Here is a 107,174-nt window from a genome sequence, read left to right as displayed (position 1 = left end):
CCCCGTCGCGCCCGGCGTGGTCTACGGCACCTACCGCTACCGGGTGACGCAGGGGCAGACGTCGCGCGGCGTGTCGGAGCGGGTGATGGCGCGGCAGCCGGACGGGAGCTGGAAGGTGGCGGTGAGCACCGCGTTCGGCTCGCCCGGCGACCGGCCGGTGCCGGCGTTCGCGCTGACGCACGCCACGGTGGTCGACGGCACGGGCGCGCCGCCGAAACGGGATGCGACGGTGGTGATGCGCGGGGGGACGATCGAGTGCGTGGGCCAGTGCGCGGTCGCGCCCGACGTGGAGGTGATCGACGCGCGCGGGAAGTGGATCATCCCCGGGCTGGTCGACGCGCACGTGCACTACTCGCAGACCGGGTGGGCCGACGGGCGGCCGGACTCGCGCGACGTGCGGGCGCGCTTCCCGTACGACAGCATCGTCTCCGTCCTCGAGCAGCACCCGGAGCGCTTCTTCCGCAGCTACCTCTGCGCCGGGGTGACGGCCACCTTCGACGTGGGCGGCTACCCGTGGACGTGGCCGCTGCGGGCGCGCGCCGAGGCCAGCAACGCCGCGCCGCACGTGGCCGCCGCCGGGCCGCTCCTCTCCACCCTCGACCACTGGGTGAACGTGCCCGCCGCGCGCCAGTTCGTGTTCATGGGGAGCGACTCGGCCACGCTGGCGGGCGCGCGGATGATGGTCCACAACGGCAGCGACGCGATCAAGGTCTGGTACCTGGCCGGTCCGCCGTCTCCCGACACCACGCAGTTCAAGGCGCGGCTGCGCATCGCCGCGGCCGAGGCGCGGCGCGCGGGGATCCCGCTGATCGTGCACGCGACGGATCTCTGGCAGGCGAAGGACGCGCTCCGCGCCGGCGCGAAACTGCTCGTGCACTCGGTGGACGACGCGCCGGTGGACGACGAGTTCATCGCGCTGGCCAGGCAGGCGGGGGCGACGTACACGCCGACGCTGACGGTGACGGAAGGGTACGTGATGCTGTACGGGCGGCACTTCGACGCCACCGGCGTGCCGATGGAGTGCGTCGACCCCGACACGCGTTACAAGGCGGCGCTCACCGACTCGCTCCCCGGCGCGCTGCCGGAGGCGCGGATGGCGGCGGTCCGCCAGCGCATCGCCGCGAACCGCCAGGTGATGAACGCCAACCTGCGCCGCGTGCGCGACGCCGGCATCCCCATCGCCATGGGCACGGACGCGGGGAACCCGCTGACGCTGCACGGCGCCTCGGTGTTCCACGAGATGGAGGCGATGGCCGAGGCGGGGATGACGCCGATGGAGGTGCTGGTGGCCTCGACGCGCAACGCCGCGCGCGCGATGCGGCGGACGGACATCGGCACGCTGGAGCCCGGCAAGCTCGCAGACCTCGTCGTGCTCGACGCGGACCCGCTCGCCTCCGTCGCCAACCTCCGCCGCGTGCGCCTGGTCGCCCGCGGCGGCGAGGTCTGGACGCGCGAGGAGCTGGAGTACCCGCACTAACCGGCGCGTGTCTCCGCGCGAGAAGCGGGGCGCGCCGATCGCCGGCGCGCCCCGCTTCTGTTGCCCATCCCGAGAATCAGGTCCAGAGGCGCACGACACCGTAGCTGTCGAACAACTCCTCGTTCGACACGAGCACCAGGTTCTCCGCCTGCGCTTGGGCAATGAGCATGCGGTCGAACGGGTCCTTGTGCGGACCGGCAAGCAGTCCCGCACGCTGACCATGCTCGATGGTCACTGGAAGCGGTTCGAACCGTTGCGACCGCAGCTGGCCTGCAAAATCGTGAGCCAGACGCGTTGCGGTGGGCAGCTTGCCGAGTCGGAACTTGGTGGCGACTTCCCAAGCCGAAGCTGCGCTGACGAACACCTCGTTTGTCGCATCAAGGATCACGTCCCGGGCGCGTTGCGGGAGACGCTCGTCGTCGGAGAGCCACCACAATAGCGTGTGGGTATCGAGGAGCATCCGCACGCTACTGCTCCCAGGCTTCCAGTTCATCCTGAGGCAAGGGCTCGAAGAACTCGTCCGGTACGACGAGCTCGCCCTTGAGGGTGCCTGGCTTCCGCTGTGGCTCGGCCCGGTTCACCGGAATCAACCTCACCACCGGCTCGCTGCCGCGCGCGATCACGATCTCCTCGCCTGCGCAGGCCTGCTCGATGAGCTTGGAGAGATTCGTCTTGGCGGCGTGGATGGTGACGATCATCTTGTGCAATCTCCCGTTGAGTTAGCTAACCAATCTAGCTAATCCTGATCTGCTGCGGAAGCGTCGTCGCCGTGGTTGATCATCCTGTCCTCGATCTCACCTTCACTCGTCGCGGAAGCTGAGCCGACACTCGCCAGCACCTCCCCACGCTGGGGCGGCGATTTCCCCACATTGGCAACCGAAGAGAGGATTAGAATACGCCGCTGGCCCAGCTTGTATCAGGTTGCGTAGCAGTCACTTGTCAGATTATCCCGTTCGCGCGCGGACCGAAGGGGTTTGACGGGGCGATGAGCGGGGCGTAGGTTGGCCCCCGCTCAACCAAGCAGAGTGCTCGTTCCGTATCGGCGCGCCGCGGCCATCCCCCGCTCGAGGGCGGGGATGCCACCCGGACCTCGGTCACCCAGCGCCGATCCGTCATGGACCCCAAAGCACACAGCGCCTTGATCCAGCAACGCGGAAACGCACTGCGCGCGCTCGCCTGCGCCGGACTGCTGATGCTGCCGGCCGCGCTGAGCGCGCAGGAAATCGTCCGCCCGGCCCCGGCGCCGGCCCCCGTGGTCGCGATCGCGCGGCGCACGCCCCCTCGCGCGGTCGCCCGCCGCGACTCGGTGGTGCAGCTGGCGCGGCAGCAGCTCGGGCGCCGCTACATCTTCGGCGGCACCACGCCCAGCGGCTTCGACTGCAGCGGCTTCCTGAAGTACCTGATGCGGGCGATGGGCTACGAGCTCCCCCGCACGGCCGCGCAGCAGGCGCAGGCCGGCCGCGAGGTGCCGCGCGACCCGTCGCAGCTGCGCCCGGGCGACATCCTGACCTTCGGGCGCGGCGGCCGCGTCACGCACGTGGGGATGTACATCGGCAACGGCCGCTTCATCCACGCCAGCAGCGGGAGCGGCCGCATCGTGGAGGCCAACCTGGACCGCCCCGCGTCGCACCTGGTGCGCGCCTGGTACGGCGTCCGCCGCCTCCTCACCGACGACGACAGCGCCACGGCGGTGGCCGCGCGCACGGACACGACGGCGCGCGGCAGCCACTGATTCGCATCGCCACACGAGAGAAGGGCCCGCGCCTCGATGCAGTCGCGGGCCTTCTTCGTTTCCCCAAGTCATCCCAACAGCATTGAATCACACGGAGGGAACGGAGGAAACGGAGGAACTCAGGTCAGTCCTCCGTTCCCTCCGTTTCCTCCGTGTGATTCATTTCATTCGTGATTCGATGCACAGTCGTTCGTCCTCGCGCGACGCAACTAGCGCTGGCGCCGCCGCGGGCCGGTCGCGGACGGCGCGCCTTCGGCGGGGAGGGTGCCGGCGCGCGCCATCAGCCCGTCCGGCGTGACGCGCGCGACGGTGGCGGGGAAGTCCTGCAGCCCCAGCGCGTCGACCAGCTGCGCCGCCGTACCCGCCGCGTCGGGGGCGACGAGGCCCGGCGGCGTCTGCCGCGTCGACCGTAGCTCGGCGTACGACACGCCGCCCGCCGGCTGCAGGTCCGCGCAGGCGATGCCGCCGCGGTTCATCGGGTCCGACAGGGTGAAGGGCCCGTACGTCAGCAGGTTCCCCAGCGAGTAGAAGATCAGCCCGCCGCGGTACCACTCGGCCGCGCGCATCACGTGCGGGCCGTGGCCGAACACCACGCTGGCGCCCGCGTCGATGGCCGCGTGCGCGAACGCGACGGAGTTGCCGCGGTCCTCGCCCAGGAAGATCTCCGTGGCGTTGTACACGTGCTGCGCGCCCCGCCCCTCCGCGCCGATGTGCACGCTCACGACGACGTAGGGATACCGCGCCGCCGCCCGGGCGACGTGCCGCCGCACCGCGGCGAGATTGCGCGGGTCCGGCCCCGTCCACGGGCTGAAGCCGAGGAACGCGACGGTGTCGCCGTTCGCGGCCTCGACCACCGCGGCCAGCGTGTCCGCGCCGGTGACGGAGCCGCCCGCGTCGCGCAGGTGCCGCATGGTCGCGTACCACCCCGCGTCGCCGGCGTCGCGCGCGTGGTTGTTGGCCACGTTGCCGACGAACGGCGCGGCGCCCGCCACGCGCCGCAGCGCGCCCGCCGCGGCCACGGGCGAGCGGAAGGCGAAGCAGGTGTTGGAGTTGGGCGCGCACTTCCGCCGTCCGGGCGCGCCTTCGCCGATGGCGCTCTCCACGTTCAGCATCACCACGTCGGCGTCCTGCAGCAGCGGCCGCAGCGGCGCCAGCAGCGAGTCGGCGCTGGGGAACGCGGCCACGCGCCGCCCCAGTCGCGCCGACGCGGTAAAGACCCAGGTGGTGTCTAGGTTCGTCCCCAGCGTCACGTCGCCGCCGGCGCAGACGCGCGGGCCGCGGGCCGTCGTATCCGCCGCGACGCGCTCCGGGCGCGGCTGCCGGCGCGCGCCTTCGCGGCGCACGGAATCGCGCCGGCGCATCCCGTCGCGCGGGCGAGCGCGCCCGCTGTCGCGTGCGCCGGAAGGGGCGGTGCTGCGGCGCATGATGATCGTGTCGCCGCCCACGAGCATCGTGTCGGCGCGCGCGGTGTCGGCGGCGGGGCGCGGGATGGTGTCCTGCGCGCGCGCCGGCGCCGCGAGGGCCGCGAGCGCCGCGGCCAGGAGAAGGTGGGTCGTCTTCACGGGTGCGAGCGGGTGGGTGCGTCGGGACGACGGGATCGCCGTCTCAAGATAACATCGCGGGCGCGGGAGGAGGGATCATTTCGTAGCTTTGCATCACCGAAGTCGATGCCGGATCATGCGTTGGCGAAGAAAAGGGTTCACATGCGGCCCGAAACACGCTAAACTGATGCACTGCAATCGATTTTCATCTCCCTCCCGTCCCCCGAATCCGCATGGCTTCCCATTCTCCCCTGCGCGCCGCCGACCTGCACGAGCAGGTGATGCACGAGTGCGCCGTGATGGCGCGTTTCGCGCTGGCCTCTGGGATGAAGGTCTCTCCCTCGCTGCTGGGCGAGATGGAGCGGATCCGCCAGGTCGCCTCGCCCGGCCCGGCCGAGATGGCCGCGCTTGCGCGCGTCCACTCGCAGCTGGTGGTGCTCGTGGCCCCCGCCACCCCTCGCGCGCTGCTCGCGCTGGGCGACGAAGGCCACGACCTGAAGCGGCTCGCCTGGCTCGGCCACGCGGGCGTGGTGCGGCGGATGATGCTGGTGGCGGCCATCTCGGTGCTGCTCTTCCTGGCGGTGAACGTCTCCGACGTGGTCAACGACGGCACGGCCGACCTCCTGAAGGCGACGGGGCCGACCGCGATCGCGCTGGAGGTGTGGTTCGTCTCCGCCGCGGCCATGGGCGCCTCGTTCGCCATGCTCATGCAGGTGAGCGACTACATCGTCAAGCGCACATACGATCCCAAGCACGAGCCGGGATACTGGATCCGCTTCCTGCTGGGGATCATGGCGGGGCTCATCCTGGCCGTGCTGGTGCCGGTTCCGAAAGACAGCGCGATCGCGGCGCTGGGCAAGCCGACGCTGGCCCTGTTGGGGGGCTTCTCGGCCTCGGCGGTCTACCGCATCCTGATCAAGCTGGTGGAGACGGTGGAAGCGCTGTTCCGTCCCAGCCCGAGGGACGAGATCGCGCAGCGCGAGCGGGCGGCGCAGGTCCGCGCCAACGAGGAGAGCAACCAGGGGAAGGTCACGCTGGCCGGGCGCCTGGTGCGGCTGCAGCAGCAGATCTCCTCCGGCGCGGCCGCGGGCGACATCACCGGCGAGCTGCAGAAGATCCTGAACACGCTGGTCCCCGAGACCGGCGCCGCCGAGGCGGACGCGGCACCCGCGGGCACCGTGGCCGTGGGCAACCTCCCCATCGTCGGCGCGAAGGACGCAGCGGGCGCCGGCACCGCATCACCGACGGCATCTTCGGGAGATGGGGATGCGGATGTGGAAGGCGAGCCCGTCGCGGCCGCGGCGGGCTCCACTTCGGGATATGGCGACTCGCCGTCCCCGGAATCCACCGACCCGCCCGCCGCCGGCTGAACGCCGATCGGCAGCGAACAACGAAGGCGCGGAGATGCGATCGCCATCTCCGCGCCTGGTCGTTTCCGCGTCTCCGCGCCTCCGCGTGAGATTCCACCAAAGCAGCGGCGCCGCCCCGGGTTTGGAGCGGCGCCGTCGTCGTCATCACCCGCGAAGCCCGTCAGCGCGAGGACAGGCCGGTGCCGGCGTAGCGGTCGAAGCCGACGCCGAGGACGCGGCGCGAGTAGCCGTTCTCGGGGTTGCGGCCGCGGGCCAGGTCGCGGTCGACCGCGCCGTCGCCGCGGTTGTAGGCCAGGAGCGCCAGTTGCAGGTCGCCGCCGTATTTGTCGATCAGGCGGTGGAGATAGCGGAAGCCGACGCGCAGGTTGGTGCGGGGCTCCAGGATGCCCTCGCGGGTGAGGCTGCGGTCGAACCAGCGCGCGGTGCCGGGCATCAGCTGGGTGAGGCCCAGCGCGCCGACGGGGCTGCGCGCGCGCGGGTTGAACATGCTTTCCACGCGCACCAGCCGGAACGCCAGGTCGGGGTCGATCCCCTCCTCGCGCGCGGCGTCGTGGATCTCGCGGGCCAGGTCGCCGGAGATGCGGTAGCGCAGCGCGAAGGCGAAGGGGCCGCCGTTCAGCTCGCGGAAGCGGCGCGCCTCGTCGCGCAGCCACGTCCAGAACTCGCGCGAGAAGCCGCCCTCGGGCTTGCGCAACTGTCGCGCGCTGTCGGCGCGGACGCCGGCCAGCCGCGGCCCGCGCGGGCCCTGCTGCGAGCCCGCGGGCGCCACGGAGCCGGCGCAGAGCGCCAGGCACAGCGCCGCCCCCACGGGCCGGCGCAGCCCGCCGAAGCGCGGGCGAACGATCACGTTCGTCGTGCTCAAGCGTGATTCCTCCTCGATTCTGTGGGCCAACGGTGCGCCATTCTGGCACGCGTCCGCCGCCGCGTCAACCCTCGGCCACCGCTCGACACCAGGCGTTCGCTCGCGTCGAGCCGTATCCACCCGCTCTGGACGGTAAGAAAGATCAGGAAATAGGCGGGTGATGGGGTGATTGTGAGATGGAGATGAGGATCGGGATGGGAATTGGGATGAGGATCGGGAAGGGCGGGTATCGAACGGGCGCGTAAACGCGCGGCTGGAACATTGGGAAGCCTGCTGCGCAGGCTGCGGACGCCGCATCCGTGCGCACCATCGACATCCGCGAGCCGAAGCCTCAGCACTCACCACTCAGCACTCACGCACTTTCGCACTTTCGCACTTTCGCACTCAGACGCGTTTCTTCCACCGCCTCGGCTCCAGCTTCGGCGGCCGCGCGCCGTGGCGCCGGGCGCCGATGACGGGGACGTACTCGAGCTCCTCGCCGGACTCGGCGGCGCGCAGCATCAGGCCGCCGCGGCTCATGTCGCCGCGCCCCACGAAGTCCACGGGAAAGACCAGGCGCTCGCCGTAGATCCCGGACAGCACGTCGACGTACTTCCCCGACGCGATGCTGCCGAGCAGCACCATCAGGGCGTCGCCGGCGTGCTCGGCCAGCGCGCGGGCGTGCGTCTCGAGCGTGTCGCGATATCGGCGGTCGTGCAGCTCGATCGCGCCGCCCGCGAACTCGCGCAGGATCTCGATCCCGATCGGCGCGTCCGGCGGCACCAGCCCGCGCGTGGGGGTGATCACCAGCGCGCCGGGCAGCCCCGGCGGCGGAGCGGAAAAACGCCGCACGTAGGCCATCTTTCCCCTGAAGTAGAGGCCGCTGAGGAACGAGAACACCTCGCCCAGCTCGGCCCCCTCGGGCGTGCGCAGCTGCTTCGCCAGCGGGAACGACGCCGCGTCGCGCATCACCAGCTGGCCACGCTTGCCGCCCGCGAACGCCGGGGAGAGAAGGAAGATGCGCGGAGTAGACATGACCGGAGCGCACGGCAAGAGGCGCGCCGGAAGTCTTGGCGCAATCCGTCGGGCCGGGTAGATTCAGACACAGACGTTCCTCGCGGCCGCCCGTCAGGGGCGGCCCGGCCGTCCTCCGCACCGCCTTGCAGGACCCCTCCGATGTCCGAAGCACGCACCACCGCCCTCACCCTGACCGCGGCCGTGGCCGCCGTCGGGATCATCGCGCGCTCCATGGGCGGCGGCGCGGCCGCCGTCGAGCGCGCCGGCAGCGTCTCCGCCCCCGCGGCGCAGGAGGCGAAGAAGGCCGAGTCGACGCTGGCGCCGCCCGGGCGCTACGAGCACATGGGGATGAAGCTGCTGGCCGCCAGCCTGGGCGAGCCCGCGGACGACCCGTACCTCGTGAACCAGCCGGCCGACTCGCTGGCGGTGATGGTGGCCACCATCCCCGACCCCGTGGACTCGCACGAGGACTGGGCGTACGACGCCATGCTCGAGTCGCTGCGGCGCGCCCACGAGCAGTCGAACTACGTGGTCGACCGGATGTGGCTCCCCTGGGTGGTGCGCGCCGACTCGGTCGTCGCCGACAGCGCCCGCAGCCGCGTGCGCGAGGCGTATCCCGGGGTGATCCTCTTCCGCTCCACCGAGGCCGAGATCACCCCCGCCGCGCCGCGCTACCGCCTCCTCTACCTGGTCGGCGAGGTGCCCACCGCGGGCGTGCACCCGCGGGCGCTGGCGCGCGCGCTGGCGGAGCGCGACCTGCTGCTGGGCCGCTACGCGGGCGACCCGGCGCGGCTCGGCTCCGGGGCCGGCAAGGCCAAGCCGGCCGCCGACACGCTGCACCTGGTGGGCCCCACCTTCACCGGCTCGTCCGCCGGCTTGGCCGCGCTGCTGCAGCGCTGGCAGGGCGGCGACTCCACCCGCATCGCCAGCGTCGTCACCGGGTCGGCCACGGGGTCGGTGAACCGGGAGATCTTCTCGAAGGGGAAGGGGTTCGACTTCGCGGCCACGGTCAACTCCGACGAGGAACTGCGCCGCGCGCTCCTCCGCGACGTGCTCCCCGGCCTGGGGCTGCAGCGCGAGGAGCTGGCGATCCTGGTGGAGGGCTCCACCGCCTACGGGCGCATCTGGGATCCCGGCTCGCCCGTGGAGGCCAAGCCCCGCGCCGGGCCCGATCGCCCCGAGCCGCCCGACACGGCGCTCCGCGCGGGGACGATCCAGCCGCAGGCGCACGAGACCGATTCGGCCGCCGAGCGCGGGCCGGCGGTGCAGGCCACCGACGAGCACGCGATCAAGCAGGCCGGCGGCAGCAAGCCCGAGGAGACCAAGGCGCTGCGGCTGTCGTTCCCCATGAACATCGGCACGCTGCGCGACGACTACGCCGACCGGCTGCGCCTGGCCCGCCAGCCGCAGAACGAGGGGGCGGGCACGGGGCTCTCGCTCTCGCTGACCGACGGCGCGCGGCCGATGGAGACGCCGCCCGTGGCCTCGCGCCTGACCGCGGCCGCGGTGGACCTGGTGCTCGACCAGATCGCCCACACGCTGCGCAGCCACAACATCCGCGCGGTGGCCATCGCCGCGTCGGACGTGCGCGACCGGCTGTTCCTCGCCTCGGAGCTGCGCAACCGCCTGCGCGACGTGTACTTCGTGGCGCTGGAGAACAACGCGCTCTACCTGACCCCCGAGTACAACCGCGACCTGCGCGGGATGGTGGTGCTCTCCAGCTATCCCCTCGTCCCCGAGACGCAGCTGTGGAGCGGCGGCCGCGAGGTGGTCCCCTTCTCCAGCGACTACGCGCAGGGCGTGTACAACGCCGCGCTGATGCACTTGGGATCGCGCGGGCTGCTGGACTACGCGTATCCCGACGGCAGCCGCGGCGCGCACCACCCGCCGGTGTGGATCGGGATGGTGGGAAGCCCGGGGCTGATGCCGCTGCGGCTGGACCCGGTGGGAAGCGGCTACGCCTCGCCGTCGGACACGACCGCGGCGCCGTACGCCGCGCCCGACCCGCGCATCGACTTCATGACCGGCGTGCTGCTGATCGCCATCCTGGTGGCCGCCGCCTGGTTCCTCTACTCCACCCTGGGCTCCGCGCTCGGGCTGCGCGCCGACGCGTACGGCGACCGGCGGCTGTTCGCGGGGCTGCGTCGCTCGCTGCGGTGGACCAGGGGGCTGGCGGACGCGGGGCGGCGCGGGCGGCTGACGGAGGACCAGCTCACCCGTCTCCGCGCCGTCAGCTGCATCCCGCGCGCGGCGCACGACTCCACACTGACGCCGGAGCAGTGCGACGCGCTGCGCGCGCTGGCCCGCGGCGGGCACCCGTCGCCCGTCACCCCCGCGCAAGCAACGGCGCTGGCCGAGGTCGAGGGGCCTGGGACCCGGTACCGCCAAGGGCTGCTGCTGTCGCGGCGCGCAGAGTGGGGCGGGCTGCGCCTGCAGGAGGCGCTGTACCGGATGGTCTTCGGCGTGGCCGTGTTCGGGGGACTGTTCCCCGGCACGCTGGTGGCCGCCTCGGCGCTCCTGCAGGTGGTGAACTCGGCCGCCCGTGAGGAGACGCGCCTGCTGGTGAGCCCCCACGCGGCGCTGGCCGTGGCCGCCGCGGGGATGCTGCTGCTGGCCGGGTGCGCCGTCGCCGGGGCGCTGCAGGTGCGCCCGCGCGGCGGAGACGGGCGGCGCGCGCTGCGCCCCGCGCGGCGCCACGTCTGGGCGGGGATCGGCTGGCTCTGCGCCGCGGGGATCGCGCTGGTCGCGGCGGGCTACTTCCTGGCGCCCGCGGCGGGACGCATCGCGGCGCTGGCGGTGGCGCTGTGCGCGGCCGCGGGTACCGTGCTCGGCGCCGGCGTGGTCGCGGCCGCCACCTCGCTGGTGCGCTGGATCGCCCAGTACCACCGCGCGATGGAGACGTGCGGGGAGGAGCGCCACAAGCGGCTGGACCTGTGGCGGCTGAACGTGGCCGCCCGCTACGCGGTGCTGGTGAGCACCGCCGGCTACCTGGGGCTGACCCTCTGGTACGCGTGGGAGGTGGCCGCCGTGGCCGTCGCCGAAGACCCGGTCCCCTTTGCCCTGCTCTTCCACCGCGGCTGGCGGCTGGACGGGGGGATGTCGCCCATCCTGCCGCTGCTGCTGTCCGCGGCCGCGTTCGCGGCCTGGTCGCGCTGGCACCTGCGCCGCGTGCGCGCGCAGCGGCACGTGACCTCGTTCGAGGCCGCCTGCCTGGAGCTCGACGCCACGCACGACCCCGCGAAGAACGATCGCGACGCCGCCGACGGCCCCGCCGAATGGTCGACCGCGCTCCCGCGGCGCGCGGTGGAGGGCGTGCGGCAGGTGCGCGACCGCCTGTCGCGGCTGGTCCCCGACGGAGGCGCGGCCGTGCTGGCGCTGGGGCTGGGGCTGGCCTCGCTCTGCGTGGTCCTCAGCCGCTACCGCGCGGTGGAACACTTGGCGGGCTTCGGGGCGTCGTTCGACGCGCTCTACCGCTTCGGTCTGATCGCGATGGTGGCCACCACCGCGTGGGCCGTCTACCGGCTGCTGGCGGTCTGGTCGGGCCTGCGCCGCACCCTCCACGCGATGTCGGGAACGCCGCTGATCACCGCCTTCGAGCGGCTCCCGCGACGGGTCGCGCGGCTGACGCGGCTTGCCTTCCTGGGCGTCCCCCGCTCCTCCGTGGTGGCCCCCGTGGCGGCGACGCAGTGGCGGCACCTGAAGGCGCTCTCCGAGGCGCTGGTGAACCGCAACGCGGTGCGGGTCATGAAGGTGGTGGGCGCCGCCCCCGTCCCCGCCGGGGTGGCGGGCGAGGCGGCCTCTCCCCAGCCGTCGGGCGAGGCGGAGCCGGTGCCGGCAGGCGCGTCGCGCATCCACGGCGCGCTGATCACCCTCCCCATGCCGTCCCCCGCCGCCGTGGCCGAGCAGGACCTGCGCGACGGCGTGCTGGCCTACGCCGGGCTGGCGCAGCCGGCGGCGGGATTGGGACGGTGGGGGCAGGAGGAGGCGGTGGGCGGCAACTTCGTGCAGCTGGCGGCCGTGCTGCAGGCGTACTGGGACCGCGAGCCGGCACCGGCCGAGGTGGAGAGCGTGAAGAAGCAGATGGAGAAGGCGGAGCTCGGCGAGGGCCCCAGCACCAGCGGCCGCATCCGCCGCACCGCGGGCGACGAGCTGGCGCTGTGGGTGCGTGCGGCCGAGGAGTTCGCCGCCGTGCAGGTGGTGGACTACCTCGAGTCGGTGATCAACCAGATGCGCGTGCTGGCGCTCTTCATCTTCGCCTCGCTGATCCTGGTGACGCTGCACGCGGGCGCGTATCCGTACGAGCCGCAGAGCCTGATGAAGCTGATCCTCTTCGCCCTGCTGGCGGTGACCGTGGGCGCGCTGGTGAAGGTGATGGTGGAGATGAACCGCGACGACGTGCTGAGCCGCATCGCCCATACCGAACCGGGGAAGATCACCTGGGACCTGCACTTCGTGATGAACTTGGTGGTCTTCGGCCTGGTCCCCCTCATCTCCCTGATCGGCAGCGAGTTCCCCGCCGTGCGCGAGTTCCTGCTCTCGTGGGTCTACCCCGTGACGCGCCTGGCCGGCGGCGGGGGATAAAAGGCTTTCACACGGCCACGGAGACACAGAGGATAACGGAGAGGCACGGAGAACTCAGCGCGGTTCTCCGTGCCTCTCCTTTTTACGAAATCCGGTATTCGGTTGATGCCCCTGCGCGGATCCCACGCTGACGTCATCCTGAGGCTGAGGCCGGCCAGACCGTAATCAGCGTCTGTACAAGAACCTGCAGGCCGAAGGATCTATAACCGCGTCAGCACGCGATTCGACCGGACGCACCAATACTTCATCCGAGTTCGGATTAACTCTGTGTCTTCGGTGTGAAAATCGATTTGGGGGCGGGGCGATACCGAACGCGCCCATCCGTCGGCAAAAAACGCGGTGCTGCGGCGATCGTGCCTCACTTCGCGCCGCAGTTGTGCCCCGCGTGCCGCATCACGGAAGCCGCCGTGCTCTCCATCCTCTTTGTCCTGCAACGACTTGCGGAAAGGTTGAAACCTGGGCCGTGCGCGGTCCGTTCCCTGCCTGCCGGCCGGCATCTCCCGCAACGGGGAGAACGGCCGGGTCCGGATGAGATCCGCCGGTGCGCGCGCGCCGTAATCGAGACGGCCGCGCGCCGGCAAGACGAACGCTTCGCGGGGGACGATGCCCCCGCTGTCACGACAGGAGATTCGACGAGATGAGCACGTGGACGAAGGTGCGGGCCGCCGGCATCACGGCGGCCGCGGTGGTGGTGGCGGCGGCGTGCGGCCGCGCCGAGGCGACGCCGCAGGGCAACGCGGCCGCCAAGCCGCGCGTGGTGACCGTGGTGGCGCGCGACTTCGCGTTCCAGGCGCCCGACCAGGTGCCCGCCGGGCTGGTGACCTTCCGCCTGGAGAACCGCGGCCAGAACCTGCACCACATGCAGATCCTGAAGCTGGACGAGGGGAAGACGCTCGACGACCTGCTGGCCGCCATGCGCAACCCCGGTCCGCTGCCGGCGTGGGCGCACGAGGCGGGCGGCCCCAACGCCCCCGATCCGGGGAAGGACGCCAACGCCACGATGCTGCTGCAGCCGGGCACCTACGCGCTCCTCTGCTTCGTCGACATCCCCGACCACGTGCCGCACGTGATGAAGGGGATGGTGAAGCTCCTGCGCGTGACCCCCGCCGTGGCCCCCGCGGCGATGACCGCGCCCACGGGCGACGTGACGATGACGCTGAACGACTACACCTTCACGCTCTCGCAGCCGATCACCGCGGGCGCGCACACCATCCGCGTGCAGAACGGCGCCGAGCAGTCGCACGAGGTGGAGCTGATCAAGCTGGCGCCGGGGAAGACGGTGGACGACCTGATGGCGTGGATGCAGAACATGCAGGGGCCACCCCCGGCCAGCGCCATCGGCGGCATCGCGGGGATGCGGCACGGCGACGTGCAGTCGTTCAGCCACGACTTCACGCCGGGCGACTACGTGCTGATCTGCTTCGTCCCCGACGCACGCGACGGCAAGCCGCACTTCATGCACGGCATGGTGCAGAAGTTCACCGTCTCCTGATCGCCTTCACGCGAGAAGAAACACGACGCCCCGGCGGAAGCATCCGCCGGGGCGTCGGCTTTGTTATGCCTCACGCGGAGACGCGGAGTCGCGGAGAACTCATCTCGACCCGAGCTTTCGTCTCGAATCGCCAAGATCCTTTATCTCTCACAGAGGGCACAGAGGACACGGAGGAAAACGACCACCTCCTCTGTGCCCTCCGTGCCCTCTGTGAGAGACCTTCTGTTTTTCTCCGCGGCTCCGCGGCTCCGCGTGAGAAAATCACCAGTCGTGCTCGTCGCCGTCGCCGATGGGGGAGCCGGGGGGCGGGGCGAGGGGCTGGCGGCGCTCGCGCGTCTCCCACGGGCGGTCGAGGAAGCGGGCGATGTCGTCGGCCAGCAGCAGCTCGTGCGCGCGCTGCGGGGTGTCGGCGGAGAAGTTTCGCGCGCGGAAGGAGTCGCGCAGGCCGCGCAGCCGCTGCGCCGCCTCGGCGCGCACCTGCGGCATGGGCGCGTCCGCCGCCAGGTCCATCAGCCGCTCCACGAACGAGCGCTGGACGGCGCGCGCCAGCTCGCGGCGGTACGCGTCCTCGCCCGCGTCGGCGAACGCCGCGGCGGCCGCGCGGTCCAGCACCTCGCGCAGCCCGGGGAGCGACGGGTCGAGCGCGTGCTGCTCCACCAGCCGCGCCGCGCGCTGCGGGTCCAGCAGCAGCCCGAACGTCATGTCCGCCGCCGACGCCGCCGGCGACACCGCGTCGAACACCAGCCCGGTGTAGCGCGGGAAGAGCTCGCGGTGGCTCTCGAAGGTGAACGGCCGCGGCGGCAGCCGGTCGAGCACCGGCTTCGGCAGCGCCAGCTCCGCCGGCGCGACCGTGGCCAGCACGGCGGCCAGCGCGCGCCGCTGGTCGGCCGCGGGGACGGCGTGCGGCGGGTCCTGCCCATCGCCGCGCAGGTTGTAGGCGTACCACTGCCCGCCGATCATCTTGGTGGCCGCCTCGGCCTGGTAGCGGTGGTGGAGGTAGAGCGGCACCAGCACCTCCTCCATCGTGGCCAGCGGCATCCCCGCGCGGATCGACCGCTCGCCGAACCGCGCCAGCGCCGCGCGCCGCACCCCCATCACTCGCGCCAACTCGGTGGCCGCATCCACCCCGTTATCCCACAGGTGCGTCTGCGGGTGCGCGCTCCCCGTGGGCCGCGCGTCCTGGTCGGTCAGGAACAGCAGCCCCCGCCCGCGCGCCTCGGTGACGATGCGGTCCAGCGCCGCCGCCTCGTTCGTCCCCGGCGCGAAGTCCGCGTATCCCCAGGTGATCGCCACCTTGTCCCACGCGCCGATCCCCTCCGGATAGGCGTCGGACAGGTCGATGCGCCCGTCCGCCGTAAGCCGCGCCAGCGGATGGGGATAGTCCATCACCGACACGCGTCCTTCCGTGCTGGCGATGTAGTTGTGCGCCAGCCCCAGCGTGTGCCCCACCTCGTGCGCCGCCAGCTGGCGGATGCGCGCCAGCACCATCCGCTGCAGCTCCGCGGGGTTCTCGTCTCCGTTGATGTAGGGCGAGAGGAGGCCCTCGGCGATCAGCCAGTCCTGGCGGTCGCGCAGCGAGCCGAGCGACACGTGGCCCTTGATGATCTCGCCCGTGCGCGGATCGACCACGCTGGCGCCGTAGCTCCATCCCCGCGTGGCGCGGTGCACCCACTGGATGGTGTTGTAGCGCACGTCCATCGGGTCCGCGCCCTCGGGCACGATCTCCACCCGGAAGGCGTTGCGGTACCCCGCCGCCTCGAATGCCTGGTTCCACCAGCGCGCGCCCTCCAGCAGCGCCGTGCGGATCGGCTCCGGCGCGCCGCGGTCCACGTAGTACACGATCGGCTGCACCGGCTCGCTCACCGCCGCATTGGGGTCGCGCTTGCGGAGGCGGTGGCGGGAGATGAAGCGCTGCTCCAGCGGCGTCCCCATCGGCGCCGAGTAGTCGGCGTACTGGATGCCGAAGTACCCCGCGCGCGGGTCGCTCCGCCGGGGGACGTAGCCCTCCTCGGGCAGCTGCACGAACGAGTGGCGCTCGCGCACGGTGATGGCCTCGGGGGTGGGCGTCACGTCGCGCACCCACGGCCCGGGGTTGTCGCCGGTGAAGGTGAGCGTGACCTCGATCTCGCTGTTGCGCGGAAACGCTTTCAGATTCGGGAGATAGAAGGCGCTGCGGGTCGCGTCGAGCTTGTAGTCTCCCTGCCGCGCGCGCCTGAGCGTGGCGACCACGCCGTGCGCGTCGCGCAGCGCGAACTCCGTCGCGTCGACGAGCACGCGGCCGTCCGTCTCCGCGCCGACGGTGAAGCCCCAGAGCACGGACTGCGCGAACGAGTCCTCCACGTCGCGGCGCTCGTCGGCGTTGGTGGACGAGGCGCGGAAGTTCTGGTTGGGCTGCACCATCAGCACGCGCGGCCCGCTGCGCTCGAAGCGCACGATGCGCGTGTCGCCGAGCTGGCCGCGGTCCAGCCCCACGTCGTTGCTCCCCATCCCCGCGGGGAGCGACACCTGGTAGATCATCTCCGCGCCCGTGCGTGGGATCTCCATCCACAGCTTCCCGGCGCTCGCGTCCCAGTACAGCGGCAGGAACCCGTCCTTCTTCTCCATCCCCCGCGTCTTCTCGGCGATGGAGGGCACCGGCTGCTGCGCGCGCGCCGCCACCGGCGCGGCCATCAGCACCGCGCCGCAGAGGGCAAGTGCGATACGATTCATCGAAACGATGGGGATCGGGGAGGATCGGGAAGCAGACGCCAGGTTGCGGACGCGTTACAGCCTAGCAGCGCGCGGGGATGATGGCAAACAGGTGGGGATCGGGGTCACGGGCCGTCGCTCGACACCGTTCCGGTGTCATCCTGAGGGCGCGGGCACCGAAGCAGCGTTTCACACGATCTCCCGCGCGCCCGAAGGATCTGGCATGGCCGGCTGGATATCCGCTCCAAAGCGCCGGCATCTCCGCGGGGGCGAGCAGATCCTTCGGTCGGCGCCCAATGCCGGTGCGGACGAGGGTTCGGCGCGGCGCCTCTCTCAGGATGACATTTGGCGAGTGTATGTCCTTCTGATCTCCGATGGGAGTAGCCTATCAACGAATCCAGATCCCATTTCGTCCCGTCGCCGTAGGACATCTGTTTCCCACCGTTGCTTTCGGCGCAAAGCGTACGTATCGTGCGTACCGCGGCGCATCCGCGGCGCCGCAGGGCACCCCCGCCATCCACAGGAACATCCATGATGAGACCGGTTCCGGCGCTCGCGCTGGCGGCGCTCCTCCCCGCCGCGCTCGCGGCCCAGTCGCCGCAGATCAGCTACACGGAGGAAACGCTTCCCAACGGCCTGAAGGTCATCTACCACGTGGACCACTCCGCGCCGGTGGCGGCGGTGGACCTCTGGTACAACGTGGGGTCGAAGAACGAGGCGCCGGGCCGCACCGGCTTCGCGCACCTGTTCGAGCACATGATGTTCAAGGGCTCGCGCAACGTGCCCGACGGCCAGCACTTCGCGCTGCTCGAGGGCGCGGGCGCGCGGGCCGGCAACGACATCAACGGCACCACCAACTGGGACCGCACCAACTACTTCGAGCAGCTCCCGTCGAACCAGCTGGAGCTGGCCCTCTGGCTCGAAGCCGACCGGATGGGGACGCTGGCCGAGGTGCTGACCCCCGAGAAGCTCGACAACCAGCGCGACGTGGTGAAGAACGAGCGCCGGCAGAGCTACGACAACCAGCCGTACGGCACCTGGCTGGAGAAGATGCTGGGCTACGTCTATCCCGAGGCCCACCCGTACCACCACTCGGTGATCGGGAGCATGGAGGACCTTTCGGCCGCCTCGCCCGACGACGTGCGCTCCTTCTTCCGCACCTATTACGCGCCCAACAACGCCGTGCTGGTGGTGGCCGGCGACATCGACGTGAACCAGGCCAAGGCGCTGGTCCGCAAGCACTTCGGCGACATCCCGCGGCAGGCGCCGCCGCCGGCGCTGCGCGAGACGCGGCTGCCGCCGGTGATCGGCCGCGAGCAGCGCGAGGTGGTCCAGGACGCCAACGCGCCGGTGCCCGCCGTGTTCGTGGGCTACCGCGTCCCCTCGCAGCGCGACCCCAGGGCCGAGGCGGTGGAGGTGCTGGGCTCGATGCTGTCGGGGCGCTCGTCGACGCTGTACGAGTCGCTGGTGCGGCGCCAGGGCGTGGCCACCGGCGTGGGTACCTTCAACACCGGCCTGCTGGAGGGCGCCGACATGCTGATCGTGCGCGCCACCGGCAAGCCCGGCGCCAGCGCCGACAGCCTCGAGGCCGCCGTCCTGCGCGAGGTGGGGAACGTAATGGCGGGGCTCACCCAGGAGAGCCTGGACCGCGCCAAGGCGCAGCTGCGCTTCGCGTTCATCAACGGGCTGCAGACCACCGGCGGCTTCGGCGGCCGCGCCGACCTGCTGGCCGAGGGGTGGACCTACTTCCGCGACCCCAACTACGTGAACACGCGCGTGGCCGCCATCGACCGCGTGACGCTGGCCGACGTGCAGGCGCTGGCGCGCGAGCGGATGGTGCAGAGCAACCGCGTGATCCTGGTGTACGTGCCCAACCGCGCCCCGGCGGGCGCCCAACCCCGCACCCCCGGCGACCGATGAACCGCCTCCAGACCTTCTCGCTCGCGGCGGCCCTCCTCGCCGCCGCGCCGGCCGCGGCGCAGCACGGCACCACCCCGCCGCCGCCGGGACCGCTGCGCCCCTTCCAGGTGCCCGCGCCGCAGGAACTCACCCTTCCCAACGGGCTGCGCGTGGTGGTGGTGCGCCAGGCCGCGCTCCCCATCGTCAACGGCCGCATCATCGTCAAGTCCGGCGCCCTGTACGAGCCGGCCGACAAGAACGGCCTGGCCCAGCTCACCGCCTCGCTGCTGCGCGAGGGCGCGCAGGGGATCACCGCCAGCGAGATCGCCGCGCGGATGGAGCGCCTCGGCGCGCAGTTCCAGACCGGCGCGGGATACGCCAGCGCCTTCGCCAACGTGACGGCGCTCAAGCCGGTGTTCGCCGAGGCGCTGGCTCTGGCGGCGCGCACGGTCACCTCGCCCACCTTCCCGGAGAGCGAGTTCACCCGCGTGCGCACGCAGTCCATCGCCAATTACGCGCAGTTGCAGTCCACGGTCGAGGGGCTGAGCTACGAGGCGTTCACGCGCGCGCTCTACCAGCCGCAGGCGCCCTACTCGCGCCTCCCCGGCGGCACGCGCACCACGCTGGAGCGCATCACCCTGCAGGACGTACAGGACTGGCACCGCCGCATGTACTCGCCGTCGAACGCCCTCCTCCTGCTGGTGGGCGACCTGACGATGGACGAGGCGCGGCAGATGGCCACGCAGGCGCTGGGCGCGTGGAGCGGCCCGGCGGTTTCGCTTCCCGCCATCGCCAACCCCGCGCAGGCGGTGACGGGCACGCGGGTGATCCTGCTGGACCGCCCGGGCTCGGTGCAGTCGGGCGTGTACGTGGGGCAGACCGCCATCGGCTACGGCGACCCGGCGTACTTCGCCTTCACCGGGCTGTCGCAGGTGCTGGGCGGCGGCTTCAAGGCGCGGGCGAACATGAACCTGCGCGAGCGGCACGCGTGGACGTACGGCTCGTTCAGCAGCTTCAGCCCGCTGCAGGGCACCGGCACCTTCAACGTCAACGCGTCGGTGCGCACCAACGCCACCGACAGCGCCGTGGCCGAGCTGGTGAGGGAGTACCGCCGCATCGCCGCCGAGCCGGTGCCGGCCGACGAGCTGTCGTCGTCGCTGGCCAACGTGGTGGGCTCGTTCCCCAACTCCATCCAGACGGTGCAGGGGCTGTCGCAGCGCTTCGAGACGGCGCTGCTGTACGGGCTGCCGCTGAACTTCTGGAGCAGCTACCGCGAGCGGCTGGCGGCGGTCACCCCGGCGGACGTTTCGCGCGTCGGGCAGGGGACGCTGACGCCGAACGCCATCACCGTGGTCGTGGCGGGCGACCTGTCCAAGGTCGAGGCGCCCATCCGCGCGCTCAACCTGGGCACCGTCGAGGTGTGGGACGCGAACGGCAACAAGGTGCGCTGACCGCACCCCATCTCGGTTGACCGCACGCGGCGCGGGGGAGCATCTTCCCCCGCGCCGTTTGTTCTGGGGGATGAACCGATGGACCGCTGCGTGAGTCGGCGGAGCTCGATGCGCGCCGCCGGCCGCGCGCCCTCTCCCTGGCGCTTCGCGCCTGTCCCTCCCCCAAAACCGACTGGGGGAGGGACGGGAGCTCGCTTCGCTCGCGGCCACTCAGTGCGCAGCGATGCCACCTCCTCCGACCCTTATCCCCATACCCGAAGATCCATCTCGCCCGATGAAGCGCTCGTCCATCGCCCGCCGTCCGCACGCCTCCTCCCGATCGCCATCTCCACCACGTTGCTCGCGCTGCCGATGGGGACGGCACGGGGGAACATGGCCGCGCCGCCGGAGCCGCGGACGGTGAAGCACGGGTCGCAGCTGGGCGAGCCGGCCGGCGGGCTGCGCGACGTGTTCATCGAGCGCGAGACGCTGCACATCGACGTGCGCCCGCTCGCCAGGGGAAAGCCGGCGACGATCGAGGCCGTGTACCTCGTGCGCAACGACGGCCCCGCGCGCACGCTCGACCTCCTCTTCGTCGCGAACGGGCTCGCGGCCGGCACGTCGGCGGTGGCGGTGGACGGGAAATCCGTCCCATCGCAGCCCGGCGCCGCGGGGCCGCTCCCCGCGAGCTGGCAGCCGCCGGCCAGCACGCCCGACCCGGCGAGCGACTCCGCGGCCACGCTCCCGTACGAGCCGCGGAGCCGGGGCGCGCTGGCATTCCGCGTCACCCTCCCCGCGGGGCGACACGAGATCCGCGTCCGCTACCCGGCGGAGGCGAGCGCATATTCCCGGAACGACCTGACGCCGATCTGGCAGCTGGGCTACGTGCTGGCGCCCGCGCGCGACTGGGCGGGCTTCGGCACGCTCGACGTGCGCGTCGACTACCCGCGCGGCTGGACGGCGAAGAGCAGCCTGCCGCTCCGCCGCGACGACGGCGCGCTCACCGGCACCTTCCGCGGCGTCCCGGCGGACGCGCTCGCGCTGGCGGTGCAGAAGCCGGAGCCGGCGACGGGGTTCTGGTACGGGGTCTGGATGGCGCTCGTCCTGGCGGCGCTGGGGATCTGCGCGTGGGCGTCGTGGCGGCTGGGCCAGGCGCTGGGGCGGCGGGGGAAGAGCAGCGCGTGGGCGCTTCCCGCCACACTGGGGATGGTGCTGCTATGGACGATCGCCGCGTGCATCTCCTACTTCGGCGTCCCGGCGGTCGTGGAGTGGCGCGCGGGACCGCTCCCCGGCGAGTACGCGCTCCGCGCGATGCGGTACGGCTCCTGGTTCTTCCTGGCGCTGTTGATCCCCCTGATGCTCCTCCTCGGCATCGTCATCCTCCAGCTCGCCGCCTTCTTCGGCCGGCGCCGTACGTTCGTCCCGCCAAACGGCTCCTGATCCCCAGAAACCGGGGAGATCCTCGTCACCAAGAGAACCGACACCACCACCCGTCGCGCCCGCGGTCACGGACACGGCGATGATGGCGCCGCCCCGCCGCCCGCCGCCATGCCGATGGATTCCACCGGCGGGATGACCGACAGCACGGGCACCGGGGGCAACCCGCAGGACACGCTGATCAAGGTCGACAGCATGAAGAAGGCGCCCTGATCGACACGCAGCCGGCGGGAACGACGAAGGGGAGGCCCGCGCGGCCTCCCCTTCGTCGTCGTGGTTGGGCGATCCGCTCAGGGGCGCGCCCGGTCCTGCGCGGCGCGCTCGCGCTCCTGCCGCGCCCGCACGCGCTCCTGCTCCGTGCGCGTCCGTTCCTGGCGCGAGCGCAGGCGGTCCTGCTCGGTCCGCACGCGCCAGGTGCGCACCTCGGCGGGGTCCCAGCGCACGGACAGCTGCCGCCGCGCGCCGTCGCGGACCACCGACAGCCGCACCTCCTGCCCGCGGCCCGCGCGCGCGAACGCCTCGCGCAGGTCGCCCACCTCCGCCACCCGGCGGCCGTTCGCCTCGACCACCACGTCGCCCGCCTGCAGCCCGCCGCGCGCGGCCGGCGTCTGCGGACCGACCTGGAGCACCAGCAGCCCTTCGCTCGTGCGGAAGTAGCGGGCCAGCCCCGGGTTCATCTCCGCGAACTCGGCGCCGGCGATGGAGCGCGGGCCGAACTCGAACATGTAGGGGAGCATCCCGAAGTCGCCCTGCAGCTGCTCCCACTGCCGGCCGAGATCGCGGCTGACGCGGGGCCACGCGCGCACCACGCTGTCGCGCCACATCCGCATCACCGTGTCCATGCGGATCACGATGCTGTCGCCGTGGCGGCGGCCGATGTGCACGCGCAGCGAGTCCATCCGCGACAGCAGCGAGTCCATGTGGTCGGCCAGCGTGTCCATGTGGATGACGATGCGCTCGTCGCCCGGCGGCATCACGATCACCCCGCCGGGGAACTCGCCGCCGCCGGGGCCGCCGTACACCACGCGGCTGGGGCGCTGCGCGGCCACCAGCATGCGCTCCTCCTCGCGGCCCGAGCGGCGCACGCGCAGGCGCACGGTGTCGCCGCGGTCCAGGTGCTCGCGCAGGTCCTCCACCGCGTCCTCCGTCGCGGCGCGGCCGTTCAGCCGCACCACCACGTCGCCGGCGCGGATCCCGGCACGATCGGCGGGCGAGCCGGCGATCACCCGCTCCACCCGCGCCACCTGCGCGTCGTCGTCGTCGTGCGAGAACACGATCCCCATGTAGCCGGTGCCGCGGTCCTGCGCGCGGGCGGCGGCGGGAAGGATCACGGCCAGCGCAGCCGCCGCCAGCCAGGTACGAATCTTCACGTGTGCAGCTCCTGTGTGTATGCGGGTCAGAACCAGTCCTTGTCGGCCGCCGCCAGGTCGCGCCGCAGCGCCTCGCGCTCGCGCAGGGCGGCCATGTGGTAGCCGTTGATCACCGGGTCGCCGGGCGCGCGCTCCAGCGCCGCCCCCGTGGTGGCGATCATCCGCTCGAGCGCCGCCATCCGCGTTCCCGGGTCGGCGCCCGACGACGGGTCGGCGATGGCGGCGTAGCGCTGCAGCGCGGCCACCCACGCCTCCTCCGCCTCCTCCAGCTCCGCGCGGGCGCGCCGCACCGCGGGATCGGCCGGGCGTCTGACCGCCGGCGCGCCGCCGGTGGACGACGCCATCCGCGCGCCGTTGGGCGACGGGTCGACGGGCTCCACCACCAGCGGCCCGTCCACGCCGTTCGCGACGGGGACCGCGGAGACGGCGGGGGGACGCGCCACCATCGGCGGCCCCAGCGCCGGCTCGTTCGACGCCACGCGCGGCCCGGCGCCGGACGCGCGCAGCATCATCCCGATCGCCCCGCCGGCCACGAAGATGGCCACCGCCGCCGCGGCACGGAGGAACGACGTCCGCCGCCAGAGCGGGATCCGCGCGACGGCGATGCGCGGGACGTCGACGATCAGCCCCTCGGCGCGAAGCGCGGCCTCCAGCGCGGGCCACGCCCCGGCAGGCGCCTCGGGGTCTTCGAGCGCGCCGAGCGCCGCCGTCTGCGCGCGCATCTCGCCCAGCTCGCGCCGGCAGACCAGGCAGCTGGAGAGGTGCGCCGCCTCGTCGGCCAGCGGCGCCTCGTCCACCAGCCGGGCCAGCGCTTCCAGGGTCAGGTGTTGCATGCTTCCGCCTCCTCCATCCGTGCGGGCGCCGGGCTCAGCATCGCGCGCATCTTCGCCCGCGCCTTGAACAGCTGGCTCTTGCAGGTGCCGGGGTTGATCCCCAGCATCTCGCCGATCTCCTCGTGGGTGTAGCCTTCCACGTCGTGCAGCACCAGCACGCGGCGCATCCCCTCGGGAAGGCGTTCCATCGCCCGCTCCAGCTTCATGCGCAGGAGCGGATCGCCGGCGGCGCCGCGCGTGGCGAACGAGTCGTCGATGGCCGTCTCGCGCCCCGCCTTGCGCTCGCGGCCGCGGCGGCCGTGCAGCGCGCTGTTCACCGCCACCCGGTGCAGCCAGGTGGAGAACTGGCTGTCGCCGCGGAAGCCGGGGAGCGCGCGGATCACGCGCACCCACGCCTCCTGCGCCCAGTCCTCGGCCAGGGCGTCGTCGCCGGCCAGGCGCCGCACCACGGCGTACACGCGGCGCGCGTGTCGCTGGTACAGTGTCCGGATGGCGCCGCCGTCCCCCTGGCTGGCGAGTTGAACGAGCTCGTTGTCCTCCATGCGGCTCCGCGCGCGGTGTCCGGAGAGATGGATGCCGTGCGGTCGTAGAGGGTTGCCTCGGAAGGGAGTACGGAAGTCCTAAGTCCTAAAGTCCTAAGTCCTAACTGCTGAGTGCTGAGTGCTGAGAGGATGACGCTCGGCCGATCATCCCTCCCGCACAGTCCGCGAAGGCGGACTTCTTGAAGTTCCAGCGGCGGGTTTCAACCCGCCGGAGATTGCGGACGATGGCCAACAATGGCGGACGATCGCGGACAATGGCGAACCGCAGACGGCTGACGGGGGATGGCGGACCGGCCCGAAATTCCATCAGCCGCGCCGACGTCTCACCCGCCGGCTCACGATCCATGAAGTCGAGGGAGATGAATATAACATCGCGGAAGCGTCTTCTCCGCATCTCCCAACGTTTTGCGTGGTTCGGTGGTATAACTCGCAGCGACGCCGCGCACGGGGACGATTCCCCCGCCGCGCGGATTGAGGTCGAGACTGGATATCCCGAGCAGTGATATGAAGATCCACCCGCTTCTGCCTGCCGTCCTTGCGCTGCTGCTGGCGATCTCGCCCGTGGCGGCGCAAACGGGCGGCGCGGCGCAGCTGCAGCCCGGCGCGGAGCTGCTGGAGGAGCACGAGCAGCGCCCGCTCGAGACGCTGATGGAGGTGCGCCGCGAGCTGAACCTGACCGACGCGCAGATGGCCCGGCTGCAGCAGATCGCCGTGCGGCTGAACGAGACCAACCGCCCGCTGCGCGAGGAGCTGTTCCGCCAGTGGCAGGCGTACCGCGAGGAGCGCCGCGCCGAGCTGCTGCGCATGACGCCCGAGCAGCGGCAGGCCGAGCTGGCCCGCATCCGCGCGCAGGGCCGCCCGCCGGTGCCGCCCGAGTTGCGGCCGCTGGTGCAGCGCATCCGTGGCAACATCGCCGGCGCCATGCGCGAGGCGGGGACGGTGCTCACGCCGCAGCAGAAGGCGCGCGCCCGCGAGCTGGTCCGCGCCCGCGGCGGGCGCATGGGTCCGGGGCGCCCGGGGCGGGGCGCGCCGGGACGGCCCGGGATGGGGCGGCGCGGCAGGGTGCGCGCGGGACGGCCGTGAGCGCTGCCGGCGCGCCCCTGCGCGTGGAGCCCCCGCTCCGCGCCGTCCCCGCCACGCCCGACGACGAGCCGGCGCTGGTGGAGCGCGTCCGCGCCGGCGACGCGGCCGCGTTCGAGACGCTGGTCACCCGGTACATGCGCCGCGCCTTCGCGGTGGCGTACCGGGTGATGGGGCAAAAGGAGGACGCCGAGGACCTGGTGCAGGAGGCGTTCATGGCCGTCCTGCAGCGGATCGGGACGTTCGAGGCCGGGCGGCCGTTCGCGCCCTGGTTCTTCCGCATCCTCGTGAACCGCGGGCTGAACGCCCGCAAGGCGCGCTCGCTGCGCAGCGTGGACCAGATCCCCGATGCCACCCCCGCGCACGGGCCCACGCCCGAGCGCGAGGCCGAGCGCGGCGAACTGCGCGACCGGCTGCGGTCGGCGATGGGGGCGCTTCCCGAGCGCCAGCGGATCATCGTAGAATTGTTCGAGCTGGAGGGCTTCGGCGGGCCCGAGATCGCGGAGATCCTGGAGATCAGCGACGGGACCGTCCGGTGGCACCTGCACGAGGCGCGCAAGACGCTGAAGAAGGCGCTGGCGCCGTACGAAAGGAGTGCATAATGGAAAACTTCGATCGCGATCCCGGGCTGGCCGGCGCCCTGCGCGGCGCGTACGGCGAGGTGCCCGAGGTGGACTTCGACCGCCTGCGCGGCGCGGTGATGGCGCAGGCCGAGCTTCCGCTCGCCCGCCTGCGCCACGAGCGGCGCCGCACGCTCGGCGGACGCTTCCGCGCGCTGGCGCCGCTGGCCGCCGCCGCGGGGATCGCCGGCGCCGCGCTGGCGCTGACCGTCGGCTCCGGCCCCACGCACCCGCGCGAGGTCTCGGCCGCCGACCGCCAGCAGGTGGAGCAGATCCTGGACGAGTCCGTCCCCGACCTGGGCGAGCTCGTCTCCGGCCAGTCCGGCGGCGAGGAGATGCTGAACGCGGCGATCGGCTCGTAACCCGGATCGCCGGACGACAGACAAGCCCCCACGGATCCGATGCGGATCCGCGGGGGCTTTCGCGTGACAGGTGTCTTTCATATCGCGGCGGGGTTTCGACGGGCGGGTAAACCCGCGGCTGGAACATTGGGAAGCCTGCTGCGCAGGCTGTGCTCCGCTCAGCCCGGCCCAAGGACGCAGTTGAAGCCTCGCGCAGGCGGCGCCGAACCGGGCGCGGATTGCGTGCCTCGGGGTGTCGCTTTCCAGCAGCGCAACGTCGTGCACGTGCCACCAGCCACGCCGGCCGCCGGCGACCCGATCCGCGAGCGGAACACCGGCGTCTCGTCGCGCAGCCTCGCGCAGGCGGGGTGCGGATTGGCCTTGAACGCGGGACTGGCCAGGTCGAGTCGGAGCGGAATCGTAATCGGGAGCATCGTCCTGCGCTGGAGATGGCCACGGGCCGCCGTACGATCCGCGTCGCGGAAGGGGTTGCGCCGCTCACCTCCATCTGCGGAGCACCATTGCCCTACCCACCGGGGGCACTCCCTTTGCGTTGTCCTTCGGCCCCCCAAACGCCCCCGATGGAGCGGAGAGGGTAAGAAGCTGCGTCCCGGCGTCACCGGCGAGGAGGAGCGATGGCTCAACGCACCCACGCGCGGACCCATGGTGCCGAGCGCGGACTCAATCGTTTCGAGGGGTTCAGCGACGCGGTTTTCGCAATCGCGCTGACCCTGTTGATCGTCGAGACCAAGGTCCCCGGATCTCCCGACGGCCCGCACGGCTACAGCGATCTGGCGAGGGCCATGGCCGAGCAGTGGCGCGAACATCTCGCGTTGGTAGTCTGCTATGTCGTGATCGGCGCCTACTGGCTGCAGCACCATTATTCGGGCCGCATCTACGCCAAGAGCGATCACTGGTTCAGCGCGATCAACCTCCTGTTCCTGCTGGCCATCGTCGTCATCCCCTATCCCGTCCGCGTCTGGTGCTTCCACCTCGGCACGCGCTTCGAGCCCGTCGCGTCGGTGACCCTGGTTGCCGGCCTCGCCCTGACCGCCTGCACCTGGATGGGCAAGTGGTTCTACGGGATGGCGGGCCGCCGGGTGATGGACGAACGGCTCGCACCCGATTTCCTCCAGCAGATGACGCGCCGCTACGGCATTGCGACGCTGATCCAGATCGCCGCAGTTCCGGTCGCGGTCGCGGCGCCGCGCGTCGGAGTGGCCATCGCGCTACTGTGCGTCGCCTTCTTCCTGCTGCCGCAGCCCAAGCCGCGCTACAAGCCCGGAGAGGAGCCGAGCGAGGAGGAGAAATCGAAAGAGTAGCGGTTGCGCCAGGTTGATCCAGAAGCAGTAGCCGAAGACGAGGAGAAACCCGGACAAGCGCGCAGCACTGATCGGCGTTCCTGAACCGCTTCGCCATCGGGGCGGTGACTGGTATGGCAGTGGGAGCGCTGCAGGTGAGCAACGCCCCGCCGTGGCTGCCCGGGCTGGCGATCGGCGTCCTGATCGGCGCCGCGGACGCGGTGATCACCTCTGCGAGGCTTTCCAATGTTCCAGCCGCGGCTTCAGCCATCCGTCCCCTCGCGGACCTGCTGCCCGATGCGGATCTTGTTGCACATCAAGCGGGTAGACGGCACGTGCAACGGCGGAGGGCCGCCGGGGCGGCGGATCGATCACCGATCCGCATCACCATGGATGGGAGCAGACGCAGGATGAGGAAGACGACGTTCGCACTGGCCGCGCTGGCGGCCTTCGCCGCGGCGCCGACGCTGCACGCGCAGTCGGGGTTCGCGCTGAAAGGGCACTACGTGTTCAACGAGACCAACGTGCGCGACAGCCAGGACTCCGGCTTCAGCGACGTTCCGTCGCCCGACGGGTTCAGCATCGGCGCGGAATACGTGCTGCCCATCGGCATCGGCGTGGGCCTCAGCGCCTACACCGAGGGAAAGGCCACCGACGTGAACACCGAGACCACCAGCTTCTCGGTGCTGGCCGAGGCCAACTACTTCGCGAAGATCCCCGTCCTCCCCATCCGCCCCTATGCGGGCGTGCACGCGGGGATCGGCCGCTACACCATCGAGGATGTCACCTCCGGCGAGGCGTCGCCGAAGGTCGAGGACAGCCGCACCCAGCTCGGCTTCCAGCTGGGGCTGCGCATGCAGCTCACCAAGCTGATCGGCGTCGACGGCCAGTACCGGCACGTGAGCGACTCGGCGTCGAAGAGCCAGAGCCCGGACCTGGAGCGCAACCAGTTCATGCTCGGCGTGACGCTGTTCTGATCGCGGACCCCACCGCATCTCCACGAGCCCGCCTCCGCCCCGCGCGGAGGCGGGCTCGCGCGTTCGCGTGACTCGCGCTAGACTGGCGTGGATTCGTGGTTCGAGTCCCACCCTCGACACCCAACTCCGTTGCACATTCGAAATCTTGCCGTCGCCGCCGCGCTCGCGGCCGCCGCGCCGTTGCGCGCGCAGACCGATACCACCACCACGCCGATCCAGGACAACAGCTTCCTCGTGGAGGAGGCGTACAACCAGGAGCGCGGCGTGGTGCAGCACATCAGCAACTTCGTGCGCGACCGCGGCGGCGACTGGTCGTACACGCTCACCCAGGAGTGGCCGCTCTGGGGTCAGGCGCACCAGCTCAGCTACACCCTCCCCCTCGCGCACGCCGCGGGCGAGACGGGGATCGGCGACATCTTCGTCAACTACCGCTACCAGCTGGTGGGGGATGGAGATGCGGCGCTCGCCGTCTCGCCGCGCCTGAGCGTGATCCTCCCCACGGGCGACGAGGAGCGGGGATTCGGCAGCGGCGGCGTGGGCTTCCAGGGCGCGGTGCCGGTGAGCGTGGTGCTGGTGAAGGATCGTCTCGTCGCGCACTCCAACGCGGGCGTCACGTGGACGCCGAAGGCGAGGGACACGATCGGCAACGAGGCGGCGACGACCTCCGTCTACCTCGCGCAGAGCGCCGTGTGGCTGGTGCGGCCGATGTTCAACCTCTTCGTCGAGGGCGTCTGGTCGCGCGACCAGTCCGTCGTCGGACCGGACGCGACGGAATCGGGGAACAGCGCCACCATCTCGCCCGGCGTGCGGTTCGGGTGGAACCTGCCGGGCGGGCTGCAGATCGTCCCCGGCGTGGCCGTCCCCTTCGGCGTGGGCCCCAGCCGCGGCGAGCGCGCGATCTTCCTCTATCTCAGCCTCGAGCACCCGTTCGCGCGCACCGGCCGATAGCCTCGGAAGGATGCAGAACGCCCCCGCGCCGATCGAGGCGCGGGGGCGTTCCGCATGCTGTCGTGCAGCCGCAAGTATGGATCCTTCGGTCGCTTAGGCTCCCTCAGGATGACGTCCTTGTGGTGATACTCCTCTGACGGCCGACCTCGCGAAGACGCTGAATCGAAGTCCGCGAAGGCGGACTGCGTGTGGTTGTAGCCGCGAGTTCACTCGCATCGTCCCATCCCCTGCATCGCCCGACAACGCTAAGGGTTCGGGTACGGCGGGGGGACGATCATCCCGGCGCGGTTCACGGGCGGGCGGATCTTCACGTCCTTCTCGTCTTCCACCACCTCGCGCTGCGTCCAGCGAAAGTAGACGGCGGTGATGGCGATCCACAGCACCAGTCCCCCCGGCACCCACATGATCACCCCGCCCAGCCGCTGGTCGTCGAGCGGGTTGATGCCGAAGATGCGCGGCGCCTGCACGTACCACTGGTAGAGCGGCGTGCCCGAGAAGGTGATCAGCGCCGCCGAGATCATCATCGGGATGCCGACCAGGAAGAGGTAGACCATCTGCAGCGGCGGCGCGATCCGCGGCAGCTCCGGCAGCGGGCTCATCACCGGCCACCACATGATCACCCCCGTCACCATGATCATCAGGTGCATGGTGATGTGGACGGCGTGGTGCCGCATCATCAGGTCGTACGGCCCGGGAAAGTGCCAAGCCAGGAAGATCACGTTGTTCAGCGAGAACGCGATCAGCGGCAGCGTGAGCGCGCGGGCCACGGCGAGCACCGGGCGGGGCTTCAGCGCGGGCCGCAGCAGCCAGTCGGGGATCCCGGCCAGCAGGAACGGCGGCATCAGCAGGATCAGCACCAGGTGCTGCACCATGTGCGCGCTGAACAGGTAGTAGTCGGAGATCTCGTGCAGCGGCCCCTGCAGCGACAGCAGCATCGCCGCCAGGGCGAACGAGAAGCTGGCCACCTGCCGCGGCGTGGCCGGCTTCGACCCCGGGAAGCGATGGCGCAGCGGGCCGATGCAGAGGAAGTAGAGGGCGGCGAAGAGGAGCCACCCCACCATGAAGCTCGGGTACAGCTTCCACACCCGCCAGTCGAACGACTGCGCGTGCAGCAGGGCCAGGGTGGATACCGCGTTCATCGACTGCATGCTCCTCGAAGGTCCCTCGAAACTCGTCCCGGCAGATACGGGAGAAGGGACAGCCCGCCATCACCCCGGCAGGCTGTCCCCCGTCCCCTGTACCCTCTCCCCCGCCGTCAGTGCGCCGCCGGGGCGCCCACCGGGGTCTGGGTGGCGGCCGCGTCCATCTGCGGGCGCAGCTCCATCTCGCCGTGGAGCTGCGTGGCCTCGCCGTGCACCACGTGGAAGAGCAGGATCATCCCGCCGATGACCAGGCAGCCCAGCACCGCGGGGAACACGAAGATCCCGGTGAAGAGCTTGTTGTCGAACTTCAGGTGCATGTAGTACGCGACCACGCTGAAGAACTTGGCCGCGCTCAGCACCAGGATGATGGCCGCCGCCGCGCCGCCCGAGTACCACCCCTTGGTCTCGCCGATGTAGCCCACGATCTCCAGCGCGGTGAACACCAGGAGGATGACCCCGATCACCCCGTAGAAGCGCCACCCGGGGTGCGCGTGCTGGTCGTGCACGATCTCGCGCGTTTCGCTCGTCATCACGCCCGCCTAACGGATGAGGTAGACCAGGGGGAAGATCACGATCCAGATCACGTCCACGAAGTGCCAGTACAGGCCCGCGATCTCCACGTTCAGCGTGCGCTCGGGGCCGATGCGGCCGCGCAGCGCCATCACCCCCAGCGTAATCAGGTAGATGATCCCCACCGTCACGTGCGCGCCGTGGAAGCCGGTCAGCACGTAGAAGGTACTGCCGAAGAGGTTGCTCCTCAGCGTCAGCCCCTCGTGGTAGAAGTGGGTGAACTCGAACACCTGGCACCCCAGGAAGATCGAGCCGCCCAGCGCCGTCATGAACAGCCAGAAGGCGTCCCACGGCTTGTTGCCGCGCTGCACGTTCCACAGCGCGAACACCATGGCCACCGAGCTCATCAGCAGGATGAAGGTGCTGAACGAGGTCAGGGGGATGTTCAGGATGCCGTGGAAGGCCTTCCCGTTGATCACCACGTCGTGCGGATAGGGCGGGTTGATGCTGCGCCCCTTGTACGCCATGTAGGTGGCGATCAGCGAGCCGAACAGCAGGCACTCGGAGCCGATGAAGGTCCAGAACGCCATCTTGCGGCTGTCCAGCCCGGTGCTGGTGTCGATGTGCGCCGGGCTGGCCGCGTGCGCGCTCATCGCGTGCGAAGAATCCATGACCGCAGAGGGTACAGGGTACAGGTTCCAGGGGACAGCGAGCCGGAGCGGGGCGGGGACGCCGTTTCGTGCCGTCCCCTGTTCCCTGTTCCCTGTCCCCTATCCGTTCAGTGCCCCGGCTCGAACGCCCAGGCGTAGATCGACACCACCGTGGTCGCGATGCCGGCAAACATCAGGTACCAGGCGTTGTGCCAGGCCGACGTCGCGGGCACCTGCCGGAAGATCAGGCCGATGAAGATGGCGCTGATCCCCGCCGCCAGCACGATGGGCCAGAACGACGGCGGCGGCAGGTGAATGCCCAGGTCGTGCGCGCTCATCTTGTTCTCGTCGTGCACGTCGCGCACCGCCGCCACCTGCGTGCCGGCGATGGTCACCTGCTCCGTCTCCTCCTCCACGCGCCCGTGCGGGATCCCCGCCTCCTTGGTGGGGTCGTCCTCCCACAGCGGCATGCGGCTGTGCACCACCGGGATCTCGCGGAAGTTGTAGGCCGGCGGCGGGCTGGGGATGCTCCACTCCAGCGTGGCCGCGCCCCACGGGTTCGGCCCCGCGATGCGCCCGCGCTTCCAGGCGGTGAACAGGTTGATGGCGAAGACCAGGGTCCCCAGCGCGATGATGAACGCGCCCACCGTCTCCGCCTGGTTGTAGGCGGTGAAGCCCTGCTCCGGCCCGTAGGTCCAGGTGCGGCGCGGCATCCCGAACATCCCCACGAAGTGCATGGGGAAGAAGGTCAGGTTCATCCCCACGAAGGTCGACCAGAAGTGGAACTGCCCCAGCTTCTCGTCCAGCAGCCGCCCGAAGACCTTGGGATACCAGTAGTACAGCGCCGCCCACAGCCCCAGCACCGTGCCCCCGAAGAACACGTAGTGTATGTGGGCCACGATGAAGTAGGTGTCGCTCTGCTGCAGGTCGCTGGGCGCGGAGGCGTGCATCACCCCGCTGATCCCGCCGATGGTGAACATGGCGATGAACGCCACGGCGAAGAGCATCGCGGTGGTGAAGCGGATGCTGCCGCCGTACAGCGTGCCCAGCCAGTTGAAGATCTTGATCCCCGTGGGGATGGCGATGAGCATGGTCGACAGCGAGAAGAAGCTGTCGGCGATGGGCCCCATCCCCGTGGCGAACATGTGGTGGCTCCACACGCCCCACCCCAGCCAGCCGATCAGCACGCCGCTGAACACCATCACGTTGTAGCCGAACAGCGGCTTGCGGCTGAAGGTGGGGAGCACCTCGGAGATCATCCCCATGATGGGGATGATGAGGATGTACACCTCGGGGTGGCCGAACATCCAGAACAGGTGCTGCCAGAGGAGCGGGTCGGCCCCGGCGCTCACCGTGTTGTAGAAGTTGGTGCCGAACAGCCGGTCGAACATCAGCTCGGTCACGGCGATGGTGAACACCGCCATGGCCGTCACGATCAGCACCGAGGTGATCAGCGTCATCCAGGTGAAGATCGGCATGCGCATCAGCCGCATCCCCGGCGCGCGCAGGTTGATGATGGTGATGATGAAGTTCAAGCTGGCGATGATCGACGACAGGCCGAGCACCTGCAGCCCCAGGACGTAGAAGTCCATGTGCATGCCCGGCGAGTACGGCAGCGTGGTGATGGGCGCGTACGCGAACCACCCCGAGTCGGGCGCGGCCTTCAGGACCCAGCCGAAGTTCAGGAAGAGCGAGCCGAACAGGAACAGCCAGTACGAGAGCGCGTTCAGCCGCGGGAAGGCCACGTCGCGCGCGCCGATCTGCAGCGGCACGATGAAGTTGAAGAACGCCGCCGTCAGCGGCATCAGCGCGCCGAAGATCATGGTCAGCGCGTGCATCGTGAACAGCGAGTTGTAGGTCTCGGCCGTCACGAAGTGGTTGTTGGGCACGAAGAGCTGCACGCGGATCATCAGCGCCTCGACGCCCGCCACCAGGAACCAGAGGAACGCGGTGACCCCGTACAGGATCCCGATCCGCTTGTGGTCCACGGTCGTGATCCAGCTCCAGAGCCCCGTGGGCTCGTAGTGGGCCACGGCCGGGGCGTGGGGTGCGGCAACCGTTGCTGTCGAAGCCATTCCTGCTCCATCGGTTCGGGCGCGCCGCTCGGGGCCTGGGCGCGCCGGATCGGGTCGTGCGCGCGGCGGGCTCGCTCCCCCGCCGCGCGTCCTGCGTGCTGTCCCGCGCCTACTGCAGCGACTGCAGGTAGGCGGAGATGTAGGTGATCTGCTGGTCCGTCAGGTTCAGGTTGGGCATCTTGGAGCCCGGCTTCACCGCGGGCGGGTCGGCCAGCCAGCGCCGCAGGTTCTCGGCGTCGTTCTCCACGATCCCCCCGGCCAGCGTGCGGCGGCGCCCGAAGTGGGTCAGCGCCGGCCCCACGTGCGCGTTCATGGCCGTGCCCTCGATGTAGTGGCACCCGGCGCAGGCGCCGGTGGTCACCAGCTGCTTGCCCAGCTGCACCGCCGAGTCGCTGGCCACCGGCTCCACCGCCGGGCGCGCCTCGTTGGCCAGCCACTGCTCGTAGCCGTTGCCGCTGTGGGCCACCATCCGCATGCGCATCAGCGAGTGGCTGGAGCCGCAGAACTCGGCGCACTGCCCGAAGTACACGCCGGCTTCCTCGGGCTTGAACACCAGGTGGTTGATGCGGTTGGGGATCAGGTCGCGCTTGCCCCCCATCTGCGGCACCCAGAACGAGTGCAGCACGTTGTCGCTCTTCAGCACCAGGTGCACCGTGCGGTCCACGGGAACGTGGATCTCGTTGGCGGTGACCACGGTGTCGCCGTTGGGCTGCGGATAGCGGAACTCCCACCACCACTGCTTGCCGATCACCTCGATGGTGACGGTATTCGGGGGCAGCGTGGAGGGGTCGGGCTGCGTTTCGAAGATGGCCTTCACGGTGGGGATGGCGATCACGGCCAGGATGATGGCCGGGATCAGCGTCCACGCCACCTCGAGGCGCGTGTTGCCGTGGATCTGCCTGGGCTCGGGCGCGCCGGGCTGGTAGCGGAACTTCCACAGGAAGTACACCAGCACCGCCAGCACCGCGATGCCCACGGCCACGCCCAGGTACAGCGACAGCATGAACAGCCTGTCGGTGATGCGGGCGTACTCGGTGGTGGGGTGGAAGACCGTCTGCGGATACTTGCGGACGTGGTCCTCGCCGCACCCGGCCAGCAGCAGCGGGACGGCGGCCATGCTGGCGCCGCGCGCCAGGCGCGCGAGGGCGGCGGCGGCGTCCCGGGGCGGTCCGGCGAGGGTCGCTCGTGACTTCATCGGCGGTGATCGTTTTCGGCGTTCGTCTGCGGCGCACGCGTCCGGCCCGCCCCCACGCCGGGTCCGGAAAACGGATGGCGGCGCGGGACGGGTCGTCGGAAGCCGGGCATTCTACCATTCCCGCCACCGGCACGCCAGACCTGCACGCGCGGGGACGCAAGCGCAGGGCCGCATCTGCTACAGGCGCCGCGTGCGCGCGGGAATGTACGCGGGGCGGCGTCCCACCGTCTGTGGGGAACGTCCGTACGGTGGTGTGGGGGGATGCCTGACGGGAAGTGCTGAGTGTGCCTGAGTGCTGAGTTGTTGGCGAATCGGTGGTCGGGTCGTCCGAGCATCCCACTCTCGTCACTGGCCACTTCGTCTGGCTATCTCTTTCGGCCTTTAAATTGCGTCATGTGTTTCCCCCGGATCGTCATCCGGTGCCGGTCGCGGTGCGCACCGGTGCCCTCACTGTGATCGGGATGATGCCCGTGAAACGCTCCGGTTATTTTACGTCCTGTTTGTGCCTTAACACGCCTGAACAGACCAGGACGTGTTGCTCTCCGACGGGCATTACTTTGGCCATGTGAAAACAGGGGCCGCGCCTCGCAGAGGGCGCGGCCGTTCGCGTCGGTCTCGCGAGGGCGCGACGACCGGCATCCATCCCCGCGCCCCGGAGGGCCCATGCGCAGCAAGCTCACGCTGAACCTAGAGCAACTGGCCGTCGACTCGTTCCAGACGACGGTGGCGGAGAAGCGGAAGGGCACCGTCTTCGGCGAGCAGTGCACCTGCTACACCAACTGCACGTGCCCGGGCTGCCCCACCTGCGCCGACACGTGCCCCAACACCTGCGCCTACACGTGCGACGACGACACGTGCGCGAACTGCACGGACCCGACGGGCTACAGCTGCGACGCAACCGGCTGCGACTGCTCTATCAACGCAACACGCTGCGGCGCTTACATCTGCCCCTGACGCTCGGCTGGCGGATGCTGTTCACGGCGGGTGCCACCCCGGTGCCCGCCAATCCCGGAAACGGAGGGTGAAGGACCGCTGTCGGCGCCAGACGGGGTGGAAGCGATGCATGATCGCGAGTTGTGGCGATGCCCGACGTGCGGGCGGCCGTTCGCGAACGTCAACCAGACGCATTCGTGCGTGGTCGCCTCCGTCGAGCAGCACCTGGCGGGGAAGGGTCAGCACGTGGTGGAGCTCTACCGGCGCTTCGCCGAGGCAGTGGCGGCGTGCGGGCCGGTGATCCTTGCGCCCGCCCGGACGCGCATCGGCTTCCAGGTGCGGATGATCTTCGCCGCGGTGACCGTGCGCGCGGACCGGCTGGACGCGCACGTGGTGCTGGCGCGGCGGCTGGAGCATCCGCGATTCACCCGCGTCGAGTCCATCTCGCCGCGCAACCACGTGCACCACTTCCGCATCCGCCACGCCGACGAGATCGACGCCGAGGTGGCCGCCTGGCTGCGCGAGTCCTACGCCGTGGGCGAGCAGAGGCACCTGGACTGAGCGCCGCGGCCCGAGGGCCGCGGCGCTCCGTCTCACGGCTTGCGGAGGCCGTCCGCGCACGCGTCGTCGGGCGGGTCGGCGGCGCCGTAATGGGCGCGCTCCAGCCGCGGCGTGCCGTTCGCGGGCAGCACCAGCGTGAACAGGTTGCCGTGCGCCGAGTCGCAGATGTCGGCCAGCGCGGGGCCGCCCAGCGCGGCGATGATCTTCGTGACGGTGTTGCTGTGGCCGACGACGAGCACGGTCTGGCCCGCGTGGCGCGTGCGGATCGACTGGGCTACGTCCGCGGCGTTGGCCTGCGCGTCGCGGGTCGCCGGCACCACTTCGGCGGTGATGTGCTGCGAGTCGGCGAGCGGGGCCGCGGTCAGCCGCGTGCGGCCGAGCTGCGTGGTGATGATCGCGTCGACGTGGCGGCCCTTCAGCAGCTGGTACAGGTCCCGCGCGCGCTGCTGGCCGGCCGGGCTCAGGGCGGGATCGGGGTCCAGCGGGTTGGAGGTGTCCTTCTCGCCGTGGCGGACGAGGATGACCGTGGTCTGCTGCGGCGCGGTGCTGCCCTGCGCATCGGCGCCGGTGCTCACCAGCGTGGCCGCAATCATCGCGGCGAGGACCGGCCGAAGGCTTCTCAACATCTTCTCCGTCATCTTGTTGCGAGATGGGGAATTGCGGACGTGCGACCGAATCCACGGCGGCACGCCGCGAGACTCGCGCAGGAAAAACATCTCTCCCGGCCAACGAATCTTCAAGGGCGGCTCACATCGAGACGTCCCGCTCCTCCACCTTCATCCCCCCCGCTGCCACGATGCCCACATCAGAGATCAACTCGCGCGAGTACAAGCTCCTGCTCAGCACCACGCGCTTCCACAACCGCGACGACGCGAGCAAGGAGTGGATGGGACTGGTTGCTCGTGTCATCGAACGCGCTGGCGGGACGCGACTCTCGCAGCAGGAGGTCGAGAATGAGAAGGCGTCGGGGAAACCTGAGCCTCCTGACAAGCTGGACGATGCCGATTTCGACGAGAAGCGGCGGTCCACATCGTTCCTCGACACGCGCGACAACGGCTTCCGCAACCAGGGCTGGATCCTGCGCGTACGCCAGAAGAAGAAAGACAAGCTGGATCTCACCGTGAAGTTCCGCTCTCCCGACCGGCTCCTCGCCGCCTCGAAGGACGCGTCGGCTACACAGGATGGGGATCAGAAGTTCGAGGAAGACATCGTCCCGCCGTTCACCAGCCAGTACTCACGTTCGAACACGCTCAAGGACCAGAAGGAGGAGATGCTGCCGAAGACCGTCGGCGAGGCTGCCGCGCTCTTCCCCGCGCTGCAGGACCTGAAGATCCTCGGCGAGACGGAGCTGGTACGCGTGGACGACTTGGTGGTGACGGAGGTGGTTCGGCACGTGGGCGGCTTCCGCTTCGGCAGCGGGCCGCGGCTGGAGATGAGCCACACCTTCTGGTACGTCATCGACGAGGACACGCAGAAGCACTACCCGATGGTGGCCGAGTTCTCGTTCGAGTTCGAAGCGAAGGACGGCGACTTCCCGCTGGAGACGGTGAGGGGCGCGAGCGAGGTCTACCGCGAGCTGCAGGCGCAGGCCGGATGGCTGGACGTCGCCGGCACCACGAAGTCCGCGATCGTCGCTGGCGGCGTGTAGCCCCTCCGTCGACGCATCAAGACGCGGGGCCCGCGGCAGGATCGCCGCGGGCCCCGTCTCCATCACCCTCCGCCGCTCAGCGCGTTTCGGCGGCGGAGTAGAGGGAGTTGAACAGGAACCGGAACGTGCCGTACGGCTGGGCGCGGAAGGTGATCTCCGGGCCGAAGAGGAACAGCTTGCCGCGGCCCACGTCCGCCTCGGCGGCGGCCACGCCGTTGTTCAGGTACTGCTGCCCCCACGCCCACCCGCTGCGCAGCGGCCGCTCGCTGTCGAACCAGGCGATGCGGCGCACGCCCCTCGCGGCCGCGTCGGGGCCCAGGCGCATCACCGGGCTCTCGTCGAACATCACGTCCACGTGGTCTTCCATCCCCCACGCGGCGGGCTGCGACGGGTCCACCGCCACGCGCAGGATGGAGCCGGGGATGTAGAACTTCTCGTTCGGCAGGTGCCGCTCGGTGCCGTCGGCCGCGCGCTCCACCAGCGCGTCGGTCACCGGCAGCCCCAGGTGCCGCGCCAGCGCCGTCGACCCGCCGACGGTGACGATCGTCCCCCCGTTCTCCAGGAACGCCTTCAGCTGCGGCACCGTCCGGGCGACGGTGACGTTGCCGAGCTGGTTCCGGTACTCGGCGGGGACGCTCGCCGGGTCGGGCATCCCCCCGAACCCGCCGCCGCCGCCGCCCTGCCGGTCGGCCGCGGGGATGCCGCCGTCCACGAACACCAGCACGTCGTACTTCGCGTTCAGGTTCCCCGCGTCGAGCTCGGGCGCGTACACCACCTGGTAGGGGAAGCGGAACTGCTCGAAGATCCAGCGCGTCCACCCGCTGGGCATCGACCCGCCGTAGCGGTCCCACAGGCCGATGCGCAGCCGGTGCAGCGGCCTCGACCCCGACGGCGCGCGCTGCACCGCCTGGAAGTCCACCCCCAGCTCGCGCGCCAGCGCGTCGATGCTGTCGTGCCTCGCCCGGGCGTTGGCCGCCACGTAGAAGTCGCCCGCGCGGGGGCCGTCGCCCGCTCCGCCCGTCTCCACGCGTCGCACCTCGGCGCCCATCGCCAACAGGCGGTTCACCGCCTCGAACGACTCGAGCTGCCGCGGCGAGAACGCGTATCCCGCCGGCGTCCAGCGCGGGTTGAAGACGCGCCCCGGGGGGTTCGGAAGGTTCCACGCCGTCACCCGCTCGAACGGGCCGGTGAAGCCCTCCATCACCCGGTCGAACTTCACCCCCATCTGGTACGCCAGCGTCCACCCCGCCACGTCGTACGGCGGGATCGGCGGGCCGCCGGGATAGAGGAAGTCGTTCGGGTGGTCCTGCGGCTCGAACATGTCCAGCACGTGCGGGCGGAAGGGCTGGTCCGTCTTCACCACCAGCGATCCGGCCGGGTACGTCTTCCCCGCGACGGTGAACGAGGAGGTAGCGCGCATCACCTCGATCCCGTTCTCCAGCAGCGTGTTGACGAACTTGGTCGCCGTGGCGAAGTCGGGCTGGTCGGCGGGGATCACGTAGCCGCGCGCGTCGCGCCACTCGGGGCGGTGCAGGAGGGCCAGCAGGCGGCGCGACTCCTCGGGGTTCGGCGCGCCCTGGAACTGGCCGCCGGGCACCATCACCGCGTTGGGCCCCGCCGTCCCCCGGCGCGCGCGCAGCGAGTCGGCCACCTGGTCCAGCCGGCTGGGATAGGTCGTCCAGTTGTCGCGGCTGCCGCGGGCGATGGAGTTGGCCCCCATCCGCCAGATGCGGTACAGGAAGGTCTCGCGGTAGCGGCTGGCCACGTCCATCACCGCGTAGTTCGCCGTCACCGAGTAGTCGATGGACTGCCGGAAGTGCCAGCGCTGCGGCTCGATGGGGTACGGGAGATCCGCCCGCGGCAGCTGCTGGTTCACCACGAAGGGGATGTCCATCGGCGTGGGGTTGCCGATGGTCTCCGTCAGCAGGCCGACCATGTTGTGGAAGTAGGCCGTGGTCCGCAGCCCGCCGTTCCACCAGGTCGAGTAGCTCGACCCCTTCCGCATGGTCACCCCCGGCTTCCCTTCGGCCTCGAAGCGCGAGTGCATGGCCGCGCCCACCAGGTCGATCTCCACGGGGATGATGGGGTCGTACACGTAGTTGAACGGGTCGCGGAAGGGCGGCGCGAACATCACCGTCCCCGTGGGCCCCGTCTGGTGGTGGTTGTAGACGATCTGCGGGAACCACTGCGTGTACATCACCCGGTTCATGTTCTCCGTCTCCGGCTGCGTGGAGGCGTAGAAGTCCCGGTTGTTGTCGTGGCCGATGTACTTCTGGTAGAGCCGGGGGAGCCCGTTGAGCGTGCGCTTGTTCGGGTCGGGGTCGCGCATGTACCAGTTGGAGACCAGCTCCATCCCGTCCGGGTTCGCGTGCACGAACAGGACGATGCAGTCGTTCAGGATGCGCGTCGTCTCGGGGTCGCTGCGCGAGACCAGCTGCCAGAGCGTCTCCATCAGCTGCTGCGCGCCCAGCACCTCGCTGGCGTGCAGCCCGCCGTCGATCCAGACGATGGCCTTCCCCTCGCGCGCCAGCTGCCGGGCCTGCAGCGAGTCCACCCCGCGCGCGTGCGCCAGCCGCTCGGCGATCTGCCGGTAGTGCTCGACGTTGCGCAGGTTCTCGGGGCTGCTGACGATGGCCATGTACTGCGTGCGCCCCTCGGCCGTGCGGCCGATGTCCACCAGCTTCATCCGGTCGCTCTGCTGCGCCAGCTTCTGCCAGTAGGCCACCAGCTGCGTGTAGTTGGGCAGCTGATAGTCGGCGCCGATCTCGTGGCCGAACTGCTCCTGCGGGGTGGTGAGACGAGACTGCGCGTGCAGCCCGGACGCGGCCAGCACGACCGCGGCCGCCGCGGCGCGGAAGGCTCTCGGCATCGGCTCTCCTCGGGGATGGGTCACGCGCGGGCCGCCGTACGCTGTGTACGGGCCGGCGGGCCGCGCCGATGGGTGACGGGGAGGTCTGTGTGCGCGTAGAATCGAACGCGTGTTTCCCGGTGTCAAGGAACGACACCGGAACCGGTGATTCGGTTAGGATCCACCCCCGGCGATCTTTTTGTCTCACGCGGAGGCGCGGAGACGCGGAGAACTCAGTTGCCGCCGCCGAGTTTCTCCGCGCCTCCGCGTCTCCGCGTGAGATTCTTTGGGGGATTGGGATCAGCCGCCGAGGGCCTGCAGCTCGTCGGATTCGACGATGCGCACGCCGGTGAAGCGCTCGCGCGCGAGCCGCACCATCGCGGCGGCGACGGCGCGCGCGTCAATCGCGCGGTACTTCCGCAGCGGGCCCAGCAGGAGCGGCGAAAGCAGCGGCATCACCTTCTGCGCGATGGCCTCGCTGCGGCGGCGCTCGGTGCGTTCGCCCAGGATCAGCGACGGGCGCGCGAACAGCACCCCGGCGAACGGAAGCGCGGCCACGTCCCGCTCCACCTCGCCCTTCACGCGGTTGTAGAAGATGCGCGACCCGGCGTCCGCCCCCAGCGCGGTGACGAGCAGGAAGCGCGTCGCCCCGCGCTCGCTCGCCAAGCGCGCCGCCGCGACGGGATAGTCGTGGTCCACGCGCAGGAACGCCTCCTGCGAGCCCGCCTTCCGGATCGTCGTCCCCAGGCAGCAGAACACGTCGTCCGCGGCGAACACGTCCGCCGCCTCGTCCAGCCGGTCGAAGTCGGCCACGCGCTGCTCCAGCTTCGCGTGCTCGCGATGGATCGTCCGACGCCCGACCACGGTCACGCGCGACCAGGCGTCATCCCCCAGCAGCAGGTCGACGCAGTGGCCGCCGACGAGTCCCGTCGCGCCGAGCACCAGCGCCGTCCGCGGCTTCGCAGTCCCGTCCAATCGCCCCTCCCGGTGGTGAGGTGTCAGGGCAGACGCTCGATCAGGCGCATGGCGTCGAAGGGCGCGTGCACCTTGGCGTCGTTGTCGAAGTAGACGTACACGTCGCGCCCCGTGGCGACATCCCCGGCGCGCGGGGCCACGCACGTCGCGTCGGCGGGCTGGCAGCCGCGCCGCCACTCGCGGATGCGCGCGGCCCACCAGTCCAGCTGCTCGTCGCTGTAGCCGCTGGCGTAGAGCTGCTCGGCACCGTGCAGGCGGATATAGATGAAGTCCGCCGTGACGTCCTCGGCATAGGGCCAGCGCCCCGCCGTGTCGGCGAACACCAGCGCCGCATTGTGCTCGCGCAGCAGGGCGACGAACTCGGGGCCGAGGAAGCCCGGGTGGCGGATCTCGAACGCGTGGCGCACGGGCATCGCCACCTCGGCCTCCGTCCACGCGCGGCCGTCCAGGCGGTGGTCGTGGCGCCTGGCGATCTCCGCCGCCTCATCCGTCGACTTCGGCAGCGCCTCCAGGAACCGGGCGAAGCGCTCCAGGTCCGCCGGCATCCGCTCGGGAAACTGCCAGAGGACGGGCCCCAGCTTCTCGCGCAGCCGCAGCACCCCCGACGCGAAGAAGTTGGGGAGCGCCGTCTCCACGTTGCGCAGCTTGAGCATGTGGGTGATGAAGCGGCTCCCCTTCACCGCGAACACGAAGCCGGGCGGCGTCTCGTCGTACCACTTCTCGTAGCTCGACGGGCGCTGGAGGGAGTAGAACGAGCCGTTGATCTCGATGGAGTCCATCTTCCGGCTGGCGTACTCCAGCTCCCGGCGGTGCGCCAGCCCCTCGGGATAGAATACGCGCCGCCACCCGGGATACGTCCACCCCGAGATCCCCACGAACCTCCGCCCCACCCCGCGCGCCCGCTTCGCCATCCGCCTCTCCGCTCGCGATCCGGCGGCGCAGCCTTGCAGGTTCGGGTCCGCAGTGTTGTGTCCGGGCGCGATCCGGGGCTAACGTGAGTCGTCGCGCACCCCCGGATCCGGAGCCGATGACGGACTCGCCGCAGCCGCACGCCGTGATTCTCGCCGGGCCGAACGGCGCGGGGAAGAGCACGCTGGCCCCGCGCCTGCTCGTCGGCGCGTTCGAGGTCGGCACGTTCGTGAACGCGGACGTCATCGCCCAGGGGCTGGCCGGGTTCGATCCCGCCTCGGCCGCGATGCAGGCCGGCCGCATCATGCTAGCGCGGCTGGACGAGCTCCGCCGCGCACGCGCCGACTTCGCGTTCGAGACCACGCTCTCCGGCCTCGCGCATCGCCGCACCCTCGAGCGCCTCCGCGCCGACGGCTATGCCATCCACCTGTTCTATTTGTGGGTGCCTTCCGCCGAGTTCTCCGTTGAGCGCGTCACTACCCGGGTGCGGCTCGGAGGCCATGCTGTCCCGCCTGAGGACGTACGGCGGCGGTACAATCGCAGTATCGACAACTTCCGCGAGGTGTATCGGTGGGCCGTGACCGATTGGATGGTGTACGATGCGACGAGAGCGAATTCCGGCCGCCTGGCTCCCGTCGCACTTGGCGTGGGTGATGCGGCCTGCCAGATTCTGAAAGCAGGTGACTGGGCGACGCTAGTAGCGCCGCCCGCAAGGAAGCACAGGAGGTGATCGTCATGGGAGCGAAGCGCGCAGGGAAGGACATCGAAGCGGTGATCCGCGACCGCTCGGCGATTGACGAGGCATTCGGTCTCGCGTTTGGCGATGCCGTCCGGCGGCACCGCGCGGGGGGCGTACCGATGGTCCTTTGGCGGAACGAGAGGATCGAGCACGTCGATCCCTGGGAGATCAAGCTCCCCGGCGAGCCGGGCTACACGGAGGAAGACGCCTGACGCGGCCTTACTCCGCCGCTTCCCCCACTCCCTCCTCCTTCGCCGCCGGCCCACGCTCCTCGTAGACGCCGGCGCGCTTCAGGTACTTCACCACCTCGATGGCCATGGCGCGCAGGAAGCCGGCCTCGCGCGCGTCCACGTCGGCGCGGCGGACGAGCTCGCGCAGGGTGCGCATCACGCTCTCGCTGTTGCGCGTCTTGAAGAAGTCGATGGCCCAGAGCGCGCGCTCCATGTCGTCGAACACCACCCGCAGCAGCTCGACGGTGGGCGGCGGCGCGTCGCGGCGGGGCGGCTTGAACGGCAGCGCGGTGCCGGCGGCCGCCATCCACAGCTCGTACGCCATCAGCAGCACCGCCTGCGCCAGGTTCAGCGACGCGTGCTCCGTCGTGGGGATGATGCAGGTGCGGTGGCAGAGGTCGAGCGCCTCGTTGCTCAGCCCCTTGTCCTCGCGCCCGAACAGCAGCGCGATCGGCCCCGACGCCTCCTCGCCGGACGGCGACGTGACGCGCGCGAGCAGCTCGGGCGCGAGGTCGCGCGGGCGGGCCACGGCGCGCTTGGCGCGGCGCTCGCGCGCGGTCATCCCGATCACGTACGAGCAGTCGGCCAGCGCCTCGTCGAGCGTGTCGAAGATCTCCGTGCACGCCACGATGTCCTTGGTGTCGTGCGCGATCCCCTCGATGCGATAAGGGTCCCACAGCGCGGGGCTGACCAGGCGCAGGCGCGTCAGACCGAAGTTCTTCATCGCCCGGATGGTGCCGGCGATGTTCACGTAGTCCTGCGTCTGCCACAGGACCACCACGATCCCCTCCAGCGCCTGCCTCGCCTGCTCGATCTGCGGGTTGATCTCCTGCCCGGTCTCGCTCATCTCATCTGTCATCCGTGATTAAACCGCACCTCCACGCGGCCGCCGCCCCGGAGGCCCCCCTCCCCGCGCTTCGCGCGACCCTCCCCCCAAAACCGACTGGGGGGAGGGTGAAGAAACGCGCACCCCGGAGCGGCTGCCCCGGGGTGCATCATTCTGGCCGCGCCGCTCGCCCGTGCGCCAGAGCCTAGCCGACGTACTCCTCGCCGGCGTCGCGGCGGGGGCGCTGGCGCTGGTCGGCGCCCGGGCCGGCGTCGAAGCCGCCGCCCACGCGCGCGGACATGCGGCCCAGCAGCACGCGGGCGGCGCGCACGTCGTGGCCCACGTCGATGAACAGCAGCGTCAGGTCGCTGGCGCCCCAGAGGACCGCCGCCAGCACCGCGCCCTGCAGGATCTCCAGGATCAGCGGCAGGAGCGCGCTGGGGCCCTCCATCACCAGCGCCGCCACGATCTCGGCGGTGAGGGCCACGATCACCACCATCGCCACGATCTTGAACAGCCGCGCGACGTACTGGAGGCCGATGTACGGCTCGGTGTCCTCCGCGCGGATGGCGGAGGGGTCGCGGCGGGCGCGCGCGACGCGATCCTCGTCCGTCTCCTCGTCGTCGGCGGGCCAGATCTCGCGGTCGCCCGCCGTGGGCGCGGGGCGAAACTTCGCCTGCTCGCCGCCCAGCCCGCGGACGGGCTCACCCCCTGCTCCGTACGCCGGATCTCCCATCCCGCCCGGCCGCGGCTCGTCGTCGCGCATCAACCCCTCCTCCGCCTCATTCGAGTCCGTATCGAACCTCCGCCCGCACCGCAGCCGGGTTGAGATCCCGGCAATCCATCTCCATCCAGATCGATGTCATCCCGAGGGAGGCGCCGCACCGAAACCGCGTCCTGCCCGGATCTCCAGCGCCGACCGAAGGATCTACTCGCGCCGCGACCAACGTCCGCCCGTTGCGCAGATCTCCTGCCGCGTCGGCAAGATCCTTCGGGCGCGGCGGATTCGGAGCACTCCGCGCTTCCCGTCTCCGCGCCCTCAGGATGACATTGCTGTCGCGCCCGCCCGATCTCCCGACCGTCACGCCCAGCGCTGGGGGACGAACAGGTCCGCGTCGGTGATTCCGATGCGGCGGGCGGTCTCGGCCGCCCAATCGAGCGCCGCCACCTGCCGCTCGCTGTGCCCGTCGCTTCCCAGCGAGAACCGGACCCCGGCGTCCTTGGCCTTGCGCAGCAGCCGGTCGTGCGGCAGCCGGTAGCGGTTGCTGATCTCCAGCGCCACCCCGCCGCAGCGCAGCGCCTCGACGTAGCGGTCCTCGCGCTCCTCGGTCCACCACGCGTGCACGTCCGGCTCCAGCTCCGTGAACGCGGCGGGGATGAAGGTCGAGTGCGCCGCGATCTGGATCGGCATGGTGCGGACCATGTCGCAGAGATTCGCGGCCAGGATCTCCATCAGCCGCTGCGGCTCCGCGTCCCACGGCGCCGGCAGCGTCTCCCACCAGGGGGATGCGGTGGACCCGTCCGGGAGCCAGAACCCGTGGTTCGAGCCGATGCGGTAGTCGAAGCGCCGCATCACCTCGTCCGGCAGGTCGCGCCAGAGGGTGTCGCACCAGCAGAACTCGGCCGAGCGGAACACCGGCGCCCCGTCGAGCGCGTCGAGGTAGCGCTCCACCTCGCCGCGCGTGCGGACGAACAGCTCGTGGCGCGTGGAGACGTGGTCGGCGATCCCCACCTGTACCCCGCGACGCTCCGCCACCTCCACCACCTGCTCCAGCGTCAGGTGGCCGTCGGACATCACCGTGTGGCAGTGCAGGTCCTGCCGGCCCAGCAGCGAGCCGTCGCCGGTCGCGCTCACCGCGCCCCCGCGGCGGCCGGCGCGGCGCCCACCTTCTCGCGGTACGCGGCCTCGGCGTCCTGCAGCGCGCGCCACCCCGCCTGCCCCTCGGGGCCCAGCATGGAGACGGGGACGCGGCGGGTCGGCCAGGGCGCCAGCGGGTGATCCGCGGGACCGTGGTAGAGCGCCATCGTCGCGTCCACGATCTCCTCCACCGCCCGCTGCCGCGCCGCCGGGGCGATGCGGTTGAGCGAGACGACGGTCCGGAGTGCGCCGCGGGCGAAGGCGTCCGCGAGGAAGTTGGCGTACTCGCGCCGCCGCGCCTCGGGCTCGGCGCGGCCCGCGCGCTCCAGCAGCCCGCGCAGCGCCGGCGCGTCGGTCGTCAGCCCGCGCTCCAGCAGCGCGCTGGCGACCAGCGTCCACGTGCTGTCGTCCGCCGCCGGCGCCAGCGCGCGGTCGAGCCGCGTCAGCAGCGTCGCCGTCCCCAGCCGCGCCATCGGGTTGCGGAAGACGCGCGTCGTCGTCCCCCGCCGCGCGCGGGTGAAGCGGGCCACGCTGTCCGGCTGCTCGCCCAGCACCTCGGCCTGGCCCACGATCACCACCGGCGTTCCCACCTGCACGTCGTGGAAGAGGCGGAGCGCGTTGGCGTTGGAGAGGCGGATGCACCCGTGGCTCACCCGGCGCCCCAGCAGCTCCGGCTTGTCGGTGCCGTGGATGGCGATCTCGTCGCCCAGGAACACAGCCGCCGCGCCCAGCCCGCCCTCCTCCTTCCGCGCCGGCGAGTCGGCGGAGGGGACGGGGAGCTTGTTCTCGTGGTACCACCAGTCCGGCCGGAACCACGGAGGATTGAGCTGCTTGAACTGCACGTAGCGCGTGCCTGTGGGCGTGGTGAACTGCCACGCGCGCCCGGGGGTGGAAAGGCGGAAGCCGGTCCCCGTTCCCACCGGCGCGCGCCAGAGCACGCGCTGGCCGTCCATGAAGCGCAGCTCGTTGCGCTCCACGTCCACCACCACGTAGCGGTGGTCGGGGCGCACGGGCGGGCGCAGAGGGTCGATGGCGGCCGGCTTCTCGGGCGCCGGCTCGGGCATGGCGACGACGGGCGCGCGGCCGGCGCACGCGGCCAGCGCCAGCGCCAGCAGGGTCGGCGCGAGCGCGCGGGCGCCGGTGCGGTGGATCATGCGGATCATGCGTGTGTCCCAGGGGGCTGCGTGCAGCGCAACTTCAAGCCGGGTTGCAACCTGCGTACCCACATCCTCCGCGCGGGTTCGGCCATCCCGGTTCTCACGCGGAGGCGCGGAGACACGGGGAACGGCCATGCACCTCCGCGTCTCCGCGGCTCCGCGTGAGGCTGAAACGAAGCCGGTCCCGCGCCGAAGCAGCGGGACCGGCCTCCGTCTCGTTCCGCTCCAGCGGACGTCAGCTCTGCGCGACCGCGCGGGCCGGGAGCGTGATCGTCGGCGTGGGGATGGCGGCCAGCGACGCGGGCGACGGCAGCACCGGGAAGGTGCTCAGGAACCACGCGTACGAGGCCAGGAACAGCCCCGCGAAGCCCAGCGACACGCCGATCTCCGTCAGCCCGAAGGGCGCGTGCTCGCCCGTCCACACGCTGGGCACGGTGATCAGGTAGCGCTCCAGCCAGTGGCCGATCACCACGATCGTGCTCACCCCCGCCAGCACCCCACCCGCCTTCTTGGGCGCGCGCGGCAGCAGCGACAGGAAGGGGAAGACGAAGATGCACCCCACCGCGATCTCCGTCAGCACCGCGAACTGGGGATGGAAGCGCTGGACGAAGAACTCCTGCTCGTGCGGCAGCTGCCCGTACCAGATCACCACGTACTGCGACCAGTTCACGTACATCCAGAACACCGCGTACGCGAAGATCAGCTTCCCCAGGTCGTGGTACTGCGCCGGGGTGATGTACTCCTCGAGCTTCAGCTGCCGCCGCAGCAGCACCATCGCGATGGCGGTGAACGCCAGCCCCGAGTGGAAGGCGCTGACGATGAAGGTCACCGGGAACATGGTGCTGAACCAGTGCGGCAGCATGGTCATCGCCTGGTCGATCCCGATCATCCCCCAGATCAGCGCGAACAGGAGCGCCGTCACCACGCCCAGGCGCAGGCTGATCCTGCGCGAGCGCAGCGCCTCCTCGCCCACGCCGCGCCAGGTGCCGCCGGTGAACCAGCCGTAGATCGAGGGCCCCTTCGCCTCGTGCAGGTCCACGCGCAGCATGTGGTAGCCGAACCACCCCATCAGCCCGTACAGCACCAGCAGCCCCACCACGTCGCGCGCCAGCATCCCCGTGGGCGAGAGCCACGCGGCCTTGGCGGAGAGGATGGGATCGCTGTCCACCTTCCCCCACCAGTGCTCGAACCAGACCGGGCGGCCGGGGAGCTTCAGGAGGAAGAGGACGAAGGAGATGGGGAGGAACGCCAGCCCCGCGAGGGCCAGCCGGCGGATCGACCAGCTCCAGCGCGAGTTGGTGAGTTGCTGCGAGATGGCGAAGACGACCAGCCCGGTCGCCAGCGACGACCAGAACAGCCAGTTGAAGTGCACCGCCAGCCAGGCCCGCTCGGCGGCCTCGTGGTCGCCGCCCAGGCCGATCACCGCCGCCACGATGCCGACCAGCACCAGCAGGGCGATGGCGCCCCACGCGGCGCCCGGCACGGCCAGCCGCCGGAAGGGCACGCGGGCGGGAAAGTCTCCGTTATGCGCCATTTCGGTCTCTCTCTAGATCAAGGCGCCGCCGGCGCGGGCGCCGGGGCGGGTGCGGGCGTCGTCGACGGCGGGGCGGTGGCCGGCGCCGGGGCCGGCGTCGCGCCCGCCGGGGCAGCCGTCGCCGGGGCGGCCGGAGCCGCACCGGCGCGCTGCGGCGCCTGGCCCGCGCGGGCCTGCAGCGCGCGCACGTACTCCACCACCGCCCAGCGGTCCGCCTCGGTCAGCCGCGGGCCGTAGGGCGGCATCAGCCCCCGCCCGGCGGCCACCACCGCGTAGACGTAGCCGTCGGACTTGGCCGCGGTGACCTGCCCGTTGATGGCGGGCGCGCCGGGGAAGCGGCTGTACATCTGCCCGTTCGCGCCCTTCGCCGGCTGCACCACGGGGCCGTTCCCCGCGCCCTCGGGGCCGTGGCAGACGTAGCAGTTGTTCTGGAACACCACCTGCCCGCGCGCCAGCACCGGCGCCGGCGCGCCCCCGGAGTACGGGTTGCGCAGCGTGGCGGCCACGGAGTCCAGCTTGTCGCTGGTGAAGTGCGCGGGCGTGACCCCCATCGGGCTTTCCGACGGCACCGCGTTGGGCGCCGGCAGCCGCGGCATGGCGTACGGATCGGGGATCACGCTGCGGCGCATGTTGGCCAGCTGCGGCACCTTGCCGCTGGCCACGTCGAGGTCGTAGCCCGCCCAGTCGGTGCACGCCGCCAGCCCGAAGGTCGACAGCGCCACCACGGCGAGCCGCTCAGCGGTGGTCAACCAGCACCTCCTCCGACCCCGCGTCGGTCATGATCTGCTGCACGGCGTCGTAGCGGTCGCGCGGGGCGTGCGCGAACACGCCGAAGTTTCCGCCGGTGAACGAAGGATGGAACATGGGCGCCTCGGGCGGGCCGATGTGCGGCAGCCGGCCGAGCAGGAACAGCCCGGCCACCGTCGACAGCGCGCCGATCAGAATGGTCAGCTCGAACATGATCACGCTGAAGGCGGGGAGCGAGATGATCTCCTTCCCACCCACGATCAGCGGCCAGTCGATGGAGGTCCAGGTGGCCAGCGCGGTGCCCGCTGCGGTGCCGGTGAAGGCGCCCGTCAGGGTGAAGATCCGGACCGGGCTCTCCGGCGTCTCCATGGCCTCTTCCAGCTCGTGGCGCGGCGTGGGGGCGTAGGTGGTGACCTCGTACCCCTCGCGCCGGAGCCGGCGGATGGCGTCGGTGGCGGTGTCCAGGTGGGCGAACACGCCCAGCACGCCCGTGCGAAGCTTGCTCATAGGCTCGGTGTCAGGCGTAGTAGCCGGTCGGATAGTGCTCTACCTGCGTGCCGCTGGCGTCCACGTTGGCGGCGTGCTCGTCGCCGTGCACGTGCCGCATGGGCGGCGGCAGCACCTCCTTGATCTCCGCGATCGACAGGCCCGGGAGGTAGCGCAGGAAGAGCAGGAACCACATGAAGAACCACCCGAAGCTCCCCATCAGGATCGACGCCTCGACCCAGGTGAGGTGGTAGTTCATGAACTTCCACGGCTCGTAGCTGTGGGCCAGCGACGGCACGATGATCACGAAGCGCTCCCACCACATCCCGATGTTCACGAACATCGCGATCAGGAAGAACGCGTTCAGGTTGCGCCGGAAGCTGGGGATCCAGAGCAGCTGGGGGATGATGGCGTTGAAGGTGATCATCGACCACCCCGCCCACCAGTAGTCGCCCGTCACCCGGTCCCAGAACACCCCGCGCTCGAACAGCTCGCCCGAGTACCAGGCCATGAAGTACTCCATCCCGTACGCGTACCCCACGATGCACGAGGTGAGCAGGAGGAGCTTGGCCAGCCGGTCGTAGTGCGTCTCGGTGAAGTAGGCGCCCAGGCCGAAGATCCGGTGCACCGGCACCATGATCGTCACCACCATGGCCACGCCGGAAAGGATGGCGCCGGCCACGAAGTAGGGGGCGAAGATCGTGGTGTGCCACCCGGGAACGATGGAGACCGCGAAGTCCCACGACACCACCGAGTGCACCGAGAGCACCAGCGGGGTCGCCAGGGCCGCCAGGAAGAGGTACGCGCGGGTGAAGTGCCGCCACTCGCGGTCCGTCCCCCGCCAACCCAGGGCCAGGATGGAGTAGACCTTCTTCCGCATCGGGTGCGTGGCCGTGTCGCGCGCCGCCGCGATGTCGGGGATCAGGCCGATGTAGAAGAACACCGAGCTCACGGTCAGGTAGGTGGTGACCGCGAACACGTCCCAGAGCAGCGGCGAGCGGAAGTTGGGCCACAGGTGCCGCTGGCTCGGCAGCGGCAGGAGCCAGTAGAAGAACCAGGGCCGGCCGATGTGGATGATGGGGAAGAGCGCGGCGGTGAGCACCGCGAACACCGTCATCGCCTCGGCGAAGCGGTAGATGGACTGCCGCCAGGGCGCCCGGAACAGGTACAGGATGGCGGAGATCAGCGTCCCCGCGTGGCCGATGCCGACCCAGAACACGAAGGTGGTGATGTAGACGCCCCACCCCACCGGGTTGGTCAGCCCGCTCATCCCCAGGCCGAACCAGATGTTGTGCAGCTCGGCCACCACCATCAGGCCGACGAAGAAGATCGCCGTGCCCAGCAGCGCCAGGTACCCCTTCCCCGGCTTGGTCAGCAGCCGGTTGGCGTCGCGGTTGACCTGCTCGTAGCTCGCGACTTCGGGGTGGAAGGCCGACCTCACCACGGTCGGCGCCGTTTCGGTCGCCATCTCAGTGCCCTCCAGGCTGCTGGACGCCGGCCTGCGGCGTGTGCTCGGTACCGCCCATCTCCGCGCGCTCCTCGGCCTCGTGGCTGGTGTTGCGCGGCTGGTGCAGCGTGACCTTCTTCAGGTAGACGATGGCCGTCTGCGTGTTCAGCTCCTCCAGCGCGCGGAAGCCGCGATTCGACGTCGACGCGCGGGCCACCGCCGAGTTGGTGTCGCGGATGTTGCCGAAGGTGAAGACCTCCGTCGGGCACACCTGGGCGCAGGCGGGCACGATCTCGCCGTCGCGCACGTGGCGCCCCTCCACCGCCGCGCGCCGCTCACCCTCGTGGATGCGCTGCACGCAGAAGGTGCACTTCTCCATCACGCCCTTCTCGCGCACGGTCACGTCCGGGTTCAGCTGCCAGTTCATCGGCTCGGCGAACTCGTAGGTGAACCAGTTGAAGACGCGCACCTTGTACGGGCAGTTGTTGGCGCAGTAGCGCGTGCCCACGCAGCGGTTGTAGACCTGCCCGTTCAGCCCGTCGGGCGTGTGGTACGCCGCGTATACCGGGCACACCGGCTCGCACGGCGCGTTGTTGCAGTGCTGGCAGAGCATGGGCAGGAAGCGCACGTCGTCCGTCGCCGTGTCGGCGTACGCCTCCTGGTCGTCCTGCCCCACGCCGAAGTAGCGCTCGATGCGCAGCCAGCTCAGCTCGCGCCCGCGCTTCATCTCGGTGGGGCCGACCACGGGGATGTTGTTCTCGGCGCTGCAGGCCACGGTGCACGCCGAGCAGCCGATGCAGCGCGACAGGTCCACCGACATCGCCCAGCGCACGTTGCCGGGGAGGTACTGGCCGTACTCCGATCCCGGGGTGGGATAGCCGCCCGCCGGGTCCGTCGTGGTGGGGACGGGCTTGAAGCCGCCGTTCCCCTTCAGCTCCTCGATCCTCTGCTCCTGCCCGGGGATGATCCCCGGCCCCTGCGCGTCGGCGCGCTGCAGCGCGGCCAGCGACACGGCCTGCGCGATCTCGCGGTCGTGCTGGATGCGCACGCCGTTCTCGTACAGCCCCTGGAAGCGCGGCCCCGCGCCTTCCCCCGTCGCGCGGAGCGACACCTTTACCGCGTAGTGGGCGAAGGCGCCGGTGGCGGAGTCGACCGTGCCGCCCAGCAGCTTCATCGGGTTGGCGCCGCGGCCGGCCGTCCAGCGGCCAAAGCCCTCGTGCCCCATCCCCATCTGGATGGCGACGGCGTCCTCGCGCACCCCCGGCCACACGTAGGCGGGAAGCTGGATCCTGCCGTAGCGCGACTGCACCTCCAGCACGTCGCCCTGCACGATGGAGAGCCGCCGCGCCGTGGCGGGATGGACCTCCACCCACATGTCCCACGGCACCTTGGTCACCGGGTCCGGCAGCTCCAGCAGCCAGGGCCGGTTCGCGTTGCGGCCATCGAAGAAGCGGTAGCTCGGGTACACCACCAGCGTGTACTCGCCCGACCCCTCGAACGCCGGCGCCGCGCCGGCCGGAGCAGCGGGAGCCGGAGCCGGGGTCGCCGGAGCCGGCTGGGTCCCCGCCGCGGCGGGCTGCGCCGCGGCGACGGCGCCGGCGGCCGGCGCCGGGTTGCCACCGACGGTGCCCGCGACGGAGAAGATGCCGCCGGCCTTCAACACGTCGCGCCAAGCGGAGCCGCTCGCGCGGCCGGCCCAGTTGGCCACCAGGTAGTCGTAGTAGGTCTTCGCCCCGCCGGCCGCGCCGGGGAGGGCGAGGTTGAGCCGCGCCGCGATCGCCAGCAGGACGTCGCCGACCTGCTTGGTGTTGAAGACGGGACGCATCGCGGGCTGCACGATGGAGGTGACGCCGTCGCGCGGCGCGTAGTCGTCCCAACTCTCCAGGAAGTGGCTCTGCGGGAGGATGAAGTTGGCCGCGCGCGCCGTGTCGTCGGGGAACGACGAGAAGGAGACGCGCACCGGCACCTTCTTGAGCGCCTGGGCGAACTGCAGCCCGCCGGGAAGGGTGAACGACGGGTCCGACGCGTCGATCAGCAGCACGCGGACTTGGCCGGCCGCCATCTGCCGGACGAGCTCGACCACCGGGCGCATGTCCGCCGGGCGGGTGGCCGCCGGGGCCGCGCCGCCGCGGTTCAGCCGCGCGACCGCCGCCTCGAGCGCCGCGCCGCCGGTGGAGCGGAGCGCCGCGCCGGGGCCCATCGCCACCGTCCGCCGCGACTCGCGCACCCACTGGATCGCGGTCTCCAGCTTCCGCGCGTCCACCCCCGCCTGGCCCGCGGCGCCCGTGTTGCCGGAGGCGAGCGCGTCCGCCACCATCGCCTCCGTCCCCGGGCGGCAGGAGAGCCAGAGGTCGGCGTTCAGCCCGGTGAGCGGACGGTGCGGGCCCACCCAGATGAACCGCCCGCGCGTGCCGCCCTTCTTGTAGGCGTGCATCTGCGCGAACTGGTACGCGTAGTCGACCGGCGACCCCCAGGTTTCCAGGAAGTCGGCGCCGAACGAGACGATCAGGTCGGCCGTGGCCAGGTCGAGGTTGCGCGGCGCGTCCTCGAGCGGCGCGTACACCACGCGGCGCGCCCCGATGGCGGCGGTGAACTCGTCCGCCAGCCGCGCCATCGTCCCCGTGTAGTTGCCGGTGAGGAAGACGACGGAGCCGCGCGGCGCGGAGTAGATCTGCGCCGCCACCTGCTCCTCGGCCACGCTCCACGAGACGTTGCGCGGCGTGCCGCCCACGTCGCTCTCGATGAGCATGGGGCCCTGGTAGCGGTCGGGGTGATAGAGCCCCTGCACCGAGGCCTGCCCGCGCGCGCAGGTGTTGCCGTGCGACACCGGGTGACCGGGGTTCCCCTCGATCTTGGTGACGCGCCCCTCGTGCGTCTCCACCTGGATGCCGCACCCGGCCGGGCATTCGCGGCAGGTGCTGGCGTAGAAGGTGGCCGTGCCGGGGACGATGTCTTCGGGCGGCACCACGTAGGGGATGAGCCTGTCCGCCGCCTGCGTGCCGCACCCGACGGTCGCGACCCCGGCCCCGGACACGCCCAGGACCTTCAGGAAGTCGCGTCTCTTCATTCCATCAGCCATGCTTGCTCCTGGCACTGGGGGCGCCCGCCGCGGCCGCGGCCGCCGGCGCTCCGTCCTGTCGCGCTCGGATCGTCATCAGTAGTGGCACGCCACGCAGTCGGTGGAGGCGCGCTGGTTGGGGCGGGTGGCGGGCACGCCGCGCACGTCGTTCCCCGCGGCGCGCAGCTCGCGCACGCGGCGGACGAACGACGACCGCGCCCGCACGCTGGCCTCCTCGACGGCGGAGAGCGGCGTCTCGCCGCGGTGGCACTCGATGCACCACCCCATGCGCAGCGAGTTGACCTGCCACACCTTCTTCATCTCCTGCACCTGCCCGTGGCACGTCTGGCACTGGAGGCCGGCGTTCACGTGCATGTAGTGCGGGAACTTGGCGTGCTCGGGGATCTTGTGGATGCGCACCCAGGGGATGGCCTGGCCGCGCTTCCAGTAGTCCACCAGCAGGCTGGCCTGGCGGTTCCAGAAGGTGTCGCGCTGCGCCGTCGGGTAGGCGAGCGACGCCTGGCTGGCCACCGCGCCGGGCGCGCTGCTGCCGGGCACGTGGCACCCCACGCACAGCTGCACGGGGGGAATGCCGGCGTCCGGCGAGCGGTCGGCGGTGTAGTGGCAGTACGCGCAGGGGATGTTGTTCTGCCCCGCGTGCACGCTGTGGTAGAAGGCGATCGGCTGGTCGGGGGCGTCGCCCTCGTCGGCCGAGTATCCGCGGCACGACGCGGCGGCGATCGCGAGCAGCGCGAGGCCGAGTGTGGATAAGGCTCTCTTCATGTGTGCCTGACGGAGAAAACCGTTGCCGCACTGCGCCCGCCGGGGTCCCGTCCCCGCCGGCCGCCTGCGGCTCCCCTGCACCCGCGGCGGAGCCCGTATTTCACTGACCCCGCTCGGAAGCACACCCATATAGCACCCCCCCAATCAAACGGCAATGCCCGCCGGGCGGCTTTCGCGCGGCGGGCAGCGTATCGTCTCTCAAGACAAGCATTTGCGCTGCTACGAGTTAGATCCTCCGCAGACGCGTCTTGCGACGGATGTTTGAGAACCAATCTCAATCGGCAGAAGAAAAAAACAGGGGCTCACGCAGAGCAGCAGAGGCAGCGGAGAACTCACCGTGGTCCCCTGCTGCCTCTGCTGCTCTGCGTGAGACTTTTGTTTCTGTTCTCAGTGGGCGTAGCGGCGGTGCTCGACCATGGCGCAGCGGTCCTGCACCACGCGGATCCCCGCCTCGGCCAGGCGCCGCGCCGACTCCTCGTGGCGGATGCCGCTCTGCATCCACACGACCTTCGGACTCGATGCCAGGATGTCGTCCACGTGCGGCGGCACGTCCTGCGAGCGGCGGAAGACGTTCACCATGTCGATCTCGCCGGGGATGTCGGCGAGCCTGCGGTAGACGTGCTTCCCCAGGATGTGCGTGGCGTCGGGGAAGTAGACCGGCACGGGGATGATGTCGTAGCCCGCGCGGTGCAGGTACTCGGGGACGTAGAAGGCCGGCTGCCCGGCCTGCGCCTCGGTCTTCATCCCCAGCACCGCGATGCGCCGCACCTCGCGCCAGATCTGCGCGATCTCCTCGCCGCGGGTGATCAGGTTCTGCTGCCAGTCGTCCGCCATCCCCATTCCTCCATCATTTCGAAGAGTTCGTGTGAACGAATGGTGGCGCGAACAGTCTCCACATGCAAGCCCCTCATCATTAACATATCTAACAGGAAGTCTCACGCAGAGTTAGCAGGGTAAGCAGTCGAACTGCGGTTTCAACTGCTGCTGACTCTGCGTGAGCCCTTCTTCGTGAACTCCAGTCTACGCCGGGTGCCGGGTCTCCACGCCGCCCGGCCGGAGCCTCGCTCGTTTGGAGACGCTTGCTTCGCTCGACGCCACGCGTTTATCTTGCGGTTCCGACCCTCACGTCCGGCCGATTCCATTCTCTCCCGGCCCAATCCCACCCGCCCGACCGCGTCCCATGTCCCTCCACACCGACGGGCCGCCCGCACCCGCGCGCCGCATCGAGATCCACGTGTCGCCCGCTCGCGCGGTTCCCGAGCCGGGCCACTCGCTGGAGATCGATCTCCCGTCGTGGTTGTGGGCGGGGCTGCCCGCCACGCTGGCCACCATCGCCGCGGGCGTCTATGTCACCCGCTCGCCGGTGGGGATCTTCGCGGGGATGGTGTTCGCGGGGATGTGCTGGACGCTGGCGTTTCTCCTGAACCTGACGTCACCGGCGCGGTCCGCGCGCGCGCCGGTGTTCGCGGCGCTGGTGATGCTTCCCCTGGCCGGCGCGATGTGCCTGCGCGCGAAGTCGCAGTGGGCGCAGTACGATGCCGACCTCGACGCGATGGAGGCGCGCAGCGGGCCGCAGGCCGTGGCCAGGATGGTTGCGAGCGCGCCGTTCCTCTACCGCGTCCGCGCCATCCACGGCATCCGGCTGTGCTTCGACGACGCGGCGGCGTACGGGCAGTTCGTGGCCGAGCAGTACGGGGTCGACAAGCCGTTCGACGTGCCGGGATGGCCCTCGACCCACTACATCGAGCACCCGTCGGCGTATCCGGTCGTGGAGGACTGGTTCACCCGCCTGAGCCGCGCCAGCGTGGCGATGCGCCGGTCGTTCTCGGACTACGTCGCGGAACGCGGCGAGGTGCGCTTCCGCGAGGCCGGCATCCCCGCGCCCGTGGTGAAGGAGATCGTGCGCGGGATGCGCCAGGCGCTGACGGCGCCGGACGCCACCCGCCCGTTCGACGCCATGGACCGGTTCGCGGCGGCGGGGCTGAGGCTGGACAGCTACCTGCGCGCGGAGGAAGCGCAGAACCGCGAGCTCGCCATGAGAGGCCAGTTCCACTGGAGACAGGAAAACCCCGAGCTGAACCGCCGGATCGCTGCGCTCAGCGAGGCGCAGCAGGAGCTCGCGGCATTCGGAGGTCCGGGGCGGTAGCGTCGTCGTCCGGTGGCGCGGGCAAAGGAGAAAGGAAGCGATGAGGAGGCCCGGCAGCCGCGTGGCTGCCGGGCCTCCGTTCGTGCGCGCAGGCTCCGGATGCGGTCCGGGTCACGCCAGCCGCCACGTCTCCACCCCGGCGTCGCGCGAGTGGCGGACGCGGCCGTGGCGCTCGAGGTAGGCGAGGTGCGCGCGGCTCTCGCGCACCGCGTGCAGCAGGTTGTCGGGCGGCAGGTCGCCGAACACGCCGCGGGCGACGTCGAACGAGGTGCGCGGGCCGGCGGCGAGGAAGGCCAGGATCTGCCCGTTGCGCTCGTCGTGGTGCGCGGCGATGGCGTCGATGCGGCTGGCCAGGTCCTCGAACGGCTCGCCGTGCGACGGGAGGACGAGGTCCACGGGGAGCTCGCGCAGCGCGCGGAGCGACGCGAGGTAGTCCGACAGCGGCTCCGACGCGTACATGTCCGCGCCGATGTTGGGCGAGATGCGCGGGAGCACGTGGTCGCCCGTGATCAGGATCCGCCGCTCCGGGTGATAGACGGTGACGTGCCCCGGCGAGTGCCCGGGCGTGTGGATCCACTCCCATCCCCCGCCGCCCGGGAGCGGCCCGCGCGCGCCGGTGAGCACGATGTCGGGGTGGAAGCACGCGTAGAACGAGTGGATCAGGTCGCTCGCGCGCAGGAAGCCGGGGATCACCGCCGCGGGGACGCCGATCTCCGCGAACACCTCGGCCGCGTGCAGCCGGTCCTCGGGCCAGCGGTCCACGAAGCGGCGCGCGAGCTTCTCCTCCTCCTCGTGGATGGCGACCCGCGCGCCGCTCCACTCGCGCACGGGGCCGGCCAGCCCGTAGTGGTCCGGGTGGGCGTGGGTGAGGACGACGTACGCCAGCGACTCGCGCGTGACCCCCACCTCGTCGGCGGCGGCGCGGAGGGCATCGCGGGCGGGCGGGGTGTCGATCCCCGTGTCCACCAGCGTGTGCCCCTCGTCGCCCTCGATCACCCACGCGGCCACCTCGCCGGGCGGAAAGGGGAGGGGGACGGAGACGCGGTGGACGCCGGGGGCGACCTGGACGGCCAGGCTCACGCGCTCAGCCTTCGGGGAAGAACTTCTTCCCCTGCTCGGCGTAGTCCACCAGCATCTGCGCGGGGGCGAAGCGCTTGCCGTGCTTCGCCTGCAGCGCGCGCAGGCGCTGCACCACGTCCGCCGCGCCGACGGTGTCCACGTACCAGAACGGGCCGCCGCGGAAGGGCGGGAAGCCGATCCCCATCACCGCGCCCACGTCGCCGTCGCGCGCGGAGTGCAGGACGCCTTCCTCCAGCGTGCGCACCGCCTCGTTCACCATCATCAGCCCGAGCCGGTCCTGGATCTCCTTGCGCTCCAGCTTCTTCGGCGCGGGGTTGCCGATCAGCGCGTACACGGCCTCGTCCGGCTCGGTCTTCTTCCCGTCTTCCCCATACTTGAAGAAGCCCTTCCCGTTCTTCCGCCCCAGCCGCCCGTCCGCCACCATCTTCTGGATCACCGTCACCGGCGTCATCCGGTCGGCGAAGGCCTCGGCCATGATCGTCCCCGCCTTCTGCGCCACGTCCAGCCCCACCTCGTCGTACAGGGTGATGGGGCCCACGGGATAGCCCCACGTCACCATCGCCCTGTCGATGTCCTCGATGCGCACGCCCTCTTCCAGCAGGAGCGCGGCCTCGGCCATGTAGGGGCTGAGGATGCGGTTGGCGAAGAAGCCCGGGCTGTCGTTCACGATGATCGGCGTCTTCCCGATCTTCTTCCCGTACGCGTGACTGGTCGCCGTCACCCACGGCGCGGTGCCGGGATGGGTGATGATCTCCAGCAGCGGCATCTTGTCCACGGGCGAGAAGAAGTGCAGCCCGATCACGTTCTCCGGGTGCGCCGACGCCTCCGCCAGCCGCGAGATGGGGATCGTCGACGTGTTGGAGCCGAGCACCGTCTCCGGGCCGATGTGCGCCTCGATCTCCTTGATCACGCTGTGCTTGAGCGACACCTCCTCGAACACCGCCTCGACGATGACGTCGGCCGTGTGGAAGCCGGTGTACTCGGCGGTCGGCTCCACGCGGTCGATGATGGCGGTGATCTGGTACGGCTTCAGCTTCTTGCGCTTGGCCCGCTTGATCAGCGTCTCGCGCGCCGTCCTGAGCCCCTTCGCCGCCGCTTCCGGCTTCACGTCCTTCAGCCGCACCTCGATCCCGCTCTCCGCGCTGACGGCGGCGATCCCCGCGCCCATGAACCCCGCGCCGACCACGGCGATGTGGTCCACGTCCTGCGGCTTCGTCCCCTCCGGCACGGGGGGGTCGTTCTTCGCCGCGGTGGAGGTGAAGAAGAGGTGCACCAGCGAGCGCGCCTCCGGCGTCACCGCCAACTCGCCGAACGCCTTCGCCTCGAGCTCGAGCGCGTCGTCGATGCGCTTGTCGAGGCCGCGGTCCACCACCTCGAGCAGCTTGAGCGGCGCGGGGTAGAGGCCGTGCGTCTTGCTCATCACCCCTTGCCGCGCCTTGCGCAGGATGAAGCCGCGCACCCCGGGGAGGTTCTCGGCGAATTTCGGCGAGCCGCGGCGGCGCGCGCCCTTCGGCTTCAGCTTCCCCGAGGCGAGGTCCTTCGCCGCCCGCTTCGCCTCGCGCAGGAGGACGGGGGCGGGGACGACCTCGTCGACCACGCCGGTGGAGCGGGCGCGGCGGCCGTCGAGCTGCTTCCCGGTCAGCATCAGCTCCAGCGCGCCGGCGAGACCGACGAGGCGCGGGAGGCGCGCGGTGCCGCCCGCGCCGGGGATGATCCCCAGGTTCACCTCCGGCAGCCCGATCTTGGTCTTCGGCGAGTCGGTGGCGATGCGGTAGGTGCAGGCCAGCGCCGTCTCCAGCCCGCCGCCCAGCGCCGCGCCGTCGATGGCGGCGACGGTGGGGATGACCAGGCGCTCCAGGCGGTTGAGCAGCTTCTGCCCCTCGCGGCTGGCGTTCTCGCCGTCGGCGGGCGTCCGGAAGTCCTTGAACTGGTCGATGTCGGCGCCGGCGATCCAGCTCCCCTTCTTGTCGGAGATGAGGATCGCCGCGCGCACGCCCTCGCCGCCGCCCTCCAGCCGGTCCAGGATCTCGTGCATCGCCATGACCAGGTCGGCGGAGATGACGTTCTGCGGCTTTCCGGGCTGGTTGAGGCGGACGATGGCGATGCCGTCCTCCACGTCCATGCGGACGGGCGACGGGGCGGCCACGACCGGCTCCTCGGTCAGCGTGCTTGCCATCCGGATCTCCTGAATGTGGTTGGTCTTACGCCTGCTCTACAACGACATGTCGTGCCCGCCGCCCTCTCCCTGGCGCTTCGCGCCTGTCCCTCCCCCAAAACCAACTGGGGGAGGGACCGGGGCTCGCTTCGCTCGCGGCCACTCAGCGCGGAGGGCGATCCCCGCGCGAGATGCAGATGCCTGCGCGGCCGCGGGTGGCCCCCTCCCCCGGCCCCTCCCCCGCTCCGCAGGGGAGGGGAGAACTCAGCGCCGCTTCAATGTCGGCTCGTCGCCGGAATGCCGCGGCGGCAGTCCTGCAGGGACTTTGTGCTGTTGTTGCCGCGAATTCATTCGCCTGGGCAAAAGCCCCTACCCCGCGGTCAGCCCGCCATCCACCGCCAGCACCTGTCCGGTGACGTAGCCGGCGGCGGGGGAGAGGAGGAAGACGGCGGTGCCCATCAGCTCGCCCTCGCTCCCCACGCGGCCCAGCGGGACGGCCCGGGCGATGGCCTTCTCGGCGCGCTCCAGCACCACCTTCGACATCTTCGTGGGGAAGAAGCCGGGGGCGATGGCGTTCACGCGGATGCCGTGGCGCGCCCACTTCACCGCCAGGTCGCGCGTCATGGCGATCAGCGCCCCCTTGCTCGCTGTATATCCCACCGCGTCCAGAACCTCCGGCGGCGTTCCCGCCAGCCCCGCGATCGAGGCCACGTTCAGGATCGCGCCCGGCGCGCCGCGCGCGATCAGCCGGCGGCCCACCTCGCGCGAGCAGAGGAAGGCGCCGGTGGCGTTCACCTCCATCACCTTCTGCCACGCCTCCAGCGGCATCTCGGCCGCCGGCGCGCCCCACGAGGTGCCGCTGTTGTTCACCAGCAGGTCCACCGGCCCCAACTCGTTCTCCGTCGCGTCCACGCCGGCGCGCACGTCGTCCTCGCTGGCCACGTCCATCTTCAGCGCCAGCGTGCGGGCGCCGAACGTGTCGCGCAGCTCGCGGGCGACCTCCTCGCACGCCTCCAGCTTCCGCGAGGCGACCGCGACGGACGCGCCCGCCTGCGCCAGCCCCGCGGCGATCTCGGCGCCCAGCCCGCGGCCGCCGCCGGTCACCAGCGCCACGCGCCCGGTCAGGTCGAACAGCTCGCGCAGGGCGGGTGCGGGCACGTGCGTACGGCTCCGATGTCGCGGGTCTCGATGGCGCCCTTCGGCGGGGTCGGGTGACGGAATGTAACCCGGTGGATTTCCCTTGCAAATACTGGAAAAACTGAGCGTCACTCAGTGCCGTGCCGTGAATCCGCCCCACCCTGGCTTCCGACTCTGCAACAGGAATGTCCAAACTGCACCTGGACGGGACGGTGACGGAGAACCGGGCGCGACGCTCCTGCTTGCGCCGGGACCGGTTGCATGGAGATTCAGGACAATCCCCATCGTCACCACCCTCCGCCCGCCGGCCCGCATGGACCCCCGCTCCACCCCCGAGATCGAGGCGCTGTGCCAATCGGCGCGCGCCATCGTCGACGAGACGCTGATCCCCGCCGAGCCGGAGATCCTCCGCACCGGCGCCGTCCCCGCGGAAGGGATGCGGCGGCTGAAGGAGGCGGGGCTCTTCGGCATCACCATCCCCCGCGAGTTCGGCGGCCTGGGCTTCCACACCTACGCCCAAGTGCGCGTGCACGAGGAGCTCGCCCGCGCGCACCACGGCTTCCTGGCCGCGCTGACGCTGTCCAACGGCATCGGCGTGTCCGCGCTGCTGACCGCGGGGAGCGACGAGCTGAGGAGGAGATACGTCCCCGCCGTGGCGCGAGGCGACCTGACGACGGCGTTCGCGCTGACCGAGCCGGAGGCAGGCTCCGACGCGGGCCGCATCCGCACGCGCGCCGTCCGCCACGGCGACGAGTGGGTGATCGACGGAACCAAGCACTACATCACCAACGGCCCCACCGCCGAGCTGGTGACGGTGATCGCGGTGACCGATCCGGAGAAGGGCACCCGCGGCGGGGTGACGGCGTTCCTGATCGACCGGCGGGAGATGGAGGGCGTGGTGGTGGAGGAGGTGCAGCGTACGATGGGGACGCCGCCGTACTCGCAGGCGCGGCTGCGCTTCGACGGCGTGCGCGTCCCCTCGTCCCACGTTCTCGGCGCGGAGGGCGAGGGGTTCCGGCTGGCGATGGGCGCGCTGGACCACGGCCGCATCGCCGTGGCCGCGGGCGCGCTGGGGCCGATGGCGCGGCTGATCGACGCGATGGTGGCGCGGGCGAAGAGCCGCGAGCAGTTCGGCGGGCCGATCGCGCAGTTCCAGGGCGTGCAGTGGATGATCGCCGACAGCGAGACCGACCGCTACGCCGCACGGCAGATGACCTACGACGCCGCGTGGCGGATGGACCGCGGCGAGCGGGTGACGCGCGAGGCGTCGATGGCCAAGCTCTTCGCCACCGAGGCGGTGGGCCGCGTCGCCGACCGCGCGGTGCAGCTCTTCGGCGGGCAGGGGGTGATGGAGGAAGGCCCCGTCCAGCACCTCTACCGCGACGTGCGGGTGATGCGCATCTACGAAGGCACCAGCGAGATCCAGCGCCTCGTCATCGCCCGCGAGGCGCTGAAGGGATGAGGGAGAACGGCGTTCTCGGCGGGCGAGTGGAGCAATGTCGCCTTCCGGACCTCCTCTTGTCAGTCGATTCCCGTCTTGTTTTAGTATCGGGATGATGCTTTCACCCACATCCCGAGGAGCACCCATGAGGAAGCTCAGGCTGGACCTCGACACGCTCGCCGTGGCCTCGTTCGAGACCGTGGAAGCCGAGACGGAAGGCGGAACGGTGAAGGGGCACGACGTGCCGACGAACCCCTGGTGCGCCGCGAACTCGTACCAGAGCTACTGCCCGAACACCCTCTGCACCTGCCCGCCCCCGCGGGACTGAAGCGCCGGAGCAGGCTGGTCGCCACAAGCTGAAAACCGCGGACGCGCTGCGAAGCGCGTCCGCGGTTCGTCGTCACACCGCATCGCATTCCCGCGATACACCGTGACCGCGCGCGGGAATCCGCGCCGCAGACGGGCGGGGCACACGCGCCCCAGCGCCGCCCGCATCTCCGCGCGGACAGGCTGAAATCCGCGCCGCTGCTGGGGGTTCCATGCTCCCGGAGGCGGCGCGGCGCTTGCACCCGCCCTGCTCAGTCACGCCTCCCGCGACCGCGCGGAGGCGTCGTCTCCCCATCCTGCCAGTTGCCCACCAACGCGAAAATGCTTGCCTGAGCCGTGCTTCGCGCCATATTTCGGCAGGAAGTCGGCGGGCTCGCTTCCCGGCAATGTGGCAGGATTTCATTCGCAGGCAGGATCACCATGAGCGATTCGAATCCGGCGCTCCCCGCGCCTCAGTCGCCAAATCCCACCGCGATCTCTCCGGCACGCAACGGCCGCCACCGCAGAGCGGTCGCGGGGCTGAGCCCCATCCAGGTGCTGGCCCTGGTCGCCATCGCGCTGTGCGTGGGGGCCACCGCGTGGGCGCGCATCTCCTCGGAGGCACTGGCCACGGTGCAGATCCCGCTGGCGGGGGTCAGCCTGTTGTGCGCGTTCATGTCGCCCGCCGCGCTCCCCGACTGGCGCGGGAAGGTGGGGTTCGTCGTCTTCATGCTGTTCACCGGCTTCGTGGCGCTGACGCCGGACCTGACGGAGCGCGATCCAGCACCGATCCTCGACGACACCGTCGGCATCCATCCATCGGCCGGGCACGGCACGCAAACGCTCCGCCCAGGACGCCCGCGCCGGAGCGGCGAGCTCGGCGTGGCGGCCGCGTACCTGCACCTGCGCTCGCTCCCGGGCGCGCCGGACCCGCCCGCGCCCGCCGCGGACGAACCGGCCGCGACGCCGCGGGGCGGCACGGACCCGCTCGTGCTGCGGCTGGACAGCATCGTGGCCATCCACGACGGGTCGGCAGGGACGACAGACTGGCGGTTCGACGTCTACGTCAACCGCCACCTGCAGAGGTCGCTGGGACGCGACATCTACCAGGACACACCCGCCAGACGCACGACGCGCTTCGTCGGTCCGGGATGGCCCATCGTGTCCTTGGCGCTCACCCGCAACAACACGCTGACCGTGCAGGTGCAGGGGGTCCGCTCGGCGCTGTTCGGCAACTACATGGCGAGCGGCCGGAGCGAGACCTTCCCCCTGGACGAGCTCGACGGCGGGCGCCCGAAGCAGGTGGTCGTCCCCGTCGTTTCCGACAGGGCGGATCACGGCGAGTTCAGCTTCTTCTTCACGGTCCGCCGGGTCTAGACGCCCGCGGGAATTCCCCGCCCTATTGATGCGATCCCGTCGGGCGCGCGGCCGAGCTCTCCATCCTCACGGCCGTCCCGCCCCGGATCTCCCTTCGGCAGCATCCCTCATTCGCCGCCATGTTCACCCCGGAACCAACCGATCGGCGCGTGGAAGGGTTCGAGGAGCTGACGTGGATGACGAACCACAGGCAGCTCGCGAACATGCCGTTCATGCCGCCGTTCCGGTTCGCCGACCAGCCCGGCGAACGGGTGGGGTTGCCCGAGCTCGCGCGGATCCTGGGGATCACCGGCGCGGGAATCGAGGAGAGCCTGAAGCGGCACGAGCGCGTGCTCACCACGCGCTGGCGCACGGCGTACCTGTTCTATTTCGTCGCCGCACTGTTGTTTACGGGAGTCGCGCTGCTCGTTATCCACCATTTCCTGCTGCAGGACACCCAGCCGCAGAACGTCACCCAGACGTTGAGCGGCAGCACGGAAACGGTGGCGGTGATCGGCGCGGCCCTGCTGCTGCTGGCGTACGCCTACGCGATGATCGCCTTCCGCATCGCCACGCTGCTGTCGGACCGGTACTACGCCGAGACGCTGTCGGCCATCTCGATCCTCTACGTCCTGGCCGAGTTGCGCCGCGACGAGCCGATCACGTCACCGCTGGTCAAACGGATGCTGCTGATCCGCATGGCCTACCTCGCGCGGTCGCTGCTCCTGCTGTCGTACCGCTTTCCCGCGGGAAGCACCACCCAGGCGTGGGCCAACGCGCACTTCACGCAGATGCTGGAATACGTGCGGGAGCGGGAGCGCTGGGTGATCGCGCCGGTGGCCACCACGGCCGAGGTGCTGCGGCAGGACCTGGCGTCGCTCGCGCCGATCCTCGTGCTGGGCACGTACGGCGAGTTCGTCTGGCCACAGGAGCACCGGAAGCGCCACGTACAGCCGCGGTCGCGGACCGCCGTGCTGCTGGCGTTTCTCACGCGTGGGCTGGGCTTTCTTCTCCCCGTGTTCGTGCTGGGCTACCTGCTGAACAACACGGACCTGTTGTCAAAGCTGGGCATGTCGACACCCATTATCCCGCTCGTGCTGCTCGCGTGGTTCCTGCTGGCCGTCAACGGGATGTTCCGGCTGCGCGTGATCGAGGGATTCGTGAACCTGGCGAAGGCCATCAAGGACCTGAAATAGACGGCCCTCGCGCTCTCGGCGGGATCCTGGACAGGATCGTGATGGAAGACAAAAATGCCGCGCCCCATGCGCGGCCTTTCAGCGTCGGACTCAGATGGACGAGGCCCGGCCGCTCACGTTCCCGATGGCAGACGCGTCGGGGCGAGCTCGTCCACACGCGGCGGGATGGGCCTGGGCGCGGTGGTGTCGCGCGGGACGAGGTCGACGGGCGAGGCGCCGACGCTGCCGCGCACCTTCTCCGCGTAGCCGTTCGCCGGGTCGCCGCCCTCCGCGCGGATGCGGGCGACGGTGCCGATGCCGCGGTTGTACGCGTGCAGCGCCGTCTCCACGTCGCCGCCGTAGAAGCGCAGGAGCGAGCGGAAGTAGCGGAAGCCCAGGCGCAGGTTGGTGTCGCGGTCGAACAGCCGCTCGCGGGTGATGCCGGGCTGCAGCTCCAGCGCGGTCGGCAGCATCATCTGCGTCAGCCCGATGGCGCCGACGGGGCTGACCGCGCGCGGGTTGAAGGCGCTCTCCACGCGCACCAGGCGGAAGGCGAGATCCGTGTCCACGCGCTCGGCGCGGGCGGCGCGCTCGATGGCGTCCGCCATCTCCCGCGCGATGCCGTAGCGGCGCGCGTACTCGCCCACCACGCGCTCGCGCGCCTCCGCCGCGCGTGCATCGGCCACCGCGCGCGCGACCGCCCGCGCCGCATCCCTCAGCCCGTGCCGCGTCGCCGGGAGGGCGAGGAGGAGCACCGCGGCCGCAACCGCCACCCACAAGCGCGGGCCGGCGCGCAGCCGCAGCTTCGGGCGCGCGGCGCGGCGGCGGGTGCGGCGTACGGGCGGACGGCGGGTGCGGGCTCGGGGCAAGGGCGTGGCTTCGGGCGGAATCGTCGGGGACGAGCCAATCTAATCGTGGCGCGGCGGCCGGTCACCGGATGCGTGGCGCGTGGCGACCAACCTCGCGCAGTTTGCGAGCTTCCCGTAGTTGTTGCAGCGGCTTCAGCCGCCGGTGAGTGGGTTCCGCGATTGCTACCCCAGCCGCTCGACGGAGGCTTGCAGCGCGGTGGCGAGGGCGGCGTCGCCGCTGACGATGGCGCTCCAGGCGAGCTCGACGCCCTTGCGCTTGCCCTTGGGGACCAGGCGCAGGCCCTCGGGGGTGATGGTGAGCATGTACGACGAGCCGTCGACCTCCAGCTCGCGCTTCAGCTCCTTCTCCAGCTTGGTGGCCATCTCACTGGCTCGCGGTGCGGGTGCCGGGGAACACGCGCGGGGCCAGGCACCGCACGTCGCGCGGGCCGGGGTCCAGCACGAGTTGGTCGATCACCAGCCGCACGCCGCGCACCAGGCCGGCGTTCCGCTCCGCGCAGCGCAGCGCGCCGAAGCCGGTGACGCCGCCGAACAGCGTCACCTCGCCGCGCTCCACCTGGGCGCGCACCTTCCCCCCGCCGATGGAGGGCTCGGCCGCCAGCCGCGCCTCCACCTCGTGCGCGATGCGGGCGTCCTCGGCCTGGCGCGCGGCGATCATCGCGGGCGTGTCGGCGGGCTTCTTCCGCGAGAAGAGGCTGCACCCCGCGGCGGAGCCCGCCATCGCCAGCACGGCCATCGCCTGGATCCCTCGGCGGGTGATGCGGTTCGGTCGGTTCCGGTGCAATCTTGTCCCCGCGTGCCTGGCGAAACTTTCGCCCCCCATCCGGCGTTCCATCGTGCGGAGGAAGCCGGCCATCCGCCGGATTTCGCAATCGCCAGGCCAGTACATCGCAACTCATGGCGGCGCAAGCCCTTGCCGCCTCTCGACCCGACGCCATGCCCCGCTACTTCGAGCTGACCCGCAAGCACAGCTACTCGCTGCTCTTCGCCCTCCCCGTGCTGCTGGCGTACGAGGCCGGCGCGTGGCTGATCAACGGCTCCACGCAGGGGCTGCGCAACGGCGCCGACGTCCTGCTCCGCACCGTGCTGGCGGCCGGGGGAATCCACAGCACCGTGGTGTTCACCGCCATCCTGGCGCTGGGCGCGGCGGTGCTGATCGCGCGGGAGCGGCGGAAGGAGGCGGTTCCGCTCCGCGGCGCGGTGTTCGGGGGGATGATGATGGAGAGCGTGCTGTACGCGCTGGTGTTCGGCACCATCGTGGGCACGCTGACCACCTGGGTGCTGGGGGGATGGCGCCTGGCCGCGGACCAGGGCGGCGCGCTCGACCGCGTCCCCTTCCGCGACGGCGTGGTCCTCTCGCTCGGCGCCGGGTTCTACGAGGAGCTGCTCTTCCGCGTCATCCTCGTCGGAGGCCTTCTCGCCGTCTTCAAGCAGTCGAAGGTCGGGCGGACGGCGGGGCGGGTGTACGCGGCGGTGCTGGCGGCGCTCCTCTTCTCCGCCTTCCACTACATCGGCCCGTACGCCTATCCGCTGGAGCTGGGGTCGTTCATGTTCCGCTTCATCAGCGGGCTGGCGCTGAACGCGCTGTTCATCACCCGCGGCTTCGGCATCGCCGTGTGGACGCACGCGCTATACGACATCTACGTGCTGATGGCGCAGCGCTGACGGCGCTTCATCTCCCGATCCCCATCTCCCTGAATCACGGGAGATCGGGGGAGAACGGCAAAAGGTCGCGGCGGTCCGCGGCTTGAAACGAACGGCCGGGGGACGGGTAATTCTCCCCGGCCCGCTCATCGGTAATTTTCCCCACCGGAGGACATGACCATGCGCCGGCAGTCCGTGCTCGCCCTGGCCCTGCCGCTGTCCGCCCTGCTCGCGGCGTGCGGCGACGGCGGGACGAATACGTCGCCGCTCACCCCGCAGGAGACGCAGGGCGTGTACAACGTCTGCTCGCTCCGCTTCCAGCCGAGCCAGGCGGCGCTCCCCGCGGCGGACCTGCTGGCCACCGTGGTCAACACCAGCCCGCCCGCGCCCAAGCTGCCGCCGTCGCTCACGCTGAGCGGGCAGTCGAACGAGTACCAACTGCTGTACACGCGCAAGAGCGACAACTTCCTGCAGGAGCTGCGCGGCACCACCGGCTTCGGCGGCACCCTCGTGTTCGCCGACGTTCCCGAGGAGGGGAGCAGCGAGGTGCGCCGCGAGCTGCTGCTGCCGAGCCAGCTGATGCTGCGCTTCACCGACGCGCCGCGGCGGCTGGCGGCGACGGGCGAGGTGACCTACAGCGTGCGCCGCGCCGACTACGCGCGCGCCGCGGGGATCAGCGAGGAGGGGCTGCAGGAGCGGATCAACGGCTCGCTGACCGGCACCTTCGCGGTGGGCGCCTGCCCGTGAGACCCGCGTCCGCCGCCGCGGCCGCGCTGGCGCTGGCGGCGTGCGCCTCCACCGGGGTCGGCGACGAGAATCGCCTCACCCCGGCGGAGGTCCAGGGCGTGTACCGCTTCTGCACGCTGCGCTTCACCCCGGTGCAGACGGCCATCCCCGCGGCGGACCTGCTGACGAGCGTGATCGACACCACCTCCGGGCCGGGTCGCGTCGGCGCCAGCCTGACCCTCAGCGGCGCCGCGCCGCAGTTCGAGATGGTGTACGCCGCCCGCACCTCCGGCACGCTCCGCCAGGTGCGCGGCGACGTGGAATTCGGCGAGCACTCCGTCTTCCTCTTCCTCACCTCGCAGTCGCCCACCATCATACAGCAGGAGGCGCTGCTGCCGCCCGCGCACCTGGACCTGGTGTTCGACGCGCCCGCCCGCCGGCTGACCGCCGGGGACGAGGTGAGCTCCTACTTCGTCCGCCGCTCGGACTACGCCCGCGCGGCGGGAATCAGCGAGGAGGGGCTGCAGGACCGCATCCAGGGGCACGTCACCGCCACCTTCTCGGAGGGACCATGCGCCTGACCCGCATCGCAGTCCCGTTCATCGCCCTGACCGCGGCCTGCGGCGGCGACCGCGCGGAGCCCGCCGGCGACGCGAAGACGGCCGACGCGCCGCCCGCCGCGCCCGCGCCCGCCGCGGCGCCGGCATCCCCCGCCCAGCCGGGCGACTCGATGGCGGCCGCGCAGACGCCGGCGTCCGCGCCCGCCGCCCCGCCCGCGCCGGTGGCGGCGACGGACACGGGCGCGAAGACGGCGGCCACGCCGCGGACGGCCAACGCGCCGGGGCCCATCGTGCTGCCGTCGGGGCGGCGGGTGAACGTGCAGGCGGTGGCGCCCATCCGGTTCACCCAGGGGCCGCCGGCGCTGATCGTGCGCTACGGCACCACCATCTCCATGACCGACACGGTGCCGCTGAAGGCCGAGGCCACGGAGGTGTTCGAGCGCTTCCGGGCGACGGCCGAGCGCGCCCGGCTGAACGGGCTGGTGGCCAGCGCGGTGCAGGAGCCGTCGCGCGGGCCCTTGGCGGACACGGCGGGGTACAACTTCGTGTGGACCCGCGGGCCCGACGGACGGTGGCACCGGCCGTGAGGGCGCCGGGTAGATGGAGATGGGATGCACGAGCCGGGTCCGCGCGCCGCGGACCCGGTTCCGTTCGGGGAACCGGAACGGATATCTTGCCTCGATGAGATTGCGCCTGCTTTTCGCCGCCGCGCTGGCGGCTGGATCCATAGCGCCCGCCGCCGCGCAGGAGCCGGACGCGGCCTGGAACGCCCCCCGCGCGCTGGAGCTGGTGGACCGCGCGCAGACGCGCCGCAGCCAGGCGCTCACCGACACGGGGATGGTGGACTACCAGGCCGACGCGCGCGGCTACATCTACTTCTACCTGGACCGCCGCGACATCGACGAGCGCACGCTGGTGAAGACCGACCAGGTGGCGCTGCAGGTGTTCTGGAAAGCGCCCAACCAGACCAAGCAGGTGATCGTGGGGCTGCGCGACCGCAAGTCGCTTCCCACCAACATCCACTACCACCTCGACCACCTGGCCGTCGTCCAGGACAACTTCGGCGACCGCATCCGCATCGGCGACGGCGACGAGGTGGCCGACGTGCTGCACCCCGCCGCACCCGGCGCCGCGGGGTTCTACGACTACCGACTGTCGGACTCTCTCTCGATCCGCCTTCCCGGCGCGGGCGAGCCGGTGCGCGTGTACCGCGTCGACGTGCGGCCGAAGGACTCGTCGCAGCACGCGCTGGTCGGCGCCGTCTACGTGGACCAGCGCCAGGGCGACATCGTGCGGATGGAGTTCACCTTCACCCGCTCCAGCTACGTCGACCGGCAGCTGGACTACATCAACATCTCCCTCGAGAACGGGCTGTGGAAGGGACGCTTCTGGCTTCCCAACCGGCAGCAGGTGGAGATCCGGCGGCAGCTTCCCGAGCTCGGCTTCCCCGCCGGCGGGGTGATCCGGGGAACGATGAGCATCTCCGGCTACCGCTTCAACCAGGGGCTGCCGGACTGGCGGTTCGCCGGCCCGCGCGTGGTCTCCGTCCCCTCCGTGCAGCGGCAGAACTTCGCGTTCGAGCAGCCGCTGGACGCCGAGCTGCGCGAGCAGGGGATCGGCCCCGAGCGCGAACTGGCCGAGGTGCGCCGCGAGGCCGCCGAGCTGATCCGCGAGCACGCGCTCTCCGGGCTGCCCACCACGCGGCTCGACATCCCCGCGGCGTCGACGATCGGCCGCTACAACCGCGCCGAGGGGGTGGCCGTGGGCTTCGGCGTGCGCTCCAGCCCCCGCGAGCAGGTGGCCACGAACCTGTACGGCGGCTGGGCGTTCGGGCCGATGCACCCGCTCGGCGCGGCGGAGGTGACGCTGACCAAGCCGCGCTTCCGGCTGGACGGCGCCGCGTACCTCAACCGCCCGCGCGACGTGGGCGTGGGCCCGGTGATCTCCGGGGCGATGAACTCCCTCTCGTCCGCGCTGGCGGGGCGGGATTTCACCGACCTGTACTACGCCAGCGGCGGCTCGCTCTCCCTCCAGCGCCGCGTGTTCCCCGGGTGGACAGGGACGCTGACCGCGCGAGTGGAGGATCACGAGAGCGCATCGCTGGAGACGGACGTGAGCGCGGCGGGCGACTTCCGCTCCGTCTCGCCCATCGACGAGGGGGTGATGTACGGCGGCGCGCTCTCCGTCTCCCGCCGCTCGCCGTCGGGGAAGGCGCTGGGATGGGGATTGACGCTCGGCGCGGACGGCGGCCACCTGGCCAGCGGCGACGGGTTCGACTTCGTCCGCCCGCGGCTGGATCTCTCCCTCTCCCGCCGCTGGCGCCCGGGCGCCGCGCGGCTGGACGCCGACCTCAGCGCCGGCGCCGCGGCGGGGACGCTGCCGCGGCAGGCGCTGTACCTGATCGGCGGGCGGGGGACGGTGCCGGGCTACGCCTTCCGCGCGTACGGCGGCGACCGCTTCGCCACGCTGCGCACGACCGCCGCGGCGGACCTGTGGTCGCCGTGGATCCGCGGGCGGCTGCTGGGCGCGGCCGGGTGGGCCGACGTCGGCGGTCCGGGCCGCGACGCGCTCTTCAACTGGGGCGGCGCGTGCCCCGCGTGCCTCGGCGCGACCACGCTCGACCATCCGATCTTCAGCGCCGGCGCGGGGGTGGGCATCTTCTACGACATCCTCCGCGTAGACGTCATGCGCGGGCTGAGCAGCGGCGGCCGCTGGGAGCTGATCATCGAGGCGAACCCAAGCTTCTGGGACTTCCTGTAGAGAGTCTCACACGGAGGGAACGGAGGAAACGGAGGGGCTCATCGCACGCGCGATCTTCCTCCGTTCCCTCCGTTTCCTCCGTGTGATTCTTCTTTTTGATTTTCCCGAATGCACCAACGGACGAAGTCTCCGGCGCATTCGGCGCTATTGCGCGGGTTCTTAGCTTGTCGGGGGGATGGACGACGCGACTCCGGCCGGGAGGAGGTGGGACGGTGGAAAACGAGGTGGGGGCGGCACTGGGCGCATGGGAGGCGTTCTACCTGATCACCGGCGCGGCGGCCGCGGCGCTGACGGGGCTGCAGTTCGTGGTCGTCACGCTCATCAACGACGATCCGTCGAGCGACGACCACGTCGACGTCAACGGCGACTCGCTCACCGCCTTCGGCACGCCCACGGTGGTACACTTCGCCGCCGCGCTGATGCTGGCCTCGCTGGTGGCGGCGCCGTGGCGGGAACTGGGGCCGCTGCGCATCGCGCTGCTGCTGGCGGGCGGCGGGGGGCTGGTGTACGGCGCCGTCACCCTGCTGCGCGCGCGGCGGCAGACGGCCTACAAGCCGGTGCTGGAGGACTGGGCCTGGCACATCGTCCTCCCGCTGGTCGCCTACGGCGGGCTGGTGGCGGCCGCCGCCCTGCTGGAGAGCGATCTCGCCCGCGCGCTGTTCGTGGCCGGCGGGGTGGAGCTGCTGCTGCTCTTCATCGGCATCCACAACGCGTGGGACACGGTGGCGTACTTGGCCCTCGAGCGCGCGCGGCACCGCTCCGCCCGGGCCACCGGCGCCACCCCGCCGCCGAAGCCGCAGTCCTCCGGACGCCGCAACCGCCGCCGCCGCTGACGGGGACCGCATCGGACGATGACAAGGACGGCGTCGGGAGATGGATCGCCCCGGCGCCGTCCTGCGTTCGGCCGCGGCGGATGGTATCTTCGGGCGGTTCCGTCACCCTGATCTCCAGCACGCGCGGTCCGTGAGCCTCGACGCATTCCATCTCCCTGCCCTTTCGCGTTTTCCGACGACCACGTGGCCGTACGGGCGCGGAAAGGACGCATTCGAGATCCGCGTGCCGCGCCTGACCCCCGCGCTGCTGCGCGAGCAGGTGAAGGCGCTCGCCCAGGCGCGCGACGAGACGCTGGCGCGGCGGCCCGTCGCGGAGATCGTGGCGGTGGTCGACCGGGTGGCGGCGCGGCTGCTGGACCCCGCGGACGAGCTGCGGCGGACGGCGGAGCGCGCGCTGCCGGCCATCACCCACTACTCGCCCGAGATGGTGCGGGTGGTGCTGGACCGGATGGCGGCGGACTGGCGCGCCGGGCAGCTGCGCGAGCTGCTGCGCACCGAGCTGGGCGATCCGCGCGTGCTGGACGGCTTCCGCCCCGCGCCGCGCGGGCATGGACGGGTGATGGCGATGGGGCCGCGGCTGGCGGCGCACGTGTTCAGCGGCAACGTGCCGGGCGTGGCCGTCACCTCCATCGTCCGCTCGCTGCTGGTGAAGGCGGCCACGCTGGGGAAGACGGCCGTCGGCGAGCCGCTCCTCCCCGCGCTCTTCGCCCGCGCGGTGGCGGAGGAGGACGCGGCGCTGGGCGCCTGCCTCGCCGTCACCTACTGGCACGGCGGCGACGAGGAGATGGAGCGCGCCGCGCTGGAGCACGCCGACGCGGTGATCGTCTACGGCGGGCGCGAGGCCGTCGCCGCCGTGCACGCGAAGACCCCGGCGGGCGCGCGCTTCCTGGCGTACGGCCCCAAGCTCTCCTTCGGGGCGATTGGCCGCGACCGGCTGACGTGGGAGACCGCGAGCGCCGCCGCGCTGGACGCGTCGACGTTCGACCAGCAGGGATGCGTCTCTCCGCACGTCTTCTACGCCGAGGAGGGCGGCGACGTCTCCCCCCGCGAGTGGGCGGAGATGCTGGCGCGGGAGATGGAGACGGTGGAGCGCGATCTCCCGCGCGGCCGGCTGTCTCCCGGCGAGGCGTCCGCCATCCGCCAGCTGCGCGGCCAGACCGAGTTCGCGTCCGACGCCGATCTCCACGCGTCGGCCGAGGGGACGGCGTGGACAGTGATCTACGATCCCGACCCGGTGTTCGAGGCCTCGTGCCTGAACCGCGTCGTGCGCGTGAAGCCCGTCCCCGCGCTGGCGGAGATCCCCGCACTGGTGCGGGAATATGCGGAGGTGCTGCAGACCGTCGGCGTCACCGCCTCCCCCGACGCCGCAGCGGCGCTGGCGGACGCGCTCGCGCGGCTGGGGGCGAGCCGCATCGCGCCGGTCGGGAAGATGGCGTGGCCGCCGCCGTGGTGGCATCACGACGGCCGCCCGCCGCTGCGCGCGCTCGTCCGCTGGTGCGACTGGGAGGATTGAACGGAATGGCTCTCACAGAGGTCACGGAGGACACGGAGAACCGATCTCCAGTCCTCCGTGATCTCTGTGTCCTCTGCGAGAGATTTCTTGTGATCTCCGGTGTGGAGCGTGATTTGGCCGGACCGCTTCCCACAAGGCTTGGACACACCTTCTTCACGACAGCGTAACTGCTCAAACCGCAACCGTTTCCGTGGCACGCGCGTTGCTCCGGTGATGGGTGTCCTGCACCCTGTGTCACCGAGAACCCGGCGGGCCGCGATGTCCCTTCACTTGTTCAGCACACCCGTACAGTGCACCCAGTGCGGCACCACCGTGGAAGACCCCACGGTGGAGCGGTGCCCCAACTGCAAGGCGTTGCTCAAGGAGCGGCGCGCGCCCCGGCGCCTGGCCGGCGTGGAGCAGCGCTACGGCAGCTTCCGCGTGCTGCTGGGCGTGATGCGCTTCCTGGGCGTGATCGTGCTGCTGATCGGCGGGCTGGTGTTCTTCTCCGGCCTGGGCGACGGCAGGGCCAGCGCCTCGCAGAGCACGGCGCTGATGGTGGGCGCCGTGGTCATCACCGTGGTCCTCTTCGCCGCGGCGGGGCTCTTCGAGCTGCTGATCGACGTGGAGGAGAACACCCGCTCGTCGTTCCGGCTGCAGCAGCTGATCCTCGAGGAGCTGCAGGAGGCCCGCGCCCCGGCCGAGCCGGCCGCCGCCGCGAGCGACGTGACGCTGGCCGCCGCGCCGGCGCCCGCCCCGGCACCCGCGCCCCCCGCCGCGACGGTGGCGGAGCCGCGGCCCGCCGTGGCCTGAACCACCCGAACCCGACCCTGGAGACGCCCCGATGAAGTCCAGCGGTACCACCCTGACGGCCGGCGCCCTGGTCCTCGCCCTGGCGGGGGGCGGGGTGGCCGTCTACGGCACCCGCGCCAGCGCCATCTCCGACGCGGCCCGCATGCGCGCCGCCGAGGCCGAGGCCGCCACGGCGCCCGCCAACCGCTTCCGCGCCATCCCGCCCGACGCGGCCACGGCCACCGACGGGCCGCTGCAGGCGCAGGCGCAGGCCATCGTGGGCAGCGGCGAGGGGTGGACGCTGATGGCGTACTCCGTCGACCGGCAGCAGACGCTCTTCGCCATCAACGCCGACCAGGCCCGCATCCCCGCGTCGAACAACAAGGTGTTCAGCACCATCTGGGCGCTGGAGATGCTCGGCTCGCGCTACCGCTTCCCCACCGACCTGCTCGCCGCGGGGCCGGTGGAGGGCGGCGTGCTGCGCGGCGACCTGGTGCTGCGGGGCTCGGGCGACCCCGCGTTCGGCTATCCCGAGTACGACCGCGACGTGATGAAGACGCCGCGGATCATGGCCCAGGCGCTCCGGCAGAAGGGGATCACCCGCATCGAGGGCGGGATCGTCGCGGACGCCACCATCGACGACGGCAAGCACCACGGGAGCAACTGGCCGCAGGACACCGGCAACGGCGCCGCCCAGTACGCGCCGACGGTCAGCGGGCTGCCGTTCAACCGCAACATGCTGTGGGTGCAGATCGAGAACGGCGCCGTCCGCACCACCCCGCAGATGACGGAGATCCCCGTGGTCTGGACGCAGCGCAGCGGCCGGGCGATGGCCGCGCGCAAGCCCGACAACGACACCATCATCGTGCGCGGCGCGGCGGCGGGGCGGGGGAACCGCTACGGCGTGGGCGCCAACGAGCCGGCGCTGCTGGCCCCCGCGGCGCTGCGCGAGGCGCTGCAGGAGGCGGGGATCACCGTGGCCGGCCCCGTGCGGCTGGGGAAGACGCCCGACGGCGCGAAGCTGATGCACCGCCACTACTCCATCACCCTGGGCGAGATGATCCCCCAGGCCAACCGCCACTCCGACAACTTCTTCGCCGAGCACTTCTGGAAGGCGGCGGTGGCGAAGGCGACCGGACAGGGGAGCTACGAGAAGGGCGGCCCGGCGTCGGCGCACTTCTACCACGACCGCGCGGGCGTGCCGTACGGGCAGCTCTTCCAGGCCGACGGCTCCGGCCTCTCCGCCGACAACCGGACCAGCGCGTACGCCCTCGTGTCCGCGATGAGCTGGGCGCACCAGCAGCGCTGGTCGAAGCTCTTCCACGAGTCGCTTCCCGTGGCGGGGCAGCCCGACGGCACGCTGAACCGCCTGTTCGTGGGCACCCCCGCGGCGGGGAACCTGCACGCCAAGACCGGCTACATCCGCGGCGTGCGCTCGCTCTCCGGCTTCGTGAAGACGGCCGGCGGCGAGCTGGTGGTGTTCTCGATGATCTACAACGGGAAGAACACCTCCGGCGCCCGCGGCATCCAGCAGAACCTGGGCGTGCTGCTCGCGAACTACAAGCGCTGATCGTTCCAAGGCCGGGCAGACGGCGAAAAACATGGAGCAGGCGAGGCTGCCGCGCGGTCTCGCCTTCTCCCTTTCCGTGTCGCGCCGGCGACTCTTCGCGCGCGCAGAATGTTTGGTTGTGCTTCCGCGGAGACCCGCCTACACTGCACAGCAGCATGGGTGGGTCATTTCATGAGCTGGCTGGGCGGGTCCGACAATGAACTTCAAGGAAGCCTCCAAGTGGCTGCTGGGGTCGGCTGGGCTGACCGGCATCCTCCTCACGCTTGGGTTCGTCCTGCGCAAGTCGTCCGAAGACTTTCTCGGCTACCGCTTGGGCGGCAGCGAGGGCGCGCAGAATCTGGTCGGCCTGGCCGGCGAGTTCCTGTACGCCATCCTGAGTGTCACGCTGCAATGGATCGGCGCGGCGACCTGGCACGGCGTGGCGACGCTGGCGATCGTCGCGGCCGTGATCCTCCTCTCCTGGAAGTTCCCCCAGCGGCTGCGGCGGCCTCGGACGCTCCTGGTCGCACTGGCATCCATCACCCTCCTGCAGTTCTTCCTGCTCGACGTTCCCACCTTCTTCGTCAGCGACATGCTGGTGAACCTGGGCGCCAACAGCGTGCTGGCCGCCGGAATGCCGATCCAGCGCATCGCCGAGGACAACCGCACGAGCAACCTCTGCTCGCGCATGAGCGGCCTGCCGGCGCCTCCGGAAATCGCGGATCGCATCGAAGAGGACATGCAGGTCCGGTGCACGAAGCGCAGCGCCCGATACGCCGATCGCCTGCGGGCCCTCTTCGTCCTGAACTCCGTCTTCACCGTCGCGGGCGTGGTGGCAGCCTTGGGGATCATGCTCTGGCTGAACGCACAGAACAGCTCGCTCACGGGCGTCTGGCGGGGGATCGCCATCGGCACCGTGGTGCTGCTGGCGGTCGACTTCGCCACCGGACCATACCAGTACGCCAAGACCGCCCGCTCCATCCGGGTGCAACGGGTCAGAGTGGAGATCGCGCGCGGCGACAGTGCCGAGTGGGTTTCCGGGCTCCTGCTCGGTGAGGGCGCCCAACTGTCGATGTACGTTCAGAAGGACCATCGGATCTGGGTGATTCCGGATGACCGGGTGCGGATGATCCAGATTAACGGCTCGGGCGACGTGCTGGAGGATCTCCTGTCGTATCGCCTGGACGAGATACGCCGCGGCGTCGGCCAGGCGGTTCCATGACGGTTGCAGGGAAGATTCACGTTCGCGTGGGAGGTGGAAAGATGCGCTGCTCTGCCTTGATCTCCGGCATCCTTGCGGCCGCCGTGCTCGCCCCCGGGTTGCCGGGCCAGACCATCCAGATCGCGAACCTCGACGTGCCGCGCACGCTCCAGGTGGAGACGGGAGAGGATCTGCTCCTCGACGTGAACCCGGCCATGCTGCGCCAGGCGGGAGGCGCTGAGGCCATCCGGATCAGGATGGTGCAGGGCAGCTACGACGAGATCCTGCGCCTTCCCGCAGGGCCCGACGGCTGCGTGGTGCTGGAGACGTGGATGGCGGACCCGGAGGAGCTGGACGGGGCCACCCTGAAGTCCGGCATCAGGTTCAGCAACCGTTCGCTGCAGGTCCGCCACGGCAGGCCAAGCGATCAGGCGTGGTACCTGATCTTCGAACGGAGGAACGGCGCCGGCCCGGTGATCAAGATCAACAAGCGCGATCTGCGGAACGTGCTGGAGCACGGCGTACAGGTGACCGTGAGGGCGCCGCGCAGCCTCAACCGGGACCAGCTTCGCCGACTCCGCGAAAGAAGCGCCGGCGTGCAGAACGCGGCCTCCGTCGGCGCGGGCGAGCGGACGCAGGCCACGGTGCGCTGCATGGTGCTGCTGGCGGCGTCCCCGGAGGTGACGCAACTGGCAGCGGCAGACCGGTGCGGCTCGCGGCGCGGCCGGCGCACCGGTCCGCGGCCCGTTCCCGCCGCGGGTGAGACGATCACAGGTCCGCGGGCGACGGCAGTCTGGGACTTGGCGGGAGAAGCGCTCGGAGGCTAGGCTCCCCCCGCGGCTTGGGACGCAGAATCGATTCCGTCCGCCTGGCGCGATCGTGCCGGGCGGATTTGTTTCGCACCATCGCCACGCTTCGGGAGGGTGATCTTGGCCCACCCGCCGCGTCGCGGATGGTCCGGAATCCGCCTCGCGCGGGGTTCCGCCGCTCCGTACGTTGTCGCCGCGGCGATGGCGGACCACCCACGCGACGGAGCGACTGCGATGAACGACGACCTGCGCTACCCGGTCGGCAAGTACACGCCCGGCCAGCCGATCACCCGCGAGCAGCGCGACGAGTGGGTGGCGCAGGTCGCCGACGCCCCCGCCCGCCTGCGCGCCGCCGTCACCAGTCTCAGCGACGCGCAGCTCGACACGCCGTACCGCGACGGCGGGTGGACGGTGCGGCAGGTGGTGCACCACGTCCCCGACAGCCACATGAACGCCTACACGCGCATGAAGCTGGGGCTGACGGAAGACGTGCCGATGATCAAGACGTACGAGGAAGCCGAGTGGGCCAGGCTCCCCGACGCGCGGCTGCCGATCGAGGTGTCGCTGGTGCTGCTGGAGAAGCTGCACGAGCGCTGGGTGCACCTCCTGCGCGCGCTCGACAAGGGGCAGTGGAAGCGCACCTTCCGCCATCCGGAATGGGGTGAGATGACCTTGGAGGATGCGCTGGGGATGTACGCCTGGCACGGCCGCCACCACGTGGCCCACATCACGCGTCTGGCCGAGCGCGAAGGGTGGTAGAAGACGGCGATCCGAGGAGCCGGCCGCGCGCGCGGAATCCTCGTCCGCGCCGCGCCCTGTAGTCCGCGAAGGCGGACTTCGTGTGGTTGTTGCCGCGGTTTCAACCGCCCCATCACAACCGATCACCGTCCGCCGCCTTGACCGACTCCGCCGCCGAGCTCACCGGACGCCTGCTGGGCGTCATCGCCCGCGGGGCGCACGCGCCGCTGGACGACGCGGAGTTCGGCGCGCTCGCGCGGGCGGTGTTCGCGCACCAGTACGCCTGCAACGCCCCGTACCGCGCCTTCTGCGACCGCCGCGGCGCCACGCCCGAGACGGTGCGCGACTGGGCCGACGTCCCCGCCGTGCCGACGGACGCGTTCAAGGCGGCCGCCCTCGTCTGCGGCGATCCATCGAGCGCCGCCGCCGTGTTCCGCACCAGCGGCACCACGCAGGGGCGCGAGCGCCGGGGGACGCACTACTTCCCCGATCTCCGGCTGTACGACGCGGCCCTGCGCGCCGGCTTCACCGCGCACCTGCTGCCGGACGGCGCCCGCCCGCGCATCCTCTCGCTCGTCCCCTCCCCCGCGGACCTGCCGGACTCGTCGCTCTCGCACATGGTCGGCGAGGTGATGGGCGATCTGGCCGCGGAAGGGAGCGGCTGGTTCGTCACCCCCGACGGCGGTATCGCCTCCGCCCGCCTGCGCGACGCCCTCCGCGCCGCCGAGGCCGCCGGCGCGCCCGTCTGCATCCCCGGGACGGCGTTCGCGTTCGTGCACTGGCTCGACGAGCTGGCCGCGTCCGGCGAGCGCTACCGTCTCCCCGAAGGCTCGCGGGTGATGGACACCGGCGGCTTCAAGGGCCGCTCGCGCGAGGTCACCCGCGAGGAGCTGTACGCCGCCCTCCACGACCGCCTCGGCATCGCCCCCGCGTGGTGCGTGAACGAGTACGGGATGACGGAGATGAGCTCGCAGTTCTACGACGGCACCGCCGGCAGCGCATCGCCACCCGCCGGGCGCCTGCACGCCGGCCCCGCCTGGGTGCGCACCCGCGCCGCCGACCCCGAGACGCTGCGCCTTCTCCCCCACGGCGAGATCGGCGTGCTTCGCCACTGGGACCTGGCCAACCTCCACTCGGTGATGGCGATCCAGACGGCGGACCTGGGCTTCACCACGCCGCGCGGCTTCCGCGTCCTCGGCCGCGCGCAGGGCGCCGAGGCCCGCGGCTGCTCCATCGCCATGGACGAGCTGCTGAGCGCCCTCCGCCGCGATTGACGGCGCCGCTCGCGTTCTCCGCCGTCGCCGCCGGGAGATCCGGGCGACGCGATCCCCGCCCTGCCGATCCGGCGGCCTGTCCCCTTTGATCCGTCACCATCCATCTGGTGACATCAGACATTTTGTTCGTTCTTTTCACGACTGTAATTCAATACATTTGCTCCCAAATGATCGACGGGCGGACTCCTCCAACCCGCTCCCTCTGCGTCGTCCCGGCCTGTCCGAATGTAACGAAACTCTGTGTGATTCCTGGATTTGCGGCTCCTGCAAGGAGATAGGGGTGGCGAGAATTTTTTTGTTGACCGCAGATGATAGGCCGCACATATTCTGCCATGGTGACCCCAGAAACACACCTGCAGGGCTCTCGGGTGCACGCCGCGCCCCACCCATCCCACTCCGTTAGGAGGCACCATGCAGCTCGAATCGCTGAGCGACAACATGTTCGCCCCGCTGTCCGAGAAGGAAGCGTCGCTGGTCGTCGGTGGCCAGGCCGCCGAGCTGATCGGCTACTGCTATACCGACACGATCATCCTGTGGTCCGACGGCACCTGGTCGCCCGACCAGCGCATTCGCGACCTGATCTACGAGGTCGAGGCCGCCCCCGTCGCGGAAGCCTGACCCACCCGGCTGTACCCGTAGCAACCACCCGTAACACACTCTCTCGGGCGTTGGCGTACGGCTGACCCTGGCCGGCTCGTCCGGGAAGCCCTGCAGGTCACCGCCACGCGGGGGCATTTCCACCCCCGCGCATAGATCCGCGCCGGCCCCGTCCGCCGGCCAGCGAGCCACCCTCCGCCACCCCGTGGGCCCCATGATCCTCGTACTCAGCGACGCCAATCAGGAGATCACCACCGAAGAGGTGGTCGACTGGGTGCGCGCGCTGGGCGGCGACTGCGTGCGCCTGAACGGTGACGACCTCACCTCGCCGCGGCCGTTCCGGCTGGCGGTGGGCGGCACCGGGCCGCGCATCCGCCTGTGCGTGGACGGGCGCCACTTCACCGAGCAGGACGTGCGCGTGGTCTGGCTGCGCCGCTGGGGCGCGGGCGAGGGCGCCCCGGTGCGCGCCCTCCCCGGGCTGGAGCCCATCGCGGCGCAGATGAACGCGCACCTGGGACGCGAGCTGGGCGCCGTGGCCGGCGCGCTGTTCGGCGCGCTGGGCGACGCGCACTGGCTGACCCGGCCGCAGGACGGCGCCGTGGGCAAGCTGCACGTGCTGCGCGCCGCCGCCGTGGCGGGGCTCGAGATCCCCCCCACGCTGGTGAGCAACGACCCCGACGAGCTCGAGGCCTTCCGCCGCGAGCACGGGCGCGTGATCACCAAGAGCGTGGGCGAGATGGAGATGTACTGCTTCTTCGGCTACCGCTTCGGGCTGTACACGGCCGAGGTGAGGGAGGACGACGTGGCCGCGCTCCCGCGGCCGGCCTTTCCCTCGCTGGTGCAGGCGCTGGTGGAGAAGGAGTTCGAGATCCGCACCTTCTACCTGGCGGGCGAGATGTACTCGATGGCCATCTTCTCGCAGGCCGACGAGCAGACCGCCGTGGACTTCCGCCACTACCGGCGGCAGCGCCCCAACCGCTCGGTTCCCTACCGCCTCCCCGAAGACGTGGCCGGCCGGGTGCGCGCGGCCATGCGCGCGCTGCGGCTGGAAACCGGCTCGATCGACTTCATCCGCACCCCCGACGGCCGGCACGTGTTCCTGGAGGTGAACCCGGGCGGGCAGTTCGGGATGGTGTCGCACCGCTGCAACTACAGGCTGGAGAAGAAGGTGGCCGAGTACCTGATCGCGCGGAGCGCCTGATGTCCATGCTCGAGGCTCCCCCGGCGCCCGCCGCCGCCGCACCCGCCGCACCCGCGGCAACGCAGGCCTCCGCGCCCCCGCCGCCCGCGCCGGGAACGGTGCCGGTGTCCCTGGCCCCGCCGCCGGGCGTTCCCTCCGCCGTGCGCTATCCGGTGGAGGAGCGCGAGGTCAGCGGCGAGGTCAAGACGCGGCACTACGACGCCCCCGACGAGGCCGACCTCGACCGCCCCTTCCTGGAGGCTCTCCCCGCCGACATGGTGGCGGGAGTGTCGCTGCCGCTCACCTACCGGCTGGCGTCGCAGGCCGGCTACTCGGGGGTGACCATGCGCGTGGCGTCGAGCGCGGCCGCGCGGGCCCGGGCGTACACCTGCGTTCCCTTCTACAAGCCGCTGTCGCGCTGCGTGGGAGGCCGCCGGTGAGCCGCCGCCGCGTGTTCCGCCTGTTCGCCTGCTGCGTTCCCGTCAGGGGAGCGCGCCGCAGCACCATCTGCGACCTGCAGCGCGAGCGCTACGACCTGATCCCCAACGGGCTGTACGACATCCTCCAGCACTACACCGACCACACGCTGGAAGAGATCCGCGCCGACTTTCCCGCGCAGGCGCACGCCACGCTCGACGAGTACTTCGCCTTCCTGGTGAAGCAGGAGTACGGCTTCTGGTGCGACGACCCCGACGCGTTTCCGGCGCTGGACCTGTCGTGGGAGCGCCCCGAGCGGGTGACCAACGCCATCATCGACGTGGACGAGCGCTCGCGGCACGACTGGGGGTCGCTCCTGCGCCAGCTCGACGGGCTGGGGTGCCAGGCGCTGCAGCTCCGCTTCTTCCGCCCCGTTTCCGTGAGCGAGATGGACGCGGTGCTGGCGCACACCTCCAGCGGCCGGCTGCGCTCGGTGGAGCTCCTGCTCCCCCACGACGCGGGGTGGACCGACCGCGCGCTCGAGGACCTGTGCCTGCGCCACCAGCGGGTGATGGGCGTGACGGTGCACTCCGCGCCGGAGACGCGCACCGAGCGGGTGGGCGGGCTCGACACCCCCATCTTCCACCGCGAGGAGCGGGTCGACTCGCACGCGCACTGCGGCGCGGTGGCCCCCGAGTGGTTCAGCCCGTCGCTGGAGGGGTTCGCCGAGGCCACGCGCTTCAACTCGTGCCTGAACCGCAAGCTCTCGATCGACGCGGCGGGCGAGATCCGCAACTGCCCCTCGCTGCCGCGCTCGTTCGGCAACGCGGCCCACACCCGGCTCGACGAGGCGCTGGAGCACCCCGCCTTCCGCGAGCTGTGGGCGATCACCAAGGACCAGGTGGAAACGTGCCGCGACTGCGAGTTCCGCTACGTGTGCACCGACTGCCGCGCCTGGGTGCGCGACCCCGCCGACCGGCTGTCGAAGCCGTCGGGATGCAGCTACGACCCGTACGCCGCCCGCTGGAACTGACCACGCCCGGCGCCCATCCTCCCGGAAGCGCGGGTGCTTCCGGGCGCGCGGCGCCTTCGTCTCCCCGACCGCCCCCTCATGAAGCTGCGACGCCAGTTCCCGTCCTACCGCCAGCACGACGCCATGGACTGCGGGCCCACCTGCCTGCGCATGGTGGCCCGGCACTACGGCCGCCGCTACTCGCTGCAGTACCTGCGCGACCGCAGCTACATCGACCGCCAGGGCGTGTCGCTGCTGGGAATCGCCTACGCGGCCGAGAGCATCGGCTTCCGCACGCGCGCGGCCAAGGTGTCGCCCGAGCACTTCCTCGAGCACGCGCCGCTGCCGGCCATCGTGCACTGGCGGCAGAACCACTTCGTGGTGGTGTACGGCGTGCGCGGCGACCGGGTGGACATCTCCGACCCCGACAGCGGGGTGGTGAGCGTGAGCACCGAGGAGTTCCGCCGCCACTTCGTGTCGGCCCGGTTCCGCGAGCGCGACGCGGGGTTCGTCCTGCTCCTGCAGCCCTCGCCCGACTTCTTCGCCCGCGAGGACCACGCACTGTCGGGCCGGCGCAAGCTGGGGTTCCTGCTGTCGTACGTGCGCGGCTTCGAGCCCTGGTTCGTGCAGGTGGCGCTGGGGATGTTCGTGGGATCGCTCCTCCAGCTCGTCTTCCCCCTCCTGACCCAGGCGGTGGTCGACAACGGGATCGCCACGCAGAACCTGTCGTTCGTGAACGCGGTGCTGATCGCGCAGCTGGCCCTGCTCTTCAGCCGCACCGTGGTGGAGTTCATACGCAACCGCATCCTCTTCCACATCGGAACCAGGATGTACGTGTCGGTGATCTCGGACTTCCTGATCAAGCTGATGAAGCTGCCGGTGCCGTTCTTCGACACGCGCACCGTGGGCGACATCCTCCAGCGCATCCAGGACCACACGCGCATCCAGCAGTTCGTGACCGCCAGCACGCTGAACGTGGTGTTCGCCTTCTTCACCCTGATCGTGTTCAGCGGGGTGCTGGCGGTGTACAACCCGCTCCTCTTCGCCGTCTTCCTGGCGGGGAGCATCGTGCACGTGGGGTGGGTGCTGCTCTTCCTGGGGCGCCGGCGCGAGCTCGACTTCCAGCGCTTCAACGAGATGTCGGCCAACCAGAACGCGCTGGTCGAGCTGGTGCAGGCCCTTCCCGACATCAAGCTGGCCAACGCCGAGCAGGAGCGGCGCTGGCGGTGGGAGCGGGTGCAGGCGCGCCTCTTCCGCGTGAACCTGCGCGGCCTGTCGCTTTCGCAGATGCAGGAGGGAGGCGCGGCGGCGCTGAACGAGCTGAAGAACGTGGCGCTCACCTTCCTGGCCGCCAAGCTGGTGATCGAGGGCGACCTGACGCTGGGGATGCTCCTGTCGGTGCAGTTCATCGTGGGCCAGCTCAACTCGCCGCTGGCGCAGCTCATCGGCTTCACGCAGACGGCGCAGGACGCCAAGATCGCGCTGGACCGCCTGGCCGAGATCCACGAGCACGAAGACGAGGAGGTGGCCGACGAGAAGGTCATGGCCCTTCCCGAGACGCGCGCCTTTTCCCTGCGCAACGTGAGCTTCCACTACGGCGGGCCGCTGAGCGAGCTGGTGCTGGACGACCTGGACCTCGACATCCCGCAGGGGAAGGTCACCGCCATCGTGGGGAGCAGCGGCAGCGGCAAGACCACGCTGCTCAAGCTGCTGCTGAAGTTCTACCAGCCGGTGAAGGGCGAGATGTACATGGGGAACACGCCCCTGCGGAACCTTTCGGCCCGCTCGCTGCGCAAGCGCTGCGGGGTGGTGATGCAGGACGGCCACCTGTTCAGCGACACCGTGGCCAACAACATCGCCGTGGGCGACGACGAGATCGACCGGGGGCGGCTGCTGTACGCGGCGCAGATGGCCGAGATCCACTCGTTCGTCGAGTCGCTGCCGATGGGCTACAACACCAAGATCGGCCGCGACGGGATCGGGATGAGCGCGGGGCAGCGGCAGCGCGTGCTGATCGCGCGCGCCGTGTACAAGAACCCCGACTTCCTCTTCTTCGACGAGGCTACCAGCGCGCTCGACGCCAACACCGAGCGCGCCATCGTCGACAACCTGCAGCAGTTCTTCCGCGGGCGCACGGTGGTGATCATCGCGCACCGGCTGAGCACGGTGAAGAACGCCGACCAGATCGTGGTGCTGGACCAGGGCCGGATCATCGAGCGCGGCACGCACGACGAGCTGACGGCGCTGCGCGGGAGCTACTACACGCTGGTGAAGAACCAGCTCGAGCTGGGGAACTGATGGCCGACGAGAACCCGGTGATCGACGCGCCCGCGCCGGGCGCCGTCCCTTCGCCCGACGGCGCCGCGGCGGGCGCCCCGCCGCGCCCCGCCCCCCGCGCGCGTGCCACGCGCCGCGTGATGGTGCAGACGCGGCCGTTCATGTTCACCGCCACCGGCGAGCGGGTGGAGCTTCCCCCCGACGAGGGCGACGCGGAGGAGCCGGCGGTCGACGCGTCGGCGCTGGACACGCTGTCGTCGGAAGACGCCCCGCCCGCGCCGGGGGGGTCGATGACGCGCTCCAGCGGCCCGCCGCCGCTGGCGCCCGGCGCGCGCATGGTGCACTCCGAGGGGGGGCGCCAGGTGTTCGTGAATCCCGACGGCCCGCTGCGCGTCTCCTCGCGCCCCACGCCCGGGGTGGCGGCCGCCGCGCGCCCGGCCGATCCCGCCGCGCCCGCGCCGGTGCTGGAGCCGCTGGCCGCCGTCGCCTCCCCCGCGCCGGAGCCGGCTCCCGCGTCTCCCATCGCCCCGCCGCCGGAGGCCGTCCCCGCGCCGGCGCGCGCGGAGGCGCCGGCCGCCGCGCCGTCTCCCGTCCAGCCGATCCCGCCCTCTCCCGTCCCAGTGATCCCGGCATCTCCCGTCCGGGCGGCGGAGACGGCCGCGACGCCGGTGGACATCGCGGATCTCGTCGCGGCGGCCGCCATCTCCGCGCCGGAGGGCGAGGACGACCTGGGGCGGAGCGACGCGGCCAACGTGGAGATCCGCAGCGAGGAGATCGACGAGATCCTGAGCAGCATGCCCGGCGGGCTGGTGCGCTGGGGGATCACGGCCGTGTTCGGCACCGTCTGCCTGCTGCTGGCCATCGGCGCCTACATCGCCTGGCCCGACGTGGTCAACGGCCGCATCTCCGTCACCACGCCCACGCCGCCGGTGCGGCTGGTGGCGCGCAACGGGGGCGAGGTGGCGCGCGTGCTGGCCGTGGACGGGGCGAAGGTGCGCGGGGGCGCGCCGCTCGTGCTGCTGAAGAACCCGGCGGACTACGCCGACGTGCAGGCCGTGTCCGCCGCGCTGGACCGGCTGGAGCCCGCGCTGCAGCGCGCGGGGCCGCTTCCCGACCTGTCCTTCCCGCGCCCGCTCACGCTGGGCACGCTGCAGTCCGCCTTCTCGGCGCTGCAGCAGGCGTACGCCGATTTCCGCCTGGCGCGCGACGAGCTGTTCTACACGCAGAAGCTGGCCACCGCGCGGCAGCAGGTGGCCGACCTGCAGGTGATGCACGACCGGCTGCAGGCGCAGCAGGCGCTGCTCGAGCAGCAGCTCGCCGTGGCCGAGCGCGCGCGCGACCGCACCCGGGTGATGGTGGAGCGCGGGCTGACCGCCGCCACGGACCAGGACAGGTCGGACGAAGACTACCTGCAGAAGCGCTACGCGGTGGAGAACGGGCGGTCCACGCTGGCCAACAACGAGGTGCAGCTTTCCGCGCAGCGGTCGGCGCTGCTGGACCTGGAGCAGCGCCGCTCCGACGAGGGCCAGCGCGGGCTGGTGGCGCTGCGCAACGCGCACCACGCCATGCGCGCCGCCATCACCCAGTGGGAGCAGGAGAACGTGCTGCGCGCGCCCTCCGACGGCACCGTCTCCTTCTTCCGCGAGCTACACGAGAACCAGTTCGTGGGCGCGGCCGAGCCGCTGGTGGCGGTGGTGTCGTCCGCGTCGGGGCTGGTGGGGCGGGCCACGCTCTCCGGCGCGGGCGCGGGAAAGGTGAAGCCCGGCCAGCGGGTGATCATCCGCATGGAGAGCTATCCGTACCGCGAATACGGCACGGTGGACGGGCGGGTGGTGCGGGTGTCGCAGCTCGGCTTCCAGGCCGACGCCAACGACCCCGGCTCGGTGACCTACCAGGTGGAGGTCAGCCTGCCGAAGGGGCTGGTGACCAGCTATGGCCGCCGCCTGGATTTCCACCAGGAGATGCGCGGCGACATGGACGTGGTCACCCAGGACATGAGCCTGCTGGCGCGGCTGGTCAACAAGGTGCGGGCGGCCGGCGGGGGAGGGTGAGCGTGCTGAGTGCTGAGTGCGATCACGACGTGGTCGCCGAGATAAGACCGTTTCTCAGGATATCCCGGGCAGTCCCATGTTCCTGAACTGAGGAATCTCACACGGAGGGAACGGAGGTAACGGAGGAACTACGACCACGTTCAGTTCCTCCGTTCCTCCGTTTCCTCCGTGTGATTCATTCTTTTGCGGATGCCGGAATGCACACTGAATCCGCAGAATTGGGACAACCACTCGGTCGATGGGGATGGGTGCGATCGCGGTGATGCGCACACCTTCCACGATCACTACGGATCGAGGGCCGCCTTCCGATGGGGAGGCGGCCCTCGATTCGTCGATGCGTCCGGCGTGGTCAGGGGCGGGGGGACGGGGCGGGCGGCGTGTACTGGATCCCGAAGTTCGACAGGTACATGGCCAGCGGCGGAAGGCCCACCGCGGCACGGCGCCGGTCCACGTTCGCCTCGTCTTCCACCGGCCACAACTGGGCGCGGCCGGTGGCGGGGTCGCGCCGGAGCTGCGTGCCGTAGAGCTGCTTCTCGCCGCGGCGCATCCGCACGCGGTCTTCCAGCATCGCCAGCATGTCGGCGCCCAGCTCGTGCCGCTCCACCGCCTGGCGCACCAGCGGAAGATAGCGCTCCTGCGTCTCCTGATCGGAGTGCTGGAGGATGGTCCACGCGGCTTCGGCGCCGTCCTCACCCACCATCGTGCTTCCCGGCCACCCGTGCCGCTCGACGATCTCCCGCAGCCGCCCCGTGTGGATGCTGTCGGCGTGCAGCATCCCGCGCACCGCGGGCGAGCCCGGGCTCGGCGGCGTCCCGCCGGTCGTCAGCGCCGAGCGCACCCGCTGGTCTTCCTCCATCATCCGCAGCAGCTCGTCGCGCAGCGCGGGGTTGGTGACGGAACGGTCACCGTCCGCCGGCGCGGGAGCCGTCCCCGGCTGCACGGGCGCCGTGCCCGCCGGCATGCGCACGACGCCGGGGGGAGGCGCGCCACCCATCACCACGTGCACCGGCTCTTCGCCCGAGCCGCCGCCCGGGGGCGCGCCGCCGGTCATCTGCACCTGCACCAGGGGGATCTCCACGAACTTGCCGGCCGCGGTCAGCACCAGCTCCATCGGCCGCTCGCCCTCGGGATACGCGAACCGGGCGTCCACCCGCACCAGCCCGCCCTCGGCCCGCGAAGATTCCACGTGCACCGCGGTGGGCGCGCGGCGTCCGCCCGCCACCACTTGCGCCAGGAGCTGCCTCGCGAACGGACCCGTCATCCCGCTCACGCGAAAGCCGTCGTCCAGGTACGGGGCCAGCACCTCGAAGTTCTTCTGCTGGAGCGCGCGCGTGAGCGCCGAGACGGCCTGCTGCATGGCGGGGGTCAGGGTCTGCTGGGCGGAAAGCGGCGCGGGCGCGGTCATGAGCGCGGCCGCGCAGGCGGCCAGGACGGCGAGCGAGCGAGCGCCGCGGCCGGAGGCTCGGGGTGCCATGGTCGTGCTCCTGGGTCGGTTCCGGGAGTCGCGGTGGGATGGAGATTCTTTTGGACCAAAACGCATCGCCACGCGCATCCACCGGCAACACGCCCCGGCTCGCCGTGGAAGCGTGCTGCCTCAGGAGGTGACGCCGTTTCGATGCGGGTGAAATCTAGGCACCGGAAGAGGTGGAGAGCAAGCGTTTTCAGCCGGTCAATTCACACCGGAGGACGAGCGGCCCTTTCGTTTGCAGTCACCTCTCCCAGTCGGTTTTGGGAGAGGTCGAAAAACGGAGCAGGCGAGACAGCAGTACCGTCTCGCCTGCTCCATTTTTCGGGTGAGGGCCTCGCCGAGGTCCGTCGCGGCAATTCAGCCTGGGGATGCTCTCCCTGCCGCGGTACTCAGCCCACTACTTCGCCGCGGCCAGCTCCTCGCGCTCCTTCTTCACGGCCTCCACGAGCTTGGGCACCTCGTGCGCGGGGACCTCCTGGTAGCTGTGGAAGCGGCGCGTGTGCGTGGCCCGCCCCTGCGTCAGCGAGCGCAGCGTGGTGCTGTACTTGTACAGCTCCGACTGCGGCACCAGCGCGCGCACCTTCTGGCTGCGCCCCGCCGGCTCCATCCCCAGGATCTGCCCCCGGCGCTGGTTCAGGTCGCCGATCACGTCGCCCACGAACTCGTCGGGGCAGAACACCTCCACCTCCATGATCGGCTCCAGGATGGCCGGCTGCGCCTTCTCGGCCGCCGCCTGGAAGGCCAGGATCCCCGCCATCTTGAACGCCTGCTCGCTGCTGTCCACCGAGTGGTAGCTGCCGAAGTACACCTCGGCCTCGAAGTCCACCACCGGGAACCCGGCCAGGAAGCCGCGCGCCGCCGCCTCCTGCACCCCCTTGTCCACCGCGGGGATGTACTTGCCGGGGATCACCCCGCCCACGATGGAGTCGGTGAACTTGTAGCCGCCGCCGCGCGGGAGCGGCTTCAGCCGCACGTGCGCGTCGCCGAACTGGCCGCGGCCGCCGGTCTGCTTCTTGTGCCGCCCGTGCCCCTCGGCCGCCGAACGGATCGTCTCGCGGTAGGGGATGCGCGGCGCCTTGATCACCACGTCCACCCCGTTCTTCCGCTTCAATCGCTCGATCTGCACCTCCAGGTGCAGCTCGCCCAGCCCGCGCGCTATGGTCTGCCCCAGCTCGGGGTTGTACTCGCTGGCGAAGCAGGGGTCCTCCTCGTGCAGCTTGTGCAGCCCCACCCCCAGCTTGTCCTCGTCGCCGCGGTTCACCGTCTCCAGCGCCACCGCGATGTCGGGCTCGGGGAAGTCGACGCCGGTGAGGACGAGCGGGTGGTTCGGCGCGCTCAGCGTGTCGTTGGTGTGCGTGTCGCGCAGCTTGGCGACCACGCCGATGTCGCCGGCGCGCAGCTCGTCCACCTCCACCCGCTCCTTCCCCTGCGCGATGGAGAGGTGGGCCAGCTTCTCGGGCTTGTCGCGCGCCGCGTTCAGCACCTCGGCGCCGTTCTTCACGCTCCCGCCGTAGATGCGGAAGAACGACAGCTCGCCCACGTGCGGCTCGCTGGTGGTCTTGAACACCAGCGCGGCGAAGGGGTCGCTGTTCAGGTTGCGCAGCTCGATCACGTTCCCCGTGCGCCCCTGCGCCTCTTCGGCCGGGCGCTCCTGCGGGCTGGGCATCAGCTCCACCAGCCGCTGCAGCAGCGTCCTCGTCCCCCATTCCGCCGTGGGCACGCCGCACAGCAGCGGGAACAGCTCGCCGCGGAGCATGGCCTGCTTCAGGGCGTGGATCGCCTCCTCGCGGGTGATGGTGTCGCCCTCCAGGTAGTGCTCCAGCAGGGTGTCGTCGGTGGCGGCGATGGTCTCGATCAGCTCGTTGTAGAAGCGCTCGACGGTGTCCTTCATCTCCGCGGGGATGTCGCGCTCGTCGTAGTCGTCGCTGCTCCCGTCGCCCTTGAAGAAGTAGGCCTTGTCGGAGAACAGGTTCACGATCCCCTTGAAGTCCTCGCCCGCGCCGATCGGCACCTCCACGGGGATGACCTTGGGCGTGAGGTGGTCCTTCACGTCCTGGTAGACCGTCTCGAAGTCGGCGTTCTGGCGGTCCATCATGGTCACGAAGAACATCGCGGGGAGGTGGCGCTCCTGCACCAGCTCCCACACGCGCTCCGTTCCCACCTCCACCCCGCTGGGGCCGCTGAGGCAGACGAGCGCGCCGTCGGCCACGCGGATCCCCGCCTTGGTCTCGCCCAGGAAGTCCAGGTACCCGGGGGTGTCGATCAGGTTGATCTTGGCGTCGCCCCAGGTGGCATAGGCCACCGAGACGTTCATGGAGATGCCGTGCGCCACCTCCTCGGGGGTGAACATGGTCAGCGCGGTGCCCTCGGCGCTGGAGCCGTGGCGGCGCGAGGCGCCCGAGGTGTGGCAGCAGGCGTCGATCAGCGTGGTCTTGCCGCTGCCGCCGTGGCCCACCACCACCACGTTGCGGATGCGGTCGGTTGTGAAACTGGGCGCTGACGCCATGTGCACCTCCTGCTGGGGGAAGAAGGGGTCGGAGGGTCCCCGCGAGGGGATCGGAACGCAACCTGTCTGCGCGGAGTTCGGCGCGTCAAGGGACAGGGGCCGGGGAGTGTCGCGAGATGTGGAGACGAAGGAAAGAAGATGCAAGAAACATACGGTCGGCCACCCCGGCTTCCGTCGCTCCGAGATCCGGAAAACAGAAGGTCTCACGCAGAGTCAGCAGGGTCAGCAGAAAACTGCAGTTCAAACTGCTGACTCTGCTAACTCTGCGTGAGAAAAAAAGAGAGCGGGGGACGGCTCCGATGCCGTCCCCCGCCTTCGATGTCAGCCTCCGCAGAGATCAGCGGCGGGCGAGCTGGCCGATCTTCTCCCACGACGGGTCGGCCGAGAGCACCACGCGCACCGTCATCACGTCGTTCATGGCCGTGCGGGTGGCCAGCGTGCCCTGCACGTCCTCGGGCGTCAGCTTGTACAGCCCGCCGGTGATGGCGTCCACCGCCAGCCCGGGAAGGCCGCCGAACACCAGGTTCCCCCACACCCAGCCGCTGGTCTTGCGGCTGAGCGCGATCTCGTACGGCTGGTAGCCGGCCAGCTCCAGGCGCACGGTGTGGCTGCGCTTGCGGGCCAGCGGCACGGTGGCCGGCGTGGTGCCCACCTGCTGGCTGTCGACGAAGATGGTGGCGCCGCTCGGCGTGCTGCTGATGCCGACCTGCTGCTTGCTCCCCTGCATGATCGTGGCGCAACCCGCCATCATCAGCGACGCGAGCACGGCGACGGACTTCCGCATGTTTCCTCCGGGACCTTGTAACGGGGTGGGTGACTACGGGATGGGATAGGCGAGGATGTGTCTCCCGCGCCGCGAAGCTATCACTGGCGACGGTTGACGTCAAATGTTTCTGCCCACCAATATGTCTCGACCGAGCGGCGGGACGGGGCTTTCGGGGAGACGCCGCGTCGGCCAGATTCTCCCTCCCGCAAACGGAAGATCGACTTCGACCGACGCGGCGGCCGGACCCGAGTCCCCGGCCGCCTCGTCCTTGCACGCGACCGGATGGACGGCACGGCGCCTCGGATCCGCGCGATCCTGTTCGACCTGGACGGGACGCTGATCGACACCTACCGGCTGTACCTGGAGAGCTACCGGCGCGCGCTGGAGCCCTTCCTGGGCCACGCGCCCACCGAGCGGGAGATGATCGAGCGCGGGCCCTCGTCGGAGCGCCGCTTCCTCCTCGGCTGGCTGGGCGACGAGCGGGGCGAGGCCTGCCACGCCGAGTTCCGCCGCCACTACGCCGAGCTGCACGGCGCGTACGTCGACGGCGTCTACCGCGGCGTGCCCGAGATGCTGGCCGCCCTGCGCGCCGCCGGCTATCCGCTCGGCATCGTCACCGGCAAGGCGCGCCACGCGTGGGAGGTCACCGACCGGGAGATGGGCCTCGGCGCCTTCGACGTGGTGGTGACGGACGACGACGTCGACGCGGGGAAGCCCGACCCGCAGGGCCTCCTCTCCGCCGCGCGGGCGATGGCGGTCGAGCCCGGCGAGACCGTCTACGTCGGCGATTCCACCGTCGACCTGGCCGCCGGCCGCGCGGCGGGGATGCGCACCGCCGCCGTGCTCTGGCCCAAGACGGGTGAGGGCGAGGCGGAACGGTTCGTGAACAGGATCACGCCCCTCGCGCCGGATTGGGTGTTCAGCCAGCCGGCCGACGTCACGCGGGCGTTCGCACGCTGGTGCTGAAAGGCTGGGAGATGACGGAGGACGCGGTTCCGCGGCAGGAAGGCGGCTGGAAGGACTACCACATGATCGCCGAGGAGGGGCACACCGTCGTCGGCACCGTCAAGGTGCTGGAGGGGGTGGAAAGCCCGCAGCTCGGCAACACGCGCGACCTGCTGGTCTACCTCCCCCCGTCGTACGCGCGCGGCGACCGGCGCTACCCCGTGATCTACATGCACGACGGGCAGAACCTGTTCGACCGCGCCACCAGTTTCGGCGAGGAGTGGGAGGTGGACCAGACCCTCGAGGACGCCAGCGCCGAGGGGCTGGAGACCATCGTCGTCGGCATCCCCAACACCCCGGCGCGGCTCGACGAGTACAGCCCGTTCCGCGACCCCGGCCACAACCAGGGCGGCCGCGGCGACGCCTACCTCGACTTCGTGGTGAGCACGGTCAAGCCCATCGTCGACCGCGACTTCCGCACCCGCCCCGAGCGCGAGTGCACGGGGATCGCCGGCTCGTCGATGGGCGGGCTGATCAGCCTTTACGCCTTCTTCCGCCACCCCGACACCTTCGGCTTCGCGGGGGTGATGAGCCCCGCGTTCTGGTTCGGCGGCCGGAAGATCTTCGACTACGTGCGCAAACGGCCGTTCACGCCGGGCCGCATCTACCTCGACATCGGCACCAACGAGGGGCGCGAGGCGCTGGGCGACGCGCGCCGGATGAAGGCGCTGCTGGAGGAGAAGGGATACCGCACGGGCCACGACCTGCTCTTCTTCGTGGAGATGGGCGGGCGCCACAACGAGCGCGCCTGGGCGCGGCGCCTCCACCACTCGCTCCGCTTCCTCCTCGGCGTCCCCCCGCGCCCGTCCCGCCCACGGCTGGAGCATTCCAAGCTCTGACCCATGCGCTCTTGAGTTCTCACGCGGAGGCGCGGAGACGCGGAGGAGCGAGATGGGGTCTCGTGCTTCATCGCCGAGACCTGCCAGCAGACGTGCAGGACCTGCTACTACAGCTGCCTGCACAACACCTGCGACTTCTCGTGCTCGTTCGCCTGCTGACGGCGGAAGTAGAAACAACGGAAGGGGCGCGATTCGTCGCGCCCCTTCTGCATTCATCTCCACCGCGATCGAGCCCGTCAGGCCAGCATTGCCGCGTTGTGGAACTGGTTGGCGGCCTCGATGAAGGCCTCGAACAGGCGGCGGGTGCCGTCGTGCTTGTCCACCAGCATCTCCGGGTGCCACTGCACGCCGACGACGAAGTGGTCCTCGCGGGTCGACTCCAGCGCCTCCACCAGGCCATCCTCGGCCCACGCGGTGGCCACCAGCCCGTCTCCCACCTCGCAGATCCCTTGGTGGTGCATGGAGTTGACGGGAGATTCGACCACCCCGAACGCCTCGTGCAGCCGCGACCCCTCGGCGATGCGGACGTCGTGCGCCAGGTGGTCGCGCGCCCATCCCGCGCCAGGGAAGTAATCGTGCTTGATGGAGCCGGGATAGAGCTCGCCGCAGTCCTGCACCAGCGTGCCGCCGGCCGCCACGTTCAGCACCTGCATCCCCCGGCACACGCCGAACACGGGCTTGCCGTCCTCCAGCGCCCAGCGCGCGAACGCCAGCTCCACCGCGTCGCGCGGCGGGTCGGTGCGGCCGCACAGGTCGTGGCGGTCGCAGCCGTAGCTCGACGGGTCCATGTCCACGCCGCCGGGAAGGAAGATCCCGTCCAGCCGGTCGTAGATGGCCCGCAGCGTCTCGGGATCGTCGTCCAGCAGCGGCACCATCCACGGGATCGCGCCCACCGAGGTGCACGCGTGGAAATACCGCTGGTTCATCACCCAGGACTCGGGAAGGTCCTCGGGGATGCGGTCGATGGACTGGAGGGTCTGGGTGGGGATCCCGATGACGGGGCGCTGCTGCATCTCTGCCTCTGCTACGGATATACAAAACGGTCCCGCCTGCCGGGAGCAAGATCGGGACCGCACAACAACCTAGCGCAATCGTCGCCGATTCACAACGGAACCGTATACGATCGAGACACACATCGGTTCCCCTCGGCATGGACCGATGCAGGTTTCCCGTGCGATCTGCGGCGGCTAGAATCCCCCATCCGATCGCCATCTCCCCCACGTCCCGCCAGCCATGCCGCCACCGGACGCCGACCGCGCCCGCGCCGACGCCCACGCGCCGCGCAGGTACCGCTACTACGACCTGCTCATGGCGGCGTTCGTCACCGTGCTCCTCTGCTCCAACCTGATCGGCGTGGGGAAGCCGGCGCACGTGGGGCCGCTCACCTTCGGCGCGGGCGTGCTCTTCTTCCCCATCAGCTACCTCTTCGGCGACATCCTGACCGAGGTCTACGGCTACGCGCGGGCGCGGCGCGTGGTGTGGGCCGGCTTCGGCGCGCTGATCTTCGCCTCGTTCATGAGCTGGGTGGTCCTCGCCCTTCCCCCGGCGGCGGGATGGACCGGGCAGGCCACGTTGGAGGCGGTGTTCGGACAGACGCCGCGCATCGTGGCCGCCTCGCTGGTCGCCTTCTGGGCCGGCGAGTTCGCCAACTCCTTCACCCTGGCGCGGATGAAGGTGCTGACCGAGGGCCGCTTCCTGTGGATGCGCACCATCGGCTCCACGGTGGTGGGGGAGATGGTGGACTCGCTCATCTTCTATCCCGCGGCCTTTCTGGGCGTGTGGGACACGGAGACGGTGTTGAAGGTGCTTTTCGCCAACTACCTGCTGAAGGTGGGATGGGAAGCGGTCGCCACGCCGCTCACCTACCGCATCGTGGCCTTCCTCAAGCGCCGCGAGCACGAGGACTGGTACGACCGCGATACGGACTTCACCCCGTTCAAGCTCTCAGTCGACTGAACCCCAGTGCGGAAGTGCGGGAGTGCGGAAGTGCATGAGTGCGCTGGATCGGCCCGGACCCCGCGCACTCTCGCACTCTCGCACTCTCGCACTCAAAGTGAACGCGCTGCTACGAGGCACGGGAGCACATGAGAATCCGCGCGGCGCCTTCATCTTCCGCTAATCCGGGCGGGCCCGACTCGGGGCACAAGTGGGCACCGGGCGTGTATGCGGTTGCAGCGATAGAACGGGAGAACGGTGACGGGCTGGTCGGCAGCGGTTTGAAATGCCTGCGCCGCAACGGGTTCGCCGCTGAAAGGATACCTGCGTGGCCTGATTCGTGCGCGCGCCGCACGAGCAATCCACTGCCAGGGAGCGGCACGGGGAAGGTGCCCCGGAAACGGCGAAAACACTGGTGTAGCCAGATGTTTTCTCTTGCGCCGGGTCGTACCGGTGGTTACGTTGGGCCTCAGATCCCAACGAACAAATCAGCTACTCGGTTCCAGGGCGCGTGCGCGCCTCCTCCCTGGTCTTTCTTCCCTCGCGATAACGGAACATTCCAGCGGACGCGGCGGCACCGGGCCCCGTGAGAGCCGGAGTGTCTGGCAAACGTAATCGGAGCCAGTCGTGGACATCACCTCCATAAAGTCGAAGAGCATCTCCGAGCTGCACGAGATGGCGGAAGGGCTCAACATCTCCAACTACTCGGGACTGCGGAAGCAGGACCTGATCTACCGCATCGAGCAGAACCTGCTCGACAGCGAGGTCGTGCTGCGCGGCGAGGGCGTGCTCGAGGTCCTTCCCGAGGGATACGGGTTCCTGCGCTCGCAGGACTGGAACTACCTGTACGGCCCCGACGACATCTACGTCTCGCCCAGCCAGATCAAGCGCTTCGACCTGCGCACCGGCGACACGGTGCTGGGGCAGGTGCGCCCGCCCAAGGAGGGCGAGCGCTACCTGGCGCTGCTCAAGGTGGAGCGGGTCAACGGCGACGAGCCGGAGAAGGCCAAGCACCGCATCGCCTTCGACAACCTGCGCCCGCGCTATCCCGACGAGCGCGTGCACCTGGAGGGCGCCGCGGGCGACCTGTCGATGCGCGTGATGGACCTGATCGCGCCGCTGGGCAAGGGGCAGCGCGGCCTGATCGTGGCGCCGCCGAAGGCCGGCAAGACGATCCTGATGCAGAAGATCGCCAACGCGATCACCGAGAACCATCCCGAGGTGCACCTGATCGTGCTGCTGATCGACGAGCGGCCCGAGGAGGTCACCGACATGCAGGAGAACGTGAAGGCCGAGGTGATCTCGTCGACCTTCGACGAGCCCGCCGACCGCCACACGCAGGTGGCCGAGATGGTGCTGGAGAAGGCCAAGCGCCTGGTGGAGCACGGCCGCGACGTGGTGATCCTGCTGGACAGCATCACCCGCCTGGCGCGCGCCTACAACGTGGTGGTGCCGCACTCCGGGAAGATCCTCTCCGGCGGCGTGGACGCCAACGCGCTGCACAAGCCCAAGCGCTTCTTCGGCGCGGCGCGCAACATCGAGGAGGGGGGCTCGCTCACCATCGTGGCGACCGCGCTGGTGGAGACGGGGAGCCGGATGGACGAGGTGATCTTCGAGGAGTTCAAGGGCACCGGCAACATGGAGCTCGTGCTCGACCGGCACATCGCCGACCGGCGCATCTTCCCGGCCATCGACCTGAACCGCTCGGGGACGCGCCGCGAGGACCTGCTGCTGACGGAGATGGAGCTCACGCGCGTGTACCTGCTGCGCAACTTCCTGAGCGACATGCCGCCGGCCGAGGCCATCGACTTCCTGCTGAACCGCATGCGGAAGACGAAGAACAACAAGGAGTTCCTGGATTCGATGGCGAAGGGCGGCTGATTTTCGGCGCCCCTCGCGGCGGGTCCACGAGCGAGGGCCGGCTCCGCTGCCGCGGTGCCGGCCCTCATCCGTGGTGCGAAAGTGCGAGAGTGCGAAAGTGCGTCGGGTTCGAGCGGTCCGACGCACTCTCGCACTCTCGCACTCTCGCACTCTCGCACTCTCGCACTCTCGCACTTCTTTTCTACGCCGCGCCGACGCCCTCGTACATCGGCCCGGCCACCAGCTCGCCGTCGGTGATCACCTGGCGGTCCCACGGATAGACGATCAGCTGCGGCGTCTCCATCGCGAAGAAGTGCGGGCGCCAGCCGCCGGGGCGCACGAACGTGGCCGCGGTGCGCACGTCCGCGGGGCCCACCTCGCGCACAGCCGCCAGCGCCAGGCGCATGGTGTCGCCGCTGGTGGTGATCTCGTCGACGATCAGCACGCGCTTGCCGCGGCACCGCACCGGCGTGGCCGACAGCACGCGCGGCTCGGCGTGGACGGTTTCCCCGTCGCGCCGCGAGATCTTCATCGACTCGAACTCGGCGTCGAGCATCGCGGCCACCGTGGCCGCCGGGATCACGCCCGCCGTGGCGATGCCGATCACGATGTCTGGCCGGTACTCGCGCGCGACGCGGACGGCCAGCGCGCGGCACATCTCGCCGAACAGCTCCCAGGAGAGCTCGAACGTGCCCTGCGTGGCGGCGAACGCCGGCGCGCGCGGGCGGGTGAACGTGGTGGGCATGGCGCACCTCTCCGTGGGGGGTGGGTTCAGCGAGGGGCGTGCACGTTACAAGTTCCGTTCCCGTTAGGGAAGAAAACGTTTGCCGTAGCCGCATCGCGACGGCCTCCAGCCTTGCGCCGGCCGGGACGGAGAAGATAGCAATCCTTCCAGCACGGCGGAGTGGGGAAATGCCCACACGCTCCGCTCTCCAGTCTCCCCGTCCAGCACCACCGATGGCGCAGACGCCGAATCCCGCCGGCTACAGCGGCACTCCGCTCCCCAGGAAGCTGGGGATCAAGCCCGGCCAGCGCATCCGCTTCGCCGCAGCGCCCCCGGAGTTCGCCGCAGCGCTGGGCGAGCTGCCCGACGGCATCACCGTCTTGTCTCCGGACGACGCGGCCGGCGCGCTGGACCTGATCGTCTTCTTCACCACCTCGGCGGATGTGCTGCAGGCTCGGTTCCACTCGCTGTCGCAGTCGCTCGTGCCCGCGGGGATGCTGTGGGTGGCGTGGCCGAAGAAGTCGTCCGGCGTGCGCACCGACCTCACCGAGGACGTCGTCCGCCGGATCGCGCTCGACGGCGGGATGGTGGACGTGAAAGTGTGCGCGATCGACACTCGCGGCGCGGTTCATCGCCAATCCCGCGTTCCACTGGCGGCGGAGCGACGCGCCGAAGCTGCGCCTGTACGCGCAGCCGGACTCGTACGCCGCCCGGCATCGCGGCGAGATCACCGCCGCGGCGGGCGAGGCGCGCGCGCACGCCTTCTCGCTGCTGGAGACGCCGGACGACGGGAGCACGTACGACGTCTTCTTCGTCGAGGACCGCGCGGAGCTGATGCGGCTGAGCGGACGCCGCGGGCGGGGGACGACGTTCCCGGAGGAGCGCACCGTCGCCCTCGTCGCCAGCGAGCACTGGCGGCCGTTCCTGCGCCACGAAGTGATGCACGCCGCGTCCATCCGCGCCTGGGGCTACGCCGCCGCGGGCGACTGGGTGAAGGAGGGGCTGGCGACGGACGCGGAGGGTGTCTGCGGGAGATACGACGTCGACGCGGTCGCCCGCTTCCTGGTGCACGCCGGCCGCGCGATCCCGCTCGCGGACCTGACGGACCGGTTCCGCGCGCAGGACGACCTCACCGCCTACATGCTGGCCGGCAGCCTCGTCCGCCACCTGCGCACGCGCCACGGCATCGCCGCCGTGCACGCCGTGTGGACGGGCGAGCTGGAGCAGGCGACGGGGCGCACGCCGGACTCGATCTACCGCGAGTGGCTCGAGGCGATGAAGTCCGGGCCCGCGCCCGCGGTGGATTGGGATTCTCTCGCGGCGAACGGCTGCGGGTGGCGCCCGTGAGCGCGGTGGAGATACAATCTCCCGCATGGCAGACGCTGACCTCCGCGCCCGCGCCGACGAGCGCTTCGCGCGCGCCCTGGCCGACACCGGCGCGCGCGACCCGCGCGACTTCTACCGCAAGCAGCTCGTCGCGCTCAAGACCAACCACCGCGGGGCGTACCAGCGCGCGCTCGTCTACTTCGAGGAGCGGCTGATCCCCGCCGTGGCGGCGGACGACAGCGACGCGGTGGGCGAGTGGCTGGAGTACGGCCGCGTGCTGGCCACGCTCGCCGCGCCGGGGCGGACGGTGCAGATCGACGCCGGCGGCCGCGCCAGCGACTACGCGCGCCCGGTACCGCCCGACGCGCTGGTGCTGCATCTCCCCGAGCGCACCGGCGATCCCGCCATCATTGTCGGCCTCCCCACCACGCTCTCGCCCGCCCAGCGCGCGAACTACGACCTGCTCGTACGCCAGCAGCAGGCGCTGTAGCGGCGCCGGAATCACGCGGGAATGTCACACGGAGGGAACGGAGGTAACGGAGGAAAGGCGGCGGCGGCCCTCCGTTACCACCGTTTCCTCCGTGTGATATGAGTCAATAAACGAAGCGGGGCGGCAGATCGTGTCTGCCGCCCCGCTCGTTGTCCTCCGATGTCGTCCGTTACCGCTGCAGCATGGCGATGGCGTTGCCACCCGCGACCGTGGTCTCCGTGCGGACGGGGTTCACCGTCACCACCGGCTCGCGCATCTCCGGCCACGTGACCGCGCGGGCGATGCGCAGCGGGGTGGCGGGCGAGCGGCGGAGCTGCACCTGCGCCAGCAGCTGCGCCGGGTCGGCGCCGGCCGCGCTCAGCTCCTGCTGCACGCGGGCCGCGTAGCCGCTGGCGGCGCGGCCGTACACGTCGGGGTGCAGCGTCACCGTGTCGGCGCCCACCTCGGTCAGGCGGTACTCCACGCGCACCTTCACCCGGCCCGAGAGCGCCAGCTCGCGCGTGGCCTGCGGATTACGCACCAGCGCCTGCACCGTGGTGGGCTGCACCGGCGCGCCGTCGGCCTGCAGCACCAGCTGCGCCAGCTCCATCACGTCCTGGTTGCGCATCCGGATGCACCCGTGCGAGGCGGGGCGGCCCAGGTGCCGCTCGTTGCGCGCCGGCGTGCCGTGCACGTAGTAGTCGCCGAACAGGTGCATCTTCACGCGGCCCATGGGGTTGCCCCAGCCCGGGCCGGCCGGCTTCTCGTCGCGCGCCCACTCGGCGTCGGGCGGCGGCGTCCACGACGGGTTCCACACCATGCGGCGGATGGACGCCTGCCCGGTGGGGGTGGTGTGGCGCGCGGTGCCCACCGACACGGGGTACGAGCGGATGCGCTCGCCGCCCTGGAACACGTCCAGGCGGCCGGCGGGAATGTTGACGACAAGCTCCATCGGCGCCTGCTGCGCGGCGGCCGGAATCGTGGTGAGCGCGGTGACGGTCAGCAGCGCGGGGAGGACCCGCATCGGGGCGAACATGGGTCGGGTTGGGGACGAGCGTTGCGGACCCGTCGAGACGCTCCGGGCCTGCCGGGCGTTTGGTCCGCTGGCACCCCCGGATCACGGTCCCGAGGGTACTTGGCGACGAGGTTACGAGACCTGGCCGCGAAGAGTTTCAACCGGATTTCGCGGGGGAGGGGGGAAGGTCCCCACGGGAGGGAGATGGGTCTGGGGGGCTCCGTCCGACGCCAAATATGAAGGCTGACGGGGGTTTCGTCCAGAATCTCGTTGCGGAGGCCTTCGGAGAGATCCCCCCGCCGCCCTCCCCGTTTTTCCGATTTCGTTGCGCGGCGCCGCACGTTTGCACTATCCTGGGCGCCGCCGGGATCTTCCACGATCTCCCGGTGTCCAATTCTCCCGACCCACTCGCGGGCGTGGACCCCTGCCCGCGCGGAACGCCCCCGACGGGCGTTTCACCCTTCCCCGTATCCCACCATGGAGACCGTCAGAACGGAGAGGTTCCCCCAGCTGTTCTGGGGGATGGTCGCGCTCGGGCTGGGGCTGGTGCTGGCCGCGCTGGTCGGCGCCGCCGCGCTCAAGTCCGTCAAGCGCGCGGGCGACCAGATCGAGGTCACCGGCAGCTTCAAGAAGCAGGTGCGCTCGGACTACGCGGTGTGGAAGAGCGCCATCGCCATCCAGGGCCCCGACCTGCAGGGCGCCAGCGCCGCGGTTACCGCCGACGTGCAGCGCCTGCGGCAGTTCCTGCGCGCCAGCGGCATCGCCGACAGCAGCGTGAGCGTGAAGCCGCTGGAGATGGACGTCATCTACCGCGCCGCCGAGAACGGCACCCCCACCAGCGACCTGCTGGGCTACAAGGTCACCCAGCGCATCGAGGTGCGCTCGGCCGACGTTGCGCGCATCACCCAGCTCTCGCAGCGCGCCAACGAGCTGATCGCGCAGGGGGTGCCGCTGGGCTCGTCGAGCGTGGACTACCTCTACACGCAGCTGGAGAAGGTGCGCGGCGAGATGCTGGCCGACGCCACGCGCGACGCCCGCCAGCGCGCCCAGGCCATCGCCCGCGCGGCCGGGGCGGAGGTGGGCGCGGTGCGCAGCGCGCGGATGGGCGTGTTCCAGGTCACCCCGCGCAACTCCACCGAGGTGTCGGACTACGGGATGAACGACACCTCGTCACTCGACAAGGACGTCACCGCCGTGGTGCGCGTGACCTTCGCGGTGGACTGATCCAAGAGTGCGAGAGTGCGAGAGTGCGTCGGGTCCGAGCGGTCCGGCGCACTCTCGCACTTCCGCACTCTCGCACTTTCGCACTTTCGCACTCTCGCACCATGTGGCAGGCCGGACTGCCGTAACTGGTTGAAACCAAAGTGGAACCTGCCGGATCGTGCGGCACCGACTCCCCAATCTGTACCCTCGCTGTCCCACTTTTATGCATTCGGCTGGATCGTTATTCAGAGGAATGTAAACGGTAACACTTTGCAATCCGAACAGTTGCGCGGAAACGGGTGAGGACGGCCCGGGCGTTGCCTAGGGGGCGTGCCGTCGGCGGGGAATCCGGGGAAGCACTCCGGGTTCCCCGCCGATGCGTACCCAAGGCAGGAGCACCATCAATCATGCGGGTCGATGACCTGATCCATACAGAAGAGGGGTGGGGCGACGCGGCGTCGCTTCCCCTGGTGCTGGACCGCTCGCGCACGGCCGACAACGAGCGGATGAATCATTTGATCGCCTCCGGCCAGGTCCGGAGCCTTCACGATACCCTCGAGCGGCAGATCGACGACCTGGTGCGCGTCCGCGCGCGCCGCGGCGACCTGTCCACCGCCGAGCTGCGGCGCGGCCGCGCCGCGCTGCTGGGAGAGGCGGATCCCGCCGCGTTCGGGCGCTGGGTGTTCTTTCCCTGGTCCGGGCGGATGGTGCACGTCCTTCCCCCGGCCGAGTACGCCGAGCTGCGCCTGGACCGCAACCGCCACCAGGTGACCGCCGACGAGCAGCGCCGCCTGGCCGCCTTCCACGTGGGGATCGTGGGGCTGACGACGGGGAACGCCGTCGCGCTCACCCTCGCGCTGGAAGGCGCGTGCGGGCACCTCAAGCTGGCCGACGCCGACGAGGCGTGGCTGGGCGACCTCAACCGCCTGCGCGCCGGCGTGCAGGACCTGGGCGTGCCCAAGACCGTGCTGACCGCGCGGCAGGTGTTCGAGGCCGACCCGTACGCCCGCGTCACCCTCTTCCACGAGGGGTTCGGCGACGAGAACGCCGACGACTTCATGGGCGGCGACGTGCCGCTGCACGCGGTGGTCGACGCCTGCGGCGACCTGTACGCCCGCGTGCTGCTGCGCGAGCGGGCCCGCGAGCGGCGCATCCCCGTGCTGGCCGCCGCGGGCGACCGGGGGATGGTGGACGTGGAGCGCTTCGACCTGGACCCCGCCGCGCCGCTCTTCCACGGCCGCGTGGGCGACCTCACCTCGGAGCAGGTGCGGGGGATGGACGAGGGCGAGCGGCTGGCCCTCGAGCTGGCCGTGGCCGACGCGGACCGCGCCTCGGCGCGCACCGCCGCCTCGGTGGTGGAGATCCGCCGCACGGTGACGGCGCTGCCGCGCATGGCGTCGGACGCGGCGCTCGGCTCGGCCGCGGTGGCGGTCGCGGTGCGGCGGCTGGCGCTGGGGCAGCCGCTCCCCGGCGGGCGGCGGCGGGTGGACGCGGCGGCGATCCTGGCCGACGCGGGCGGCGCGCAGGTGACGCCGATCTCGGCCGCGCCGGGGTGGGCGCCGGCGCGGGTGCTGGGCGGCGTGGACGGCCGCATCCCCGAGCTGGTGCGCTTCGTCGTGGAGCACGGCACCCTCGCGCCCTCGGCCGCCAACCGCCAGCCCTGGCGCTTCAACTGGGACGGCGAGCGGCTGTGGGTGATGCACGACCGCGGGCGCTCGGCGTCGCTCCTCGATCCCAACCACCGCGCGGCGTACCTGGCGCTGGGCGCGGCGGTGGAGAACATCGCCGTGGCGGCGGCGCACCGGGGCGTGCGCGCGCGCACCGAGCCCTTCCCCCGCCCGCGCGACCCGTCGGTCGCGGCGGCAATCGCCTTCGACGCGGGCGACGGCGGGCTGGACGACGACGCCGCGCTCTTCCCGCTGCTGGGCGAGCGGGTGACCAACCGCCGCGTGGCCCGCCGCGTTCCCCTGGGCGCGGGGGCCATGACGGAGCTGGCCGACGCGGCGCGCGTCCGCGGCGCGCGGCTGGACCTGCTGACGACGGACGACGAGCTGGCCGGGCTGGCGCGCGTGGTGGGCGCGGGCGAGCGCATCCGCCACCTGATCCGCGAGCTGCACCGCGAGATGGCGGACGAGCTGCGCTGGAGCGACGAGGAGGCGCGGCGCGCGGGAGACGGCATTCCCGTGGACGCGCTGGAGCTTTCGCCGCAGCAGCGGGCGGCACTGCGGGTGGCCGCGCGTCCGGAGGTGGCGGCCACGCTGCGCGAGCTGGGCGGCGGGCGCGCGTTCGGGGAGCGAGCGGAGAAGGCGATCCGCCACTCCTCGGCGGTGGGCCTGCTGACGGTGGGCGGGATCGCGCCGGCGTCGGCGCTGCGCGGCGGGCGCGCGGTGGAGCGGGTGTGGCTCACGGCCACGTCGCTGGGGCTGGCCGTGCACCCGGTGACCGCGCTGGTCTACATGTTCGAGATGCTGGACGGCAGCGCCGCCACGGTCTTCTCCGCGCGCGAGCGCGAGGAGCTGCGCGAGCTGCGGGCGCGCTTCGACGCGCTGTTCGAGGCGGCGGAAGGGAACACGCGGCTGCTGCTCTTCCGCGTGGGCGTGGCGGGCGCGCCGAGCGCGCGGGCCCCGCGGCTGCCGCTGGAGTCGGTGCTCAC

93 protein-coding genes are annotated in these 107,174 nt (G+C 71.0%); 51 read left to right on the top strand and 42 right to left on the bottom strand.

Annotated features, from left to right (window positions below; translation table 11 throughout):
* Positions 1-1,477: amidohydrolase family protein (locus VF092_03170; protein HEX6746291.1), on the top strand; the 1,477-nt coding region annotated here is incomplete at its 5' end.
* 76 nt (positions 1,478-1,553) lie between these two features.
* Here VF092_03170 and VF092_03165 read toward each other — a convergent pair.
* Together VF092_03165 and VF092_03160 are read right to left on the bottom strand one after the other, a co-directional pair.
* Positions 1,554-1,937, bottom strand: coding sequence for a type II toxin-antitoxin system VapC family toxin (locus VF092_03165; protein HEX6746290.1), 384 nt, complete (start codon positions 1,935-1,937; stop codon positions 1,554-1,556).
* Positions 1,938-1,944: 7 nt separating this feature from the next.
* A complete protein-coding gene (locus VF092_03160) occupies positions 1,945-2,175 on the bottom strand; it encodes a type II toxin-antitoxin system prevent-host-death family antitoxin (GenBank protein HEX6746289.1) in 231 nt (76 codons plus the stop codon).
* Positions 2,176-2,615: 440 nt separating this feature from the next.
* On the opposite strand from VF092_03160, the gene VF092_03155 reads away from it, so the two are divergent.
* Positions 2,616-3,209, top strand: a complete 594-nt coding sequence (locus tag VF092_03155) for a C40 family peptidase (protein HEX6746288.1) — start codon at positions 2,616-2,618, stop codon at positions 3,207-3,209.
* A gap of 209 nt (positions 3,210-3,418) precedes the next feature.
* On the opposite strand, the gene VF092_03150 is transcribed toward VF092_03155, so the two are convergent.
* Positions 3,419-4,771 (bottom strand): CapA family protein, encoded by a 1,353-nt coding sequence (locus VF092_03150; GenBank protein ID HEX6746287.1) that lies wholly within the window; start codon positions 4,769-4,771, stop codon positions 3,419-3,421.
* A 212-nt stretch (positions 4,772-4,983) separates the two neighbouring features.
* On the opposite strand from VF092_03150, the gene VF092_03145 reads away from it, so the two are divergent.
* Positions 4,984-6,120: a hypothetical protein gene (locus VF092_03145; protein HEX6746286.1), complete on the top strand. Its 1,137-nt coding sequence runs from the start codon at positions 4,984-4,986 to the stop codon at positions 6,118-6,120.
* A 160-nt stretch (positions 6,121-6,280) separates the two neighbouring features.
* On the opposite strand, the gene VF092_03140 is transcribed toward VF092_03145, so the two are convergent.
* Both VF092_03140 and VF092_03135 read right to left on the bottom strand, forming a co-directional pair.
* Positions 6,281-6,982 (bottom strand): lytic transglycosylase domain-containing protein, encoded by a 702-nt coding sequence (locus VF092_03140; GenBank protein HEX6746285.1) that lies wholly within the window; start codon positions 6,980-6,982, stop codon positions 6,281-6,283.
* 384 nt (positions 6,983-7,366) lie between these two features.
* On the bottom strand, positions 7,367-7,996 hold the full coding sequence (locus VF092_03135; GenBank protein HEX6746284.1) for a hypothetical protein: 630 nt from the start codon (positions 7,994-7,996) through the stop codon (positions 7,367-7,369).
* A 141-nt stretch (positions 7,997-8,137) separates the two neighbouring features.
* On the opposite strand from VF092_03135, the gene VF092_03130 reads away from it, so the two are divergent.
* Positions 8,138-12,559: a hypothetical protein gene (locus tag VF092_03130; protein HEX6746283.1), complete on the top strand. Its 4,422-nt coding sequence runs from the start codon at positions 8,138-8,140 to the stop codon at positions 12,557-12,559.
* Positions 12,560-13,196: 637 nt separating this feature from the next.
* Positions 13,197-14,051, top strand: a complete 855-nt coding sequence (locus VF092_03125) for a hypothetical protein (protein ID HEX6746282.1) — start codon at positions 13,197-13,199, stop codon at positions 14,049-14,051.
* Between the two features lie 261 nt (positions 14,052-14,312).
* On the opposite strand, the gene VF092_03120 is transcribed toward VF092_03125, so the two are convergent.
* Complete coding sequence (locus tag VF092_03120) at positions 14,313-16,760, bottom strand: zinc-dependent metalloprotease (GenBank protein ID HEX6746281.1); 2,448 nt, start codon at positions 16,758-16,760, stop codon at positions 14,313-14,315.
* Positions 16,761-17,273: 513 nt separating this feature from the next.
* On the opposite strand from VF092_03120, the gene VF092_03115 reads away from it, so the two are divergent.
* The 3 genes from VF092_03115 to VF092_03105 all read left to right on the top strand — a co-directional run bounded on the left by VF092_03115 (position 17,274) and on the right by VF092_03105 (position 21,508).
* Positions 17,274-18,659 carry a pitrilysin family protein gene (locus VF092_03115; GenBank protein ID HEX6746280.1) on the top strand — a complete coding sequence of 462 codons (1,386 nt, stop codon included), beginning with the start codon at positions 17,274-17,276 and terminating at the stop codon, positions 18,657-18,659.
* Positions 18,656-20,089, top strand: coding sequence for a pitrilysin family protein (locus VF092_03110; protein ID HEX6746279.1), 1,434 nt, complete (start codon positions 18,656-18,658; stop codon positions 20,087-20,089). The genes VF092_03115 and VF092_03110 overlap by 4 nt, the downstream gene beginning before the upstream one ends.
* A 336-nt stretch (positions 20,090-20,425) precedes the next feature.
* A complete protein-coding gene (locus VF092_03105) occupies positions 20,426-21,508 on the top strand; it encodes a hypothetical protein (protein ID HEX6746278.1) in 1,083 nt (360 codons plus the stop codon).
* A gap of 287 nt (positions 21,509-21,795) precedes the next feature.
* Here VF092_03105 and VF092_03100 read toward each other — a convergent pair whose 3' ends face one another.
* Genes VF092_03100 through VF092_03090 form a run of 3 tightly spaced genes read right to left on the bottom strand, consistent with a single transcriptional unit; the run spans position 21,796 to position 24,250 of the window.
* Positions 21,796-22,875: a PDZ domain-containing protein gene (locus VF092_03100; GenBank protein ID HEX6746277.1), complete on the bottom strand. Its 1,080-nt coding sequence runs from the start codon at positions 22,873-22,875 to the stop codon at positions 21,796-21,798.
* Positions 22,876-22,901: 26 nt separating this feature from the next.
* Positions 22,902-23,708, bottom strand: a complete 807-nt coding sequence (locus tag VF092_03095; GenBank protein HEX6746276.1) for a hypothetical protein — start codon at positions 23,706-23,708, stop codon at positions 22,902-22,904.
* Complete coding sequence (locus VF092_03090; GenBank protein ID HEX6746275.1) at positions 23,696-24,250, bottom strand: sigma-70 family RNA polymerase sigma factor; 555 nt, start codon at positions 24,248-24,250, stop codon at positions 23,696-23,698. Before VF092_03090 ends, VF092_03095 begins: the two co-directional genes overlap by 13 nt.
* A gap of 504 nt (positions 24,251-24,754) precedes the next feature.
* Between VF092_03090 and VF092_03085 the strand changes: the two genes are divergently transcribed.
* From VF092_03085 to VF092_03060, 6 genes are all read left to right on the top strand, one after another.
* Positions 24,755-25,333, top strand: coding sequence for a hypothetical protein (locus VF092_03085; protein HEX6746274.1), 579 nt, complete (start codon positions 24,755-24,757; stop codon positions 25,331-25,333).
* Entirely contained in the window at positions 25,330-25,932 is a 603-nt protein-coding gene (locus VF092_03080) for a sigma-70 family RNA polymerase sigma factor (GenBank protein HEX6746273.1), read from the top strand. The genes VF092_03085 and VF092_03080 overlap by 4 nt, the downstream gene beginning before the upstream one ends.
* On the top strand, positions 25,932-26,312 hold the full coding sequence (locus tag VF092_03075) for a hypothetical protein (protein HEX6746272.1): 381 nt from the start codon (positions 25,932-25,934) through the stop codon (positions 26,310-26,312). The genes VF092_03080 and VF092_03075 overlap by 1 nt, the downstream gene beginning before the upstream one ends.
* A 614-nt stretch (positions 26,313-26,926) precedes the next feature.
* Positions 26,927-27,613, top strand: a complete 687-nt coding sequence (locus VF092_03070) for a TMEM175 family protein (protein ID HEX6746271.1) — start codon at positions 26,927-26,929, stop codon at positions 27,611-27,613.
* 389 nt (positions 27,614-28,002) lie between these two features.
* Positions 28,003-28,569 (top strand): outer membrane beta-barrel protein, encoded by a 567-nt coding sequence (locus tag VF092_03065; protein HEX6746270.1) that lies wholly within the window; start codon positions 28,003-28,005, stop codon positions 28,567-28,569.
* Between the two features lie 129 nt (positions 28,570-28,698).
* Positions 28,699-29,517, top strand: coding sequence for a transporter (locus VF092_03060; protein ID HEX6746269.1), 819 nt, complete (start codon positions 28,699-28,701; stop codon positions 29,515-29,517).
* 245 nt (positions 29,518-29,762) lie between these two features.
* Here the strand turns inward: VF092_03060 and VF092_03055 are convergent, their stop codons facing one another.
* The 5 genes from VF092_03055 to coxB all read right to left on the bottom strand — a co-directional run bounded on the left by VF092_03055 (position 29,763) and on the right by coxB (position 35,089).
* On the bottom strand, positions 29,763-30,656 hold the full coding sequence (locus VF092_03055) for a cytochrome c oxidase assembly protein (GenBank protein ID HEX6746268.1): 894 nt from the start codon (positions 30,654-30,656) through the stop codon (positions 29,763-29,765).
* A gap of 116 nt (positions 30,657-30,772) precedes the next feature.
* A complete protein-coding gene (locus tag VF092_03050) occupies positions 30,773-31,189 on the bottom strand; it encodes a cytochrome C oxidase subunit IV family protein (protein HEX6746267.1) in 417 nt (138 codons plus the stop codon).
* A gap of 9 nt (positions 31,190-31,198) precedes the next feature.
* Positions 31,199-31,822: a cytochrome c oxidase subunit 3 gene (locus VF092_03045; GenBank protein HEX6746266.1), complete on the bottom strand. Its 624-nt coding sequence runs from the start codon at positions 31,820-31,822 to the stop codon at positions 31,199-31,201.
* A gap of 125 nt (positions 31,823-31,947) precedes the next feature.
* Positions 31,948-33,894, bottom strand: a complete 1,947-nt coding sequence (ctaD, locus tag VF092_03040; GenBank protein HEX6746265.1) for a cytochrome c oxidase subunit I — start codon at positions 33,892-33,894, stop codon at positions 31,948-31,950.
* A 109-nt stretch (positions 33,895-34,003) separates the two neighbouring features.
* Complete coding sequence (gene coxB, locus VF092_03035; GenBank protein ID HEX6746264.1) at positions 34,004-35,089, bottom strand: cytochrome c oxidase subunit II; 1,086 nt, start codon at positions 35,087-35,089, stop codon at positions 34,004-34,006.
* A gap of 663 nt (positions 35,090-35,752) precedes the next feature.
* Here coxB and VF092_03030 point away from each other — a divergent pair.
* Positions 35,753-36,043, top strand: coding sequence for a hypothetical protein (locus VF092_03030; protein HEX6746263.1), 291 nt, complete (start codon positions 35,753-35,755; stop codon positions 36,041-36,043).
* A gap of 105 nt (positions 36,044-36,148) precedes the next feature.
* On the top strand, positions 36,149-36,583 hold the full coding sequence (locus tag VF092_03025) for a DUF5655 domain-containing protein (protein HEX6746262.1): 435 nt from the start codon (positions 36,149-36,151) through the stop codon (positions 36,581-36,583).
* 32 nt (positions 36,584-36,615) lie between these two features.
* On the opposite strand, the gene VF092_03020 is transcribed toward VF092_03025, so the two are convergent.
* The gene (locus VF092_03020) at positions 36,616-37,206 is read right to left on the bottom strand and encodes a phosphoglycerate mutase family protein (GenBank protein ID HEX6746261.1); all 591 of its coding nucleotides are present in this window, start codon (positions 37,204-37,206) and stop codon (positions 36,616-36,618) included.
* Between the two features lie 173 nt (positions 37,207-37,379).
* On the opposite strand from VF092_03020, the gene VF092_03015 reads away from it, so the two are divergent.
* The gene (locus VF092_03015) at positions 37,380-38,231 is read left to right on the top strand and encodes a hypothetical protein (GenBank protein HEX6746260.1); all 852 of its coding nucleotides are present in this window, start codon (positions 37,380-37,382) and stop codon (positions 38,229-38,231) included.
* Between the two features lie 76 nt (positions 38,232-38,307).
* Here VF092_03015 and VF092_03010 read toward each other — a convergent pair whose 3' ends face one another.
* The 3 genes from VF092_03010 to VF092_03000 form a co-directional block, all read right to left on the bottom strand.
* Entirely contained in the window at positions 38,308-41,100 is a 2,793-nt protein-coding gene (locus VF092_03010; protein ID HEX6746259.1) for a M14 metallopeptidase family protein, read from the bottom strand.
* Between the two features lie 279 nt (positions 41,101-41,379).
* The gene (locus tag VF092_03005) at positions 41,380-42,054 is read right to left on the bottom strand and encodes an NAD-dependent epimerase/dehydratase family protein (protein ID HEX6746258.1); all 675 of its coding nucleotides are present in this window, start codon (positions 42,052-42,054) and stop codon (positions 41,380-41,382) included.
* Positions 42,055-42,077: 23 nt separating this feature from the next.
* Positions 42,078-42,965 (bottom strand): DUF72 domain-containing protein, encoded by an 888-nt coding sequence (locus tag VF092_03000; GenBank protein ID HEX6746257.1) that lies wholly within the window; start codon positions 42,963-42,965, stop codon positions 42,078-42,080.
* Between the two features lie 116 nt (positions 42,966-43,081).
* Between VF092_03000 and VF092_02995 the strand changes: the two genes are divergently transcribed.
* Positions 43,082-43,693 carry a zeta toxin family protein gene (locus VF092_02995; GenBank protein ID HEX6746256.1) on the top strand — a complete coding sequence of 204 codons (612 nt, stop codon included), beginning with the start codon at positions 43,082-43,084 and terminating at the stop codon, positions 43,691-43,693.
* On the top strand, positions 43,690-43,914 hold the full coding sequence (locus tag VF092_02990) for a hypothetical protein (GenBank protein HEX6746255.1): 225 nt from the start codon (positions 43,690-43,692) through the stop codon (positions 43,912-43,914). The genes VF092_02995 and VF092_02990 overlap by 4 nt, the downstream gene beginning before the upstream one ends.
* Positions 43,915-43,921: 7 nt before the next feature.
* On the opposite strand, the gene VF092_02985 is transcribed toward VF092_02990, so the two are convergent.
* From VF092_02985 to VF092_02935, 11 genes are all read right to left on the bottom strand, one after another.
* Entirely contained in the window at positions 43,922-44,779 is an 858-nt protein-coding gene (locus VF092_02985; GenBank protein HEX6746254.1) for a TrmJ/YjtD family RNA methyltransferase, read from the bottom strand.
* Between the two features lie 184 nt (positions 44,780-44,963).
* The gene (locus VF092_02980; GenBank protein ID HEX6746253.1) at positions 44,964-45,524 is read right to left on the bottom strand and encodes a hypothetical protein; all 561 of its coding nucleotides are present in this window, start codon (positions 45,522-45,524) and stop codon (positions 44,964-44,966) included.
* A gap of 315 nt (positions 45,525-45,839) precedes the next feature.
* Entirely contained in the window at positions 45,840-46,613 is a 774-nt protein-coding gene (locus VF092_02975; GenBank protein ID HEX6746252.1) for a hypothetical protein, read from the bottom strand.
* Positions 46,610-47,779: a L,D-transpeptidase gene (locus VF092_02970; GenBank protein ID HEX6746251.1), complete on the bottom strand. Its 1,170-nt coding sequence runs from the start codon at positions 47,777-47,779 to the stop codon at positions 46,610-46,612. Before VF092_02970 ends, VF092_02975 begins: the two co-directional genes overlap by 4 nt.
* A 229-nt stretch (positions 47,780-48,008) precedes the next feature.
* Positions 48,009-49,307 (bottom strand): hypothetical protein, encoded by a 1,299-nt coding sequence (locus VF092_02965; protein ID HEX6746250.1) that lies wholly within the window; start codon positions 49,305-49,307, stop codon positions 48,009-48,011.
* Positions 49,308-49,324: 17 nt separating this feature from the next.
* Positions 49,325-50,056 (bottom strand): cytochrome c, encoded by a 732-nt coding sequence (locus tag VF092_02960; protein HEX6746249.1) that lies wholly within the window; start codon positions 50,054-50,056, stop codon positions 49,325-49,327.
* Positions 50,043-50,561, bottom strand: coding sequence for a DUF3341 domain-containing protein (locus VF092_02955; protein HEX6746248.1), 519 nt, complete (start codon positions 50,559-50,561; stop codon positions 50,043-50,045). The genes VF092_02960 and VF092_02955 overlap by 14 nt, the downstream gene beginning before the upstream one ends.
* A 10-nt stretch (positions 50,562-50,571) precedes the next feature.
* On the bottom strand, positions 50,572-52,008 hold the full coding sequence (gene nrfD, locus VF092_02950) for an NrfD/PsrC family molybdoenzyme membrane anchor subunit (GenBank protein ID HEX6746247.1): 1,437 nt from the start codon (positions 52,006-52,008) through the stop codon (positions 50,572-50,574).
* Position 52,009: 1 nt separating this feature from the next.
* The gene (locus VF092_02945) at positions 52,010-55,054 is read right to left on the bottom strand and encodes a 4Fe-4S dicluster domain-containing protein (GenBank protein ID HEX6746246.1); all 3,045 of its coding nucleotides are present in this window, start codon (positions 55,052-55,054) and stop codon (positions 52,010-52,012) included.
* A gap of 87 nt (positions 55,055-55,141) precedes the next feature.
* A complete protein-coding gene (locus tag VF092_02940) occupies positions 55,142-55,828 on the bottom strand; it encodes a cytochrome c3 family protein (protein ID HEX6746245.1) in 687 nt (228 codons plus the stop codon).
* A 387-nt stretch (positions 55,829-56,215) separates the two neighbouring features.
* Positions 56,216-56,662, bottom strand: coding sequence for a CoA-binding protein (locus tag VF092_02935; protein ID HEX6746244.1), 447 nt, complete (start codon positions 56,660-56,662; stop codon positions 56,216-56,218).
* Between the two features lie 346 nt (positions 56,663-57,008).
* Between VF092_02935 and VF092_02930 the strand changes: the two genes are divergently transcribed.
* Entirely contained in the window at positions 57,009-57,974 is a 966-nt protein-coding gene (locus tag VF092_02930; protein ID HEX6746243.1) for a hypothetical protein, read from the top strand.
* A 111-nt stretch (positions 57,975-58,085) separates the two neighbouring features.
* Here the strand turns inward: VF092_02930 and VF092_02925 are convergent, their stop codons facing one another.
* The 3 genes from VF092_02925 to VF092_02915 form a co-directional block, all read right to left on the bottom strand.
* Entirely contained in the window at positions 58,086-59,054 is a 969-nt protein-coding gene (locus VF092_02925) for an MBL fold metallo-hydrolase (protein ID HEX6746242.1), read from the bottom strand.
* Positions 59,055-59,058: 4 nt separating this feature from the next.
* Positions 59,059-61,230, bottom strand: a complete 2,172-nt coding sequence (locus VF092_02920) for a 3-hydroxyacyl-CoA dehydrogenase NAD-binding domain-containing protein (GenBank protein HEX6746241.1) — start codon at positions 61,228-61,230, stop codon at positions 59,059-59,061.
* 348 nt (positions 61,231-61,578) lie between these two features.
* On the bottom strand, positions 61,579-62,367 hold the full coding sequence (locus VF092_02915; GenBank protein ID HEX6746240.1) for an SDR family oxidoreductase: 789 nt from the start codon (positions 62,365-62,367) through the stop codon (positions 61,579-61,581).
* A gap of 292 nt (positions 62,368-62,659) precedes the next feature.
* Here VF092_02915 and VF092_02910 point away from each other — a divergent pair, with 292 nt between their 5' ends.
* From VF092_02910 to VF092_02895, 4 genes are all read left to right on the top strand, one after another.
* Positions 62,660-63,808 (top strand): acyl-CoA dehydrogenase family protein, encoded by a 1,149-nt coding sequence (locus VF092_02910; protein ID HEX6746239.1) that lies wholly within the window; start codon positions 62,660-62,662, stop codon positions 63,806-63,808.
* Between the two features lie 124 nt (positions 63,809-63,932).
* A complete protein-coding gene (locus VF092_02905; protein HEX6746238.1) occupies positions 63,933-64,115 on the top strand; it encodes a hypothetical protein in 183 nt (60 codons plus the stop codon).
* Positions 64,116-64,534: 419 nt separating this feature from the next.
* Positions 64,535-65,470 carry a hypothetical protein gene (locus VF092_02900; GenBank protein HEX6746237.1) on the top strand — a complete coding sequence of 312 codons (936 nt, stop codon included), beginning with the start codon at positions 64,535-64,537 and terminating at the stop codon, positions 65,468-65,470.
* 176 nt (positions 65,471-65,646) lie between these two features.
* The gene (locus tag VF092_02895) at positions 65,647-66,645 is read left to right on the top strand and encodes a hypothetical protein (protein ID HEX6746236.1); all 999 of its coding nucleotides are present in this window, start codon (positions 65,647-65,649) and stop codon (positions 66,643-66,645) included.
* 113 nt (positions 66,646-66,758) lie between these two features.
* Here the strand turns inward: VF092_02895 and VF092_02890 are convergent, their stop codons facing one another.
* From VF092_02890 to VF092_02880, 3 genes are all read right to left on the bottom strand, one after another.
* On the bottom strand, positions 66,759-67,493 hold the full coding sequence (locus VF092_02890) for a transglycosylase SLT domain-containing protein (protein HEX6746235.1): 735 nt from the start codon (positions 67,491-67,493) through the stop codon (positions 66,759-66,761).
* A gap of 162 nt (positions 67,494-67,655) precedes the next feature.
* The gene (locus VF092_02885; protein ID HEX6746234.1) at positions 67,656-67,856 is read right to left on the bottom strand and encodes a hypothetical protein; all 201 of its coding nucleotides are present in this window, start codon (positions 67,854-67,856) and stop codon (positions 67,656-67,658) included.
* Between the two features lies 1 nt (position 67,857).
* Positions 67,858-68,229 carry a BON domain-containing protein gene (locus tag VF092_02880; GenBank protein ID HEX6746233.1) on the bottom strand — a complete coding sequence of 124 codons (372 nt, stop codon included), beginning with the start codon at positions 68,227-68,229 and terminating at the stop codon, positions 67,858-67,860.
* A 200-nt stretch (positions 68,230-68,429) separates the two neighbouring features.
* Here VF092_02880 and VF092_02875 point away from each other — a divergent pair, with 200 nt between their 5' ends.
* From VF092_02875 to VF092_02785, 19 genes are all read left to right on the top strand, one after another.
* Positions 68,430-69,158, top strand: coding sequence for a CPBP family intramembrane glutamic endopeptidase (locus tag VF092_02875; GenBank protein ID HEX6746232.1), 729 nt, complete (start codon positions 68,430-68,432; stop codon positions 69,156-69,158).
* Positions 69,159-69,317: 159 nt separating this feature from the next.
* Complete coding sequence (locus VF092_02870; GenBank protein HEX6746231.1) at positions 69,318-69,884, top strand: hypothetical protein; 567 nt, start codon at positions 69,318-69,320, stop codon at positions 69,882-69,884.
* Positions 69,881-70,444: a hypothetical protein gene (locus VF092_02865; GenBank protein ID HEX6746230.1), complete on the top strand. Its 564-nt coding sequence runs from the start codon at positions 69,881-69,883 to the stop codon at positions 70,442-70,444. Before VF092_02870 ends, VF092_02865 begins: the two co-directional genes overlap by 4 nt.
* Complete coding sequence (locus VF092_02860) at positions 70,435-71,010, top strand: hypothetical protein (GenBank protein HEX6746229.1); 576 nt, start codon at positions 70,435-70,437, stop codon at positions 71,008-71,010. The genes VF092_02865 and VF092_02860 overlap by 10 nt, the downstream gene beginning before the upstream one ends.
* Before the next feature lie 94 nt (positions 71,011-71,104).
* Positions 71,105-73,183 (top strand): hypothetical protein, encoded by a 2,079-nt coding sequence (locus VF092_02855; GenBank protein ID HEX6746228.1) that lies wholly within the window; start codon positions 71,105-71,107, stop codon positions 73,181-73,183.
* 212 nt (positions 73,184-73,395) lie between these two features.
* Positions 73,396-74,016 (top strand): hypothetical protein, encoded by a 621-nt coding sequence (locus tag VF092_02850; protein HEX6746227.1) that lies wholly within the window; start codon positions 73,396-73,398, stop codon positions 74,014-74,016.
* Between the two features lie 223 nt (positions 74,017-74,239).
* Positions 74,240-75,529, top strand: a complete 1,290-nt coding sequence (locus VF092_02845) for an acyl-CoA reductase (GenBank protein HEX6746226.1) — start codon at positions 74,240-74,242, stop codon at positions 75,527-75,529.
* 312 nt (positions 75,530-75,841) lie between these two features.
* Positions 75,842-76,321, top strand: a complete 480-nt coding sequence (locus VF092_02840) for a hypothetical protein (GenBank protein ID HEX6746225.1) — start codon at positions 75,842-75,844, stop codon at positions 76,319-76,321.
* 31 nt (positions 76,322-76,352) lie between these two features.
* Positions 76,353-77,870 (top strand): D-alanyl-D-alanine carboxypeptidase/D-alanyl-D-alanine-endopeptidase, encoded by a 1,518-nt coding sequence (gene dacB, locus VF092_02835; GenBank protein HEX6746224.1) that lies wholly within the window; start codon positions 76,353-76,355, stop codon positions 77,868-77,870.
* A gap of 196 nt (positions 77,871-78,066) precedes the next feature.
* Positions 78,067-79,071, top strand: coding sequence for a hypothetical protein (locus VF092_02830; GenBank protein HEX6746223.1), 1,005 nt, complete (start codon positions 78,067-78,069; stop codon positions 79,069-79,071).
* A 41-nt stretch (positions 79,072-79,112) separates the two neighbouring features.
* Positions 79,113-79,877 carry a hypothetical protein gene (locus VF092_02825; GenBank protein HEX6746222.1) on the top strand — a complete coding sequence of 255 codons (765 nt, stop codon included), beginning with the start codon at positions 79,113-79,115 and terminating at the stop codon, positions 79,875-79,877.
* 216 nt (positions 79,878-80,093) lie between these two features.
* The gene (gene bstA / locus VF092_02820; protein ID HEX6746221.1) at positions 80,094-80,618 is read left to right on the top strand and encodes a bacillithiol transferase BstA; all 525 of its coding nucleotides are present in this window, start codon (positions 80,094-80,096) and stop codon (positions 80,616-80,618) included.
* A gap of 137 nt (positions 80,619-80,755) precedes the next feature.
* Positions 80,756-81,871, top strand: coding sequence for a hypothetical protein (locus tag VF092_02815; GenBank protein HEX6746220.1), 1,116 nt, complete (start codon positions 80,756-80,758; stop codon positions 81,869-81,871).
* A 411-nt stretch (positions 81,872-82,282) separates the two neighbouring features.
* Entirely contained in the window at positions 82,283-82,489 is a 207-nt protein-coding gene (locus VF092_02810; GenBank protein HEX6746219.1) for a hypothetical protein, read from the top strand.
* Between the two features lie 193 nt (positions 82,490-82,682).
* Positions 82,683-83,669: a grasp-with-spasm system ATP-grasp peptide maturase gene (gwsG, locus tag VF092_02805; protein HEX6746218.1), complete on the top strand. Its 987-nt coding sequence runs from the start codon at positions 82,683-82,685 to the stop codon at positions 83,667-83,669.
* A complete protein-coding gene (locus VF092_02800; protein ID HEX6746217.1) occupies positions 83,669-84,088 on the top strand; it encodes a hypothetical protein in 420 nt (139 codons plus the stop codon). The genes gwsG and VF092_02800 overlap by 1 nt, the downstream gene beginning before the upstream one ends.
* Positions 84,085-85,098 carry a grasp-with-spasm system SPASM domain peptide maturase gene (gene gwsS, locus VF092_02795; GenBank protein HEX6746216.1) on the top strand — a complete coding sequence of 338 codons (1,014 nt, stop codon included), beginning with the start codon at positions 84,085-84,087 and terminating at the stop codon, positions 85,096-85,098. The genes VF092_02800 and gwsS overlap by 4 nt, the downstream gene beginning before the upstream one ends.
* A gap of 78 nt (positions 85,099-85,176) precedes the next feature.
* Positions 85,177-87,375, top strand: coding sequence for a peptidase domain-containing ABC transporter (locus VF092_02790; protein HEX6746215.1), 2,199 nt, complete (start codon positions 85,177-85,179; stop codon positions 87,373-87,375).
* The gene (locus VF092_02785; protein HEX6746214.1) at positions 87,375-89,405 is read left to right on the top strand and encodes a hypothetical protein; all 2,031 of its coding nucleotides are present in this window, start codon (positions 87,375-87,377) and stop codon (positions 89,403-89,405) included. Before VF092_02790 ends, VF092_02785 begins: the two co-directional genes overlap by 1 nt.
* A gap of 349 nt (positions 89,406-89,754) precedes the next feature.
* Here the strand turns inward: VF092_02785 and VF092_02780 are convergent, their stop codons facing one another.
* From VF092_02780 to VF092_02770, 3 genes are all read right to left on the bottom strand, one after another.
* Positions 89,755-90,879: a DUF6624 domain-containing protein gene (locus VF092_02780; GenBank protein HEX6746213.1), complete on the bottom strand. Its 1,125-nt coding sequence runs from the start codon at positions 90,877-90,879 to the stop codon at positions 89,755-89,757.
* A 391-nt stretch (positions 90,880-91,270) separates the two neighbouring features.
* Positions 91,271-93,379, bottom strand: a complete 2,109-nt coding sequence (fusA, locus tag VF092_02775) for an elongation factor G (protein HEX6746212.1) — start codon at positions 93,377-93,379, stop codon at positions 91,271-91,273.
* 337 nt (positions 93,380-93,716) lie between these two features.
* Positions 93,717-94,163 (bottom strand): PEGA domain-containing protein, encoded by a 447-nt coding sequence (locus VF092_02770; GenBank protein ID HEX6746211.1) that lies wholly within the window; start codon positions 94,161-94,163, stop codon positions 93,717-93,719.
* 264 nt (positions 94,164-94,427) lie between these two features.
* Between VF092_02770 and VF092_02765 the strand changes: the two genes are divergently transcribed.
* Both VF092_02765 and VF092_02760 read left to right on the top strand, forming a co-directional pair.
* Positions 94,428-95,111 carry an HAD family hydrolase gene (locus VF092_02765; protein HEX6746210.1) on the top strand — a complete coding sequence of 228 codons (684 nt, stop codon included), beginning with the start codon at positions 94,428-94,430 and terminating at the stop codon, positions 95,109-95,111.
* 11 nt (positions 95,112-95,122) lie between these two features.
* A complete protein-coding gene (locus VF092_02760) occupies positions 95,123-95,989 on the top strand; it encodes an alpha/beta hydrolase-fold protein (GenBank protein HEX6746209.1) in 867 nt (288 codons plus the stop codon).
* A gap of 236 nt (positions 95,990-96,225) precedes the next feature.
* Here the strand turns inward: VF092_02760 and VF092_02755 are convergent, their stop codons facing one another.
* Positions 96,226-97,002: a gamma-glutamyl-gamma-aminobutyrate hydrolase family protein gene (locus VF092_02755; protein HEX6746208.1), complete on the bottom strand. Its 777-nt coding sequence runs from the start codon at positions 97,000-97,002 to the stop codon at positions 96,226-96,228.
* 220 nt (positions 97,003-97,222) lie between these two features.
* Here VF092_02755 and VF092_02750 point away from each other — a divergent pair, with 220 nt between their 5' ends.
* Positions 97,223-97,945, top strand: coding sequence for a queuosine precursor transporter (locus VF092_02750; GenBank protein ID HEX6746207.1), 723 nt, complete (start codon positions 97,223-97,225; stop codon positions 97,943-97,945).
* 606 nt (positions 97,946-98,551) lie between these two features.
* Complete coding sequence (gene rho, locus VF092_02745) at positions 98,552-99,805, top strand: transcription termination factor Rho (protein HEX6746206.1); 1,254 nt, start codon at positions 98,552-98,554, stop codon at positions 99,803-99,805.
* 181 nt (positions 99,806-99,986) lie between these two features.
* On the opposite strand, the gene VF092_02740 is transcribed toward rho, so the two are convergent.
* Positions 99,987-100,529 (bottom strand): phosphoribosyltransferase family protein, encoded by a 543-nt coding sequence (locus VF092_02740; protein ID HEX6746205.1) that lies wholly within the window; start codon positions 100,527-100,529, stop codon positions 99,987-99,989.
* A 238-nt stretch (positions 100,530-100,767) separates the two neighbouring features.
* On the bottom strand, positions 100,768-101,046 hold the full coding sequence (locus VF092_02735) for a hypothetical protein (GenBank protein ID HEX6746204.1): 279 nt from the start codon (positions 101,044-101,046) through the stop codon (positions 100,768-100,770).
* Between the two features lie 296 nt (positions 101,047-101,342).
* Between VF092_02735 and VF092_02730 the strand changes: the two genes are divergently transcribed.
* Together VF092_02730 and VF092_02725 are read left to right on the top strand one after the other, a co-directional pair.
* Complete coding sequence (locus VF092_02730; protein ID HEX6746203.1) at positions 101,343-101,855, top strand: hypothetical protein; 513 nt, start codon at positions 101,343-101,345, stop codon at positions 101,853-101,855.
* A 25-nt stretch (positions 101,856-101,880) separates the two neighbouring features.
* A complete protein-coding gene (locus tag VF092_02725; GenBank protein ID HEX6746202.1) occupies positions 101,881-102,324 on the top strand; it encodes a hypothetical protein in 444 nt (147 codons plus the stop codon).
* A gap of 169 nt (positions 102,325-102,493) precedes the next feature.
* On the opposite strand, the gene VF092_02720 is transcribed toward VF092_02725, so the two are convergent.
* A complete protein-coding gene (locus VF092_02720) occupies positions 102,494-103,327 on the bottom strand; it encodes a L,D-transpeptidase (GenBank protein HEX6746201.1) in 834 nt (277 codons plus the stop codon).
* Between the two features lie 468 nt (positions 103,328-103,795).
* Here VF092_02720 and VF092_02715 point away from each other — a divergent pair, with 468 nt between their 5' ends.
* Both VF092_02715 and VF092_02710 read left to right on the top strand, forming a co-directional pair.
* Positions 103,796-104,542, top strand: coding sequence for an SIMPL domain-containing protein (locus tag VF092_02715; GenBank protein ID HEX6746200.1), 747 nt, complete (start codon positions 103,796-103,798; stop codon positions 104,540-104,542).
* A gap of 386 nt (positions 104,543-104,928) precedes the next feature.
* Positions 104,929-107,174, top strand: a 2,246-nt coding sequence (locus VF092_02710) for an Rv1355c family protein (GenBank protein ID HEX6746199.1), incomplete at its 3' end; no start/stop codon positions are given.

It is taken from the genome of Longimicrobium sp., from assembly GCA_036377595.1.
Lineage (GTDB): Bacteria > Gemmatimonadota > Gemmatimonadetes > Longimicrobiales > Longimicrobiaceae > Longimicrobium.
The sequence above is the reverse complement of the archived record's forward strand: the minus strand, read 5'-3'. Positions and strand labels throughout refer to the sequence as shown.

Bases quoted from the DNA above. Each gene is read 5' to 3' on its own strand.
- VF092_03165 (HEX6746290.1), bottom strand. From the start codon at position 1,937: ATGCTCCTCGATACCCACACGCTATTGTGGTGGCTCTCCGACGACGAG.
- VF092_03160 (HEX6746289.1), bottom strand. From the start codon at position 2,175: ATGATCGTCACCATCCACGCCGCCAAGACGAATCTCTCCAAGCTCATC.
- VF092_03145 (HEX6746286.1), top strand. From the start codon at position 4,984: ATGGCTTCCCATTCTCCCCTGCGCGCCGCCGACCTGCACGAGCAGGTG.
- VF092_03135 (HEX6746284.1), bottom strand. From the start codon at position 7,996: ATGTCTACTCCGCGCATCTTCCTTCTCTCCCCGGCGTTCGCGGGCGGC.
- VF092_03130 (HEX6746283.1), top strand. From the start codon at position 8,138: ATGTCCGAAGCACGCACCACCGCCCTCACCCTGACCGCGGCCGTGGCC.
- VF092_03125 (HEX6746282.1), top strand. From the start codon at position 13,197: ATGAGCACGTGGACGAAGGTGCGGGCCGCCGGCATCACGGCGGCCGCG.
- VF092_03120 (HEX6746281.1), bottom strand. From the start codon at position 16,760: ATGAATCGTATCGCACTTGCCCTCTGCGGCGCGGTGCTGATGGCCGCG.
- VF092_03115 (HEX6746280.1), top strand. From the start codon at position 17,274: ATGAGACCGGTTCCGGCGCTCGCGCTGGCGGCGCTCCTCCCCGCCGCG.
- VF092_03110 (HEX6746279.1), top strand. From the start codon at position 18,656: ATGAACCGCCTCCAGACCTTCTCGCTCGCGGCGGCCCTCCTCGCCGCC.
- VF092_03095 (HEX6746276.1), bottom strand. From the start codon at position 23,708: ATGCAACACCTGACCCTGGAAGCGCTGGCCCGGCTGGTGGACGAGGCG.
- VF092_03090 (HEX6746275.1), bottom strand. From the start codon at position 24,250: ATGGAGGACAACGAGCTCGTTCAACTCGCCAGCCAGGGGGACGGCGGC.
- VF092_03085 (HEX6746274.1), top strand. From the start codon at position 24,755: ATGAAGATCCACCCGCTTCTGCCTGCCGTCCTTGCGCTGCTGCTGGCG.
- VF092_03075 (HEX6746272.1), top strand. From the start codon at position 25,932: ATGGAAAACTTCGATCGCGATCCCGGGCTGGCCGGCGCCCTGCGCGGC.
- VF092_03070 (HEX6746271.1), top strand. From the start codon at position 26,927: ATGGCTCAACGCACCCACGCGCGGACCCATGGTGCCGAGCGCGGACTC.
- VF092_03065 (HEX6746270.1), top strand. From the start codon at position 28,003: ATGAGGAAGACGACGTTCGCACTGGCCGCGCTGGCGGCCTTCGCCGCG.
- VF092_03055 (HEX6746268.1), bottom strand. From the start codon at position 30,656: ATGAACGCGGTATCCACCCTGGCCCTGCTGCACGCGCAGTCGTTCGAC.
- VF092_03050 (HEX6746267.1), bottom strand. From the start codon at position 31,189: ATGACGAGCGAAACGCGCGAGATCGTGCACGACCAGCACGCGCACCCC.
- VF092_03045 (HEX6746266.1), bottom strand. From the start codon at position 31,822: ATGAGCGCGCACGCGGCCAGCCCGGCGCACATCGACACCAGCACCGGG.
- ctaD (HEX6746265.1), bottom strand. From the start codon at position 33,894: ATGGCTTCGACAGCAACGGTTGCCGCACCCCACGCCCCGGCCGTGGCC.
- coxB (HEX6746264.1), bottom strand. From the start codon at position 35,089: ATGAAGTCACGAGCGACCCTCGCCGGACCGCCCCGGGACGCCGCCGCC.
- VF092_03030 (HEX6746263.1), top strand. From the start codon at position 35,753: ATGCGCAGCAAGCTCACGCTGAACCTAGAGCAACTGGCCGTCGACTCG.
- VF092_03025 (HEX6746262.1), top strand. From the start codon at position 36,149: ATGCATGATCGCGAGTTGTGGCGATGCCCGACGTGCGGGCGGCCGTTC.
- VF092_03015 (HEX6746260.1), top strand. From the start codon at position 37,380: ATGCCCACATCAGAGATCAACTCGCGCGAGTACAAGCTCCTGCTCAGC.
- VF092_03010 (HEX6746259.1), bottom strand. From the start codon at position 41,100: ATGCCGAGAGCCTTCCGCGCCGCGGCGGCCGCGGTCGTGCTGGCCGCG.
- VF092_03000 (HEX6746257.1), bottom strand. From the start codon at position 42,965: ATGGCGAAGCGGGCGCGCGGGGTGGGGCGGAGGTTCGTGGGGATCTCG.
- VF092_02995 (HEX6746256.1), top strand. From the start codon at position 43,082: ATGACGGACTCGCCGCAGCCGCACGCCGTGATTCTCGCCGGGCCGAAC.
- VF092_02985 (HEX6746254.1), bottom strand. From the start codon at position 44,779: ATGAGCGAGACCGGGCAGGAGATCAACCCGCAGATCGAGCAGGCGAGG.
- VF092_02980 (HEX6746253.1), bottom strand. From the start codon at position 45,524: ATGCGCGACGACGAGCCGCGGCCGGGCGGGATGGGAGATCCGGCGTAC.
- VF092_02970 (HEX6746251.1), bottom strand. From the start codon at position 47,779: ATGATCCGCATGATCCACCGCACCGGCGCCCGCGCGCTCGCGCCGACC.
- VF092_02965 (HEX6746250.1), bottom strand. From the start codon at position 49,307: ATGGCGCATAACGGAGACTTTCCCGCCCGCGTGCCCTTCCGGCGGCTG.
- VF092_02955 (HEX6746248.1), bottom strand. From the start codon at position 50,561: ATGAGCAAGCTTCGCACGGGCGTGCTGGGCGTGTTCGCCCACCTGGAC.
- nrfD (HEX6746247.1), bottom strand. From the start codon at position 52,008: ATGGCGACCGAAACGGCGCCGACCGTGGTGAGGTCGGCCTTCCACCCC.
- VF092_02945 (HEX6746246.1), bottom strand. From the start codon at position 55,054: ATGAAGAGACGCGACTTCCTGAAGGTCCTGGGCGTGTCCGGGGCCGGG.
- VF092_02940 (HEX6746245.1), bottom strand. From the start codon at position 55,828: ATGAAGAGAGCCTTATCCACACTCGGCCTCGCGCTGCTCGCGATCGCC.
- VF092_02935 (HEX6746244.1), bottom strand. From the start codon at position 56,662: ATGGCGGACGACTGGCAGCAGAACCTGATCACCCGCGGCGAGGAGATC.
- VF092_02930 (HEX6746243.1), top strand. From the start codon at position 57,009: ATGTCCCTCCACACCGACGGGCCGCCCGCACCCGCGCGCCGCATCGAG.
- VF092_02920 (HEX6746241.1), bottom strand. From the start codon at position 61,230: ATGGCAAGCACGCTGACCGAGGAGCCGGTCGTGGCCGCCCCGTCGCCC.
- VF092_02910 (HEX6746239.1), top strand. From the start codon at position 62,660: ATGGACCCCCGCTCCACCCCCGAGATCGAGGCGCTGTGCCAATCGGCG.
- VF092_02905 (HEX6746238.1), top strand. From the start codon at position 63,933: ATGAGGAAGCTCAGGCTGGACCTCGACACGCTCGCCGTGGCCTCGTTC.
- VF092_02900 (HEX6746237.1), top strand. From the start codon at position 64,535: ATGAGCGATTCGAATCCGGCGCTCCCCGCGCCTCAGTCGCCAAATCCC.
- VF092_02895 (HEX6746236.1), top strand. From the start codon at position 65,647: ATGACGAACCACAGGCAGCTCGCGAACATGCCGTTCATGCCGCCGTTC.
- VF092_02885 (HEX6746234.1), bottom strand. From the start codon at position 67,856: ATGGCCACCAAGCTGGAGAAGGAGCTGAAGCGCGAGCTGGAGGTCGAC.
- VF092_02880 (HEX6746233.1), bottom strand. From the start codon at position 68,229: ATGGCCGTGCTGGCGATGGCGGGCTCCGCCGCGGGGTGCAGCCTCTTC.
- VF092_02875 (HEX6746232.1), top strand. From the start codon at position 68,430: ATGCCCCGCTACTTCGAGCTGACCCGCAAGCACAGCTACTCGCTGCTC.
- VF092_02870 (HEX6746231.1), top strand. From the start codon at position 69,318: ATGCGCCGGCAGTCCGTGCTCGCCCTGGCCCTGCCGCTGTCCGCCCTG.
- VF092_02860 (HEX6746229.1), top strand. From the start codon at position 70,435: ATGCGCCTGACCCGCATCGCAGTCCCGTTCATCGCCCTGACCGCGGCC.
- VF092_02855 (HEX6746228.1), top strand. From the start codon at position 71,105: ATGAGATTGCGCCTGCTTTTCGCCGCCGCGCTGGCGGCTGGATCCATA.
- dacB (HEX6746224.1), top strand. From the start codon at position 76,353: ATGAAGTCCAGCGGTACCACCCTGACGGCCGGCGCCCTGGTCCTCGCC.
- VF092_02830 (HEX6746223.1), top strand. From the start codon at position 78,067: ATGAACTTCAAGGAAGCCTCCAAGTGGCTGCTGGGGTCGGCTGGGCTG.
- VF092_02825 (HEX6746222.1), top strand. From the start codon at position 79,113: ATGCGCTGCTCTGCCTTGATCTCCGGCATCCTTGCGGCCGCCGTGCTC.
- bstA (HEX6746221.1), top strand. From the start codon at position 80,094: ATGAACGACGACCTGCGCTACCCGGTCGGCAAGTACACGCCCGGCCAG.
- VF092_02810 (HEX6746219.1), top strand. From the start codon at position 82,283: ATGCAGCTCGAATCGCTGAGCGACAACATGTTCGCCCCGCTGTCCGAG.
- gwsG (HEX6746218.1), top strand. From the start codon at position 82,683: ATGATCCTCGTACTCAGCGACGCCAATCAGGAGATCACCACCGAAGAG.
- VF092_02800 (HEX6746217.1), top strand. From the start codon at position 83,669: ATGTCCATGCTCGAGGCTCCCCCGGCGCCCGCCGCCGCCGCACCCGCC.
- VF092_02790 (HEX6746215.1), top strand. From the start codon at position 85,177: ATGAAGCTGCGACGCCAGTTCCCGTCCTACCGCCAGCACGACGCCATG.
- VF092_02785 (HEX6746214.1), top strand. From the start codon at position 87,375: ATGGCCGACGAGAACCCGGTGATCGACGCGCCCGCGCCGGGCGCCGTC.
- VF092_02780 (HEX6746213.1), bottom strand. From the start codon at position 90,879: ATGGCACCCCGAGCCTCCGGCCGCGGCGCTCGCTCGCTCGCCGTCCTG.
- fusA (HEX6746212.1), bottom strand. From the start codon at position 93,379: ATGGCGTCAGCGCCCAGTTTCACAACCGACCGCATCCGCAACGTGGTG.
- VF092_02770 (HEX6746211.1), bottom strand. From the start codon at position 94,163: ATGCGGAAGTCCGTCGCCGTGCTCGCGTCGCTGATGATGGCGGGTTGC.
- VF092_02765 (HEX6746210.1), top strand. From the start codon at position 94,428: ATGGACGGCACGGCGCCTCGGATCCGCGCGATCCTGTTCGACCTGGAC.
- VF092_02760 (HEX6746209.1), top strand. From the start codon at position 95,123: ATGACGGAGGACGCGGTTCCGCGGCAGGAAGGCGGCTGGAAGGACTAC.
- VF092_02755 (HEX6746208.1), bottom strand. From the start codon at position 97,002: ATGCAGCAGCGCCCCGTCATCGGGATCCCCACCCAGACCCTCCAGTCC.
- VF092_02750 (HEX6746207.1), top strand. From the start codon at position 97,223: ATGCCGCCACCGGACGCCGACCGCGCCCGCGCCGACGCCCACGCGCCG.
- VF092_02740 (HEX6746205.1), bottom strand. From the start codon at position 100,529: ATGCCCACCACGTTCACCCGCCCGCGCGCGCCGGCGTTCGCCGCCACG.
- VF092_02730 (HEX6746203.1), top strand. From the start codon at position 101,343: ATGCGGCTGAGCGGACGCCGCGGGCGGGGGACGACGTTCCCGGAGGAG.
- VF092_02725 (HEX6746202.1), top strand. From the start codon at position 101,881: ATGGCAGACGCTGACCTCCGCGCCCGCGCCGACGAGCGCTTCGCGCGC.
- VF092_02720 (HEX6746201.1), bottom strand. From the start codon at position 103,327: ATGCGGGTCCTCCCCGCGCTGCTGACCGTCACCGCGCTCACCACGATT.
- VF092_02715 (HEX6746200.1), top strand. From the start codon at position 103,796: ATGGAGACCGTCAGAACGGAGAGGTTCCCCCAGCTGTTCTGGGGGATG.